The sequence below is a fragment of the Myxococcus qinghaiensis genome (genome assembly GCF_024198215.1).
GTDB lineage: Bacteria > Myxococcota > Myxococcia > Myxococcales > Myxococcaceae > Myxococcus > Myxococcus qinghaiensis.
Genome location: NZ_JAKCFA010000007.1, coordinates 288,358 through 402,142, shown reverse-complemented (window position 1 = coordinate 402,142; position 113,785 = coordinate 288,358). Strand labels below are relative to the sequence as shown.

Here is a 113,785-nt window from a genome sequence, read left to right as displayed (position 1 = left end):
CGTGGAGGTGGGCACGAGCACGGCGGTGACGTTGGCGTCGGCGAGGGCGCGCATGCCGGCGTCGGTGACCTGCTCCAGGTGGTCGGCGGTGGCGGCGCCCAGCTCGGCGGCGAGCTCGGAGGCGCCGCGGGCGGTGAGCTGGTCCGCGTGCAGGCGCGGCACGAGCCCCAGCGCGCGGCCGGTGGTGAGGATGCGGCGGGCCTCGTCGACGGTGAAGGCGCTGTCCTCGACGAAGACGTCGCAGAAGCGCGCCAGGCCCTCGCGGGCGACGGCGGGGAGAATCTCCTCGATGCAGAGGCGGACGTAGTCCTCGCGGCGCTCCTTGTACTCCTGGGGAAGGGCGTGCGCGCACAGCAGCGTGGGCACCAGCTCCACGGGCGTCAGAGCGCCCAGGCGGCGCACCGCGCGCAGCATCTTCAGCTCGTTCTCCAGGTCGAGCCCGTAGCCGCTCTTCACCTCGGCCACCGTCACGCCCTGCTCCAACAGGCGCTGGACGCGGGGCAGGGCCAGGCGCACCAGCTCATCCTCGCTGGCGGCGCGGGTAGCGCGCACGGTGCTGACGATTCCTCCGCCCGCCTTGGCGATCTCCAGATAGGTGGCGCCCTGGTTGCGCAGGTCGAACTCCGCGGAGCGCTCGCCCGCGAACACCAGGTGCGTGTGCGGGTCGACGAAGCCCGGGCCCACGAAGCCGCCCTTCGCATCCAGCACCTGTGTGTCGGGGCCCACGGCTCCCGAGGGCAGCTCCGACTCCAGGCCCACGAAGGCGATGCGTCCCTCGCGCACGCCCACGCACGCGCCAGGCTTCGGCGTGAGCGCGGCTTCCGCGGGCTCGCGGTGCGTGCCTTCCAGGGTGAGGACCTCGGACGTGTTGCGGACCAGCAGCTCCAGCGCTTGCATTGCTTCAACGACCTCCGCGTACGCCGACGATGGGAACGTTCCAGCTCGCGCTGCTTCCAACCTTCGCCCGGCCGAACCCGCCGGACAGCTCCATCGATTCCATCCAGCTCCAATTGAACCGGGCGGCCACGACGCCGCCGTAATACAGCGAGCCCTGGCTCGAGCCCTGGGACGAGAGCGTGTGCACCGCGATGAAGGGCACCAGCCCCACGGACACGCCCTGCTCGGGCGAGAAGCTGAAGGCGCACGTCGCCTCCGCGCCGGCCATGCTGCCCGGGCCGCCCCGGCTCGTGGTGATGCCGAAGTCGGTGGCCCCCCGCAGCGCGAGCGAGGGCGCCACGCCCAGTTGCTCCGAGCCGAGGTAGTACGACGCGCCCGCGTACACGCCGTAGCCGGGCAGGGGCAGCGGGAGGAACAGCTCGCCCTGGATGCCGGTGTGCAGGTGCAGCCGCTCGGTGAGGGGCCACGTCATGGCGGCATCGATAGCGAGTCCCCACTGCTGCGTGGAGAAGCTCGCGTCGTTGCCCCGGAAGCGGTCGTTGATGGCGTTGGCCCCCTCCGTCCCGGCGATGGGCGCGCTGAGCCGGGGGCCGGAGCGGATGCCACCCTGGAGGATGCGCTGCTCGGCGGACCCCGGGCCCAGGCGCATGACCATGGGCCCGACGGCCGTCGGGGCACACCCCGCGAGCGCCCCGAGAGCCAGGGCCAGGAACAGGACGACTCTCGAGCGCGCGCGGTAGGGCATGGCGACTCCGGAGGCTACACGGTGATGCCTGGAATCTTCACGCCCCGCTCCTTGGCCACTTCAATGGCCTCCGGGTAGCCCGCGTCCGCGTGGCGCAGCACGCCCATGCCGGGGTCGCTGGTGAGCACGCGCTCGATTCGGCGCGCGGCCTCCGCCGTGCCGTCCGCGACGATGACCTGGCCCGCGTGCAGCGAGTACCCCATGCCCACGCCGCCGCCGTGGTGGAAGGACACCCACGACGCGCCGTTCACCGCGTTCACCAGCGCGTTGAGGATGGGCCAGTCCGCCACCGCGTCCGTGCCGTCCTTCATGGCCTCCGTCTCGCGGTTGGGCGACGCCACCGAGCCGCAGTCCAGGTGGTCTCTTCCGATGACGATGGGCGCCTTCACCTCGCCCTTGCGCACCAGTTCGTTGAACGCGAGGCCCGCCTTCGCGCGCTCGCCGTAGCCCAGCCAGCAGATGCGCGCCGGCAGGCCCTGGAACGCCACGCGCTGCTCCGCCATGTTCAGCCAGCGCTGGAGCGACGCCTTCTGCGGGAACAGCTCGCGCACCACCTGGTCCGTGCGGCGGATGTCCTCCGGGTCTCCGGACAGCGCCACCCAGCGGAACGGGCCCATGCCCTCGCAGAACAGCGGGCGGATGTACGCGGGCACGAAGCCGGGGAACTCGAAAGCGTTCTCCATGCCACCGAGCTGCGCCTGGCCGCGCAGGTTGTTGCCATAGTCGAACACGTGGCTGCCGGCGCGCTGGAAGTCGTTCATCGCCTCCACGTGCTGAATCATCGACTCGCGCGCGCGGCGCACGTAGCCCTCCGGGTCCCTGGCGCGCAGCTCGGCGGCGGCCTCCAGCGACAGGTCCGTGGGGATGTAGCCGTTGAGCGGGTCATGCGCGCTCGTCTGGTCCGTGACGAAGTCTGGCTTGATTCCCCGGCGGTACAGCTCGCGGAACACCGTCGCCGCGTTGCCGATGATGCCGATGGAGCGGCCCACGCGCTTCTGCTGCGCGTCCTTGGCGAGGGCGAGCGCCTCGTCCAGGTCCTTGGCCACCACGTCCAGGTAGCGCGTCTCCACGCGGCGCTGGGCGCGCCACGGGTCGATCTCCACGCCCAGGAACACGGCGTTGTTCATGGTGGCGGCCAGCGGCTGCGCGCCGCCCATGCCTCCCAGGCCTCCGGAGAGGATGAGCCGGCCGGCGAGGTCCTCGGTGCCGTAGTGGAAGCGGCCCGCGGCGGCGAACGTCTCGTAGGTGCCCTGGAGGATTCCCTGGGTGCCGATGTAGATCCACGAGCCGGCCGTCATCTGGCCGTACATCATCAGGCCCTTCTTCTCCAACTCGTTGAAGTGCTCCCAGTTGGCCCAGCGGCCCACGAGGTTGGAGTTGGCGATGAGCACGCGCGGCGCATCCGGGTGCGTGCGGAAGATGCCCACGGGCTTGCCGGACTGGACGAGCAGCGTCTCCTCGTCGGAGAGGTTCTGCAGGCTGGAGACGATGCGGTCGAAGGACGGCCAGTCGCGAGCGGCCTTGCCGGTGCCGCCATAGACGACGAGGTCCTCGGGGCGCTCGGCGACATCCGGGTCGAGGTTGTTCATCAACATCCGGAGCGCGGCCTCCTGGACCCATCCCTTGCACGAGAGGGTGGAACCACGGGGGGCGCGGATGACGCGGGACATGAACAGGCTCCTGAGGTGTGGCTGACGGAAAGGCCCGGCACACTAGCCGAACCCGCGCGGCGCGGGGACAGCACCGTGAGGCCCCCTGCCGCACTGTCCGCTGGAGGCCCGAAAGGCCCGCCCCCCAGGGGGAGACGGGCCTGGAATCATGACGCGCGAGGCCGAGCACGCCTCAGGAGTGCAGCGCGCCGTCCTCGTCCGAGCCCTGCTCGGGGGGATTGAGCGGCGCCTGGGACGCGGGTGGGTGCCGCGCCCCCTCGCTCCGGTCCAGTCGCAGGTGGTTGAGGACCTCCTTCACGCCGAGCACGGCCTCGGAGACGTCCTCGATGGCGCGCTTCTCGTCGCGGCCTCGCACGCGGCCGAGCAACGTCACCACGCCGTCCTCCACCTGGACGTCCACGTCGGAGGAGTCCATCCACGCGCGCATCAAATGGTCGCAGATGTCCGCGCGGATGCGGTCGTCGCCGCGTTGGTAGCCCCGAGGGCCCTTGCCCGTGGAAGCCGATGCGGTGCGAGGGCGGTAGCCGCCGCCAAGGAAGCCTCCATGGCCCATGTCATGGTCGTCGGCGCGCGACATGCTCGTGGAGAAGCCCTGCTGAGGCGGGGCCATGTTCTCGATGCCCGGTCCATGGCCCGAAGGCTGGGTGCCTCCCAGTCGCACGTCCGCTTCCGCCGGTCGGTCGCGAGGCCGCAGCTCCCGCATCTCATCCATCCAGGCCTCGGGCTCATCCCACGAGTCCGAGCCGCGCAGGCCGTGGCGTGAGTGTCCCTGTTGTCCCACGGCCCCCTGGCGATGGGCGCCGGGGGGCGCTCCACGAGCCCCCAGGCGGCCCCATTCCTCGGAGCGACTCGTTCGTCGAGGCCGCTCGTCGGCCCGGCCAATGCGAGGGTCTTCCTGGGCGCCCTCATCCAGGGAGCGGAAGGTGCCGCTGGGGCTGAACCCCGGTCGCCGGGCGATGCGCTCCGGGTCGAGGAGTCGGGCGCGGCGGTCCAGCTCGCGCTCGCGGTCGTAATCCCGGCCGTACTCCCGGGCCTTGTCCAGCTCCCTCGCGGCGTCACCGAAGTCCCGGTCGGTTTCGTAGTCGAGCGTGCCCCGGTCCCCCCGCATCGAGCGGTAGTCGCGGTCGCGAGCGAAGTCCCGCGAGGGGTGCTCGTAGTCGCGGCGCCCGTCCCAGTCGGAACGGTGGGAGTCCCGGGCCGGCCTCGCATGGTGCTCGTGGTGCTCATGACGGGGTGGGCCTCGCGGCTCGTCCTGCCCTCTGGCCGCGGAGGGCCTCCCCTGATGCTCTTCGTGGGGTGCCGTCCCTCGACTGTGTCGCTCTCCGCCTCGCCTGCCGGAGTCCTCATGGCGCCTGCTCATGACTTGCGTCTCCTTGCATATCGGCTCGCCCTTGGGCCCTGTCTCCAGAGGGTTTTGACCGCGCGCCGTGCTGGCAACGCGGCCTTGCCCCGTTGGCTGTCCGGGCGCGGGCCGGGCGGGAATGACATTCCGGGAAGGGCCCGCGTCGAGCAGGCGTACCCGCGAAGCCCGGGAGCGGTAGACTCGGGCGCGCCATGGTCGGGCGGACGTCCGCATGGCATCCGGAGGGCGGGGCATGGCCGAAGTACAGCGGGACGAAGAGGAGACCCAGGGCGACTCGGCCTCGGCGCTGACGCCGCTGCTTCCTCCCGTCCAGCCACCCGAGGAGTCAAAGCCTCCCCTGGTCGGCCTCCTCTCCGAAGTCGCGGGCGGTATTCCCGCCGTCATCTCCACCCTGAAGCACGCCTGGGGCGAGATGGGGGCCGTGCGTGGCACGCGCCTGCTGCTCAAGGTCAACCAGAAGGATGGCTTCGACTGTCCGGGGTGCGCGTGGCCGGACCCGGGACATCGCTCGGTGGCGGAGTTCTGTGAGAACGGCGCCAAGGCGGTGGCGGAGGAGGGGACGACGGAGCGCGTGACGCCCGACTTCTTCGGCCAGTGGAGCGTGGCGGAGCTGTGCGCCCAGTCCGATTTCTGGCTGGGCAAGCAGGGCCGCCTCACGCACCCCATGGTGCTGCGCGAGGGCGCCACGCACTACACGCCCATCTCGTGGGAGGACGCGTTCGCGCTCGTCGCCGAGGAGCTCAACGCGCTGGAGACGCCGGACGCCGCGTGCTTCTACACGTCCGGGCGCACCAGCAACGAGGCCGCGTTCCTGTACCAGTTGTTCGTCAGGCAGTTCGGCACGAACAACCTGCCGGACTGCTCGAACATGTGCCACGAGTCCAGTGGCACCGCGCTCAGCGAGACGCTCGGCATTGGCAAGGGCACCGTCACGCTGGAGGACTTCGACCAGGCGCAGGCCATCTTCGTCATCGGGCAGAACCCGGGCACCAACCACCCGCGCATGCTGACGACGCTTCAGGCCGCCGCGCGCCGGGGCTGTGAAATCGTCAGCATCAACCCGCTGCCGGAGACGGGCCTCAATCGCTTCAAGCATCCGCAGGAGGTGTTCCAGCTCATCGGCCCGGGCACCGCGCTCAACACCCAGTTCCTCCAGGTGCGCATCAACGGCGACGTGGCGCTGCTCCAGGGGCTGGGCAAGGCACTGCTGGATTTGGAGGCCCAGAAGCCCGGCACGGTGGTGGCGCGCTCGTTCATCGAGGACAAGACGCTCGGGTTCGAGGCGTACGCGGCGCACCTGGCTGAAGTGAGCTGGGACGACGTGGTGGAGCGCAGCGGTGTGGCTCGCTCGCAGATTCTGGCGGCGGCGGAGCTGCTCGCGCGGTCCGAGCGCATCATCTTCTGCTGGGCCATGGGGCTCACCCAGCACCGCAACGCGGTCGCCAACATCCAGGAGATCGTCAACCTCACGCTGTTGCGAGGCAGCGTCGGCAAGCCCGGCGCGGGCGTCTGTCCGGTGCGCGGCCACAGCAACGTGCAAGGGGACCGCACCATGGGCATCTGGGAGCGGCCGAAGGCCGAGTTCCTGGACGCGCTCGCCCGGGAGCTCGACTTCGAGCCTCCGCGTCACCATGGCCTGGACGTGGTGGACACCATCCACGGCATGCACGAGGGCCGGGTCCAGGTGTTCTTCGCGATGGGTGGCAACTTCCTGTCGGCCACGCCGGACACGGAGCTCACCGCGAAGGCCCTGCGGCGCACGCGGCTCACCGTGCATGTGTCCACCAAGCTCAACCGCGCGCACCTGGTGCATGGGCGCCGGGCCCTCATCCTCCCGTGCCTGGGTCGCACCGAGCGGGATGTGCAGGCGGGTGGGGCGCAGTTCGTCACGGTGGAGAACTCGATGGGCGTGGTGCATGCCTCGCGCGGCGCGATGGCCCCGGCGTCCGAGCACCTGCTCAGCGAGCCGGACATCGTCGCGCGGCTGGCCACGGCGGTGCTGGGCTCACGCTCGAAGGTGCCGTGGCGGTCGCTGGTGGAGGACTATGACCGCGTCCGGGACTTGATTGCCCGAGTCATCCCAGGCTTCGGCGACTTCAATCGCCGCGTCCGCGAGCCCGCGGGCTTCTTCCTGCCGAACGGGCCCCGCGAGGGCCGCTTCACGACGGCGAGCGGCAAGGCGCACTTCACGGTGCACACGATGCCCCGCGAGGAGTTGGAGCCCGGGCAGTTGCTGATGATGACGCTGCGGACGCATGACCAGTTCAACACCACGGTGTATGGCTTGGATGACCGCTACCGGGGCATTCGCGGTGGGCGGCGCGTCGTGCTGATGCACCCGAAGGACATCCAGGAGCGCGGGCTCGCCGAGGGACAGGTGGTGGACCTGACGAGCCACTTCCAGGGCGAGAAGCGCGTGGCCCGGAGGTTCGTGGTGGTGCCGTACAACATTCCGCGCCGGTGCGCGGCGACGTACTTCCCCGAGACGAACGTGTTGGTGCCGGTGGACAGCTACGCCGAGAAGAGTCGCACCCCTGCTTCGAAGTCCGTGGTCATCACCGTGGCGCCGTCGGTGGACGCGGCGGCCCTGGCAGAGGGTTCGACTTCATGAGGACCGTGAGCGCGCATGCAGCCGTCCGGTGAGGCCGCGTGGCCGGAGTCGCTCCGGCCGCTCTATGAGGGAGTCTCGGGCACGCCCGACGCGGAGGCCGTGACTGCGTCCGTGCAATGGACGGAGTCCTTCGCGCAGTGGGTGCGAGGGGCTTCGCTGGAGGAGCGCAACCAGGCGCAGCTGGCGGCGTGGGAACGCGTGGCCTCGGGGGAGCGGGGGCTCGCGGAGCTGTTGTTCCTGGTGGGCTCGTGCAGCGAGCTGCTGTGGCCATACGCGGCGCCGCCGCCTGGGTTGCTGGAGCGCTTGCTGACGCGGCAGAAGCAGATGCTGGAGGTGCTTCGCTCGGCGGGGGACGCGGAGGTCGCCGCGCGGGTCCGACGGGAGACCGAGGCCTCCGTGTCGACGGTGCTGACGCGCTACCTCAAGCGGCATCCGGACTCGCTGGCGACGCTGGTGGGGGATGTGTCGTGTTCGTTCGATGGGCGCGCACTGCGCTTCCACGACACGGTGGAGGTGGACCTCAAGCGGGTGATGGCCACTGGCGCGAAGGCCATCGGGATGCTGGAGCAGCTTCGCGCGCTCCTGCCGGCGACAGCCGAGGCGGGCAGGGACAGGCTCGCGGACTTCATCCGGACGCGTGCCTCGCGGATTCCGTGGCAGGAGGCCTCGGAGGTCCTGGCCGAGCGGCTGTTCGCCCTGGCGACGTCACCGGAGGGCCGCGGTGCGATGCGCGGCTTCCTGGCGTGTTATCCGAATGGCCGCAAGGAGCCGGAGTGGTGTGCTCGAGCGGGCTTGCTGCTGGCGCGGACACTGGAGGTGGGCGGGCCGACGTCCGTGGTGGAGAACCTGTGCGAGCTGCTCGCGCGGTTCGATGCGCCGCCGGTGGATGGGCTGCGCGGGGCGATGGGCGCGCTGGTGGGGAGCGACTTCGAGGTGGCGGCGAGCCTGGAGCCCGTGCGCTTCGTGCTCGACCACTGTCAGGCCACGCTGCGCAAGGGTGAGCCCGGGCTCGTGCTGGCCCTGGTGTGGCTGGAGGAGCGGCTGTTTCGCGCGTCGGTGCGCAAGGGCCTGGCGGATGCGTTCGAGCGGCGCAAGCGGACTCGGGCGAAGCTGGAGCCCCTGGCTCCGGGTTTCGTGCAGCTGTGCTGGTTGGCGGAGGAGTGCGCGGACCTCTGGCCTCGGCTGGTGGCGGTGGATGCGCGACCGGGCATGGATGAGCTGGCGGCGTGGCGCGAGGACGTGGCGGAGCGGGTGGGGCGCAAGCCCATGCTTCGCAAGGCGGCCATCGAGTTCTTCCTGTGGTGCGCGCCGGATGCGGCGTCGTCCGAGGCGGAGCTGACGGTGCTGTCGCTCCTGCGCACGGAGACGGACCGACGGCAGGTGCGGAAGCTGAAGGACCACCCGTCGTCGCGAGTGCGGCTGCGGGTGCGCACGTTGCAGCGGTGGCTCCAGGGCACGGGGAAGGAAGGGCCGGCCGTGAAGCCCACGGGGGCCGTGGCTCCGGCTTCGCTGACGGAGGCGCTGAGGCATCTGCATGTGACTCGCGCGGTGCCGCTGGCCGGGCGGACGTGGCTGAGAGATCGCGACCTGGAGGAGTTGTTGGTGGGCGCGGTGACTCGAGTGGAGACGGACTTCGCCACGCGATACCCGGAGCGGTTCCGCGAGGACACGGGGGAGCTGGTTGCCTCTCTGCTGGACGGGCTGAGCGGGGAGCTGGGCCGCGTGAAGGCGGACCTGTTGACCTTGCTGGCTCAGGGACAGCCCCTGCCGCTGGACTTCGAGCTGACGGTGCGCCGCGTGGCGGACCTCGTGTCCGAGGAGCTGCTTCCTCCGACAGAGGGACAGGTGGATGCGCCTGTGGCCAGCGTCGATGGTTCGGGAGCCGTCACGGCTGGCGGGGTTGCTGCGGCGAGCGACGATGTGGCTCTTGCCGACGGTGAACCCGATGAAGTGCTCGCACCGGACCTCCCAGAAGCGGAGTCACTCGCTGATGTTGTTGCGGCGGATGCAGCGGCTCTCGGTGCGTCACCGCTGACCGTACTGTCTGAGGCGCCTCTCGCGGACGCGCTGGACGCCGAGGCTTCTTTCGAGGACGCGGTGCAGGGTTCTCGTGCGGCCGATGGCCAGGACGCAGCGCTTGAGACGGCGACACCCGCGGGTGTTGAGGCGCGCGAAGTCGAAGGTGCGGACGCCGTGCCAGCGGAGGCGTCTCTCGCCGAAACTGAAGAAGCACTGGCTTCAGCGGTGACGTCGGTCGACAGCACGGAAGCACTGCCTCCGTTGCTCGCTCCAGTGACAACCTCCGCCGCCGAAGCACGGTGGGTCGAGGAGGCAACGCCGACGGAGGCTCCAGCGCGTCCACGAGCGGCGAAGAAGAGGCGGGGCGCGAAGGGCGCGGCCACTCGTGCCACCACCGGGCCCGAGGTGGCCTTCATCCTCGATGCGAATGTCGACGGTTTCGTGCGCACGGAGCGCGCGGTGCTCGTGCAGGTGGTGAAGCTGGAGCAGCGCGGTGAAGGGCAGTGGCTGCCTCACTTCAAGCTCGGACGTGAGCAGCTCGACGGGATGCTCTCGCGGACCGACGCCGCCTTCTGCCTCTTCCTCGTGCCGCCCATTCCTCGCGCCGAGTGCTGGCTGCTCCCCGCCCGCCTCGTGCGTGAGTTGATGGAAGACCAGCGCTCGCTGTCCGAGGTGTCACGGGAGGCGGTGGCTCGCGCCGCGCGCTCCCTGGCCCACTGGTGGATGGGCGACTTCGTGAGCCTCTGGACCGGGGACGCTCGACCCGCGTTGCTGGAGCATGTGTCCGGTCACGCCAGGAACGGACCGGACTTCATCGTCCGCTGGTCGGTGCGGACAGGTGCCCGCACCGAGAAGTCCTAGCGGACAGCTCAGACCGCCAGCTCCAGCTCCACCTTCTCCAGATACCGGGGCACGTAGGCGTTCCAGCTCTTCGCCTGCACCCGCCGTCGGAGCGCCTCCAGTGCCTCCGGCTCACCGTGGACCAGCAGCGTCTGGCGCGGCGGAGAATCGAAGCCCTCCATCCAGCGCATCGTCTCCGTCCAGTCCGCATGCGCGGAGAAGCCGCTCACCGTGTGGATCTCCGCCGCCACCGGCACGCGCTGCCCGTGGATGAGGGTCTCCTTCTCGCCATCCAGCAGCCGCCGACCTCGCGAGCCCACGGACTGGTAGCCCACGAAGAGCACCGTGTTGCGCGGGTCCGGCAGCCGGTGCTTCAGGTGATGCAGCACCCGTCCACCCGTGGCCATTCCGGACGCGGAGATGATGACCGCGGGGCCCTGGTGTTGGTTCAGCTGCTTGCTCTCCTTCGCGGACGTGACGAAGCGCGTCCTCCGGGTCGCCAGCGGAGAGGCCCCTCGCTCCACGATGGCCTTCATCACCAGGTCGTGTTCTTCCGGGTGCATCAGGTACAGCGGCGTCGCGTCACACGCCATGGGCGAGTCGACGAACACATCCACCTCCGGGATGCGCTTCGCCTCTTCCAGGTTCCGCAGGTGGAAGAGGATCTCCTGCGTGCGCCCCACCGCGAACGCGGGAATCACCACCACGCCTCCTCGGTCGAAGGCGCCCGTCACCGCCTCGCACAACGCATCCACGGGCTTCGTGTCGCGGTGCTGCCTGTCGCCATAGGTGCTCTCGACGACCAGCGTCGTGGCCGAGTCCACGCTCTGTGGGTCTCTCAGGATGGGCGCGTTGTAGCGCCCCAGGTCCCCACTGAAGACCACGCGCTGACGCGTGCTCTTCAAGTCGAACACGCACACCGCCGAGCCCAGGATGTGGCCCGCCCGGTAGAAGGTGAGGGTGATGCCCGGGAGGATTTCCTTCGGCCGCTCGTAGCCGAAGGTCTCCATCAACTCCACCGCGCGCTCGGCGTCGGGCACCGTGTAGAGGGGCAGTGCGGGGCGGTGCTTGGAGTACCCTTCCTTGTTCGCGTAGCGGGCCTCCTCCTCGTGCAGGTGCGCGGAGTCCGGCAGCAACAACGCCGTCAAATCGCGCGTGCCCGGCGTCGTGTAGATGGGCCCTTTGTAGCCCTCGCGAATCACCCGGGGGAGACCGCCGGTGTGGTCGATGTGGGCGTGCGTGAGGACGATGGCGTCGATGTCCCGAGCAGGCAGGGGCAGCGGCTCCCAGTTCCGTTGTCGCAGCTCCTTCTGGCCCTGGAAGAGCCCACAGTCCACGAGGACCTGCTTGCCGTCATGCTCGAGGAGGAACTTCGAGCCCGTCACCGTTCCAGCGGCACCGAGAAAATGGAGGGAGGCCATGGGCGCCATCCTACCGTGCTAGCGTGGGGCGCCCATGAGCATCTCCGAGCGGCCCCCCGGGGCGGACCGCACCCCCTCCAAGGGCGAGGACGCCCAGCAGACTCGGCCCACCGGCTCCGGCCGCCCTGGCTTCACCGGCGCGGTCCGCCGCTTCCGCTTCACCGTCCTGGAGGGCCCGCAGCCCGGGCAGACCAAGGACTCCAACGCCGATACCTTCTCCATCGGCTCGCACGCCCTCAATGACTTCGTCATCGAGGACCCCACCGTCTCGCGCTTCCACTGCGAGGTGCGGGTCGACCGCGAGGGCGCGCGCGTGAGGGATTTGGACAGTCTCAACGGCACCGTGCTCGACGGTGTCCACATCCGCGAGGCATACCTGCGCGGTGGCAGCGTGCTGCGTCTGGGCCGCGTCAGCGTGCGCTTCGACTTCAGCCCCGAGAGCAATCGCCTCCAGATTTCCGAGCGCACCTTCTTCGGTGAGCTGGTCGGCACCTCCGTCGTCTGCCGCGCGAGCTTCGCGCTGATGGAGCGCGCGTCCGCCAGTGACGCGACGGTGTTGCTCGAAGGCGAGACGGGGACGGGGAAGAGTCGCGCGGCCCTGGCCATCCATCGCGCGGGCGCTCGCGCGTCCGGCCCCTTCCTCACCGTCGACTGCGGCGCCATTCCCGGCAACCTGCTGGAGAGCGAGCTGTTCGGCCACGAGAAGGGCGCGTTCACCGGCGCGCTCCAGCGGCGCGTCGGTGCCTTCGAGGAGGCCGATGGTGGCACCATCTTCCTCGACGAAATTGGAGAGCTGCCGCCCGAGCTCCAGCCGAAGCTCTTGCGCGTGCTGGAGCAGCGCGAGATTCGCCGCCTGGGCTCGAACACGTATCAGCCCGTCAACGTGCGGGTCATCGCGGCGACCCACAGGGACTTGCGCGCGGAGGTGAATGCGGGCCGCTTCCGGCCGGACCTGTTCTTCCGGCTCGCGGTGGTGCGCATCCTCATTCCCTCCCTGCGTGAGCGTCCCGAGGACATCCCCCTCATCGCCCAGCGCATCCTGGCCGGGTTCGGCGCCGAGCCCGACCATGTCGCGGCCCTGAGCACGCCCGAGTTCATCGACCAGCTCCAGCACGCCGCGTGGCCCGGCAACGTGCGTGAGCTGCGTAACCACCTGGAGCGCTGCCTCGTGTTCCAGGACGCCATGCCGCCCACGACGGAGCAGGTGGGTACGCAGAGCGTCCTAGGCAGCCTGGTGGACCCCAAGCAGCCCTACGCGGAGGCGCGTCGCAGGGCGTTGGAGATTTTCGAGCGCGAGTACCTGGACGCGCTGATGCAACTTCACGGCGGCAAGGTGTCGCAGGCCGCGACCGCCGCCGACATGGACCGCGTGTACCTGTACCGCCTGCTGCGACGACGCGGCCTGCGGACCTGAGCCACCTCAGTCGGTGGCTCGCTCCGTCACCACGCCGGGCGTGCCCCCCGTGGCCCAGCCTTCGAGCCGGGACAGGAGGCCGCCCACCAGGCGTCGCCCCCCCTGCGAGTCCGTGGAGAGCTCGCTGGGCGCCGCATGGAGATAGAGGCGCGCTTCGAGCGCGTCGCCCGCGAGCCCTATCGCTCCGCCGAGGAGCTGCTGGGCCAGCCTCCGACCCACCTCGCGCTCGCCATCCCGCGCCGAGGCCTCCGACGGAAGCTCCCGCCACGCGAGGAGTGCATTGCCGCCTTCCATCGCCAACGTCCAGCCCGAGGACTCCAGCAGCGCGCGGCTCCACTCCAGGGCCTCGTCCCTCGCGTCCATCGACTCGTCCGAGGGGTCCTCGTGTGATTCAGGGAAGCGCAGGTCCAGGTAGAGCCCCATGGCCCACGTCTCCTCGTCCACGGGCGTGAGCGCGGAGCGCAGTGCAGAGAGGAACGTCGCCACATCCGGCCAGCGCTCCTCGGGCCGCTTCGCCAGGCAGCGTCGGACGAGGGCCTCCAGTCCTTGAGGAACGCGCACGCGCTCACCCAACCGGGGTGGAGGTGCATGCAGGTGCTGCTCCTCGATTTCGACCGCGCTCTCGCCGGTGAAGGGGAGCTTGCCGGTGAGCAGCTGGTAGAGGAGGACTCCCAGCGCATACAGGTCCGCGCGCGCGTCCACGGCCTGTCCCAGAATCTGCTCCGGCGCCATGGCCACGGGAGTGCCCAGCACCGCGCCCGCGCTCGTCAGGCCCGCGCTGCCTTCCGCGGGCGCGACCTTGGCGATGCCGAAGTCCACCAGCTTCACCGTGAAGCCCTCCGCGCGCGGCAGGAGCATGACGTTCTGGGCCTTCAAGTCCCGGTGCAGGATGCCCTGGCCATGCGCCTGGGCCAGCGCGCTCCCCAGTTCCTCCATCACCGTGTGCGCCTCCGCGAGCGAGAAGGGCCCTCGGTGCGCGAGCCACCGGTCCAGGCTCTCGCCCTCCAGCCACTCCATGGCGAGCCAGGGGCGCCCGTCGCGCAGCTCTCCGTATTCGAGCACGCGCACGATGTGCGGATGGTGGAGCGCCTGGAGCGTGTCGGCCTCTTGCTTGAAGCGCTTGAGGACCTCGCTCACGTGGTTGAAGTGGGCGCGGACCACCTTCACGGCCGCGAGGGTGCGCGTGTCCACGTGCGTGGCACGGTAGAGCGATGCGGTGACGCCGGAGTGGACTCGGGCCTCCACCACCCAGGGACCGACGAGCGCCCCCGGCTCCAGCTCATCTCCGTAAAGCGAGACCTGGCCGTGGGGCCCCGCGCCATTGCGCTCGTTCATCTCCGCCATCCGCTCTCCACGGTTCCTGCTAGCACGGGCCGGGCTCCTCCCGCCTCCCCTCCCTGCTTGGCACGAGCGCCCCGCCAGGAGCCATCCGGCCAATGGCCCGAGCGGCCCCCGCACCGTCCGCCACTGGACCCTCTATCTCCCGAGCCCGTCTGTCACGAGCACCCGCACGCGCTCGGTCCACAGCGGGGCCTCGTGGGCGATGTCCTCGACCTCGGAGACTCGGGCGCGCAGGGCTTCGTCATCGTGCGCGGCCCGGGCGGCTCGGGCGGCCCAGACGAGGACCTCCATCCGCTCGTCCGGGGTCATCCGCGTCCTGGCGGAGTCCACCCGGTCCTCCCAGAAGGCTCGGGCATAGGGACGTTCGCCCAGCGCTTCATCCACCACGCGCCGCACCACGGAGGCCATGAGCTGGTCCGCTGGGGACATGCCCGCGAGCGACATCGACTCCTCCAGCCACGTGAGCTGTTGAGCTGTCTCCGCCAGGTCCCCCACCTCGCAGCACAGGCGCGCCACCAGCAGCGCGTCCTGGGCCATGGAGCGCGGAAAGTACCGCTGGCTGAGGACTCCCGCGCGCCGCGCCAGGGGCAGCGCCTCCGCCGCGTGTCCCTGGTAGCCCAGGAGCACCGCGAGGTTGAAGGCGGAGGTCCGCTCAATCTGCACGTTGCCCAGCTCGCGTCCCAGACTGACGGCGCGCTCCAGGTCCCCACGTGCGCCCGCCACGTCGCGCCGCTGGACGTGCAGCACCATCCGGTTGTTGAGCGTGACGCCCAGGTGCAGCGTGTCGCCCGTGGACTCGCACAGGGAGATGGCCTCGTTGAAGCGCCGCTCGGAGTCCTCGAGTCGTCCCGTCCAGCCCAGCATCGCGCCGAGCATGGCCAGGGCGATGGCCTCGGTCTCCTCGTCGCGGGTCGCGCGCGCCAGCGTCACCGCGTCCTCCAGTGGAGTGATGGCGCCCGCGATGTCCTCGCGTCGCACGAAGACCCGGGCCCGGGCCAGCGCGTGGCGCGCCGCCAGCTCGGAGGGCACGGGCTCACCCAGCAGCCGCAGGGCCTGCTCCTGCAGCGTGATGGCGTCCTCCGTGTCATCCCGCCAGTCGAGCGCGGTGGCTTCCTCCAGGAGCAGGTCCGCCTCCCTCACCACGGAGCCACGGGCGTGGGCGACACGCCGGGCCTCGCGCAGGTCCTCCAGCGCGTCGTCGATGCGCTGGAGCCGATAGCGCACGCGGCCCCGCCCCGACAACAGCTCCAGCTTGCGCATGTCGTGTTCCCTGGGGAGCAGGGACAGCGCGGCCGAGTAGTGGCGCTCCGCCTCCAACAACCGGTGCCCGCGTCGACTGGTCTCCGCCATCGCATGGTGAAGCTCCAGCGCGAGGAGCGTCTCTCCGGCGGCCTCGGCCCAGCGGGCCCTGCGCGGCGTGGGGACATCCGGGAGGGCGGTCAACGCGGCGCCGCAGATGCGGCGACGCAGGGGCGCGGGGAGCTGCGCGGCGAAGGCCTCGCGCAGGGTGGTGTGCTCGAAGCGCCAGCGTCGGGGGCCTCGCGCCTCCAACATCCCGAGGCGCGCCAGACGCTCCAGTCCCACGCCTGGGTCCAGCGAGAGGTCCAGGCCTTCCTCTTGTTCCAGGAGGGAGAGGGTGGTCGACAGCTCCTCCCAGCGCACGTCGTCGCCCAGCACCGCCGCCACCTGGAGCAGCGAGCGCAGTCCGGACGGAAGCGCCGCGAGCCCGCGCACCGCCATCCGCTCGTCCGGGCCCGGGCCGTCCAGGCTTCGCGCATCCAGCGCTTCGGCCGCGAGGTAGCCACCGCCTCCGAGGCGCGTCCGGATGGCCCCCGCCGCCCGCAGCGCGCGGACCAGCTCCACCAGCCGGAGCGGCGAGCCCCCACATCGCTCCACCAGCTCCCTCAGGGTCTCTTCCGCGGGCACGTCCACGCGATGGAGAAGCTCGCGCAGCACATCCCTCGCGGCTCCGTCCTCCAGCGGTGTCAGCTCGCGGCGCGCGGTGTCGGCGGCGCGCTCGCCGAGGTAGGGACGCAGTCCCAGCAGGCGATGGCGACCCGCGAGGACGATGCACAGCGGAGCCTGCGCGCCCGCGAGCGTGGCCAGCTCCAGCGCGTCCAGCGCCGTGGGGTCCAACGTCTCCGCGTCGTCGACGAGCAGCACCACGGGCCGGACTTCCGCGAGCTGGCGCAGGCGGGACGCGAGGGCTCGGGCGATGTGCTGCCGCCGTGCCGCCGGGTGCAGGGTGGCGAAGTCGAGCGTGAGGCCCGCGCCCTGGAGCAGGAGCTTCACGGCTTCGTCGGACGGTGTGTTGGGCGCGATTCCCAGCACGGTGGTGAGCAGGTTGCCCAGTCCGCTCTCGGTCGCGCTGGCCTCATCGCGGTGGGCCTCCACGAACACGCTGGAGACCGAGCCCGCGTCCAACAGCTCTCGATGGAACTCGGTGAGCAGTCGCGTCTTGCCGAGGCCCTCTTCGCCCAGCAACGTGAGGAGCAGCGGCGCGCGGCGCTCACGGATTCGCGTCACACCGTCGCGCAGCCAGTTCAGCTCACCCTCTCGTCCCCGCAGAGAGACGGCACGCGGAGACTCCAGCTCCTGGGCGGGAGTTGGCGTGCGTCCGGGCTCGGGCTCCCCAAGGCGGGCTTGCGCCTCCGGGGTCAGCAGCAGCGTTGTGGAGGACGACGGCCACCAGCGTTCCACGTGTTCGAGCGCGGCGCCTCCCAGCACCAGTCGACCACCGCGCTCCCGTACCCGCAGGAGCGCTCGATGCACCGCGCGCGCCGATCCCGGAGGCAACACGCTCGCGAGCACCTCCGCGGCCTTGTGCGCGACTCGCACGCCTGCTTCCACGTCCGTCGCATGTGGAAATGCGAAGAGCGCGAGCCCCGCGTCCACACGCGCCAGCTCCGCGCCGATGCCGGAGAGGTGCCCGTGCAGCGTGGGAACGTCGAGCGAGGTCCTCACGCCCAGCAGGGCGACCTCTCGCGACCCCGTCGGGCTGGCCTCGCTCCGACGCGCGGAGGCTCCGTCGCTCCCGAGACCTCCACCCGCTGAGCGCGGCTCCAGCCTGGAGTGCTGCCCATTCATCGGCAGTCGTTCGAGCGCATCAGCCACGTCCGAAGCCGAGGCCCAGCGCTCCTCGGGAGCCTTCGCCAGCAGGCGCGCCACGAGCGCCTCCACCTCATCCGGAACGGCTGACGGCGCCAGCTTCGCGAGCGAGGGAGGCCTGCGGGAGACATGCGCCTGGAGCACCGAGGCCGTCTCACCGATGAACGGCGGCCGGCCGCACAGCAGCTCGAAATACACGATGCCCAGGCTGTAGAGGTCCGCGCGCGCGTCGATGATGCGCGCGTCGTGACACTGCTCGGGCGCCATGTACTCGTGCGTGCCCAATCGCTGCCCGGTCCTCGTCACCGTGGGGGCAGGGGCCTCGTCTTGAGTCGCTCCCACGCGCGCGAGCCCGAAGTCGACGAGCACCAGTCGCTCACCGGCGAGCATCACGTTCTCGGGCTTCAAATCCCGGTGCACCACCGACGCGGCATGCACGCTCGCGAGGGCCCGGGCCAGGGCCACCATCACCGCTCGCGCTTCGTCCCAGGGAAGGGCGCCCGGCCCTGGCAGCTCCGCCAGCAGGCGCGCCAGCGTCTGGCCTTCGATGAGCTCCATCGCGATGACGGGCTCACCCTCGGACGTGCGCGCCTCCCCCAGCAGCTCCGGAGTGACAGGGGGACCGATGCGGCGGAGGGCTTCCAGCTCCCGTGCCAGGCGCTCCGACGCGAGCGGCTCCAGCACCTTGAGCGCCACCTGCCGGCCGTCCGCATCGCGGCGCGCGGCGTGGACCCGCCCGAAGCCTCCTCGGCCCAGGGCACGGCCCACGTGGTAGCCGGGAACGTCCGACGGGAGGGCCGGAGGCGCGCGCGGCGGAAGCGCGGCCGTGGGGTGGAGGGGACAGCTATCCACCACACGGCGATGGCAGGAGGGACAGCGCATCGATGGCGGCGAGGGGAGGGAAGTCCGACGTGCGTGCGGCCCGTCGCAGCATCGCCTCTCGGCGGCGCGGACGGAAGCCTCCCACGGGGAACGGCCACCGCTTCCAGGGACGTCGGTGGGGCCGGCAGGCCACCTCCCGGCGCGCACCCGGGGCAGGCTCAGTCGCTCATCTCGGGGAGGTCCGGCAGGGTGTCCGGATCCAACTTCAGGATGACGCACAACCGCGTCAGGGTGGAGATGGTCGGCACCATGACTCCGCGCTCCACCCTGGCGAGGACCTCCGGGGGCATTTCCAGGCGCTCGGCCACGACTTCCACGCCGAGCCCCGCCTGCTGGCGGGCGGCCTTCAGTGCTGCCCCGAGCACCTCGGCCCTTTCCGCGCGACTCGTCTTCATGGACGCGAGCATGACGCCATCCGGCCCGCTCGTCACCCAATTCACCACATGCCCCCGGTCCGAAGCATGGCCTCCAACATTGAACAGGGCCCTGAGGGATGGGGGCCCGGCCCATGTCCAACAGAGGAGCGCACCGGGGTGGGGCTGGGCGCCTGCCCGGGCCATGCCCACGCTGACGGAGGGGCCCGTGGGATTGGCGACGGGCGGGGGGCTGTGTTAGGCCGCCCCTCCCCGTTGGCCTGCCCAGGAGACAGGAGAAGCGAATGGCCCGTCGCCATGTCCGAGTCGTCGGTGCGATGCTCGAGAACGTGCAGGGACGCTACCTCATCACCCAGCGTCCCCCCACCGCGTCCCTTCCCCTGCTGTGGGAGTTCCCCGGCGGCCGCGTCGAGGAGGGCGAGAGCGACTCGGTGGCCCTCGCCCGGGAGATCGCCGAGGAGATGGGCGTGGCCGTCGAGGTGCTCGACCAAGTCATGCACACCCGCCACGAGTATCCCACCTACGACATCGACTTCCGGGTGTTCCGCTGCCAGCTGGCGGAGTCGGAGCACCACATCCGCCACCTGCGCGTGCATGACCACCGCTGGGTGACGTTGGAGGAGATGTCGCAGTACCGCTTCCCTGACGCGGACGCCAAGACGCTGGCGAAGCTGCTGGACCTGGACGCCTGACGTGACGCTCCGACGGACCTGGGCCCTGCTGCTGGGCATGGGGCTGTTCGCCTGCTCGAGCCCCAAGCCGGTTCCCTCCGAATCGGAAGTCCCGGACGCCGGCGCCCAGGTGCCCGCGGCGGGCGTCCCGGGCTGTGTCGCCTACGGCGTCCCCCAGCAGACGGGCGTGGTGCCGGAGGTGCTGCCGGAGCTGTCCGGGCTGTCCGCCAGCGTCCGCCATCCGGGCGTGTTCTGGGCGCACAACGACTCCGGCAACGACTTCGAGGTGTTCGCCATCGACGAGGCGGGCGGGGTGCGGGCCCGGCTGAAGCTCACCGGCGCCGAGCCCCGTGATGTCGAGGACGTGGCGGTGGGGCCGTGCGCGCCGGGGGAGGCCCGCACGTGTGTCTTCCTGGCGGACATCGGCGACAACTTCGAGGTGCGCGAGCAGGTGCGGCTGTTCCGGTTCCCGGAGCCGGAGACGCTCGCGGATGCCTCCGTGGCGGTGGAGCCGATGCCGTTCACCTACCCGGACGGCGCTCACGACGCGGAGTCGCTGGTGCTGGACGCGCGCTCGGGACGGCTGGGCGTGCTCACCAAGACGCGCCGCTCGCTGGGAGACCTGTACGCGCTGGACGGCCTGCGGCCCGGCACCGTCATCCAGGCGACGAAGCTGGGCACGCTGGAGGCGTCGCAGGGGTTGGACAGGCTCTCCACGGCCGCGTCGCTCCATCCCTCCGGCCAGCGCCTGCTGGTGCGCACGTACTCGCGAGTGTGGGAGTTGCGACAGTCGGGGGCGGAGGACCTGGAGTCGTTGTTGAAGGGCTCGCTCGTCGAGGTGCCGGCCGGAAGCCAGGCCCAGGCGGAGGCGGTGGCGTACTTCGCGGACGGCCAGGGGTATCTGCTCGGCACGGAGTTCACCGGTCAACCCTTGTGGCGGGTGGGTTGTCGCTGATCTCGCGACTCCTCAGTCGAGACGTGTCGGGAAGCCGCGCCAGCGGGTTGACGGTCGGGCGGAGGTGAACATCTTTGCCCGGCTAAGTGTGACGCCATCCGGGCAAGGGGCCCGAATGAGCGGGGAGGGGGAGGGCGAGCGTGCCGACGATGAAGCCACAGGAGCTCCCGCCGGGTATGGGCCCGCGGGGAAAGAAGTCCGAGAAGCCAGGGACGCCGGGCAAGGGATTCAAGTTCGGCTCGCCGCTGGGCTACATCCTGCTGCTCGTCCTGGGCTTCCTACTCTTCCGGAACGTCTTCCAGGACGCGGGCGTCCGCCGGGTGAGCTACAGCCAGTTCCGCGACGCGGTGGAGTCCGGCAACTTCAGCCGGGTCCAGATCTCCAACGAGTGGGTGAAGGGGTTCCTCAAGGACACCGCGCAGCCACCGCCGCCCGCGCAGGGGGAGCGTCCGTTGCGAGGCGAGCCCAGCGCGCTGCCGTGGATGGCGTACCGGGTCCAGGGTGACGAGTCGCTCGTCCCCCTGCTGGAGCAGAAGGGCGTCCAGTTCGAGGCGGTGCCGCAGTCGGGGCTGGGGGAGGCCTTGTGGATCTGGCTGTTGCCCCTGGGCCTGTTCTTCCTCTTCTGGAGCTTCATGATGCGGCGGGTGGCCGGAGGCATCGGCCAGGGTCCGCAGAGCGTCATGAGCTTCGGGAAGACGCGCGCCAAGGTGCAAGCCGAGGCCGACACCGGCGTGGGCTTCAAGGACGTGGCCGGCGTGGACGAGGCGGTGGAGGAGCTCAAGGAGATCGTCGAGTTCCTCAAGACGCCGGAGAAGTTCCGCCGCCTGGGCGGGCGCATCCCCAAGGGCGTGTTGCTGGTGGGGCCTCCGGGCACGGGCAAGACGCTGCTGGCGCGAGCGGTGGCGGGTGAAGCGGGCGTGCCCTTCTTCAGCCTCTCCGGCTCGGAGTTCGTGGAGATGTTCGTCGGCGTGGGCGCGGCCCGCGTTCGCGACTTGTTCGCCCAGGCCACGGCCAAGGCGCCCTGCATCATCTTCATCGACGAGCTGGACGCCATCGGCAAGAGCCGCAACTCGGGCGTCGCCGGTGGCCACGACGAGCGCGAGCAGACGCTCAACCAGCTGCTGGCGGAGATGGACGGGTTCGACAGCCGCGCGGGCCTCATCATCCTGGCGGCGACCAACCGTCCCGAAATCCTGGACAGCGCGCTGATGCGGCCGGGCCGGTTCGACCGTCAGGTGCTGGTGGACCGTCCGGACAAGCGCGGCCGGGAGATGGTGCTGGAGATTCACGCCCGCGGCGTGAAGCTGGGTCCGGACGTGGACCTGAGGACCATCGCCTCGCGCACGCCGGGCTTCGCCGGCGCGGACCTGGCCAACGTGGTGAACGAGGCGGCGCTGCTCGCGGCCCGACGCAACCGCGACGCGGTGATGCGGGCGGACTTCGAGGAGGCGATTGAGCGCGTCGTCGCCGGCCTGGAGAAGAAGAACCGCCGGATGAACGAGCGCGAGAAGGAGATTGTCGCGCACCACGAGGCGGGCCACGCGGTGGTGGGCTGGATGCTGCCTCACGCCGAGCGGGTGACGAAGGTCTCCATCATCCCCCGCGGACTCGCGGCGCTCGGCTACACCATGTCGATGCCCCTGGAGGACCGCTACCTCATGTCGCTCGACGAGCTGCGCGACAAGATGGCGGGGATGATGGGCGGGCGCGCTTCGGAGGAGATCTTCATCGGAGAGATCTCCACGGGTGCCTCCAATGACATCCGTCAGGCCACGGAGGTCGCCCGGCTGATGGTGCGGGACTACGGCATGAGCACGCTGGGCCCCGTGGCCCTGAGCGCCGACCATGGTCCCAACTTCCTGCGCTCCGCGGGCATCCCCGAGTCGCGCACGTACTCCGAGCAGACGGCGCGGATGATCGACGAGGAGGTCCGCAAGCTGGTGAGCGAGGCGTTGGACCGCGCCCGGGAGGTGCTCACCAACAACCGGGACAAGGTGGAGGCCCTCGCCGCGCGGCTGCTCGCCGTGGAGGTGGTGGAGGAGGACACGATGACGAGCATCCTCGGTCCCAAGGTGCTGGCCCAGCGAGGGCTCTTGCACCCCGAGGCCCGCCAGGTCATCTCCGCGCACCCGGTGGACACCAACACCGACGAGCAGCCGCCGCCGACGCAGCACACGCACAAGCCCCTGGATTCGTAACGGACGGCCGAACGCCTGCTCTCCGGCCTGGCCCTCGCCCCCCGCCACCGCGCATTCCTGCGGTGTTCGGGGGGCGAAATTATCTTGAGACCTAAAGGAGGCGACGCCGTGGAGAACAGGATCGGCAAGAGCTACATGGCCCGGAAGGCTCTCTTCGCGAAGGGGCTCAAGGAGGGGCGGCTCACGGTTCAGGAAATCGAGGAGGCACTGCCGGCGGGGACTTTGACGGCGGCGGAGCGCTGGCTCCTCTACTACTCGCTGCGGGCCGCCCAGGTGGAGATCATCGACGAGGTGACGGGGCAGATCGACCATGGGTTCATGGCCGAGACCCCAGCGCCACAGGAGCACTAGCTCCTCCTCGCGTTGACACGCACTCGCGCGCGGTTAGGTTGCGACCAGCAAAGCCTACCCGCGCACGAGCGCCTTCACACCTCGACTTCAGGTTCGACATGTCCGGCAACTCCCACACCGACGCAACCCAGGAAACCCAGCACGCCAACGGCGGAGGTCCGCCGGGCCCAGACGCCGGAGAGGCCGCCGGTGCCCGTTCCGAGGAAGCCGAGGCGCGGGCCCCCGCCGATGACGTGGTGTCGGAGGCCGCCGACGCGGAGAAGGAGCGCCTGCGCGCGGACCTGGAGGCCTCCCGCCGACGGGTGGACGAGCTGGCGCGCGCCTACCAGGCGGTGAACAAGGACCGCGAGGAGTTCAAGCAGCGGCTCACCCGCGAGCGCGAGCGGATGATGGACGTGGAGCGCGGCAACGTGGCCGTGTCCCTCCTGGAGGCCATCGACGAGCTGGACCGGGCGCTCTCCATGAGCGGCCAGGACTCCTCCGCGCTCGCCCAGGGGGTGCGGATGATCCGCGACTCGCTCCTGGCGAAGGCCCAGGGCATGGGCATCGAGCGCGTCACCGTCGTGGGCCAGACGTATGACCCCAACGTGGCGGAGGCCACGGACATGGAGATCACCACCTCTCCGGACGAGGACCAGAAGGTGGTGGCGGAGTTCCGGGCGGCCTACCGCCTGAAGGACCGGGTCATCCGCCCGGCCCGGGTGAAGGTGGCCAAGTACGTGGCCCCCGCCCAGGCGTGACGGCTGCTGGCTCGAAAAACGTGGAAGACGGTGGGGACCTGGGTTGTTCCCGCCGCTCGCCATGCGACGCCGTATAAGCTGCCGCTCCGTGTCTGCTCGATTGCTGTCCGTTCTCCTCGTCCTGGTGGTGTCTCCTCTCACGGCGGTCGCCGCGGAGGAGGGGCCGGTGGGGCCTTGGCTCCAGGCGCGTCTGCGTGAGCACGCCTCCTGGTTCACCTATCAGGGCAGTGGCGAGGGCCGCGCGGGCGCCATGGGGCTGTGGCGCGAGCGCCCGGCGGGTGACCCAGGTCTTCCCAACTTCGTGCCGCCCACGTCGCTGGCCCCGCTGATTCGCGCGGTGGAGGCGGGCGTCGTCAACATCACCACGGTGAGCCCCCGGGAGAGCGGGCTGACGGGGATGAAGCGCTCCACGGGCTCGGGCTTCGTGCTGACGGCGGACGGGCTCGTCGTCACCAACAGCCACGTGGTGTCCGGGGCGAGCAAGATTGCCGTTCGCCTGTCGGATGGTCGCGAGTTCTCCGCGGAAGTCGTCGGCCGGGACGCGTCCACGGACGTGGCGCTCCTGCGCTTGAGCGGCTCCGACATGGGGGACCTGCCGGCCCTGTACCTGGGGGACTCGGACCGGCTGGAAGTGGGCGACTGGGTGGTGGCCATCGGCAACCCCTTCGGTCTGGACCACTCGGTGGCGCACGGCATGATTTCCGCCAAGGAGCGCGTGCTGGGCGTGGGCCAGTTCGACGACTTCATCCAGACGGACGCGCTCATCAACCCGGGCAACTCCGGCGGCCCGCTCTTCAACATGAAAGGCGAAGTCGTCGGGGTGAACACGGCCATCATCAGCCAGGGGCAGGGCATCGGCTTCGCGGTGCCCATCAACCTGGTGAAGGACCTGCTGCCCAACCTCCGGGAGAACGGGAAGCTGGAGCGCGGCTGGCTGGGCGTGGTCGTCAACGATGACCGGGAGAACGGCGAGCGTCGCGCGCCCCTGGTGAAGGACGTCTACCGGGGCAGCCCCGCGCACACCGCGGGCATCCGCGCCGGAGACAGGTTGGTGGCGGTGAACGGGCGGACCATCGGCTCCTACCTCCAGCTGCTTCGCAAGGTGGCGCTGCTGGCGCCGGGCACGGAGGCGAAGCTGACGCTGCTGCGCCCGGGGGCCAAACAGGCGGAGGTGTCCGTGAGGCTGGTGGAGCGCCCCGCGCAGGAGGCGGCGGAGGGGCTGGTCCAACGCACCTCCAGCGACGAGGACCTGGGGATTGCGCTGCGGGATTTGACGCCGGACGTGGCCGCGCCGCTGGGGCAGGAGGCCTGGGCGGGGGCGCTCGTGTCGGCGGTGACGCCGCGCAGCCCCGCGGACGAGGCGGGCCTTCGCGTGGGTGACGTGGTGACGGAGGTCAACCGCAAGCGGGTGAAGGACGCGGCCGGCGTGCGCGCGGCGCTGTCCAAGGGCAGCTCCGGGGCGAGCATCCTGCTGCGGGTGAAGCGGGGCGACTCCCTCCAGTACGTGGCCATCGCCCGCTAGAGGGAGTCGGACTGTTACGCGCGAGCTAGCGGCTCGCGTTGGCGTCCTTGCCGTTGAGCCACAGGCCCAGCTGCGTGCCGGTGCGGCCCTCGGTGACGATGAGCCCGTCGATGCGAGCCGTCACGCCGAAGTTCTTCCCGCCGCCCTTCTTCGGCAGCGACCACACGCCCTGCGGCGTGAAGACGACCTGGGCGCGCACCCCGCGCATGGAGAACATGCGGGAGAAGATCTGGCCGTTCCACCCGTCCGGCAGCGTGCCGGTGACGGTGAGGTAGGGCAGCACGGGGTTGCCGTTGCCGTCCGACTTCTTCGGGGCGCCGTGAGTCATGGCGTAGCGGCCACCGGGGAAGAACGGGGTGATGTTGATGGTGTACTCGCCCGTCACCGGGGAGTACGGGCCCGGCGACAGCATGCTGGCGTCGTCCTCCACCACAATCATGTACAGCTGCTTGCCCTGGTACTTCTTGCGGAACGCCTCCGCCTGGGCCTTGCACTGCGGGTCCACCAGCGCCCCTTCACACGCGCCGATGTACTTCTCCAGGAAGGCCCCCAGGCCGCCCAGGGGCTCGGAGTCGTCGCGCAGCTTGGCGAAGCGCGCGTCCACGTCGGCCAGGGCCAGGGTGGGCAGGAGGAGGGCGGCGACGGCGACCAGAAAGCGGCTCAAGGCGAGGAACTCCAGGGCTTGGGGGAGGCCGGATGGTGCCATGTCCCGGAAACTCCTGGGGATGCCTTCTCGTAGGTGGGTGGGGGTGGATGTAGGTAAATAAATTGCCTACATATGGCTACCATGTAGGGTGTGCCTGTCACCACCTGTTGCCGGGAGGCACCCCCAGTGTTCGAGCGTCCCCAAGAGCGTCGTACCCACCTGCGCTTCGACAAGGTCTTCACCGTCTACCTCACCACCCAGGACGGGATGATGAGGGGCGTCGGTCGCAACATCAGCGCTCGCGGGATGTTCGTGGAAGTCCGGGATCAGGTCGGACTCGGAGAAAAGCTGAAGGTGACCTTCGCGGGTGAGGACGGCACGGAGATGACGTGCCTGTGCGAGGTCCGCTACCAGGTGGCGCTGGCGTTTGGCCGCAAGGACGGGCGCGAGGGCAGCAGCCGCGGGGTGGGCCTGCGAATCGTGGCGTACGAGACGCACGACGACGCGCCCCTGCTCCTGGTGGACCGCGAGCGGGTGATGCACTGAGGTTTCGAGTGGGGGCCCGGAAGGGCCCGGGTGGCCCGACGCTCCCGTGACAGGGGGCCGCGACGGCCGTCTTCCGAGGCACCCACCACGCACGAAGGGCACGGTCCTCGAAAAGAGAGGAGCCGTGCCCTTGGTGTTTCAGGGGCGTGCGTGCCCGCGACTTACTGGGAGAAGCCCTCGAGGAGGTAGTGGGCCTCGATGCGCTTGAGCGCGAGAATCATCGCGGCGCAGCGGGTGTCCACGGGCTCGCCAGCGCAGTAGCCGCGGCTGTCGTGCATGTCCGTCTTGCGCGGCGTGTTGCGGGAGATGTCGCGGATGATGCGGTAGTTGCGCTTCATCGCGCGCTCCAGGCGCTGGTCGACCTCGGCCTCGCTCCAGCGCTCCATGCGCTTGTTCTGGATCCACTCGTAGTAGCTCACCGTCACGCCGCCGGCGTTGGCGATGATGTCGGGGATCATCTCGATGCCGCGCTTCTGGAGGACGCGGTCGGCTTCCGGGGTGGTGGGGCCGTTGGCGCCCTCGGCGATGAGCTTGACCTTGAGGCGCTCGGCGATGTCGGCGGTGATTTCGCCACCCAGGGCGGCGGGCAGGAGGATGTCGGCCTGGACGTCCCAGAGGTCCTTCTTCTCGATCTTCTGGGCGCCGGGGAAGCCCAGCACGCTGCGCTTGAGGTTCTTCGGGTCCTGGACGTAGGCGGCCAGCGCCTGCACGTCGATGCCGTCACCGTTGTAGATGGTGCCGTCGGAGTCGTTGACGGCCAGCAGGCGCGCGCCCATGCCGCCCAGGATGATGGCGGCGTGGCTGCCCACGTTGCCGAAGCCCTGGAGGACGAACGTCTTGCCCTTCACGCTCTCGCCGCGGTCCGCGTAGTAGTCCTCGATGCAGAACGCGACGCCCTGACCAGTGGCCTTGCCGCGGCCCTCGGAGCCGCCGATGCGCACGTCCTTGCCGGTGACGATGCCGCGCAGGTTGTGGCGCTCGCGCTCACCGTCGGAGAACTGGCGGTACAGCAGGGCCATGATCTCCGGGTTGGTGCCCACGTCGGGGGCGGGGATGTCGATGTTCGGCCCGATGAGGCTCTTGAGCCGGTACATGAAGCGCAGGGTGATGGCCTCCAGCTCCTCGCGGCCGTACTCACGCGGGTCGATCTGGATGCCGCCCTTGCCGCCGCCGAACGGGACTTCCGCGATGGCCGTCTTCCAGGTCATCTCCGCGGCCAGGGCCTTGAAGAGGTCCAGGGACACCTCGCGGTGGTAGCGCAGGCCGCCCTTGTAGGGGCCACGGGCCTGGTTGTGCTGGACGCGGTAGGCCTTGAAGCGCTGCGACTCACCGGGGACCAGCTGGTACACCTTGCCGTCCGGCAGGCGCAGGTGGCCCTGGCGGATGGCGACGTCGGAGCCCAGCAGGGCGCGGCCGTTGAGGATGATGCTGCCGTTGGCGAGCAGCTCCAGGCCTTCCTTGTTGCGCACCTGCGTCTCGGGCAGGTCGGCGAACGTCTTGGCCCGCTCTGGGATGAGGGGGACGAGGCGGTCCTTCAGCTTCGCCGTGACGTAGAAGATGTGCTCGTAGTCGGGCTCTTCCAGCTCCAGGCGGACGCGCTTGTCCAGCTTGATGAGGTCCGCCGCCCGATGGAAGATCTCCATCGCCTCGGTGTAGACGGTGCGCTTCGGCGTGGGCGCCGGGGCGCGCATGAAGTTCTCTTCGCTGGCCATGGTGAAAGTGGCTCCTTGTGGTCCCAGCCGCAGGGGGCCGGGGACGCGGGGATAGCGGCGCCCTTATGTGCATATGCGAAACAGGGGGTCAACCGCCGAGGCGCCCTCTGGCCATCCCGAAAAGCGGAGCGATGACGGGGACTTATGGCAACGCGCTGTGTCACCGGGGGCGGATGCACCGTGTCATGGCTGTCACGGTGACGGGGCCGTTCGTTGGTGTTCGAACCAGGGTGTCCGAAATCAAAAAGAAGGGGCACATCATTTCTCCTTGCCCCACCTCGAACGCGATGGTACTCAGCGCGCCGCCTTGCGCCGACATAGCTCAGCGGTAGAGCAACTGATTCGTAATCAGTAGGTCCCCAGTTCAAGCCTGGGTGTCGGCTCCAAAAACAGTGAAAAGGGTCGGTTGCCATCTGGCGGCCGGCCCTTTTTGCTTTTCGGGTGCTGGCCGGCGGGAGCGGGGCCTGTGGGTCCTGCCCTGGTCTCCTGGCTGCTGTGCTGGCGGATGGACAACCTGGTGGGGTGGACGCTAGGAATCCAACCCTGAAGCCACGATGCCGCGCTTCCTGAGTCCTGGACGGCATTGGCGGGGGGATTTCATGAGGTTCATCGCGCTGGTTCTTGTGAGCCTTTGGGCGACCGGATGTGCGACCACCCGGGTTGTCCACCTGGACAAGGGGGGCGGTCAGCTCGTCGTCCACGCGTCCGTGGACGTCGACCCGGTTCAGGTGAGCGAAGCGGAGTTCAGAGCGGCCCTCGCTCGGCTCATTCTCGAGATGCGGATGGACGTTGCGTTCCGGGAAGCGGACGAGGCGGACGAGCGAGGCTGGGTTCGGTCCAGGCCGCTGTTCGCCTCCTCGAAGGGGCTCGTGGATTGGGGGGCCGGTGAGTCGCCAAGGTCGTTGTACCCACGCCTCTGCCCCGATGCTGACGACTGTTTGCCCCTGGTAGGCGGAACGGGGCTGGCATTCTCGCGCAAGGACCGGACGTTGATGGCGCTCTCGTTCGCGCTCGACACTGTCTGGGAGAGTGTCGAGGCAGAGGTCGGCAAGTCGCTGAACCCTGGGGTGCTCAAGGCGATGTTGACCTCGGCGGCGCTGGCGGTGTTGCTGACCCTCACCCTGCCAGAGCCCATCACCAAGGGCATCGCGGTCGCGCTGACGGCGGCGATGGTGGCTTATCTCGGTGTCATGCCGGTCTGGGAGATGGGGCGCGGCTTCCTCCAGCTATGGGATGATTCGGGGACGGCGATGAGCGTCATCGAGTTGCAGGACATCGGGCATCGGTTCGGGCGGGTGCTGGGGACGAACGGTACGCGTGTCCTGGTGCTGCTGGTCACTACGGCCTTGGGGGGCAGGGGCGCGATGGCGGCTCAGGGCCCCAGGCTCCCGGGTTTCACTCAGGCGGTTGTTCGGGCCGAGGCTGAAGCGGGATTTCAGCTCGGTGCGGCGATGAGTGGCGGTGTGACTTCCATCGCGCTTCCTGCTGCTGGCGTGCTCAATGTCACCCTGGCACCCGGAGCTGCTGCCGCCCTGGCGATGTATGGGGAAGGGCGGTTTCCTGGCGATGAGGCTGGGCCGGTTCACCATATCTGCACGAACAAGAACCCCATTGCCGACACGACTGGAGGTCCTTGGACGCCAAGGTGCGAGGAAGTCTTCAAGAAGGCTGGGATGACTCTTGAGGACGCTGCAAACAAGGTCCGGCTCAACGGGCACGAGGGGCCTCACCCCGAATTTTATCACAATGAGGTGCTTCAGCGCCTCAATCGGTCTGTTTCGCGCTGCCGAACGACGGAGAGCTGCCGGGCCAGTTTGATGAAGGAACTCGCGAAGATTGCAGATGACTTGCTCACACCGGGCTCAGAACTACGCAGCTTCATCGTGAAGTAGGAGGGTAGGGTGGAACGGAACTTCTATTGGGTGGGACTTGGCGATGTGCCCCAGTGGCTTTTGGAGACGCCGATACGGGATTCTGGTGAGGCGTTTGACGAGCCTTGGCTGTTCACAGAGGGGCGCGTCCTTCCAGATCCTGGCCCCATCAAATCTCAGATTTCACATCCGGGTACGAAGCGCGCTTTTGTGTTTGGAGGGGTTGAAGCCACGCCTCTCGTCAGCGAAGCCCTAGCGAACGTCTTCAGAACATTCGCTCCCGATGACGTCCAACTGTTTCCAGTGTCAATTGAGGGAGTGGCCGAACCGTACTTCGTCGTCAATGCAATCAAAGTGGTTGATGCCATAGACGAGGCGCGGTGCCGAGAGGTGCACCACTATGACGAGGATGATGCCCCCCCTGAATATGAAGGGGAGTACAACTGGATCTACGGACTGCGAATCGACCCCTCGAAAACCGAGGGCGCGCATGTCTTTCGGCTGAAGAAGTTCAAGACCGCGTTCATCGTGTCGGAGGAAATCAGGAGCGCACTGGAACAGGTCGGGAACCTGGGAGTGTCGTTCGAGCGCGTGACAGGGCCGAACGAACTGCCCATGGCTTGAGGCCTCGGAGTTCGGCTGTACGCGGGTGTGTCCTCGCCGGGGCATGGCTGATAGGAACGCTCCATGAACCACGGACCTCCTCGCCGGGTCGCCATCGTCGCGGCCCTCCGTACTCCCTTCGCCCGCAGTAACACCGCGTACGCGCGGCTCTCCAACAAGGACATGCTGACGGACGTCCTGCGCGGCATCGTCGAGCGCACGGGCCTGGGTGGCGTCCGGCTGGGTGAAGTGGTGGGCGGCGCGGTGATGAAGCACTCGCGCGACTGGAACCTGGTGCGTGAGTGCACGCTGTCCAGCGGCCTGGACGCCGCCACGCCCGCGTATGACGTACAGCAGGCGTGTGGCACCGGCCTGGAGGCCTGCATCCTCGTGGCGAACAAGATCGCCCTCGGGCAGATCGACGCCGGCATCGCCTGCGGCACCGACACCACGTCGGACGCTCCGGTGGCGGTGAGTCGCCGGATGCAGCGCGCCCTCATGGCCATCAATGGCGCGAAGACGCAGGGGGCGAAGATCGCGGCGGCCCTGAAGTTGCTCGACCCGCGCGCCTTCGTGCCGGAGATCCCCGTCAACGCCGAGCCTCGTACGGGCATGTCCATGGGGCAGCACGCCCAGCGCACGGCCGACCGTTACGGCATCTCCCGCGAAGCCCAGGACGCCCTCGCGCTGGCCAGCCACCAGCACCTCGCGCGTGCCTACGACGCGGGGTTCTTCTCCGACCTGGTGATGCCGTACCAAGGCCTCGCGCGCGACAACAACCTGCGGCCGGACACCACCCTGGAGAAGATGGCGAAGCTGCCGGGCGCCTTCGACCGCGAGAAAGGCACCATCACCGCGGCCAACTCCTCTCCGCTGACCGATGGCGCCTCCGCCGTGCTGCTTGCCAGCGAGGAGTGGGCGCGTGCTCGCGGCCTGCCCGTGCTCGCGTACCTGACGGCGGGCGAGGTCGCCGCCGTGGACTTCGTCGATGAACGCGAGGGCCTGCTGATGGGCGGCGCGTACGCCGTCCCGCGCATGCTCCAGAAGCGCGGGCTCGCGCTGGGGGACTTCGACTTCTACGAGATTCACGAGGCCTTCGCCTCCGTGGTGCTGTGCACGATGGTGGCTTGGGAGTCGGACGCCTTCTGCCGCGAGCGCCTCGGGCTCTCGGGGGCCTTGGGTGCCATCGACCGTGCACGGCTCAACGTGAAGGGCAGCTCCATCGCGGCCGGACACCCCTTCGCCGCCACGGGCGGTCGCATCGTGGGTACCCTGGCCAAGGCGCTGTCCGAGGCGGGCACCGGCAAGAAGGGCCTCATCTCCATCTGCGCGGCGGGCGGTCAGGCCGTCACCGCCATCCTCGAATCCTAGGGAGCGACGACCTCATGGCCGACAAGCTGATGACGCTGGCGAACAACCCGGTGACGGGAGGGCTCGTGCGGGCTCTAGGGCTGCCGACCCCTCCGCCCCTGGCACGGGCGAAGGACGGCTGGGTGGCTCAGCCCTTCGTGGACCGCGTGGTGCTCCTGGGTGCTGCGCCCGGCGGCTTCGCGACGGAGGCCGCTCGGGGTGTGCTCTCGGGTGCGGGCGCGCGGGTGCTGGACGCCTTGCCGGTAGAGGAGAACAGTCGAGTGGATGTGGCGCTCTTCGATGCCACGGGGCTCGCCACTCCCGCTGATGCTCGTGCCCTCTACGACTTCTTCCATGCGTTGGTCCCTCGACTCGCCCGCAACGCGCGGGTCCTGGTGCTCGTGGGACTTCCCGAGGAAGCCAAGGGGCCCGCGGCGGCTGCCGTGGCGCGCGGAGCAGAGGGCTTCGTGCGCAGTCTCGGCAAGGAAGTGGGGAAGCGCGGTGCCACGGCCAATCTCGTGTACGTCGCCCACGGCGCCGAGGACCGGCTCGCCGGGCCCGTGCGCTTCTTCTGCGGCGTCCAGGCCACCTATGTCTCCGGGCAGGCGGCACGTGTGACTTCCACTGTGCGTCCTCTGTCCTCGGCGCCCATGGTCGCCGCGCTCAAGGGCAAGGTGGCCCTGGTGACGGGGGCCGCGCGTGGCATCGGCGCGGCCACGGCGGAGCGCCTCGCTCAGGAAGGCGCGCGCGTGGTGCTCCTGGATGTGCCCGCGCTCCAGGACGCGCTGGACGCCACGGCGAAACGCGTCGGTGGCGAGGCCCTGGCGCTCGACATCACGGCCGCCGACGCGCCCGCGCGTCTCGTGGCGGAGCTGCAAGGGCGCCATGGTGGCGTGGACGTCGTGGTGCACAACGCGGGAATCACTCGCGACCGCACCCTCGCCAAGATGACGCCCGAGGCCTGGGACCAGGTGCTGTCCGTCAACCTCGCCGCCATCATCGCCGCTGACGAAGCGCTGCTCTCCTCCGGTGCGCTGCGGGACGAGGGACGCCTCGTGTATCTCTCCTCCATCAGCGGTGTGTCGGGCAATTTCGGTCAGGCGAACTACGCGACCACCAAGGCCGCGCTCATCGGCTACGTGGCGGCGCTCGCACCGACAGTGGCCTCGCGTGGAATCTGCGCCAACGCGGTGGCGCCGGGCTTCATCGAGACGGCCATGGTGGCCAAGATGCCCCTCATGACGCGCGAGGTGGGCCGGCGGCTCAACTCCCTGTCACAGGGCGGCCAGCCGCGTGACGTGGCCGAACTCGTCACCTTCTTCGCCAGCCCCGGAGCGTACGGTGTGACGGGCAACACCGTGCGTGTCTGCGGTCAGGGCCTGATTGGCGCCTGAGCGGTTCGGGCCTGCTCGCTGGACACCGCGCTGGCCCATTCATTCCCGAACGGGTGAGCCCAACCCCTGGGCCACCTGCTCCGGACGCTGACGTCTCAGGAGCCCACGGTCTTGAATCAGTTGGGGTGAATCCACGCGGCTAGGAATGGAGATGTGAATCCGTGTCCATCGGTGCCGGCGGCGTGAGGCCGCAGGCACGGTTGGCGGGAACGGCCACGTCGAGCTTCTTCGGCTTGGGCAGGTCGAGGTGCTCCATGATGTGGATGAACTCCTCCCGGCTCTTCCCGGCCACGCGAGGGTTGTGCCGCTTCTCCTCGGCGATGCTCGTCACGGTGCGGCCCTTGTAGTCGTGGGCGGGGTAGACGAGCGTCGAATCCGGGAGCCTGAAGAGGACTCGCGTGAGGCTGTCATAGAGCTGGCTTGGGTCCCCGTTCTGGAAGTCGGTGCGGCCGTTGCCGCGTATCAGCAGGGCATCTCCGGTGAAGACGCGGTCTCCCAGGAGGTAGCTGACGCTGTCGTCCGTATGGCCCGGAGTCGCGAGCACCTGGAAGTCGAGCCAACCGACGCGCACGTGGTCTCCGTGGCGGACCTGGACGTCGGCGCATGTGGCGCCCTGCTCGCCACCCACCACCTTGCACCGCGTTCGCTCTCGGAGATGACCGGAGGCGGTGACGTGGTCGGCATGCACGTGGGTGTCGAAGACGTGGGTCAGCGTGAGGCCCAGCTCTCGCACCAGTTGCAAATCGCGTTCGACCTGTTCGAGCACAGCGTCGATGAGGACCGCCTGCCCCGTCGACTCGTCTCCCAGGAGATAGGTGTAGGTCGAGGACTCGGAATCGAAGAGCTGGCGGAAGATCATGTCGAAGCCTCCTGTCCCTGCGAGCCGTGAGGGAGCTGAGGATTCACGCTCGCTCTGTTTCAGGATGCGACCTGCCCGAGTGTGACACGGCAGCCGAGGAGGCAGGGGGTACGCTCCCTGCCCGTGGGGAGAACCCAACGAGACACATGCTCGCCCGCTCTCTTTGGACTCAAGCAGGCTTGCCCGTCGGTCGATTCGTGGGAGAAGGACCTCCGCTGCAACCCCATTCCTCGGAGCCTTGCCCATGAAGTCCACGCTCGTCGTCGCGGCCGTCCTCGCGGGTGTTTTCCTGGGGGCTTGTGCGAGCCAGCAGCGGCCGGTTCGCGACGAAGCCCACCGTTGGGTCGACGCGGAGGCCACGCTGGTGGATGTCCGCACGCCCGAGGAGTTCGCCGCCGGTCACCTGCCGGGGGCGGTGAACATCCCCGTGGATGACCTGGCCCAGCGACTCGAGGAACTGGGCGCTCCGGCGAAGCCCGTGGTCATCTACTGTCGCAGTGGAGGTCGCAGTGCTCGCGCCGAGCAGTTGCTGAAGGAGCGTGGCTTCCAGCAGGTCCTCAACCTGGGTCCCATGTCGGCGTGGGAGTGAGGCGCGGAGGACGCGCCTCTGGAGACATCCGGGACGACCGCTCGCCCCGCCCATCGCGTGGCGTCGGCGGCCGTTGCTTCAAGCCGCCTGGCTTCGAGTCACTTCAGTCGTCATCATCCCCGTCGCCACTACCGTCGAAGATGCCTTCGGCCGCTGCTGGCGTCGGCGCGTCGAAGGTGCAGGTCAGCTCGTCGCCATTCTCATAGTGGTAGACGAAGCGCCCGGCGGCGTGCTCGTCGTCCACCACATCAATCGTCACGGAGCCCCTCGCCGGCACTCCTGTCTCCGCGTGAAAACCCTTCCCGGACTCCGACGCGGTGTCCCGGGTGCCCTCCCAGTTGAACACCAGCGGGTTGTCCTCCGGTTCAAGGCGGAGCTCCCTGTTGATGAGCGCCACCGTTCGTGATGCGCTGCTCTCTCCATCGACCAGGCCGATCTCCGCGCCAAAGGTCTTCAGGCCCGCATGACCGCGCGGGAGGTAGGTCAAGAACACCGTGGTGCCCGTGGTGAGGTCCACCACAACGGAGGCTTCGGCATCGATGGGCCAGTTCACGGACACGCCCAGGTGGTTGCCTCGACATTCTCCCGTGGCGTCCCTGCCTCCACACGCGGTGAGGAGCAGGGCGGCGGCCATCCATGACAGTGCTGCGCGAAGACTCAGACAGTTCATGCCTGCCACTCTAGAGGCATCCGACGGCTGATTTCCTCCTGGGGTCAAAAGGACAGCCCTCTGAATCTCCTGACGCGTTGCATTCCCATGCGACGGACTCCCGCGCATTCGGAGCCTGTGCGTACGTCGGCTGGGATCGGTGAGCATGTCGAGCCAGTCTAGCGGCTGCCGGCGAAGAGGTGCTTCGCCATGAAGTCGACGAAGACCCGCAGCTTGGGCGACAGATAGCGACTGGATGGCCACAGCATCCGGAAGGTGCCCTGGTGCTGGCTGTGCTGCTCCAGCACCGTCACGAGCGAACCGTCCGCGAGCTGCCGACGGATGGCGAAGTCCGGGAGGCAGGTGATGCCAAGCCCCTGTTCGGCCATGAAGATGAGCGGCTCGATGGTGTTCACGGCCGCAGTCGTTGGCAGCTCCAGCTCCTTGCGCCCTCGTCGCAGGGGCCAGCGCTCCAGCTTGCCGTTGGTCGCGAAGCGGTGGTGCAGGCACGCGTGGGACTTCAGGTCCTCGGGCTTTCGCGGCGTGCCCCTCCGCGCCAGATAGTCCGGCGAGCCGACGAGCGTGAGCCGGAAGGTGCCCAGCACGCGCGCCATCAGCCGGGAGTCGCTCACCTCGCCCGCTCGCACCACACCGTCGAAGCCCTCCTCAATCACGTCGACGAGCCGGTCCGAGAAGTCGAGGTCCAATTCGATATCGGGATACGCACGCATGAAGGCGCTCAGCGTGGGCATCATCAGCATGCCGACGATGGGCATGCTGACGCGCAGCCTGCCTCGCGGCGCGCCCTGGGTCTGCGCCAGCTCCAGCTCCGCGGCCTCGATTTCACAGAAGATGCGGCGGCAGCGCTCCAGGAAGAGCGAGCCCTCCGGCGTCAGGGTGATGGTGCGAGTGGAGCGGTGGAAGAGGCGCACGCCCAGCCGCTCCTCCAGTCGCGCGACGGCCTTTCCAATCGCCGAAGACGACACCCCCAACTGCCGCCCCGCGAGCGTGAAGCTGCGCGCGTCAGCGGCCTGTACGAAGGCATTGAGCGAGCCCAGGCTGTCCATGCGTCACACCTCGATTGCGGACAATTCTGTCCGATGTGCTCGGAACTGTAGCGCGATGGTCGTGCCTGGCACTCGAATCTATTGTCTCCGCCATCGACGTCGACGGGCGTCGCCTCGCCCCTGGGCGCAGGTCGCCCCGTCCTTTCACTTCGCTGACTGGCGGCCTCCATGACTTCCACGACCCCGACCCGCGCCCAGGCGGCGCCCGCACTCCCTTCCGCTGACGACACGCCCGAGAAGTCCGAGCGCCTGCCCATCGCCGGACTGCTCGCCCTGGCCATGGCGGCCTTCATCACCGTCCTCACGGAGGCGCTGCCCGCGGGCCTGTTGCCGAGGATGAGCGCGGACCTTCAAGTCTCGGAGGCGCTGGTCGGCCAGCTCGTCACGCTCTATGCGCTGGGCACATTGCTGACGGCGATACCGCTGACGGCCGCGACGCAAGGCTTGAGGCGGCGGCCGGTGTTGCTCCTCGCCATCCTGGGCTTCGCTGTCGTCAACACGGTGACGGCGGTGTCGACGAACTTCGTGCTGACGCTCGGCGCGCGGTTCTTCGCCGGCATGTTCGCGGGACTCTTGTGGGCGCTCGTCGCGGGCTACGCGGCGCGGATGGTGCCGGAGCACCAGCAGGGCAGGGCGATGGCGGTCGCCATGGTGGGCATTCCACTGGCGCTCTCGCTCGGAATCCCAGCGGGGACCTTCCTGGGCGCCGCCGTCGGCTGGCGCGTCACCTTCGGCATCATGAGCGTCCTGTCCCTCCTGCTCGCGGGCTGGGTCTTCGCCCAGCTCCCGGACTTCCCAGGCCAGCGCGGGGAGCGGCACATGTCGATTTCAAAGGTCTTCATGCTGCCGGGTATCCGGTCCGTGTTGTTCGCCACGCTCGCGTTCGTGCTCGCGCACAACGTCCTCTATACCTATATCGCCCCCTTCCTCGCTCCGGCGGGCCTGACCAAGGACATCGACGTCGTCCTGCTTGTCTTTGGTGTGTTCGCGCTCGTCGCCATCTGGGTCATCGGTGTGTTGATCGACCGATGGCTGCGCGAGCTGGTGCTTGTCAGCACGGCGCTGCTCCTGGGGGTGTCGTTCGCGCTCGGCTTGTGGGGGAGCACTCCCGCCGTGGTCTACGTCGGAGTGGCGGTCTGGGGGCTCGCATATGGTGGGGCGGCCACGCTCTTCCAGACCGCCTCCGCGAAGTCGGCGGGTGAGGCCGCGGACGTGGCCCAGTCGATGATCGTCACCGCCTGGAACATCGCCATCGCGGGCGGAGGCATCGCCGGAGGCGTGCTCCTGGAGACGCTGGGCGCCACCGCCTTCCCCTGGCTGCTGGTCATCCTGCTGGTGCCGACGCTGCTCGTCGTCTGGCTGGCGAAGCGCCACGGCTTTCCTCCGGCATTACTGCGCTGAATCCTGACAGCCCGAGCGGCTATGCTTCATTCCCTCGCGAGCCCGTTCCCGGGAGCGCGCTGAGCGCCGAGGGCGGACCATGCAGCAGCGGAGTGCCGTGTCGTGGCCAGGCCTGGTGGGTTTCGCCCTCCTGGTGCTTCCAGGTCGTGTGGTGGCGGACCACTCGCTCTACACGCTCGACTGGGAGAACAAATCCCAGGTGTTGGAGTACCGCTCCTGTGGTTGCGCGGATTCGTGCTGGGTCGCGGAGCTGCGCGCGAAGAAGGGACGCAAGCTGCTCGCCGGGCTGCGCTGTGACTGCACGAAACTCTGGGTCATCCCGGGCCCGGGCGCGAAGGAGGTCGAGTACCGCCCTACTTGCGAGGGCTTCGACACGGAGGGCAAGCTCGACCGCATCACGGAAGAGGTGCGGCGGGTGGTGAACGCTCGCAAGCCCGCGAAGTAGCCTCACGCCATCGGCAGGGACTCCAGGCTCATGGGCGCATGTCCCGCGAGCCGCTCCACGTCGGTCGTCACCTCCGACAGCTCGCCCGCCGCCATGGCCGTGTACGTGCTCACCCACGCGTCCACCTGCCACGGCTCGGCGGCGTAGCGGGCGCGTGAGCGATAGGCCTCCTCGATGCTCTCCGGGTGGTAGCGGATGGGGCGCCCCAGCTTGCGACTGAGCACGGCGGCGACCTCATCGAGCGTCAGCGCTTCGGGGCCGGTCAGCGAGTACGTGCGGCCCCGGTGCTCACGTGCATTCAGCAGCACGGCGGTGGCGACGTCGGCGATGTCGTCCTGCGCCACGGCGGCGACGCGGCCATTGCCAGCCGGACCTCGAATCACCCCGTCGTCCCCGGCCAGCATGGGAAGGAAGTCCAGATAGAGGTTGTCCCGGAGAATCACCGAGGAGAAGCGCTGCTCACGCAGGCGCTGCTCGGTGGCCCAGTGGTCCCTGGCGAACGTGAAGGTCGCGTTCGGGGCCGCCCCTTGGAACGACGTGTAGACGAGCGTCTCCATGCCCACCGACGCCGCCGTCTCGATGAACGCGAAGTGCTCCTCCAGCCGCGTCGGCGCCTCCTTCGCGGACACGAAGAGCACCGTCCGGACGCCCTCCAGCGCGCGGGCGAGCGCGTCCCGGTCTCGATACGCCGCGACGTGGACCTCGGCTCCCGGCAGGGAAGGGGCCCGCTCCGCGTCGCGGACGATGAGCCGCTGGGCGACTCCCCGGTCCGCGAGCCGACGGGCAATGCGTCCCCCGAGCCGGCCCGTGCAGCCGGTGACGGCAATCGGTGTATCCGCCATGACGTCTCCTCCGTGGGATGTGACGCGCGGAGCTCAGCCAGGTCGCGTCATCCGGATGATGGGCTTGAGCGTATCGCCCTTCTCCGAGTCCTTGGCCGCCTGGTTGATCTGCTCCAGCGGGTAGAACCTCGCCAGCTTGTCGAAGGGGAACTTTCCCTGCGAGTACAGGTCGATGAGCTGGGGGATGAAGACGTCCGGGACGCTGTCGCCCTCGACGATTCCGCGCACGCTCTTGCCGGGAATCATCAGGTCATTCACGTCGAAGCTCGCCTCGGTGCCGAAGGGCGGTGCGCCGACGACGCCGCACGTCCCCAGGAGGTCGAGCGAGTCGATGGCCTGCCGCAGCACCTTCGGATTTCCCGTGGACTCCAGCGTGAAGTCCACGCCCTTGTCTCCGGTGACACGCTTGATGAACGCCACTGCGTCCTCGTCCTGCCCGTTCACCACGTGCGTGGCGCCCAGCTCCAGCGCCAGTTGAAGGCGGTTGGGCCGGGTGTCCACCGCGATGATGGTGGTGGCCCCCGCCAGCCGCGCGGCCATGACAGCGCTCAATCCCACCGCGCCGGAACCGAAGGCCGCGAACGTGCGCCCCGCCGTCACCTTCAACGAATTGAGGACCGCGCCCGCGCCCGTGGAGATGCCGCACCCCAGGGGGCCGAGCAGCTCCAACGGGACGTCCTTGCGCACCTTGACGATGTTGCGCTCGGTCGCGATGGCGAAGGTGCTGAAGGAGGACTGGCCGAAGAAGTGGTCATGGAGGGGCTTGCCCTCCTTCTGGACCGCGGTGGACCCGTCCATCCGCCCACCGCCCAGGTTCCGCGCGAAGAACTCCCGGCAGTACGCCGGATGCCCCGACTGGCACAGGTCGCACCTCCCGCAGAAGGTGAAGGCCATGACGACGTGGTCGCCTGGGGCGACCTTGGTCACCCTGCTGCCCACGCGCTCGACGACTCCCGCCCCCTCATGCCCGAGGACGACGGGCAACGGCACCGGGTAGAACTGGTCGCGGACAATCATGTCAGTGTGACACATGCCAGTGGCGACCATCCGGACGAGCACTTCGTCCGCCTGAGGGGCTTCGATGGTGACGTCCTCGAGCTGGAAGGGCCCACCCTTCTTCCACACGACGGCCGCCCTGGCCTGGGCTTGCTCACTCATTGGCATGCTCTCCCCTCGGTACCGGTCCTGGCTAGGGTACGGATGCCTCGGTGGAGAGAGGAGTCTTGCCCGCTGCTTTCGGAGGGGAAGCAGGGAGGCTCGGCCCACGCCCGTTGCCTGGCGAGACCCAAGCCTCCCGCGTTCCGAGCGGTGACTACCCGCCGCGCACGCTGATGCGGTAGGCGGTGCTGCTCGTGCACTTGCCGACCTGCTGGACCACCGTGAGGATGTCCGTGGCCACCAGGTTCCGGCTCAGCAGGATGACGTTGCCGCTGCCGTCGCCAATCTCCTTGTTGCTGCTGTCATAGACGCGGATGCGCGCGCCGGGGATGGCCTGCAACACGATGACGAAGTTGGTGCCCGCGAGCGGCTGGAGGATGCGCGGCGCCTGCAGCTCCTTGCAGCTTCCCGCCGGAGGCGTCTGGTTCGGCGGACCCGCCTGACACAGCTTCTGCTGCGCGACCAGGACCTCGCCGGAGTTCAGGGCCCGGCCCAGGGGCGTGGCGAAGTCGTAGTTCGGGTACCAGGAGATGGGCGTGGAAAAGCCGCCCGCGGAGCCCACGCCCAGCACGTCGATGCTCGTCCGGGCGCCGTTCGTCAGCGAGCCCAGGCTCACCAGCTGCTGACCCGCGAAGGTCTGCGGCGGGTCGAAGGAGGGCGCGGGGATGCTCGCGGGCGCCTTCACGGCCTTCTGCGGCGCGGACTCCGGGCTCTTGTCGCCGCACAGGCCGATGACCGCCTTGTACTCGTCACCCACGACGAAGGGCGTCTTGCCCGGGCGGATGGCCGTCCAGTCCGTGCTGGTCGACGATGAGACGGCCGAGCCGCCGTTCACCGTGACGGTGAGCTTCGCGCCCGGGACGTGGCGCACGGAGATGACCTCCGCGCACTCGTAGATGAGCGTCGGGTCGATGACGGGCGCGGGCAGGCCCGCGGGGTAGTCGACCTTGTGGTCGCGGACCTGAATCTCCGGTGAAGGGCCGGAGACCGCCGCGCCGCTCTCCTGCCGGGCCGTGACTTTGTCGCCGACGACCAGCGCCGGCACATTGAACACCTCGTGGTCGGGGTTGCGGGCGATGAGCGAGCCCACGTCGGTGCCGTTGATGGTCAGCGTCACCTTCGCGTCGAGCACCGCGCCGCGCACCGCGACCTGCGTCGCACAGGCATACAGCGGGTCGATGACCACGGGCGGCGAGAGATAGCCCGTGTCATCCGGGATGTTGCCGGGCACCGTCGTGCCTGTCGGCTTCGGCGCCTTGCATGCCTTGCGCAGCGCATCCACGTGCGCGGTGTACTGCGAGCGGTCCGCGCCGTAGGGAGGCATCGTCCCGGGCAACGGCGGGCTCACGGCCGTCTCCAGGACGATGCTGCAGTAGCCGGGCAGCTCCTTGGAGAGCGCGGGGAAGCGGCGACCGGAGCCGCCCGCGCGGTGGCAGGTATCGCAGCGGCCCTCGGAGGAGACCGCCTCCAGCAGATACGAGGGGCCCGGGTTCTGCGGCCAACTCGGGTGGACGATGGGCTCGTACCAACCCGTCCCGAACAGGTCCAAGCCGATGAAGGGGGGCTTCTCGGGGTGGACGATGAAGGGATTCTCGCCCGCGTGGCAGTCCGAGCAGGTGCCCTGGCCGTTGGCTTCGAGGGCGTAGCCTCCAACGAAGTCCTTGATGTCCACCTGCACGCCCCGGATGAAGGTCTTGCTCGCGGGGTTGTCCCAGAAGCACGCCTTGTTGCTGAGCGTGCCGAGGCAGATGATGCCGAGCAGGTCGATGGACTTGTCGTCACGCAGGTAGCGGGGCAGCGCGAGACAGACGCCCGGCGGCTTGTCGCTGGTGTAGTGCATCAACTCCGCCTTCTCGGTGGTGCTGATGAACTCGTCGTCGATGACGCCCCGGTTGACCCAGCCCGCGGAGAACATGGGCGGAGGAATGGGGACGCCGGCGGCTGCACACTCGCGGATGTAGGCCTCGCCGCTGTTCTCCGTGATGGAGAAGGTCTTGATGCCCTGCGCCTCCAGCTTCCGTGCGACGTCGGAGCCCACGCCCTTCGTCTCGTGCTGCTCTTCTTTCTCCACCTTCGACGTGCTCAGCCGCTTGAGGTAGTGCGTGCGCAGGGCCCCGTTGAGGGCGCGGATGCGCGTGTAGTCCTCGGGGTGCAGGGTGTCGTTCAGCCAGTCGATGTACAGCGCGTTGGCGAGGACCTCGTCGTCCACCTGGCTGGTGATGACCTTGCGCGGTCCGTCGATGTCGAGGCCGCCTTTCTCCAGGGCCTGTCGCCGCAGCGTCTCCAGGAACTCCTGCTGGGTGCGCCGCACCAGTCCAAGGTCGGCTGTCAGGACCTTTCCGCCCTCGCCGAGGAAGGCTCCGTGGCCGTAGGTGACGACGCGCTCGCCCGCCGAGGACTCCGGACTCACGGGGGGCTCGGCGCTCTGGCAGCCGAAGAAGCTCACCGCCATGACGACGGAGAGGACAAGGGTCAACCGCGGGTTTCCAAGCATGGGTCGTCTAGGGGAAGGAGGTGCGACAACGACAGACGGCACTCCCGAGCGGCGGAGCGGGCTGCGAAATCCGAGGCCTGCCATCGCTGAACGGCATGACCCCGTTTTCTTCCCTCACCGCGTCTTCATGCCGGTGTCCTGGACGCCGTGCTGCCCACCATCCAGCCGTGCGGAAAGCCTGGAGCCCTGGCGGGGACTTGTGACCCCGCGCCCTGGCGCACAGCGTGTCCTCCAGAGGAGGTGTGCGCATGGCTCAACGTGGCTCGCGGCGGATTCGTTATGCGGTGGTGGGCGCGGGAAATCTCGCGCAGGTGGCCATCCTCCCGGCGTTCAAGAACGCGAAGGAGAATTCCGAGCTGGTGGCCATCTTCTCGTCGGACCGAACGAAGCGCGAGGCGCTGCGTGAGCAGTACGGTGTTGAACACTGCGCGGGTTACGAGGACTTCGAGCAGGTCTGCCGGGACGCGGAGGTCGACGCCGTCTACATCGTGCTGCCCAACACGATGCACCGCGAGTTCACCGAGCGCTCCGCTCGGGCGGGGTTGCATGTGTTGTGCGAGAAGCCGATGGCCACGACGGTGGAGGACTGCGAGGCGATGATTCGCGTCGCGGACGAGCACGACGTCCGGCTGATGGTCGCCTACCGGCTCCACTTCGAGGAGGCGAACCTGCGAGCCATCGAGCTGTTGCGCTCTGGCAAGCTGGGCGAGCCTCGGATGTTCTCCGCGCTGATGACGCAGCAGGCGCGCTCGGGAGACATCCGCACGCGCGCCGACGTGGGAGGCGGGGCCTTGCTCGACGAGGGGCCGTATCCCATCAACGCCGCGCGCTACCTCTTCGGGGCCGAGCCCACGGAGGTGGTGTGCTTCACGCAGGAGGACCCGGACGCGCGCTTCAAGGGCGTGGACGGCACGGCGTTCGCGTTGCTGCGCTTCTCCGAGGGGCGGATGGGCCAGTTCGCCATCAGCCATGCGGCGTCGGCGGTCTCCAGCTACCGGGTCGTCTGCGAGAAGGGCGACCTGCGCGCGGACCCGGGGTTCGGGTACGACTCCGAGCGCAAGCACTTCATCACCGTCGATGGGAAGACGGAGGAGCGGACGTTCGAGAAGCAGGACCAGTTCGCTCCGGAGTTGCTCTACTTCTCGAAGTGCATCCTGGAGAACCGAGAGCCGGAGCCGTCGGGTTGGGAGGGGCTGGCGGACCTGCGGGTGATTGTCGCGCTCCAGGAGTCCGCGCGCACGGGGCGGGCCGTGAAGCTCGAGCCCTTCGAGCGGCGCCAGCGGCCGTCCATCGACCAGCTCATCGTCCGCCCGGCCATCGAGCCGCCCGAGCCGGTGAACGCGCCGTCGCCCACGGTGGAGTGAGCCCAGGGCGTGTGGCTCACCCCGTCGCGAGCCGGCGGGGCGCGAGTCCCTCCAGGGCTGTCGCCAGGCGGTGCGCTGCTTCACTGGCTTCGCGCCGCCAGGCGATGCGCCAGGAGCGCTGGAGCGGCCCTGACGCGAGCCGCTTCGCGACCAGGTCTCCCTTGCCGAGATGCGGCCCGGCGATCCACTCCGAGATGACGGCGATGCCCAGGCCGGCCCGCGTCAGGTCGAACATCGCCTCGGTCAGCGGGAGCCGCTCGTAGCGCAGGCGGGGCCGCTCCCGGCCGAAGACCTGGGTGATGAACCAGTGGGCCTCCGCGGGCGGTGTCTGGGACGTGAGCAGGGTGTGCTCGCGCAGGTCGTCTCGCGTGAGCGTCTTGCGGCCCGCGAGTGGATGTGAGGCGGACACGACGAAGACAATCTCGTCAGAGAAGAGCTTGCGGGCCCGAAGCGTGGCGCGGGGGATGGTGGCCTGGGTGAGGAGGGCCACGTCGATGTCTCCCGCTTCGAGGGCGGGGACGGGATCGCGCGTATGCTCCACGGCGAGGACGATCTCCAGCCCCGGCATGCTCCTGCGCAGGTCCACGAGCAGGGAGGGGAGCCAGTGGTAGGCGGTGTAACACTCGCACACGAGTCGCAGGCGGACGGGTGGGGTGGCGGGCGTGAGGACGCAGCGCTCCAGGTCACCCAGCTCCAGGAGCAGTCGCGTGGCGCCGGTGACGAGCTGTCTGCCCGCGTCGGTGGGGACGAGACCTCGGTGTGTGCGGTCGAAGAGGCGGGTGCCGAGCTTGTCTTCCGCGAGCAGCAGGGCGCGGCTGACCGCTGGCTGGGTGAGGTGGAGCAGGGTGGCGGCCTGGGCCGTCGTTCCCGCCGAGGCCAGGGCGACGACGACTCGCAAGTCCTTGATGTCGAGGCGGGTAGCGGGCGGGGCGGCGATGTCGCTCATGCATCGAGCCTATGCGAACGATGCGTTGGACGCATAGGGCGGCGAGGACCAGAGTCATCGGCGTTCCCAAGGGGGAACGTGCTCGATGTCCTGGAGGAATGACCATGCAGCTCTACTTCTCACCGCTGTCCTGTTCGCTGGCGACCCGCATCTCCCTCTACGAAGCCGGTGCGGAGGTCGCCTTCGTGGAGGTGGATTCGAAGACGAAGCGCACGCAGGATGGCCAGGACTACCGGGAGATCAACCCGCTGGGCTACGTGCCGACCTTGCGGACGGATGATGGCGACATCCTCACGGAGAACGCCGCCATCCTCCAGCACGTGGCGGGCCGCTGGCCGGAGGCGAAACTCGCGCCGACGGAGCGCAGGGCGCGCGAGCGGCTCCAGCAATGGCTGTGTTTCGTCGGCACGGAGCTGCACAAGTCGGTCTTCACGCCGCTCCTGGACCCCAAGGCTCCGGAAGGGGCGAAGGCCTACGCGTTGGAAAAGGCGAGCTCACGGCTGGACTTGCTGGAGAAGCACCTGAGCGGTCGGGAGTTCCTGCTGGAGGAGTTCAGCGTCGCCGACGCCTACCTGTTCGCCGTGCTGGGATGGTGCGCGGCGACTCCCGTGGACCTGAAGAAGTGGCCTGCCCTGGTCGCCTACGTCTCGCGTCTCCGGGAGCGGCCGAGCATCGCGCAGGCATTCCGCGAGGAGCGGAAGCTCTACGCGGACCATCAGGCGCGATACCCGAAGACGGCGTGAGTGGCTCGGGACGACGTGCCGCACATGGAGGAGCGCGGAGCCTCCGACCCGAGGTCCCGCGCTCGCATCGAGGGCTACTCGTAGTCCTGCTGGAAGGTCGATTCGATCCACGCTTCGATCTCCTGGGGACTGGCGGACAACCCCGGGCTGAGTGGGCGGCCCAGGCGTTGGTCCCGGGTGTGGGCCATCGCCTTGGAGTGGTCCCGCGCGCTCGTCAGATGTCCCTCCTCGAACGTCAGCTCGTGGACCTCGCGGAACTTCCAGGCGGGCGCGAAGCCCATGTGGACCGCCAGCTCACGGATGAAGTCGGTGCCGATCAACAGGCTCCCCGTGAAGGGAACTCGCGCACGGTGCGGCTCGTACACGGCGCACTCGTCGTGCGTCGGGTCATACCGGGGCGCGTTGCCGAACAGCGGCGCGCCTTGCCCGTCCCGGACGGACGGCGTGTCATCCGGGTGCACTCCGACATGGAGCCTCTCGAGGAACAGTCCTTCCTCGGTGACGCGGTAACCGCAGAAGAAGCCGCGCCAGCACGCGGTCGACTGCGCCACGGGCTTGAGGCCATGTTGTCCTGGGATGAAGAGCCCGGTGCCCTTCACGCCGGTGAGGCTGAAGGTCTGCTCGCGATAGAGGACCGTGTCGGTGATTTGGGCGGTCAAGGGCTGTACTCCTGAGAAGGCGGCAGGGGAGTCTGGCGCGTTGGCTCCCGACTCCCCCAGCGTAGCTCACCTGACTCCCAGCGGTCGTCACCCGCTCATGCAGTCCAGCAGCACCTGCGTGCGGTAGGGCTTGTCCCGCTGAGGCGGCTCCGGCATCAGGACCGTACGCGCGCACGGCACCACGAAGCGGTGGTGCAGCAGGGCGGACGCTGTCTGCGTGGCTCGCTCGTAGTCGAGCCACTCCAGGGTCATGACACAGGTGTGCGTCCTGCAATCGACGCCCAGCACGGAGAACGGCCGGCGCGTGCGCAGCGCGTCCAGGTCGGCACGCAGCCCCGTCGCGGTGGGGACGGCCCACCCGGGTTGGATGGGCTCCAGTTCATGGCGCTGGAGCTCGCCCATGTATTCGGCGAGCACCCGCCGTTGCTCCACGGCGGGGTCCACCGGGGCCGGCGGAGAAGGTCGCAGGGTGGCTTCCTCACGGACCGCGGGCGGTGCCGCGTCGGAGAGACTCACCGCGGAAGTGGAGCGGAGGGTGAGCGTGGCTCCCGCCGCGCCGACGGCACATGCCGCCAGCGCGAGGAGCACGCGTCCGGAAGGGAAGGGGACGGTGCGATTCTTCATGGCCTGGCCCTCAACTCACGGCGTGTAGAGGGTGTAGCCCACCGACGAGGTGAACCCGACGTCGCCACGGCCCGGGAGCTGGATGAGGACGTAGGGATAGTCCCACGGCGCCGTCCGCCAGTAGTACAGCGCGTCCACGCCCGAGCCGCTCGTCAGGGTCACGTTGTAATAGCCCGTGGCCGCGCTGCGCAGGGCGCTGCCGCAGCGGCCTCCCGTGGACCATTTCCAGGAAGTGCAGGCCATCACATAGACGTCGTGGCCGCTGTGGCCGTCGAACCCCTGGACGTTGACCTGGTAGATGTTGTTCGGCGCGAACGTCGCGTCCGTCGCGACGGGGCAGCGCAGGTCGATCCACTGCCAGTTGATTCCTTCCGACCGGTTGCGCACCCCATGCGACGTCCCGTCGAAGTCCGCCTCGGGCCGGTCCTCGGTGCTCTGGAAGCAGGCGAAGGTGGAGGTCATTCGCTCGCCGGCGACGGCCGAGGCAAAGGGGGCCAGCAGGAGCGCGGGCAGCAGCGCGGAGAACAACGCGCGAAGCGAGGTCTTCTTCATGTTCAGCGGGTCCTTTTTCGCAAGAAGCACCGACTTGGTGCCCAGGACCGCATGTGCAACGCGAATGCCGCGCATTCCGCCCACGTCGCTCAAAGGCAAACACCTGGAAGGACTGAGACACACGGGCGCCGGTGCCTGGCACACGTGTGCCAGCCGTGCCAGGCGCTGTGCCCGCGAGGGCTGACGAACGGAGGGGGGGCCGCGTGCCCGGCCGCCCCACATCACATTCCGGCCGAGCGGACTCCTGCCACGTGGAGACCAGACCTCGGGAGGACCGACATGAGCGCCATTCAAATCATCCTCATTGGAATGCTGGGCAGCGCGCTGCAGGAGCTGCTGCACTGGTACGGACTGCGGGAGCACCTGGGCACGGGGCGCTACAAGGCGCTCATGCGGTCCGCTCCCTACTGGGTCATCACCGCGTTGATGATTGTCGGCTCCGGCGTGGCGGTGTGGGCGTGGTTCGCGGGCGACGGCGAGATTCCCATGCGGCAGTACCTGGTGCTGGGCGCCGCGCTGCCCCTCATCTTCAAGAAGGCCGTGGAGGTCGTCACCGGAGCCAAGCCCGCCGTGGCCATGAGCAATCCCAGCGCGTCGCCGAACAGCGGCAAGCTCGCCGACTACTTCAAGGGCGCTGGAGGCTCCCGTCAGCAAGGCCTGGCGTGAGTCGGGCCCCCACATGACCACGCAATGACAGCCTCGGCGGGGTGTGCATGGGAAACTTCTCGTGAGGCTGCCTGCGAATGGTCTCCCACAGAGGACTTCTTCGGGGAGGCCACGGACAGGCTTTGACACCGCGTGGGTGGACGATTAGGGAACGTCCCGACGCGCATCTGGGGGGCCGGGACGCGCGGGAGAATGCCCATGACTTCGCGTCTCGTGTCCCTGCGCGCCGCCCGCATCACATCCCTGGTCCTGACCTGTGTCCTGGGCGCGTGTACCTCCGACGAGAAACCGCCCGGGCCCTCGTCGCGCGCTCCCGGGGTGGCCCTGCTCCAGATAGAGAACGCGCAGGTGGCGCCCGGGGGGCCCGTGCGCTTGCGCTGCACGGCGGACGACCCGGATGGAGACCGGCTCGTCTATGTCTTCGATTGGGGACAGGGTGGAACGCTGCCCCAGTCTCCGGAGGTCGACAGCGGGACGACCTCCGGCGTGGACGTGCCCGTCTCCCGGGAGGGCTCCTATCAGGCGCGGTGCCGCGCGGTGGACTCGGCCGGCACCGCGGGCGCGTGGTCGCCCCAGCTCACCTTCATCGTCGGAGAGCCACCGCCCGATGGGAATCGGGGGCTCCAGGTGGAAGTCGTGGGGCAGGGGCGCGTGACGAGCACGCCCTCGGGCGTGGACTGTCCGGGCACCTGCTCCGTCCGGCACGCCTCCGGGACGCGGCTCACGCTGGAGGCCGTGCCCGCGCAGGGCTGGCAGCTGCTGGGGACCTCCGCGTGTGAGGGGACGGTCCGGAGCTGTGAGCTGCTGCTCGATGCCGACAAGGTCGTCACGGTGCGCTTCGCACCAGTCCTCGACACGGCGCTGTCCTGGCAGCGCACGGGGGCGCAGTTGCCGGCGTCGCCGGAGTGGAGCCCGGATGGCACGTTGCTCGCCGCCGTGGATGGGAGTGTGTCGACGCCGGGCGTGCTGCGCGTCTGGGATGCGACGCAGGGGCGTGTGAAGCGACTGACGGCGGCGGTGGCTCCCGCGCGCTTCTCCTCGGTGGCGTGGAAGCCCGGGAGCGGAGCCGTGTTGGCCGTGGGGCTGTCGACGGGCAGCGTGGCGGTGCTGGATGCGGTGACGGGCGTCACGCTTCGGGAGTGGCCCGTACAGGCCGGCAACGTGCGGGCGCTGGCGTGGAGTCCGGACGGCACGCGGCTGGCCACGGCGACGGATGCGAACAAGGAGGTCCACTTCTGGAACCCCACCACCGGAGAGCGCGCGGGCCAGACGCTGACGGCGGTGGACAAGGTGCATCGGCTGGCGTGGAGCCCTGACGGCGTCCGAATCGCGATGCAGGCGGGCACCCTCTCGCGGTGGGTGGAGTTCCACGCCGTGGGCACACAGGGGCCGGAGGAGCTGTTGCCAGATGCAGCCGGCTTCGCCTGGAGCCCGGATGGCGCTCGCTTCGCGGCGGGCTTCCAGGGCGAGGTGAAGGTGTATTCGACCACGGGGTATCGCGTGGAGGCCACCCATGCGGGAGCCTGGGGACTGGCGGCCCAGGTGGACTGGAGCGCGGATGGACGCTGGCTCGGCGTGGGAGGGCCCGCGCGCCAGTTGTTCGTGCTCGATGCGGGCACGGGCGCGGTGGTGGTGGACGCGAGCCAGGTGGCTACGGGTGCCAACGCGCGAGGCTATGACGCGCTTCGCTTCCATCCGACGAAGCCCCAGTTCGTCGTGGTGGATGACCTGCCGGCGACGTTGGATGTCTTCACGGTGGACTCGGGCGCGGCGACCTACAGCCGACGCGAGGTCCTGCCGCATCGCTACACGGTCCGGGCGGCTGCGTGGAGCCCCACGGGTGACGTGCTGGCCTCCAGCGGTGACGAGGGCAAGGTGCGGCTCTGGAATCGCGCGGGTGATTCGCTCAGGACCCTCGACGGCCATGGCGGGCAGCCGGTGCGCGCGCTGGCGTGGAACCTCGCCGGCACGCGGCTGACCACGGGCGGAGATGATGGGGTCATCAACGTCTGGAACGCGGAGGACGGGACGCTCGCGCAGCTTCCCATCCGGCGGGAACCGACTCCGGCACTGGAGGTCTACCAGGTCGCGCCGAGTCCCGATGGAGTCCGCGTGGCGAGCGTCATGGGTGTCACCACCGTCGCCTCCCAGCGCGGCGTCATCCGGGTCCATCACATGACGAACGGCGCGGAGTTGTTCCGCTTTCCGGACGGCTCGCGACAAGTGCTGTCGCTCGCGTGGACGCCGGAGGGCAAGCTCGTGGTCGCCTACTTCGGCATGAGCTGGGATGTGTGGGACCCGGTGACGCAGGCCATCACGACGCTCGCGCCCGTCGCGGACACCTCGTCGCTGGCGGCGGCCTTGAGCCCGGATGGAACGAAGCTCGCCTTCGGTGGTCGTCCTGGCCTGGCCCTGTGGGAGGTCTCCACGGGGAGGCAGCTCGCGCAGACGCCGTTCGCGTTCTCTCCGGAGGCGCTCGCCTGGAGCGCGGACGGGCGCCGCGTCGCGGGAGGCGGGCTGGGCGGGCAGGTCTTCGTGTGGGACACGAGCGTGCCCGCGCTGCCGGCCACCGTCATCGGCTTTCATGACAACAACGTCTCGGCCGTGTCCTGGGGGCCCGAGGGGAACCTCGTGGCCACGGGTGGACGGGATGGCTCGCTGCGGGTGTGGCGCTTCACGCCGTGAGGACCCGGACTCCGCTCCGGCTCAGGCGGGCGCGGAGGGCGACAGGGGCGTGAAGCGCGCGGCTCCTTCGTGCATGTCCACGCGGATGACCTCGCGGACGTCGAAGGACTCCGCCAGGGACTCCGACGGTGTGCAGAGCACCACCTGGGACAGGCGCGCGGCGGAGTGCATGGCCTGGACCTGTTCCCAGATGGAGTTCGGCGGTGGATCCCTGGAGGGCTCCACGCGGAAGTGCAGGGTCGGCGCGTCCAGGCGCGGGCCGTCGTCGAATTGGATGTCGCGCAGGAAGCACCGCATCCACCACAGCCAGTTCGCCAACAGGTAGCCCACGTACCAGCCTTCCTTGTCGTACTGGCTGAGCCCGTCGGGGGGCTCGGAGGGGGCCACACCTGGCGCGAGCTCGAGCAGTGAGGCCTCCGCCCGGGGCGCGTCGAGGGCAGGGTCGACAAGGAGGGCCGATACGCCGGCGTTGAGGTCCACCGACTCCCACGTCACCTGCCACGTGCCGTCCGTCCGCCGTTTCAGCTCCACGCCATAGTGGTTGTCGAAGAAGTTCAGCTCCACGCGCACGGGTTGCGTTGCCTGGAGGCCGTCGAGCACGCCGGATGTGAGCAGGTGCTGTTGAAGCCCTCCTTCCGAAATCGCCTGTATCAGCGCGAGCAGCGCGGTCAGGTCCCGGGTGGCCGACTCCTCGGTGTCCACCAGCACACACAAGTTGGGCGGGCGCAGGTCGACGTCTCGGAGCGAGCGGAAGCCGGAGACCCGGAGCTGGGTGAGTTTCATTGGCCCGCAGCCTATGCCAGTCCCCGGGCGTCCAGCAGAACGTCCGCGGGAGGGCCGGCTGCACGGGAGGCGTCAGCGGCAAGGACTCGGAGTCGAAGCGCACCGGCGCCGCGTGCCCGGCGGTGTCACCCAACATCGTCCACCAAATCATCCGGGCCTATCACTGACAGGTGGAGTCGGGCTCCCGTCCCTACACCGAGTCCCGGGTGCGCCTGCCGCGCCGGGGACCGAGGTCGTCAAGCTGTAGCCCTCGGTCCCCAAGAGGTCCGGGTTACTTGTACAGCACGTCGTTGACGCTGATGCCGCGTCCGCGCGGGAGGACCTTCTCGAGCGCGGCGAGGTCCTCGGCGGTGGGCGTCCACGTACCGGCCCTGGCGTTCGTCTTGACCTGTTCGGCGGAGGTGGCGCCCGCGATGACGGAACCCACGGTGGGGCGCGCGGCGAGCCCGCCGATGGCCACGTCGATGAGGGTGATGGAGCGCTCGCGAGCGAAGGCCTCCAGCCGCTCGACGGCGTCGAACGTGGCGTCGGTGAGCAGCCCGCCCATGTTCCACTGCTTCACGCGGGTGTTCTCCGGAGCCGCCGCGCCTCGCTTGTATTTGCCGGTGAGCAGCCCGCTGGCGAGCGGGAAGTAGGGGAGCAGGCCGATGCCGTGTTGTTGCAGCGCGGGCACCAGGTCCTGCTCGACGGCGCGGCCAATCAGGCTGTATTCGTTCTGGGCGCTGATGAAGCGCTCCAGGCCGCGCGTGCGGGCCGTCCACTCCGCGTCAGTCACCTGCCAGCCCAAGAGGTTGGAAGAGCCGACGTAGCGGACTTTGCCCTCGCGGACCAGCTCGGTGAGCGCGCTCAGCGTCTCTTCAATCGGCGTGTGGGGGTCGGGCCAGTGGAGCTGGTAGAGGTCAATCCAGTCCGTGCGCAGGCGCCGCAGGGAGCGCTCGATGGCGCGTCGGATGTAGCGCCGCGAGCCGCGCGCGCCCCAGTCCTTGCCGTTCTCGCCCTTCACGTCACTGCCGAACTTGGTGGCCAGGATGATGTCCCGGCGGCGGGTGCCCAGGGCCTCGCCGAGCAGCTCCTCCGAGGTGCCATACGAGTCGGAGGTGTCGAACAGGGTGATGCCCGCGTCGATGGCGGCATCGACGACGGCGCGGGTCTGCTGCGCGTCGATGCGCATGCCGAAGTTGTTGCAGCCCAAGCCCACGGCGGAGACGGTGAGGCCGGAGCGGCCGAGGCGACGGTAGGTCATCTGCGTCATGTGTTGGCTCCTGTCAGCGGAGGGGCGAAGGTAGCGGGGCGTGCACGGGGGCGCAGGGGAGAATGCAAGGCGCTTGGGCCTTCGCGCCGCCAGCGTCTACCGCGGGGCGATGTCGAGGGCTGAACGCTCCTCGCGGTGCGCCTGCATTCCCCTTCACCGGAGCCCGCGCGGGCGCGCTACCCCTGGCCTCCTGTTTCGCTGACGCTCCGGAGGCCCGCGTGTCCTGGTCGACGCTTCATCTCCGCCCGAAGTCCTGGTGGCTCGTTGGATTCCTGGGGACGCTCGCCTGCGCGCGCCATGCCCCCGAGGTGGCGCGCGGCGGCGAGGGCGCGTCGAGCCCGGCCGTGGTCGCCTTGAGGGGCGCCAGGCTCATCGATGGGGAAGGCGGTCCGCCCATCGAAGACGCCACGCTCGTCATCGAGGGTGAGACGCTCCGCGCGGTGGGGCCCTCCGGCGACGTGGAGGTGCCGGAGTCGGCGCGAGTCATCGACGTGCGCGGGAAGAGCGTGCTGCCGGGGCTCATCGCCAACCACTCGCACCTGGGCGTGGTGGACGGGACGCAGTCCGGCGCGGGCCATTACACGCGCGACAACGTGGCGCGACAGGCGCGGCAGTTCGAGGTGTATGGCGTCACCACCGTCGTGTCGCTGGGCTTCAACACCACGCTCTTCCCGTCGCTCCAGGAGGAGTTCAACGCGGGAGCGCCGCGGGGCGCGGACCTCCTGGGCGCGGACCGGGGGCTCGGGGTGCCGTCGGCGGCGCCGCCGGTGAACGTGGGCGAGGACCAGCTCTACCGGCCCCGCACCGTCGAGGAGGCCAGAGCCGCCGTGCGGGAGTCAGCCTCGCGCAATCCCGCGCTGCTGAAGATCTGGGTGGACGACTTCCACGGCAGCCTGTCCACGAAGATGTCGCCCGACATCTACGCCGCCATCATCGACGAGGCTCACCAGCGAAAGCTCCGCGTGGCGGCGCACGTCTACTACCTGGAGGACGCGAAGCGACTGGTGCGCGACGGCGTGGACGTCCTCGCGCACGGCATCCGCGACAGGCCCGTGGATGAAGAGCTGGTGCGAGAGATGAAGGCGCGCGGGACGTGGTACGTGCCGACGCTCGGCCTGGATGAGACCTTCTACATCTTCGCCGAGCAGCCCGAGTGGATGCGGACGCCCTTCTTCGCGCACGCAGTGCAGCCCGCGCTCGCCACCCAGTTCGCGGACCCCGCGTGGCGTGCGAAGGCGCTCGGGGACGCGAAGGCCCTGGCGCGGAACAAGGCCTCCGTGGCGATGAACCTGCGCAACCTGAAGGCGCTCCATGACGCTGGCGTGTCCATCGGCTTCGGCACGGACTCCGGCGCGAACCCGCTGCGCATCCCCGGGTTCGCGGAGCACCGGGAGCTGGAGCTGATGGTGCAGGCGGGGCTCACACCGCTCGCGGCGCTGACCCATGCGACGCGGGATGCGGCCGCGCTGCTGAAGCTCCAGGACCGGGGCACGCTCACCCCCGGAAAGCGCGCGGACTTCATCCTCGTGGAGGGAAACCCCGCCGAGGACATCCAGGCCGTCCACCGCATCATCGGCGTGTGGCACCGGGGACAGCGCGTGTCGGGAGGCGTGGAGGAGTTCACGCCTTGAGCAGGCCGCCCCGGCAGCTGTGTGCCCGGGGCGACCGTCACGGTGCTTCCGTCAGACCGCGCCGCCCTCGACATACAGGCGCTTGTGGTCGCGAATCTCCGCGAGGCGGAACGCGCCGGGCGCCGGGGCCTTGGCCTCGGGAGCCTCCGAGGGCAGCTTCATCAGCCGCTCGTACTCCTCGATGGAGACGCGCTCGCGCCGGGCCAGTACGCCGTCCAGGTCCGCGCGCGCCATCCGCTCCGCCGCCTTCTCCCCGACGACACCGGAGAAGAACTCCGCCATGCAGCCGCTGCCGTAGGACAGCAGGCCGATGCGCTGGGACGCGAGCTGCGCGCCCTCGCGATGCAGCAGCCCCGCCAGCGCCAGGTACAGCGACGCCGTGTACACGTTGCCGATGCGCGCGTTGAGCCCCAGCGACGACGCCACCTGCGCGTCGTAGCTGGCCGCCGACTTCGCCACCTCCTCGCGAGCCTCCGGCGTGCCCGGCCCGGGCCCCACCGCGTCCTCCAAGTCACAGAGGCGAAGCTGGGTGTGCGCCTTGCGAGCCATCTTGCAGAAGGGCACGTGGTAGGCGATTCGCGCGAGCTGCTCGCCGGGCAGGGCGCCCGACCAGCGCACCAGCCCGTGCTCCAGCGCCTTCTCGCGCCAGCCCCGGTACGCACCCGACAGGGCCTCCAGGTAGCAGTTGATGGAGTAGTGCCCGTCCACCAGCGCCTCCCGTCGGCCGATGGGCCGCCAGAAGTCGTAGACGTCCATGGTGCACGTGCCGTTGAGGCCCACGTCCAGCGCGAGCAGGTCCGGCTGCTCGGAGACGAGCAGCGCCACCGCGCCGCCGCCCTGGGTCGGCTCGCCCGCCGTGTTCAGGCCGTAGCGGGCGATGTCCGAGCACACGACGATGGCCACCTTGCCCGCGCCCGCACCGGAGGCAATCCACTCCGTCGCGGCCATCAATCCCGCGGTGCCGCCGTAGCAGGCGTGCTGCGTGTCATACGTGCGCATGGTGCGGGGCAGCTTCAGCAGGCCCTGGACGTGCGAGGCCACCGGCTTCGAGTGGTCGATGCCCGTCTCCGTGCCCACCACCAGCATGCCGATGCGGGACGTGTCCACGCCCTGCTGCTGGATGAGCCGCGCCGCCGCCGTGGCGGCCAGGGACACCGTGTCTTCGCCCGGGTCCGTGACGGCCATCTCCCTGGCGCCCAGGCCGGCGGTGAACTTCGCCGGGTCCACCCCTCGCGCGCGCGCCAGGTCCTCGATGTCCACGTATCGGGACGGCACGGCCACTGCCAGCGCTTCGATTCCAACCCGTTTCTTCATGGGGCTCCTCGCTTCCAATTCGTGCCTCAAACCTCGGTTGTTGTCTCGACGGCGGCTCAGGCTTCGGGCGGCACCAGCACCAGCCGGCCCGCCACTTCTCGGTTTTCCAGCCGGAAATGGGCCCGGGCCGCTTCCGCGAGCGGCACCGCGTCCGTGACGAATTGTCTCACGCCACCGGTGGCCGTCAGCCGGAGCGCCTCATCCAGCTCCGCTTGGTTCGTGGCGTACGCGCCGATGATCTCCAGCTCTTTGACAATGATAAGCCCGGGATTGATTTGCACGAGGCCCGACTCGAGGTTTCCCACCACGACGAGCCGGCCGCCGGGGGCGATGCATTTCAATGACTGGTCAAACGTGGCGCTGCCCACAATCTCAACCACCAGGTCCACGCCCGCACCGCTGGTTCGCTTGCGCACCTCCGCCGCGAAATCCAATCCTTTCGAGAGGATGACCTCATCCGCGCCCGCATCCCGCAGCGGCTTCACCTTGGCTTCGCCGGACGTCACGGCGATGACGCGCGCGCCGTCCAGCCTGGCGAGCTGCACGGCGGACATGCCCACGCCTCCGCTCGCGCCGGTGATGAGCACGGTTTCACCCGCCCGCAGCTTGCCCCGCGTGCGCAGCGTGTGGACCGCGGTGCCCGTGGTGCAGCAGACCGTGGCGGCCTCGGCCCAGGGCAGCGAGGCGGGCACCCGGCCCAGGCCCGCGACGGGCGCCACCATGAACTGCGAGTAACCGCCGGGCAGCTCCTCGCCGAAGAAGCGGTTGTCCGTCTTGCACAAGCTGTTTCGCCCGCTGCGACACAGCCCGCACTCGCCACATGACAGCCTTTGCAGCGTCGCCGCCCGGTCGCCTGTCTTCCACCCTGGCGTGTCCGGCCCCACCGCCACGACTTCGCCAGCGGCCTCATGGCCGAGAATCGCGGGGACGCTGGTGCGAGGCAGGTTGCCTCGGCGGTTGATGACGTCGTGATAACAGACGCCACAAGCGTGCACCTTGAGCAGCACCTCGCCGCGCCCCGGAGCGGGCACCGGGACGTTCTCCATCTTCAAATTCCCGGCTTCACCGAAACTGCGCAGAACAACAGCCTTCATCTCCATACCTCCGAGAGCAATTCCAGACACGAGTGATGTCGAGGGTCAGCGGCCGACGAGTTGTTCGCGGTAGCCGCGAGGATCCAACGCGCGGATGGCTGTAAGGGTGCGGGCATCCGGCAGCGACGTGACGGGCAGGGCCTCGTTCACGGTGAACTCGAAGCCCGTGCGCTCGGCGATATCCTCCGCCGTGGCCCACGGGTGGCGCGCCATCAACCGCGCACCGGAGGCGCCCAGCTCGAAGACACCCAGGTCCGAGATGAGGCGCACCGTGCGGCGCGGGTCCTGCGTCGTCGCCACCTGGACTTCCGGCACCAGGTTGCGGCGCGACTGGCGAGGCACCAGCAGCACGGGGCGATGCACCCACTGCCGTAGCGTCGCCGCGCCCGCGACGCCCGGGAACTTCGTGCGAGGGCGCTCCAGGCTCCCGCTGGCCGTCATGTTGGTGCGGCCAAGGGCATCCACCTCGGCCGCGCCGAAGAAGACGGTGTCCACCCGACCGCGCCGCGCATGGTCGAACAAGTCGGGGATGGTGATCTCCGCCGAGCGACCCTCCAGGTAGCCCAGGTCCTCGGAGGAGGGCAGCAGCGTGGAGATGTCCGGGTCCAGCGAGCCCACGCAGGCCAGGTACGTCAGGTCCGGCGCATGCGTGGCCCTGGCCACCGCGATGGCGAGGATGGCCAGCGGCGAGGCGACGCCCGTGGCCACCACGGCGCCGTCTTCAATCTGGAGCGCGAGCAGGGAGACCACGGTCTCCGCGGGAGTGGCGTCGAGTGTGGCGCTCATGCCGCCCTCCGCGTCTTCACCGAGGCGAGGAACTCCGCCTCACGGCCCGTCTCCGCCAGCGCCAGGTAGCGCGACAGCATGTCGTCGTCGTGGGGATACAGGCCGGTGCAGCCGGTGGGCAGCGCGCCGCCCGGTGCGAGGACGATGCGGTCCACCTGGAAGCCGGGAATCGTCGCGCGAGGCAGCCGCTTCACGCGCTCCTCCACCGTGGCAATCACCCGCCGCGCGGCGCCCGCGACGAGCAGGTCCGTGGTGGGGTCCTCGATGAAGAGGTTGCCGCGCTCATCCGCCGCTCGTGCGTGGATCAGCGCGACATCGGGGAAGTACGCGGGCTCCACCGGGACGCTCTCCCCGGTGAAGGGGTCCACCACGGTGCGCGGCGGCTCCGCGCTCGCGAGGCCCGACACATCCGCGTCCGGCGCGGGGATGAAGGGCAGGCCCATGGAGGCCGCGCGCAGCCGCTGGACGACGCGATAGCCGTCATGCTCGCGCCAGGAGAGGGTGTTCTGCTCAATCGCCCGCTTGATGCAGGGCATGGGGCGCACGCGGCCCTCCAGGCTCAGCGCGCCGAAGGCGATGTCCAGGTGCGCCAGACAGCCTCCCGCGACGAGGAGCTCCGCGGGCAGCGGGTTGGGCAGGGAGATGAGGCGCAGCCCCCGACGCTCCTGGGCAATCAGCTCCATCACCAGCGCCATGGGCGCCCGGCCGAGCATGAAGCCGCCCGTGGCCAGCGAGGCGCCGTCGGGAATCGACGCGACGGCCTCCTCCAGGGAGCACCAACGCGCGGTCTTCACGGCTCCTCCGTTCCGGAGCCGGAGCTGGTGCCGGAACCGGAGGCGGCCCGGGGCACCACTCGCAGCGAGGAGACGCCGGGCTGGCCGTCAACGGCGGCGGCGACGATGGGCGGGAAGAGGAGGTCCACCATGCCGTCGGCGATCTGCTCGTCCGTCAGCCGCCCGTCGGGCTTGAACCACTTGTAGACCCACAGCACCATGCCCAGGAACGAGAACGCGCCGATGGTCGGGTCCACCGGACGGATGCGCCCCTGCTGCGCGGCCTGCGAGAAGGCCTCTTCCAGGAAGTCGACGTAGCGCTTCTTGCGGTTGTCGATGAACGCGCGCGCCTCACCGGTGAGCGTGGCGTGCTCGTGGAGGATGATGATGACCTCCTTGCTCCACCCGCGCGTCACCAGCAGGATGTTGTGGCGCATGCACGCGCGCAGCCGGTCCACCGGGTCCGCGATGTCCTGAACTCGCGAGAGCACCTGCTCCTCGAACAGGTCCATCCCGTAGTTCATGATGGCGAAGAGCAGCTGCTCCTTGTTCTGGATGTGGTGGTAGAGCCCCGCCTTCGTCATCCGGCACGCGGCGGCGATCTCCTGCATCGAGGTGCCTTCGTAGCCGCGCTCGCAGATGAGCCGCGCCGCCGTCTCCAGGATGGCCTTGTAGCGCTCGCCCTCATCCGGCTTCCGTCCGCTCGTCGTCACATGTCCCTCGTCTTGATGGACTGTAAGTTTTTCAAAAACCCCGACCTACCGACCGGTAGGTAGCACGCGAAAACGCAGTGTGTCAACGCGCGTGGCGGAGCATGGGGCGCGGGCCGGGTGGAGAAGTGTCAGGAGTTTCAGGGGGTTGAGATTGAGCTGGAGCTTCCGGGAGGGAGCGACCCGCTCGTTGCGACGGTTGTCGAGCGGGCGCCCTAACGTCGTGGGCCTTCTCGTCACACCCCCCGGAGGTCCCGATGCGTCTCTCCCTGCTGTGGGCTGGAGCCGTCCCTTTGATGTTCGCCACGTCGGCCGAAGCTCAGCGAATCACCCCGATTGAGGGCAGTCGTTCGGTGTCCGCGAGCATCTCCGCGGTGGATGCGGTGACGCACGTGGTGGACTCGGATTCGCGCAACACGACGGCCTTCGCGCCCTTCAACGAGCACATCGCGCTGGATGCGAACACCCAGTACGAAGGCTCTCCGAGCCGCGTGGATGCGAAGGGCAGTGGCACCCAGTCCTCGCGCATCACCGACCGGCAGATTGAAGCGTCGGTCTCCGCCAGCGCCGAGGGCCTGTCGAACGACTCCTCCGCTCGTGGGCAGGGCACGGGCAACGCGGACATGTACCTGACGTTCGAGCTGAACCGCCGCGCGCGCTATGTGGTGACCGCCCGTGCGACGGCGACGTCGACGGCGTCCACCTCGGGGCAGCCCTTCGGCGGTGTCTCGAGCCTGCTCTACATCGCGAACATGGAGAGCGGGACGTCGGTGCTGTCGATTGATATCAGCGGAGGGGAAACGGAGTCGCTGTCGCAGACGGGCTGGATGCCGGCGGGGCCGTACACCTTCCAGGGTGACGTCTCCGCCCTGGTGGATGCCCGACAGGGGCATGGCACGGTGTCTGGCTCGTGGGCGGTGAACCTGCGGCTGTTCTGCGCCTCCGACTTCAATGCGAATGGCGTGGTGGACTCCACGGACCGCGCGGCGTTCCTGAACGCCTGGAACGCGGGCAATGCGACGGCGGACATCGACGGCAATGGCGTGGTGAACCGCGCGGACCACGACGTGTTCATGCTGGCCCACGGTCGCGGCTGCTGAGCACGGTGGTCAGGTGTTGATTGCGAGGCGGGCTCCGGGGTTCTGGGGCCCGCCTTTCTTGTTCCAAGTCAATGATTAGCTTGTCTGGAGAGGCCGAAATGCCGTGATGCTTTGTTTGTGCTGGAGAGGGCTGCGGTAATACGGGCAGGCATTGGATGTCTATACGTGGATTCCGCATGGGTCGTCTTGGACTAAGGTGTTCCTGTTGACCTGGTTGGGCTTAGGTTTGACCCTGGACTGTGTGGTGATTGCTGGGAGGAGGGCGGAAAAAAATCAAGGGTGTCTTGTATGTCAAATCTGTGATGGGGTAGGGTGTTTTCCCGATGGCCGCCCAATCCCTTGATTCCATGCCTGTGGTGGAGGACTCGCCCGGTCGCTCGGGTTCCATGTGTTCGAATCATGATGCAGGGCGCCATGAGAAAAGGAAGGGCTGGCATCCCATCCTGAGTGGTGCGCATCAAGCTGAAGCGTTAGAGGTGGTCGAGGCGACCGCCAGAGATGTCGCTGCAATGAAAAGAGGCGGCGAGCCTGGCCGGCTCGCGGATGGGCATGCAGGCTATGCTCTTTTCTTTTCCACCGCCGCGAACTTCGCTGCACAGGATGTTGCGCAAGAGATTGCGCGCAGCCTCCAGCTCGCTACGGCCCGCTTCGCATATGACAAACGGGCGCCGCTAGGTTTGCACTGGGGTTTTGCCGGACTGGGGTGGGTCGCCGCATACCTTGCGGCGCGCAATCCGGGTCTTGATGTCGAGGAGCTCTGCTCCACCATTGATGCTCGACTAATGTCCGCGCTCCAAGTGCGCCCGTGGCCTCATCCCTGTGATATCCGGGATGGGCTGGCCGGTATCGGGCTTTACGCCCTCCAGCGATTCCATGTTCCCGCGGGGAGGCGCCTCCTGGCCCGCGTCGTCGAGGTGCTGGATGAGACAGCGCAGGTCTCCCCGGAGGGGGGTACCTGGCCGATGCCTCGGGGCTATTGGTCCATCTATGAAGAAGGGGCCGAATTTCCTCAGGGACTCTACTCGTTGGGTGTGGCTCATGGCGTTCCCGGGGCCCTGGCCATTCTTGCCGCGGCGCATGCCAACGACGTCGAGCGTGAAAGGGCAGACAGGCTCCTTCGGGGCGGGTTTCGCTGGTTCACCCTACAGGCGCGGGAGCAGCAAGGGCATCCCTATTTCCCACACTTCCTGAAGGGGGCGACTCCGGTGGAGGATGATCGCTTCAGTTGGTGTGTGGGGAACCCGGGAATCGTCTCGGTTTTGTGGTGGGCAGCCCGGTTGTGGGGGGACGTGGAATGGCAAGAGCGGACCTCGGGTTGGGCGCTGCGCGTGGCACGTGAAGGGTTGGACCGGCGTCCGGGAATCAATGCGAACTTGTGTTGTGGAACATCGGGTACGGCGTTGATCTTCATGAGGCTGTACCACGCGACAGGGCAGCCCCTGTTCCAGGAGGTTGCGATTCGCTGGCTTCAGCACACCCTTGCCTTGCGGACGCCGGGTGTGGGCCCGGGTGGCTTTTGCTTCGAGATGAACCCGGACCGGCCCTCCGCCAACCTGCATTTTGGCGCCACCGGCATCGCACTGACTCTCTTGGCCGCGGCCTCGGACGTCGCGCCCGACTGGGATCAAAGCTTTCTTTTTTCACTCAAGTCGAGCCCCAACGCTTTCTAGTATTCCGGCAGTTTGCATGCCCTTTCCTCAAGTGTGCTTCTTGGCGCTCTCGCGCACGTATCTGGCGAGGAGTCTTGCTTGAGGGCCGGGCGCATCCGCTGTCGTGCCCGGGCAGATCCCTGCCCACAATCAGAGGAGGTAGATCATGGAGAAGACGCTGACCCTGAAGCTGTCGCTGGACAAGGAGACGCTGCGTGAGATCAAGGAGACCGAGCTCCTTGACGAAGTCCTGGGTGGTATCACCGACTGTAACTGCACGTGCAACTCGCAGACGGGCATCACCCGGGCCAACAGCAAGGGTGAGGCTGATCAGGCCCCCTAGTTGACTGAGGAGGCAGTTGTTGCCTCCAGGTTGTTCCGCGTCACGTCGTGCAGCTACCGGGCGACCCTTCATGCCGCCTGGTAGCTGTCGTGTCATGTCTTCTCGCCTGGGAGACTTCATGTCATCGCCCCTGGCTCGGGTCAAGATGCCCCTGCCGTACGTATCTTCCGGCTTCTTTGCCTTCAGGACCCCGCTGCTGTCTTTCGATGCATTTTTGGAGTGGGGTCGTAGCCTCGCTGCTCCAGGGCAACGGGAGGGACATCGAGAGGATGCACTCGCGGAGGATCGGCGGGCGTTGCGAGGTCGCTTGCGTGAGTGGTGCGCCGATCCTCTCGTGCGAGAGGCGCTCTTCATCGCATCCCCTTCACTCTGTGAAAGCCTGCCGTCGTGGGAGGCCGCTCCGGAGGCCGAGGCATCCAAGAAGGTCGAGAAGACCTTGGTGCGCTATTTCGGGCGGATGGCGGGTCGCGCGACGCCTTTTGGCTTGTTTGCTGGACATTCGGTGGGCCTCATCAATGCGTCCGCGCGGCTTCAGGTAAGTGGTCGAGATCGGATTCACAGGCACACGCGATTGGACATGGACTATGTCTGTGCGCTGATCGAGCGTGTGCGGCAGGAGCCTTCTGTCGTCCGCGAGCTTCGCTACGTCCCCAACTCCACTTTGTACCGAATCGGGGGGCATTGGCGATATCTGGAACTGCGGTCCCGGGGGCGCGACCGCTCCTACGGACTGGTCGCCGTTGTTGGCACCTCTTATCTTGAAGCAACGTTGCAGCAGTCCCGAGGCGGCTGCTCCCTGGATGAGCTCGTACAGGCATTGGTGGAAACCCACGAGGGGGTGACCCGCGAGGATGCAGGTGCATACGTCGAAGCCCTCATCCAGTCACACCTTCTGGTGCCAACATGGGCACCGCAGCTCACGGGACGTGAGCCCATACCAGCCCTGCTCGACACTTCGCATGGTATTCCCGCTCTCTCTCATTTCCGGGATCAACTGACCCTGGTGCAGTCGAAGCTCGCCGCTCTTGATCGAGAGTGCGGAGGGCACACCGAGGCACCTTATCTCGAGATCGCTCGGCTGCTGGAGCCGCTTCCCATCCCGGTCACGCTTCCGCGCCTCTTCCAGGTGGACATGTTCCGTCCCCCGGACGAGGCGATGCTTTCACCCTCCGTCGTTCAATCGTTCCTCCACGGAGTCAGGGTGTTGCAGCGTATCTCTCCACGCGCGGTCGACACTCCGCTGGAGCGATTCAAGCAGAAGTTCCTGGAGCGATATGAAGGCCGGCCGACGCCCTTGTTGGAAGTCCTGGACGAGGAGGATGGCATTGGTTTCGTCACGGATGGGCGCACGAGCACCGCTGCGGCACCGCTCCTGGAGGGCTTCGTCTTTCCATTACGTGGCGTGAAGGAGCGCAGCGAGTGGAGTCTCCAACGGGAGCATCTGTTTCGCCTCTTGGAGCGTGCTGCTCGGACCGGCTCACAGGAAATCCAGCTCACCGAAGCCGATATCGAGGCGCTGGCGGCGCGTCAGCCAGGCGTGCTGCCAGAGGCCTTCGCGGCGATGGGGGCTGTGGCCGCGACTTCGCAAGAGGCGCTGGCGCGCGGTGACTTTCGTGTCCTGCTGCTTCACGTCAATGGTCCATCAGGAGCCCGCTTCCTGGGTCGCTTCTGTCACGGTGATGCCGCGCTTGAGGCTCGGGTTCGCCAGCACCTCCGCGATGAGGAGGCCCTTCATCCCGAGGCGGTCTTCGCGGAAATCGTCCACATGCACCAGGGGCGAGTGGGCAATGTCACCTGCCGGCCGGCGTTGCGGCGGCATGACTTGGTGTTCATGGGGCAGTCGGGGGTGCCGGAGCAAGATCGCATCGAGCTGTCAGACCTCTGGCTGGGGATTGAGGGTGATCGGCTCATCTTGCGCTCGAAGCGGCTGGGCAAGCAGGTCATCCCGCGTCTGTCGAACGCGCATGCCTACTTCTCTTATGGATTGGGCATCTATCGGTTTCTCGGCGCACTGCAGGACCAGCCGTGGCAGGGCTTTCAGTTTCAATGGGGGGCGCTGGATGCGGCCCGCTTCCTTCCCCGGGTGAGTCAGGGGCGGGTTGTGCTGTCTCTGGCGCGCTGGAACCTCACGGCGCGTGAGCTGAAGGCGCTCGGGGAAGCTCCCGAGGGTGGGCGCTTCGATGCAGTGAATCGCCTGCGCGAGGAGACCCGGATGCCACGTTGGGTGTGTCTCGTTGAGGGGGACAATCGGCTCGTCGTTGACCTTGACAACGTCCTGTGCGTGGAGATGCTCGTCCAATCCATCAAGGGGCGAACGCGGGTCTCATTGGAGGAGATGTTTCCGGGACCCGACGAACTTTGCGCCGAAGGGGCAGAGGGCCGGTACGTCCATGAGCTGCTGATTCCCTTCGTGCGGGAGTCTGCGTTCGAAGATTTCGCCTCTGGAGCCCCCGCGGTTGCGCAGGCAGATGCACCCGCGCTTACACGGCGCTTCCCGCCCGGCTCGGAATGGCTCTTCTTCAAGCTGTACTTGGGTGTGGGCACCGCGGATCGGCTGCTGCGGACCCTCCTGCGCGAGGAGTTGCGGCGACTGAAGACCACGGGTGCCATCCGCCACTGGTTCTTCATGCGGTACAAGGACCCGGACTTCCACCTGCGGCTCCGGCTTCAGGGAGAGCCCTCCCGGCTGCTGACGGAGGTCTGGCCCTCGCTTCATGCGGCCCTCGAGCCCTTTCTGGCCAACGGGGGCATCCGCCGTATTCAGCTCGACACCTATGAGAGGGAGGTGGAGCGCTATGGAGGGGCCCCTGGTATGGCCCTCTCCGAGATAGTTTTCGCCGCCGACAGCGAGGCGGTGGTCGACATCTTGAATGCCTATCCGGGAGACTCGGGGACAGACCTTCGCTGGCGCCTGGGCCTCAAGGGAGTGGACTGCCTGTTAACGGACCTGGGGCAGACGCTAGACGCCCGCATCGCTATCCTCGAGCGACTACGTGCGGGCTTTGGGGCCGAGTTCCAGGTGAAGAAGGACTTCGAGGAGCAACTCAGCAAGCGCTTTCGCAAGGAGCGCCCAGTCCTGGAGGCGCTGCGCCTTGCTGACGCGTCGCAACAAGGGCCCTGGCGACCTGCGCTGAGTGCATTCCAGCGACGCAGCGAGCAGCTTCGCCCCGTGGCGGAGGCCTTGGGGCGGGGGATGCAGGAGGACGCGTTCGGGCTATCGGTGGGCGAAATGATAGACAGCTACCTCCACATGCACGTCAACCGGATGCTCCCGGACGAGCATCGGCCTCAGGAGCTCATTCTGTATGACTTTCTGCTCAGGCTGTACCGTTCTGCCCAGGCACGGGAAGGCGGGGTATGAGTGACACGCCTCGCCAGCTCTTTCGTCAGGAGGCCCTGGACCACTACAATCGCAGTGAGATTCAGGGGAGTGTGCTGCGACTCACTCCGGGGTGGGTGAGAGCGACATTCTGGGCCATCATGGCACAAGCACTGGTGTTCTCCATTGTGCTCGGTGTCGTGGCCGTGCATGACCATGCACGGGGACCGCTGCTTCTCCGCATCAAAGGGCAGGAGGACGTCACCACCACGATACCGGGGCGGGTGAGTCGAATCCTGGTCAGCCGAGGTGAATGGGTGACGCCTGGGCAAAACCTGGTGGAGTTCTATTCGGGAGACGAGGAGGCCCAGCGTGAGCAGACGCTCCAGGAGTTCCGGGCGCGACTCGCCTCACAGTTGCTCAATCCGCAGAGCCCCTCAGCTCAGGAGTCCGTCGCGGGCTTGCGTGCTCAGCTGGACTTCAATGAGGCCCGTCTATCGGAGCGCTCCATCAAGTCGCCTGTCCGCGGGCGGGTCCAGGATGTCCGAATTCGTGAAGGCCAGTACCTTGGTGCTGGAGAAGTGGTGGTCTCCGTGGTGAGCGATGGACCCGTGGAGGTCAGGGCCTTGTCGCTCGTTCCAGGACGTTACAGACCTCAGCTTCGGACGGGACAGCCGTTTCGCATCGAATTGGAAGGCTTCGCTTACCAGTACACCGATTTGACGGTCGACGCTGTCAGTGATGAGTTGGTGGGGCCCGCAGAGGTTCGCCGCTATTTGGGACCCGCGCTCGCGGACGTGGTCACCCTGGAGGGCCCTGTGGTAGTGGTCGAGTCGCGCTTGCCGACCGACAGCTTCGAGGTGGATGGACACACATACCATTATTATACGGGCATGCCGGGTACTGCGTGGATCCGACTGAGGGCGCGGAGTGCTTGGTTGACCTTATTCCCCATCTTGGAATTGCTCTGGAGGGATCTTGGCTGAGTGGCTCTCAGAATCGGAGGCGCGGTTTCCCGCGCTGAAGAGGTTGGGGGAGCGGCTGCGTGGTCGGCGCATCCCATTCGTTGCCCAGTTCACCGCTGTTGACTGCGGCGCCGCTTGTCTGGCCATGGTGTTGGGGTATTGGGGGCGTCCCACGCGGATGGACGACATCCAGAGCGTCGCGGGACTGAGTCCCCATGGCATCAGTGCGCGCGCACTACTGGAGGTCGGCAGACGCTTTGGCTTGAGGGGGCGTGCGGTCCAGGTCGACATTCATCAGATGCACCTCGTGGAGGCGGGGGCCATCCTTCATTGGGAGTTCCGGCACTTCGTCGTCTTCGAGCGAATGACCCGGACTGGTGTGGAACTGCTCGATCCGGGGCTTGGGCGTCGCTATCTATCCCTGGAGCAATTCCGCAAGGCCTTCACGGGAGTGGCGCTGCTCTTCGAGCCATCGGAGACCTTCGAAACGGGCAAGGCAGCGAGGGGGCCGCATCGCTACTTCCAGACGCTCAGGGTGGCCAGGCCGCTACTGATGCGAGTGGGCGCACTGTCCCTGCTCCTCCAGTTGCTGGCTCTGGCTCTGCCATCGTTGACGGGGGTGGTGGTGGATCGGCTCGTCCCCGGCGGGGATATGTCCTTGCTGGCGGTGTTGGCGGTGGGCATGTCGGGCATCGTCGTATTCCAGTTGGTGTCGTCCCTGATCCGCTCCCACCTGCTTTTGCACCTGCGGACCAACCTGGACGCCCGCTTGACGGTGGGCTTCTTGGACCATCTGGTTCATCTGCCGTTTCCATTCTTCCAGTTGCGGTCCGTGGGCGACCTGATGGGTCGCATCAACAGCAATACCACTGTTCGCGAGGTGCTGACGTCTGGTGCCTTGTCCGCATTGATCGATGGCGGGCTGGTCTTTCTGTATCTGGGGCTTCTGCTCCTTGGAAGCTGGAAGCTGGGGCTGCTGGCGTTGGGCATGGCCTTCTTGAATCTCGTCATCTTCCTTCTGGTGCGCGCACGCCGGCGAGAGCTCATGACCCAGAGTCTGGAGGTGGGAGCGACGGCCCAGAACTATGAGGTCGAGATGCTGGCGGGCATGCAGACCATCAAGGCAATGGGACTGGAGCTTCGTGCCGTCCAGAACTGGTCGAGCCTCTATGTGGATATGCTCAACGTCACGTTGGACCGTGGGCGTCTGGAAGCACTCTTCGATTCGGTGACGGCGGCGTTGCGAATGGCGTCGCCGCTCATCCTAATGATGGCGGGGGCATATCAGGTAATGACCCGGCAGCTCAGTTTGGGGGAAATGCTCGCGCTCAATGCCCTGGCCGCGGGCTTCCTGGGGCCTGTGTCCGGACTTCTTGGCACTGCTTCTCAGTTCCAATTGGTCGGCAGCTACCTGGACCGCGTGGACGACGTGCTGGAGGCTCCGTTGGAGCAGCCGGCAGGCAGCCAGCGTAACAGCATCCAACTGCGTGGAGGCATCCAGGTAAAAAATGCCTTCTTCCGCTATGGCCCCATGACGCCCTGGGTGGTCCAGGACGTCTCCTTGGAGATAGAACCGGGGCAGTTTGTGGCAATCGTGGGGCGCTCAGGGGCTGGAAAGTCCAGCCTCGCTCAACTCTTGCTGGGACTCTATGTTCCGAATGAGGGCAGCATCCGCTACGACGGCGTGGCGCTGAGCGAGTTGGATTTGCACGAACTGCGGCGTCAAGTGGGAGTCGTGCTGCAGAATCCCATGCTCTTCCGGGGGGACATCCGGAGGAATATTGCCTACGCGGATCCCGAGCTGCCACTGGACAAGGTGATGGAGGCGGCGAGTCGAGCGCAGGTGCATGACGACATCCAGCGCATGCCCATGGGGTACAGCACCTTGCTGAGTGATATGGGTGCTTCAGTGTCGGGAGGGCAGCGCCAGCGACTGGCATTGGCGCGCGCTCTCGCTCGAGATCCGGCCATCCTGCTACTGGACGAAGCCACGAATGCGCTGGACGTCCGGACAGAGAAGGCGGTGCAGAGCGCGCTGTCCTCGCTGCGGTGCACACGAATCGTGATTGCCCACCGCCTCAGTACCATCCGTGAAGCGGACGTCATCCTCGTGATGCATGAGGGGCGCTTGGTAGAGCGCGGAACACACCAGGAGTTGCTCGCTCTTCGCGGCCACTACCATGGGCTTGTGTCGACCCAGGACCTCTCCGTGGAGAACGCCGCCTAGGGTGGTGGGGCCAGCAGTTGTCCCGCGTGGCCATGGGTGGGGCCGGGCTCTACCTGGACGATCTGGCCGACCCGGACGCGCTTGCGCAACGCCTCTGGAATCAGCAGACGTGCTTCCAGTTTTTGCTGGCGTGAACTCGCGTCGATCTCGGGCGAGAGGCGATCCACTACTCCGACGAGTGGCGTGTCGGTCCCTTCAATCCAGACCCGGACCTCCACTCCCACTTGAAGGACGTCCGCGATTCCCGATGGCGCGAAGAAACGCAGGCGAAGCTCGTCGCTGACGAGTCGCAATATGGGCGTTGCCCGGGACACCAGCATTCCTGGCTGAAGGTACTGGTCCGAGACACTCCCCGAAAAGGGGGCGCGGATTGACGCATCCTCGAGACCCTGCTGGGCCAGTGCGAGCTGCGCGCGCGCTTCCGCGACGCGAGACCTTGCCAGCTCCAGGTCTGCCAGTGCCAACTCGACCTGGGTCTCCGCTGTCTCCATCGCCTCGGCGGCGCTGAAGGCACGGATTTGTGATTCGCGCTCAAGCTTCTGGCGCGCCTGCGTCAGCAGGACCGCGTAGCGGGACTGCTCCGCGGTCGCCGCGTTGAGAGTGGCCTGTCGCATCGCGACTTCGAGCTGGCGTGTCTTCGTGTCCAGCACGGCCACGACCTGGCCGGCTTCCACGCGTTCCCCTAGTTGGTGCTTGAGTTGTAGCAACCTTCCGTCCTTATCCACGACCACATCTAAAGCCTGCCGAGCGAAGATGACCCCGACCAGAGAGTCGGACCTGCGGGTCGACATTGGGGGATTGGCTGACGCGGAAACGGACGCAAGTAGCACGAGCAGCGAGGGCAGACAGTAGGAGCGACGTGCTGGGGTCATTGTGCAGGAACCTCGAGGAACACACATCTGCCTGTACCTGGGGAGCGGAGCGGCGCATGTCAGCCACTTGGTGTCCGCTTCGTTCAATCGTGCCTGCCAGGTATTAGGATTCACTGGGGAACAGGTCCCTGTCAATTCATGGCGAGGTCAGGACCGGGGCCGATTTCATGCCTACCTTGAGGTGGCTTCCGCTCCTATGTTCCTGGGATGAGTCAGGTCATCGGACAGTGGGTTGGGGAGGGGGACGACAGTCATGGCTCCACGTCGACAGGCCGACATTCTCGTGGTCGGTGGAATCAACACGGACTTTCTCGTCCAGGGGCCTCGGCTCCCGCGCGCCGGAGAGCATGTGGAGGGGCATCTCTTCCTCGAGAGTCTGGGCGGGAAGGGTGCCAACGCCGCCGTGGCCGCGTCCCGACTGGGCGCACGCTCCACGCTGTTGGGCCGGGTGGGCATGGATGCCCGGGGGCTCGCGCTCTTGGAGCAGCTGGAAGGGGAGGGGGTGGAGACTCGCGCCGTGTCCAGGGACCCGGGCTTCTCCACGGGCGTCGTGCTGGAGATGGTGGATGAGAGCGGACGGCGGCAGAGCCTCTCCGCCGAGGGCGCCAACCGGCGGCTCAGCGTCGCGGACGTCATTGCCGCCGAGGACCGCATCTCTGGCGCGGATGTGCTGCTGGCTCAGCTGGCCGCGGTCATCGCGGCGGTGCACATCGCTCGCGCCGCCGGCACGCATGTCGTCCTGGACCCCGCGCCTCCGAGCACCCTCCCGGAGGAATTGCTCGAGGCCGTTCATGTCATCCGCCTCAACGACGCGGAGGCGGAGGTGCTGACGGGGCTCGAGGTGGTGGACCGCGACTCCGCGCGAAGGGCCGCGGAGAACCTGTTGCGCCGAGGCGTGGGCACGGCCGTGGTGGCCGCGCCTCAAGGGACGCTGCTGCTGGGGACCGAGAGCGAGCTCTGGCTGCCGAACCTGCCCGTGGACTGGGTGGACACCACGGGCGCGGGGGATGCGTTCTCCGCCGCCCTCTGTGTCGCCCTGGGCGAACGTCGCTCGCTCACCGACGCAGCGCGCTTCGCTCACGCGACGGCGGCCCTGGCCACCATGCGACTGGGGGCACTGTCGGGGCTCCCCAATCGAGACCAGGTGGTGTCGTTCATGGCGCGCATCGACTCGCTCGCGCTGTCTCCGGAGCCCGTCTCCTGGTGAGGGGTCGAGTCGCTCTTCCTCGACCCCTCCAGTCTCCAGCGCGCCCCTCGTTGCCTATGCCCTGCTACTGGCCCGCGATTTCATAGGGTCTGAGAGACACCACCGCGTTGCCGCGTGCTCCACCATGGTTGGTGTAGGAGTGGTTCTTCTCCAAGGTGTAGTACGAGTCAACGTAGTCATCGTCGTTGCTGAACCATTCACCAGGCATGCGAGCCACCAGTTCGCTGCCCAGGGCCACCAGGGCGGAGATCTCCGGATGGCCCATGGCCGTCAGGATTTGACTCGCGATGGTGAACAGATAGCTCACCAGTTCTTGATAGTTGGTGTTGTCGTCGTGCTCCATGAGGACCACGTTCGCCGCCGCCCAGCGGTAGCGGTCCCAGAAGATCAGGACCTGGTTCGGCGAGTACGTCCTACCGTCTGTCTCCAGGTAGGGCATGTCGACGATATCCAACTGCGGCTCGTCGCGGCTGGGGTCGACACCGTTGACGATGGCATAGACCTCCGCGTCGCCGGAGATCCACGGCTCCTCGTCGTCGTTCAGATAGACGCGGTCGAGAATCGTCACCGGCGTGCTGGTCGCCGCCGCGCTGACAGTCGGGAGCGGCATGGGACGCTGGCCGAGCGCCACGAGGCGCTCGCGCATGAGCTTGACGCCCGCGGCCAGGTCCTTGCGCGAGTCGATGTCCACCACCAACACCGGTTGCTCGGGCATCCGTTGCACGTCCAGGCGGTGCACGCCGCCATGTCGGTCGAAGGCCTCGATGAATCGCCACTGGGAGTCATTCCCATCCGGCTCGTATGCATAAAGGGGCTCAACGCCTCGCTTCAGCGCCGGCAGCATGGAGGCACTGGCGAGACGAAGCTGGAGCAGGCTGTCCAGCTCGCGCTCCAGGCCCTTGCGCTGGCGAATGCTCAGGTCCGCGCGCCCCACCACAGCCGAGACAGAGGAGGGGGCCGACACCGTGCCCAGCCACTGCTTCAAGTCCACCGCCAGGTGCTCGCCACTCAGGCGCGAGGCGAGGTCCCTTCGCAGCACCGCGTCCTGCTTCGCCAGCGTCAGCGCCAGCTCGCGTTTGTCGGCGGCCAGCGACACGCTGATGCGTTCGCGCAGCGCCGCTGAATTCAAGGCAGCGGCTTGAGCTTGGCGAGCTTCGCTCAGGCACACGAGCAGCGCGACTACCATCCCTATCCGTTTCATTGGATTCTTCCGGTGGTGAGTGGGGTGACGGGCCAGCCGCCGTATGCGCACGGCAAGTCTGTCCCAGACACAATTGAGCACGGCCCGCACTCTGAAGTCGAACGTCCGCCTCACCTGCGCGTTTCGGAAGAGACAGCCCCCTGTATCGTGCCTTTGGCTGCTTCAGCCCTGACACGGGTCTCAACTGACAGCATTTTGAGTCGGTCAATCGCTTCGGTTGCGGCACGCGTGTATCTCTTCAGCGTGCCCATCCGTCTGATACTCACCGCGAGCGCGTACGGTCGGGCTCGGCGGCGTCGCGCAGGCGCTCGGCTTCGAGCGAGTCGTAGACCTCGCGGACCCACCGCTCCGCCATGGCGCGGGAGGTGTCGGAGACAGTGCGAGCCTTGTCCTGGGTGTCATCCTCGAACGTCAGCACAGGGTTCTTCGCATCGCGCGCGGCGGCGGCGGCCAGCAGCTCATGCTCGGAAGCCGTCGGCTCCAGCTTGAAGAGGTCCACGAGCTGCGACACTGCGCTGTCCTGGAGTTGGCGGTAGTTCAACAGCCGTGCGGGCCCCTGACGTTCGCGGTACGCCCGCAGCCCCGCCTCACAGAGTCGCGCGAGCACCCGGGCGCCATACTCCTCCAGCGACAGCTCGGAGAGCCGCCCCGAATCAAGTCCGACGCGTGCGGGCTCCAGCACTCCAGGCAGCATGTGCGCGCCCCGGTGCTTCTGATGCGAGGCCATGACCTCCACCGGGTCTCGATAGAGGAACAGCCATGGCACTCCGGGAAACGCCCGCTGGAGCAGCGGCAGCTCCAGCACGTGCCACGCATCCAGCTTGAGGAAGACGCCCTCTTCCTCGGGGTTCCGCCGCTGACCGAGCGCCGCGACGACCGCGCGCAGCCACTCGATTCGCTGTTCGTCGGTGACGTGTCGGAGCCGAAGGTGCAGGCGCAGGACGACATCCACGGGGCTCGCTTCGGACAGCACGATGTGGCGGGGCAGCGCGGCCAGGAGCTGCGCGAGCAACGTCGACCCACAGCGGGACATGTGGAACACGAGGCCCTTGACGGGCAACCCCGGACGCACGGCGCGGCGCGCCACCAGCGTCTCCATCGACGTCTGGTGCCGGAAGAGCAGGGCGAACGGGTTGCGAAGCCTGCGCTCCAGCGTCTCGTCGAAGAACGGGTCCGTGAAGCGCTTGTCGCCCAGGTGGCACCAGTCGACGCGAGGCACCTCCCCATCGACGTGGATGCGCGCGGGAATCCAGCCCTCCAGTCGCGCGTCATCCGGCGCGAGGCTCATACCCAGTCTCCGAGCCAGCTCCGGCGTGCATCCCGGATGAGGTCCTTCAGCTCCTCCGCGCTGAAGTGACAGCCCTGCTCCGCGCCCAGGCGGGTCGCCAGCGCGAGGAAGGCCGACACCTCCATCGGGGCTCGCAGCGCCTCCTGCAGCGACAGGTCCTCCAGGACGCGCTGGCGGAAGCGCTCGAAGTCCTCACGCGACACGGACGCCGCCAGGGGCCATGGCCCGCGCGAAGACGTCACGGAGCCAATCATCCACCACGCAGTCGAGCACCAGGTGCACGCGGTCCGTGTCCCCGAAGTTGTCCACGCGGTGGGGGAGGTTGAAGTTCAGGTACCAGCACTCGCCGGGCTGGAGGTCCACGCGCTGGCCCGCGAGGACGAAGGCCACGTCGGGGTGCGTGACGAGGGGGATGTGGAGGCGCACCTCGCCATCCTCGAAGCCCAGGTTGTAGTCCGTGTGCTCGCGGATGTGCGCCCGCGCCGCGAGCTTCAACAGTCGCGCGGAGCCGATGGGACATTGGAACGCCGCGAGCGCCTCGCGAAACGCGGGGCAGCGCCCGAGCAGCGGTGTGTCCTCGTAGCTCTGCCGTGCCGTGGGGTCGGGGTAGAGCCGCCCCTCCATGCCACCCACGGAGCGCAGCGGCACGCCGCTCCAGTCGCCCTCGTAATAGCGGGTGTTGAAGTGCGGCACCCACGTCTCCGCGGGCAGGCGCGCCAGCTCGTCCCGCAGTCGCGCCGCGTCGAAGGAGAGAGGCAGTCGGAGCCGGTCGGGCACGGGTGAAGGGGCCATGCGGTGGAGTTCTACACCGTTCCCCTGTCCCACGACTCAGCCCGGGGTGCCCGCCCTGGCGCGGTGCTCGGCCTTCGCTCGCGCCAGGGCCGCGTGGGCTCGGGCCAGCGTCTCCCGTGGGTCTTCTTCACCCGTGACGGCCACCACGGCGCTGTGGAACTCGAAGGACCCCAGCTCTTCGTGGAGCCGGGTGCGCACGGCCTCCGTGGCCTCCGCATCCTGGCCCGGCAGCGCCACCAGCAGCGAGCCTCCCTCCCAGCGCACCGCGAAGCCGGTCGGCGCGCCCACGTCCTCCAGGCGCCGCGCCACGTCGCGCAGCGCGCTGTCTCCCACGTCGAAGCCCTGCCGCAGGTTGAGCCGGCCCAGTCCCACCAGGTCCACCAGGAGCACACCGCACGGCGCGCCGTCTCGGCGGCAGCGACCAATCTCCCGCAGCAGGCGCTCCTCGCCGACACGCCGCGTGGCCAGCCCCGTGAGCGCATCCACGCGCAGCATCCGCTCACGGTCATCCCGGGGCGAGGTGCCCCCCAGCTCGGAGAGCGTGAGGAGCTGCGCGGTTCCTCCTGGAATCGGGAAGGGCCGGGCCACCCAGCGGAGGCGGCGCGGACGCGGATGCTCCAGCGCGAGCGTCAGGTGCAGTCCCCGTGAGGACTCCGACGCGAGGTCGAGCAGCAGCGAGCGGCCGGAGGGGTCCGCCGTCAGTCCCGCAACGTGCTGACGGAAGGCGTCGAACGTCAGCTTCGGAATGCTCTCCAGCGGCAGGCCCAGCATCTCCGACAGCGCGGCGTTGCCCGCGAAGGGCTGCCGTCCAGGCGCCACCAGCAGCGTCGCCACGTCGAGCGCTTGGATGGCGTCGCGGATGTGCGCCAGCGCCGCGACCTCCGAGCGCGAGGGCTCCTGTCGCGAGCGCCCCACGTCGCGGGCCTCCATCCGCGCACGGGACTTGAGCTCCAGGTCTCCCGCCACGCGTCGGGCCAGCTCACGCAGCGCGGCCAGGTCCTCCGTGCCGAGCACGAGGGGCCGCGTGTCGATGACACACAACGTGCCCAGGACTTCTCCACTCGGCGTCACCAGCGGCGCGCCCGCGTAGCTGCCCACGATTCCGTCGCGCACCAGTGGGTTGTCTCGAAACACCGGATGGCGCGTGGCGTCCGGGACAACCAGCGACTCGCGGCCCATCACCACGTGGTGACAGAAGGCCCAGTCGCGAGGCGTGCCTCTGTCTCGCGCGAGCGCATGGGGCAGCCCCACGTGCGCCTTGAACCACTGCCGATCTCCCAGCACCAGCGTCAGCAGCGCCACGGGCACGGCGAAGGCCTGCGCCACCTCGGTGACCAGCTCCTGGAGCTCCGTCTCGGGCGGGCCCTCGTCCACCAGTCGCATCGCTTCGATGCGCTCCAGTCGCTGACGCTCGTCGTCCGTCGAGCTCTCGGCGGCGGTAGAGGGCAGGGGCCGCTGGCCCGCGAGGACGCGACGCACGGTGTCCCGCACCGTCTCCACGGACGCTCGGCGGCTCAAGAGCGAGTGGATGCCGAGCGCGTCCTTGAGCTGCCACGCCCGCACGCGCAGCTCGTCGAACGCCGTCACCACCACCACCTGCGTGGCCTCCGCGTCCTCTCGCTCGCGCAGCCACGTCAGCAGCGAGAAGCCATCCACGCGCGGCAGCGCCAGGTCCGTGAGGAGCAGGGCGGGGGCGCTGCGCTGTCGCACCACCTCCTGTGCCTCCGCGCCATCCCGGGCCAGCACGCCCTCCAATCCCTCTCCGGTGACGAGGGCAAGCAATCCAGCGGCTCGGTGAGGATCAGGCTCGGCGATGAGGGCGTAGCGGGCCATGTTTCACGGATGCTGCCACGGATGGCGGCTCGCTGGTTACAGGGCCCGCACCCGCCAGGTTGCTCGGGTGTCAGTGGAGGCGCGGACCTACCGGGACTCCCCCGGGGGCACCGGGGCGGCCTGGGGGTAGCGGACGAAGAGGCGACGCAGCGCGCCCCGCTGACGGCCCAGCTCCTCCGTGCGCGCCGCCGAGTCCACCAGCAGCATCAACCCCAGCCCCACGCACGCCGGCAGCAACGGCAGCACCCAGCCGAAGTCCGCCGCGAGCCACCCCACCAGCCCGACATGCACCACGCCGAACCCCAGCGCGGTCAGCGCCACGGCGCGCAGCGTGCGCGAGCGTCGGCACCGCCAGCCGAAGAGCAGCAACACCACGGCCGTCTCCAACAGGCCCGCCAGCGCCACGAGTCCCGACGAGCGCATCAGCCGGTCCGCGCGCAGGTTGTCCAGGGCGAAGGCGTGAATCTCCACTCCCGGCACCGCCACCTGTCCTGGAAGCGTGCTCTGCCCATGGAGCCCCGTCGCGGTGACACCCACGAAGACCGTCTTGCCTCGCAGCGCCAGGTCCAGCCCCACCGAGCGCGGGTCCGCCTGGAGCACATCCGCCAGGCTCACCCGGGGCAGCCAGTCCGGCGCGGGCAGGCGCATCAGCGGCGCGCCGTCGTCGAGGGTCGCCCGACGCAGCAGGGACTCGAACTGTTCGGGCATCAGGCGCAGCGCGGTGGCCAGGGCCAGGGACGGCCAGACATGCCCATCCACGCCGACGACGTAGGGATAGCGGCGGATGACGCCATCCGCGTCCACCAACATGTTCAGCGTGCCGCTGCCCTGCGCCGCCATCCGCAAGGGCGCGATGCTGCCGGCGACCTCGCGGGCCTGGAGCCGCAGCGAGTCCACGGGCAACGGCAACGGCGAGCCGAGCACCCCGTCCGCGAGCGGCGGCATCAGCGACACGTCTTCGGTGAGCGCGGCTGCGCCGAGGATGACGGTGCCGTTCTCCGCGAGTGACTCCGCCAGTCGGGCATCCCCGTCCTGGGCATGCAGCCGCGCTTCCAGGTCCGCCACCAGCGCGGCGCCCGCGGGCTGGTCCGCGAGGCCCGAGTCACGCAGCGCCCCCAGCACGTCCTCCCCCAGCTCCAGCGCATCCCGCGAGCCGGGCTGGTCGAACACCACGTCCACCGCCACCGCCGCGGGACGCTGGGCCGCCATCGCGCGAAAGGCCCGGGCCCACGTCGCGCGCGACAGCGGCCACCGCTCGCCCAGCGCGGACAACGCCCGGTCATCCACCTCCACCAGCACCAGGTCCGCGCTGCGAGGGACTCCCGGCAGGAGCCGGCTCGCGGCCTGGTCATACAGCCCGCGCTCGAACAATCCCGGCGCGCCCCCTGTCACCGCCGTCACTCCCGCGAGCGCGAGCCCCACCACTCCCGCCAGTCCTCGCCACATCGCGGGGGAAGGGCGAGGGAGGCGCATGCCACGCGCGGGTGACTCGGGGCTCGGGGGCATCGGTGGACTCAGGGGCTCAGGGGCGGAGGTCGAACGCGAAGATCTTCGATGGGAAGCCGATGAAACCATCAGCGTCCACCGGAAGCACGCGCCAGAACCACTTGCCCGTGAGGTCCGTCGGCACGGTGAACGCCTGGCCTTGCGCCTCGTACGTGCGAGCGCTCGCGGCGAAGTCCGCCGTCCGGCCCAGCTCCACGCGGTACGTCTTCGCGCCCACCACGGTGAACCACTCCAGCTTCGGCGGCGTGGTGAAGCTGCCTCCCCGTGGCCCGTTCAGCAACGGCGCGGTGAGCAACGGCCGGGGCGGCTCCGGCGCGGCACCAGGCAGCACGCGGGAGCCATGGCCTCCGGCCACCTCGACCTCGCCCTGGTCCGCGCCCAGCGCCACCTTGCCCTCGAGCGTCTCCAGGCGGCTGCCGCCGTCCTCTTGAGCCGACACGCGGAACTGAGTCCCTCGCACGCCTGCCACCGCGCCTCGCGTGCGCACCTCGAACACGGAGCCCTCGCCACCCGGCGCGGCCACCGTCTCCACCGAGCCGCGCATCAGCTCCAGCCGCACCACGCGCTTCGAGTTCGCTCCCAGCTCGATGGCACCCAGGCGCAGCAGGCTGTCCGCCATCACCCGCACCCGGCTGGTGTCCGCCAGCTCCAGCTCCGCGCTCGCGTCCTTGTTCGTCTGGAACAGCTCGCCTGTGTAGAGCGAGTCCCCCACGCCGCGGGGCTTCAGTGCCTCGGCGCTGGGGCCCGCGGAGACGTCTCCGTTGGCCGCGCGCACCTGGGCCACGCGGGGCTGCGCGGGACGCTCGACGTAGGCGAACTGGAGCTGACCCGGCTCCCCCGGTACCGCCGGAGGTGCCACCGCGGACACGCGCGTGCGCGCCACGCCCGCGGACACCAGCACGTCCGCCGCGGCCTTCGCCACCGCGAGGCCCTGTCCATCCAGCCGCTCCGCGTCCGGCAGCCGCGCGGCCACCGTCACCGAGCGGATGGCGGGCCGCGCCATGAGCGCCTCCGCCACGTGCCTCAAGCACGCCTCCGTCGCGGGCCCCTTCGGCTCCAGCTTGCGTCCCAGCTCCACGCGGCCGTTGACGAAGCGCAGGCCGCCGCACGCGTCACTTCGCGTCGTGTCCTGGGCCCAGGCCTGGGAACCCGACAGGGCGAACACCATCAACCAGGGAAGGGTCCGAGTCATGGCGTGGCCTCTTGCGCCGAGGGCTCGGCGGTCTTCACGATGTTGAACTCGACGCGGCGGTTGTTCTCCCGGCCCCGCGCCGTCGCATTGCTCTCCACGGGCTTCGTCTCGCCGTGGCCCACCGCTTCCAGCCGCTCCGGCGAGATTCCGGCCTTCAGCAGGAACTCCCGCACGTTGTTCGCGCGGCGCTGCGACAGGTCCAGGTTGCTCGTGTCCGAGCCCTGGTCATCCGTGTGTCCCTCCACGCGCACCCGCTCCAGTTGCGGGTTCGCCTTGAGGACCGCGGACACCTGCGCGAGCAGTCCGTAGGACTTGGGCAGGATGACGTCCTTGCCGGTGGCGAAGTAGACCTTCTCGAGGATGACGATGCGCGAGCCTTCCAGCCGCACGCTGGACTTGCCCTTGTCGGGGCACCCGTCCTCGTCCTTCACGCCGTTGATGGTCTCCGCTTCCAGCGGGCAGGCATCCACCGCGTCCGGCACGCCGTCGCGGTCATTGTCCGGCTCCGGGCAGCCGTCCGTGTCCTCGAAGCCGTCCAGGTCCTCGGGCTCCGTGGGGCAGCGGTCCTCGGAATCGATGAGCCCGTCGCCGTCGGTGTCCACCGCCGGAGGCGCCAGCGTCAGCGGGGTGCTCGGCGCTGGAGTGGAGCCGGCATCCGTCGTGTGCTCGGTGGGCGAGTCCGGGCAGCCATCCTCGTCCTGGTAGCCGTTGAACGTCTCCGGCTCGCCAGGGCACACGTCGGGGCCATCCAGGATGCCGTCGTTGTCGTCGTCCGGGTCCAGGCAGTTGTCGTCGTCCTGGAAGCCATCGAAGTCCTCGGGCCCCAGCGCGCAGTGGGACGAGGACGGGGCCGCGGGCGACGAGGCCGTCCAGGCGAGTCCTCCGAGCAGGCGGAAGCCCGGCGTGCCGTAGCCTCGCGTGAGGCCCGGTCCCGCGCCCACGTGCGCCGACAGCTCCTTCGTGACGCGGTACTTCACCGCGCCGAGCGCCTCCAATGGACGCTCCTCGGAGTTGGACTCCTTGAGCCCCAGCGCGCCCGCCAGCGTCGCCGCGACGGACAGCTTCTGCGTGAGCGGCACCTCCGCGCCCACGCCGTAGGTGAACTCATGGCCCACGCGCAGGTTGCGCAGCCGCTGCTCGCCGCGAAGATTCACGCCGACATTCGCCAGCAGCCGCAGCGAGTCTCCCACCCACTCGGCCGCGAGCCTCGGCTGGAAGGTGAGCCCCTTGGCCCCCAGGTAGTCCGCCGCGCCCGCCGTGGGCAGCGTCACCGGCGCGACGAGGGCCAGGTGCAGGCCGCCCTCCGTCGACAGCAGCCGCAGCTTCGGCACCAGCCGCAAGTCACCCACGCCTGTGCCAGCGGCGCCGTTCGCCAGCGTGGGGGAGATGGCCGTCGCGGGCTGCGACGTCGTCGTGGTGAGGGGCAGCGACACGCCCAGCTCCACCCGGTCGAACAGGGCCACCGCGCCCATCAGGTCCACGGAGAGCTGACTGTCGACGATGCGGTACACGAACTCGTCGCGACGCGGATCCAACAGGTTGAGCGGATCCTCCGCGTAGTTGACCGACAGCCCCAGGTTCCACTCCAGGTGCTTGCCCACGCGCGCGCCATGCAGCCCCAGCACGTCGTAGGCGCCAGGCCCGGGCTTGTACTGCTGCACGTCGATGGCCTGGGACGCCTGGACCTGCGCTCGGGCCGTGCCCGTCGTCAGGAGGAGGACACCCAGCAGCGCCAGCATCAGGGAGCTTCCGACGTCAGCCGCGTGCCGCGCCCGGGTCCTCGTGCTCCGTCCGCGAGAGGCGGGGGGGAGGGGGTGAAAATGCACTCGCATGGCCCGACGGTGCCAGAAGGGCCCGGGCCACATCAACGTGCCGCCAACAATTGGGAGACGTGGAGCGCCAGCGAGGGCAGGGGCTGCGGCTTGGGGAGGACCAGGTCCACCCCCAGCTCCCGGGCCCGCGCCGTCAGCTCCGGCGAGGCGAACGCCGTGAGCAACACCACCCGCGTGTCCGGCGTGAAGCGGCGCACGAAATCCGCCAGCACCAGCCCTTCCTCGGATTGGGTGCCGCTCAACCGCAAGTCGCTGATGACCAGGTCGTAGCGGCCCGTCGTCATCAGCCCCAGCGCTTCATCCAGCGCCTGCGCCGAGTCCACGCGATACCCCGCGCTCGCGAAGAACTGACCCAGCACCCAGCACAGCGCGGATTCGTCGTCGACGATGAGGAGGTTCTGGGACACGCGCGGGCCGTGAGCAAGTCAGGGGCCAGGGGTCCATTTCACCCGGCCTCACCGAGTTTTCCAGCACTTGCGAGCCCACCCCCTTCCAGCAGAGGCGGGTTTTTCCAGATCATGGATCCGATTTCTGGAATCCGGATCTGTTGATTCCCAAACGTTTCAGCCGCTCATAGAGGGAGGAGCGGGGGATTCCAAGGCGGAGGGCGGCGCGCTCGACGTGGCCATTCTCGCGGCGCAGCACGCGCTCGATGTGGCGGCGCTCCAGTTCCTCCAGCGTCAGGTCGTCCTCGACGCGGGCCTCGTCGGTGGAGGCCTCGAAGCGCAGGTCTCCTCGAGACAGGGGGCCGCCGCCGGACAGCAGCACGGCGCGCTCCAGCACGTTGCGCAACTCGCGGATGTTGCCGGGCCAGGGGTAGCGCGTGAGCGCGGCCTCCGCGTCGGGCTGCAGTCCCACGCCGCCCCGTCCGCGCGCGCCGGCCATCTCCGCGAGGAAGTGGCGGGCCAGCACGAGGATGTCCTCGGGGCGCTCGCGCAGCGCGGGCACGTGGAGGATGAGCGTGCTGACGCGGAAGTAGAGGTCGCTGCGGAAGCGCTTCTCGCGCGTGGCGACGTTCAGGTCCTGGTGGGTGGCGGCGATGAGGCGCACGTCGACGCGCCTGTCTCGCACGTCACCGAGCCTCCGGAAGCGCTTCTCCTCCAGCACCTTGAGGAGCTTGGGCTGGACGGCCAGGTCCATGTCGCCAATCTCGTCGAGGAACAGCGTGCCCCGGTCCGCCACTTCCAACAGGCCCTGCTTCGCGGCCACCGCGCCGGTGAAGGCGCCCTTCTCGTGGCCGAACAGCTCCGAGTCCAGCAGGTCCTTGGACAGCGCCGCGCAGTTGAGGTCCACGAAGGGCGCGTCCGCGCGCGGGCCGCCCTCGTGCAACCAGCGCGCGAGCACGCTCTTGCCGCTGCCCGTCTCACCGGTGACGAGCACGGGGCTGTCGCTGTGCTGCATGCGCTCGGCCTCGGCGCGCAGGCCCTGGATGGCGGCGCTGGTGCCCAGGAACGGGTCCACCGTGGCGCGCGCATTGCGGGACAGGTCGGCGCGCAGGCGCTGGCGCTCGCGGCGCTGCGCCACCAGTCGCTCCAGGACGACCTTGAGGACGGCCAGCTCCACGGGCTTGGTGAGGAACTGCTCGGCGCCCTCCTTGACGGCCTGCACGGCCAGCTCGATGGAGCCGTGGCCGGTGAGGACGACGAGCGGCACGGCCGCGTCGATCTCCTTGAGGCGGGGCAGCAGCTCCAGCGCGGTGCCGTCCGTGAGTCGGTAGTCCACCACCGCGACGTCGGGGCGGTGCGTGCGGAAGACTTCCTGGGCCTCGGCGAGGCTCTGGGCTTCGTCCACGTCGAAGCCGTGGGCGGTGAGGTAGCCCCTCATGCCCAGCCGGACGCCGGGCTCGTCGTCCACGAGGAGGATGCGGGTTCGAGTCATGAGGCGAGTGAGTCCAGGTGCATGCTGACGGAAGGCGAGGACACGGCTGGTAGCAGCAGTGTGACTTCAGCGCCACCCTCCGGATGGTTGCGCAGGCGAATGACGCCCTGATGTTCCTCGAGGATTCGCTGGACGATGGACAAGCCCAGTCCCGTGCCGCCCCGTCGCTTGCTGAAGAAGGGCTCGAAGACGTGGGGCAGGTCCTCCTCGCGAAAGCCCGGCCCGCCGTCCCTCACGGTGCACCGCACCCAGGCGCGGCCCTCTTCTTCCAACTGCGCGGTGGCCACCTTCACGCTCGTGCCCGCGGGCGAGTGCTGCACGGCGTTCTCCACCACGTTGCGGAAGACATGGAACAGCCGCCGCGAGTCCATGCGCACCGGCGGCAGGGCCTCCTCGAGCGTCCGAGTCACCGTCACGCGGGACTGCTCTCCGGTGAGCGCGCACGCATCCAGCGCCTCCTCGACGACGGGCCGCACGGGGCCCTCCACCCACTCGCCCCGGGTGGGGCGGCCATACTCGAACAGCTCCTGGGTGAGGTGGTTGAGGCGACGCACCTCTCCGCGCAGCACGTCCAGGTAGGGGGCCAGCTCCGCGCGGGCTCCGACGGTGGCCTCCACCGCGTCCACCACGGCGGAGATGGAGAAGAGGGGGTTTCTGACTTCGTGGGCCACGCCCGCGACGATGGCGCCCATCGCGGCCATCGTCTCGCTGCGGCGCAGGCTGGCCTGCAGCTCCAGCAGGCGCGTCACCTCGGTGGCGACGACGATGATGCGCGAGTCCTCGCCGCCCACTTCGTCCACCCACGCGGCGGACAGCTCCCACGTGCGCCGCGACCGCGGGTCCTTCACCTCGCGGGTGAGGCTGCCATGCGTGCGGCGCAACTCCTCCACCAGCGGCAGCGTGCTGGACCACGGCGGCTCGGTGGCGACGGTGGACAGGGGCTGCCCGGACGGGTCCAACCCGCCGAAGAGGATGCACGCGGCGGCGTTGAGGCGCTGGATGGTGCCGTCCGCGCCGAGCACGACGAGCGGCGAGGTGACGGCGTCGAACGTGCGGCGCCACTCCTGGGCGGAGCGACGGAAGCTCTCGTGGAGCCGCTGGCGCAGCTCGTCCGCGAGGTAGCGGTCGGTGATGTCGGTGACGACGCAGCCCACGTGCAGCTCGCCCTGGCTGTCCTTCGCGGAGGCCGCCGCGCGGCTGCGCACCCAGCGCACGCGGCCGTCGGCGCAGATGAGGCGGTGCTCCAGCTCCACCTCGGAGCCGGGCGCGAGCGATTCGATTCGGGCGCGGTAGCGAGCGCGGTCCTCGGGGTGGATCATCTCCGCCCACAGAGGTGGCGGGCCTCCGCCGGGGCCGGGCTCGACGAAGGCCGAGGCGGGGTAGCCCGTGGTGCGCTCGATGACGGGCGTGCAGTAGAAGTCGCGCAGCGCGCCGTCGCGCAGCTTGCCGCCCCACAGGTAGTCGGGCAGCGAGCGCGTGAGCACATCGAGGAGGCCCTCGTGCTCCTGGAGGCTCTGCTCCGCGCGCATGCGCTCGGTCAGCTCCGAGAGCGCGGCGATGACGCCGAGCACCTCGCCGCCGGTGCCGCGCACGCGCGAGTAGCTGCCGAACCAGAAGCGGGGTTCGCCCGGCGCGGCGGGAGTCTCTACCTCCAGGCAGGTGTCCTGGACGGGCGCATCCGTCTCCAGCGCGCGTTGGAGCCGCGGCGCGAGCATCCGCCCCAGCGCCGGCATCACCTCAGACACATGGCGGCCCAGGTGTCCGCCCGCGGGCAGGCCGTTCATGGCGGCGAGGGCCGCGTTGACGTGGATGTAGCGCAGGTTGCGGTCGAAGAAGGCGAAGCCCACGGGCGTGACGTCCATGATGGCGTCGCGCAGGGCGCTGGAGTCACCGGCGCTGCGCAGGGCGGCGTCGCGCTCGCGGCGGGTGCGTTCCCGGGCGTGCGCGAGCAGCAGCGCGGGCGTGCCGGCGCACGTCAGCACCAGGGCCGCGGTGGAGAGGACACGGGGCAGGGGACTCGCCGCATCCGCGCTGGCCCACGCCCATTCGATGAGGGCGGCGAGCGCGGTGGCCATGAGGACGGCCAGCAGCATCTGACGACGGGTGGGGAACTCGTGCATGGGGGTGTGAGGAGCGCGAGCCTAACCGGAATCGCGCTCGGCACCGCGCCGCCAGGCCTGGGGACAGGTGCCTCCGTCGTTCGGTGAGCAAGGGGGCGGGTCCTCCGCGCCCGCCAGGCTCACGGCAGACCCGGCTGCTCCAGGTGCATCCCCGACTCGCGCGCCGCGCGCTCCAGCAGGGCGCGCACCTCCTCATCGGAGGTCTGCTCGAACTGTCGATACCAGAGGCCCACCGCGAAGAACGGCTCCGGGGTCCGCGCGCACACCGTCTCGTCCGCCAGCGCTTCAATGGACTCGCACGTCTCCAGCGGCGCCACGGGCACGGCGACGATGATGCGAGCCGGACCCAGCTCACGGAGCGCCGTCACCGCCGCGCGCATGGAGGAGCCGGTGGCGAGTCCGTCGTCCACGAGGATGACGTTGCGTCCGCGCACGTCCAGCGCGGGCCTGCCCTGGCGGTAGTGGGCCTCGCGGCGCCGCAGCTCCTGGCCCTCTCGCTCGGCCACCTCGTCGAGATCCTCCGGGAGGATGCCCGCCTCGGCAATCACCTCGGGGTTGAGCACGCGCACGCCGCCGGTGGCGATGGCGCCCATCGCGAGCTCCTCGTGACCGGGAGTCCCCAGCTTGCGGACGATGAACACATCCAGGGGCGCGCCCAGCATGCGTGCTACCTCGTAGCCCACGGGGACGCCGCCGCGCGGCAGGGCCAGCACCCGGGTGTTCGGGCGATGGCCATGATGCGCGAGATGCTCCGCGAGGACTCGACCCGCCGTGAAGCGGTCCTGGAACGCAGGGCCTTGCATGTGAAGCTCCTTGTCGGCTGCCTCCTGGCGTACCTCTCCCGCTGAAACTGGCCATGCAGCACGCGGGAAGAATCGGCCTGCCCCGCTCACCGCTCGTCGGACGAGCGAGGGCAAGGCCCTCCGAGGTCCGCCCGTCGGGAGCGCCTTCGCGAGGGACTCCCGGCAGGACGGTTGCCTGGCGCTCAGGAAGGCTGCTCGCCGGCGTCGCCCGCGATGATGGTGGGCATGCCCCCCGGCTGTCCTGGCGCTGGCGGGTCGTGGATGCCCGGCGGGGTGATGTCCGGCGGGAGCGGCGGCTCGATTTCGGGAGGATTGCGCTGAGGAGGCTCCTCCTCGGGCGGCTGCCTGACTGGCGGCTCACGCTGGGGCGTTTGCGGGTCGGGCTCCTTCACCGGGTTGTTGGGCGTCGGCTCGCGCGTGGGCGGCAGCGGCGTGGGCGTTCCGGGAATCGGCGGTTGCTGCGTCGGCATGCGTGGCGTGCTCCTGAAGAGGTCGTCTATCCGCCCGCTCAACCTGTGCACGCCCGGGCAGGCGGGCACCGCCCCGAACAGGTCCCAGGCGGGGCCTTGTGCCCTCAGGGGCTCATGGGTGGCGAGCATCCCCTCGGGGCCTGGAGCCGCCGGCCCGTGGCTGCTGCACCGCGGCACGAGCGCCTTCACCTTCCCCCGATGGGGCTCATCGAAAACCGGACAGGAGGCACGAAATGAAGGCAGCCATTTGGGGGCTCGGGGGGCTGGGGGTGGGCGTGGGGTTGATGTACTGGACGGATCCTCGCAGTGGTCGGTGGCGCAGGTCCCACCTGCAAGGCAAGGCGGTGCACGCCGCCCACGAAGCCGGAAGCGCGGCGGGCGTCGTGAAGCGGGACCTGGCCCAGCGCTCGCGGGGCCTGTTCCTGGAGTCCATCGGCCGGTTCCGCTCCGAGACGGTGGATGACGTGACGCTCGCCGAGCGCGTCCGCTCCGCGCTGGGTCGCGTGTGCTCGCATCCCGGCTCCGTGAAGGTGGCCGCGCGCGATGGCGTGGTGACGCTGGAGGGCTCCATCCTGCTCGACGAATTCAAGCGCGTGGTGCCGTTCATCCGGCGCGTGCGCGGCGTGCGCGGCGTGGAGAATCGGCTGCTGCCCTTCGCGGACTCAGCGCGTCGGTCCGAGCTTCAAGGCGGGCTCGCGCGCGGGGGACCGTCGCGGACCTTCGGCCCGGCGCACTGGTCTCCCTCCGCGCGGTTCTTCGGCGCGCTCGGGGCCTTGTCGCTCGCGTCGGGGGCCATCCAGCGGCGCGGAATCCTCGGGGGACTGCTCGGCGCGGGAAGCCTGGTGCTGGGGCTGCGCGCGCTCAGCAACCTGGACCTGAGGCGGCTCACCGGCATCGGTGTGGGACCTCGCGCGATGACGCTGCACAAGGACATCACGGTGAACGCGCCGGTGGAGGAGGTCTTCGCCTTCTGGGACGCGATGCAGAACTTCCCGCGCTTCATGACGCACGTGGATGAGATTCGCGTCGACACCGAGGGCCGCTCGCACTGGAAGGTGAAGGGCCCCGCGGGCCTCCACTTCGAATGGCAGGCCATCGTCACGCAGCGCGTGCCCGGCAAGCTGCTCGCCTGGAAGAGCGTGCAGGGCACGTCCGTGGAGAACGCGGGCGTCATCCACTTCGAGCCCACGCCGAAGGGTGGCACGCGGGTGGACATCCGCCTCTCATACAACCCGCCCGCGGGCGCCATCGGCCATGCCTTCGCGCGCATGCTGGGCGTGGACCCGAAGCGGCAGATGGACGATGACCTGCTGCGCCTGAAGTCCCTGCTGGAGCGCGGCAAGGCCACGGGGCGCGAGACGGTGACGCGCGAGTCCCTGTCGACAGGGCGCGGCCGACAGTCGCTGACGCACTGACGCCACGCTCGGAGGGAGGGCGGCCGGCCGGGTCGCCATGCCCACTCCCGCAGGATTTGCGCACTCCCGTCCCCGGGGCGGCGGGTGCGCATTTCTTGCGCGCACCGGGGCCGGTTTACCTCCATGGGGCTGGCCTGGTGCTTGCTGCGGAGTTCCTCCTGCGAAGCGGGGCGAGCGGTTAATCTCGGGCCCTGAAACCATGGCGGAAACCTTGTTCGAGGAGCTGAAGCGGTACGTGGGCTTTGGAGCGCGGGACGAGCAGTCACTCGTCGGCCTCCACGCCATCGCGCACCCGCATTTCCCCCGCATCGCTCGCGTCTTCTACGACCGCATCCTGGAGCACGAGGGCGCGCGGCGGGCCCTGGAGGGCGGCGAGAGTCAGGTGGGGCACCTGCGCGGCACATTGCAGGTGTGGATGGACCAGCTCCTGCGAGGCCCGTGGGACGAGGCGTACTTCGCCCTGCGCTGCCGCATCGGCCGGATGCACGTGCGAATCTCTTTGCCGCAGCACTACATGTTCGGCGCGATGAACGTGCTGCGCCAGGAGCTCAACGCCATCATCGACTCGGCGTACCTGGACCAGCCGGAGACGCTCCACAGCGCCCGCGCGGGGCTGGGGCGCATCCTGGACCTGGAGCTGGCCATCATGCTCCACACCTACCGCGAGGACCTGCTCGCGCAGCAGGCGAAGCACGAGCGCCTCGCGACCTTCGGCCAGTTGGTGGGCTCCATCGGCCACGAGCTGCGCAACCCGCTGGGCGTCATCGAGACCTCGCTCTACATCCTGCGCAGCCGCGCGGGCCCGTCGATTGACGAGCGCACGACGAAGCACCTGGACCGCATCGGCGAGCAGGTGGGCATCGCCAACCACATCGTGTCCGACCTGCTGGACATGATTCGGGACCGGCCGCTGCAACACCAGGAGGTCTGGCTGGACGAGGTCTGGCAGGAGGCCCTCAAGGCCGTGGCCTGTCCGGAGGTGGTCCGCGTCAGCGCGGAGGGGCTGGTGGCGCTGCCGCCGGTGCATGGAGACGCCGGACAGCTGCGCCAGGTGTTCGTCAATCTCCTGGAGAACGCGGTGCAGGCGCTGGAGGAGTCGGGTGGCGAGGTGACGCTCATCGGCGCCACGCGCGAGTCCGGTGGGGTGGAGCTGGTGCTGGAGGACTCGGGGCCGGGCGTCAGCGACGTCATCCGGGGGCGCCTCTTCGAGCCGCTGATGACGACGAAGGCCCGCGGCATCGGCCTGGGCCTGCCGCTCGTCCGGCGCATCCTGGAGCGTCATGGCGGCACCATCACCTACGCGCCGCGCGCCGGGGCCGGGGCCCGCTTCGTGATTCAGCTTCCCAGCACGCCCGAGGAGGGCCCGCATGCGCCGCTACCTCCTGCTGGATGACAACCGGGCGCTGGCGGAGAACCTGGCGGAGATCCTCCGGGACGAGGGCCACCAGGCCACCATCGTCGTCTCCGGTGACGAGGCGCTGCGCGAAGTGGCCACCACGCGCTTCGACGCGCTGGTGACGGACATGCGCATGCCTGGCATGAGCGGCGCGGACGCGGTGCGGCGCATCCGGCGGGTGGACCCGGGCCTGGCCGCCGTGGTGATGACGGCCTATCCCCGCGAGGACGACTTGGAGACGGCGCGGCGGGAGGGCCTGCTCGCGGTGTTGCCCAAGCCGGTGCCCATCTCCATGTTGATGGGCCTGCTGGCCAGCGCGCGGAGAGACGGGCTGGTGGTGGTGGCGGAGGATGACCCGGCGCTGAGCGACAACCTCTCCGAGGTGCTGCGCGCGCGGGGCTTCTCGTGTGTGACGGTGGCATCGGTGCTGGACGCGGACCTGCTCTCGTGCGCGGCGCCCTTCGCGGCGCTGGTGGACCTGCGCATGCCCGGCGGGCCGGATGGCGAGACGCTCCGGAGGCTGCGCGCGCGCTACCCCGGCCTGCCCACCTTCGTCATGACGGCGTGGCCGGACCTGACTCCGCTGGGCGCGGGCGTGGAGGTCTTCTCCAAGCCCTTCGACACGGCGGCGCTCATCGGCGCGTTGGAGTTGAAGTACGCCGAGCGCCCCGAGGCCCGGCCATGAGCGAGCCCACGGCCCAGCCTCCCTCGCGCGTCCTCGTCGTGGATGACAACGCGGCGTTCCTCGACAACCTGGGGGAGCTGCTGGGGGACGCGGGCTACGCGGTCCGCGCGGCGTCGACATGTCGGAGTGCGCGGGAGAAGGCGCGCGAGGGCTTCGACGTGGCGCTGGTGGACCTGCGCCTGCCGGATGGTGACGGGACGGCGCTGGCGGCGGAGCTGAAGGCGGGCGCGCCGGACTCGGAAGTCGTGCTGCTCACGGGCTTCGCCACGCTGGAGACGGCGGTGGCGGCGGTGCGCGCGGGGGCGTGTGCGTACTTGATGAAGCCGTGCGCGCCGCGCGAGCTGCTCCTCACGCTGGAGCAGGCGATGCGCCAGGTGCGGCTGCACGCGGAGAAGCGCGAGCTGGCGCGGCGCGCGCAGGTGACGGAGAAGCTGGCCGCCGTGGGGACGATGACGGCGGGGCTGTCGCACGAGATTCGCAACCCGCTCAACGCCGCCGCGCTTCAGTTGTCCGTGCTGGAGCGGCGCGTGCGCAGGCTGCAAGACGGCCAGCAGGGCGCGCTGTTGGAGCCGCTGCTGCTGGTGCGCGACGAGATTCGCCGGCTGGACCACATCCTGGAGGACTTCCTCCAGTTCGCCCGTCCCCGGGAGTTCCGCCCCGGCTCCGTGGACGTGAAGGCGCTGGTGCGCCGCGTGGTCGACCTCTTGAGCAGTCAGGCCGAGACGCGGAAGGTGGCGCTGACGCACGTCATTCCGGAGGCGCCGTTGCCCGCGCTGTCCGGCGAGGAGGAGCGGCTCAGGCAGGTGCTCATCAACCTGTGCCTCAACGCGCTGGAGTCCACGCCCGCGCAAGGCCGCGTGACATTGACTGTCGGCGCGGAGGAGGGGCGGGTGTGGCTCACGGTGGATGACACCGGCCCGGGCGTCCCGGAGGCGGTGAGGGACCGCATCTTCGAGCCCTTCTTCACCACCAAGGTTCAGGGCTCCGGGCTGGGGCTCCCCATCGTCCACGCCATCGTCACGCAGCACGGCGGGACGCTGGAGGTGGGGACGGTGCCCGGAGGGGGCGCTCGCTTCCTGCTGCGGCTGCCGGTGGCGCGGTAGGGCGAGCCCGCGCGCACCGGTGTCACTCGCGGGTGAGGCTCAGAAGCCCAGCGGCGGCGTGGCCAGGCTGGACGCGGAGACGCTCGCGCAGAGGATGCAGGCGCTCTGGTTGGCGCCGTCCGCGCGCTTGCCCGGCTTGTCCGCGCTGGCGACCTGACGCCGCTCGTCCATGCCGCCACCGGGCTCGTTGGTGAACCAGATGTCGAACTCGTAGTGCACGGGCACGGGCTTGCCATCGAGCGTCGCGGGCTCGTAGCGCCACGTGGTGAGCGCGCGGATGACGCCCTCCTCCAGGCCGGAGAGCCCCTGGAGCGACTTGCAGTCGGTGACGGAGCCCTCGGCGGTGATGGTGCAGCGGGTGACGACCGCGCCCTTGGGGACGGCGGACATGCGCGAGCGCATGTGCTGGGTCAGGTCCGCGAAGTGCATCCGGCTCCCTGACAGGAAGCGGGGCGGGGTGATGCCGGGGCCGAGCGTGAAGACGCCGTCTTGCGCGGGTCTGGGCGTGGTGGCGACGGGAACCGGCGTCGGGAGGGGCTGCTCCACCTGGGGCGGGGCCTCGGCCACCTGGACGGGGGCGGCAGGCGCGCTCTCCAGGGCGATGGCGGGAGTCGCCGGCTCAGCGTCGAGCGAGTAGGGCGTCCGGGGCAGCTCCGTGCGGACGATGCTCTGCGTGTCCGGGATGAGCAGCGGGCGCGGGCCGGGCTCACGCACCTTCTTCGGCGGAGCCTTGACGGTGGCACGGGCCGGCCGGCCCACGGTGGAGGAGATGTTGACGGGCAGGACGCGCGGCAGGGGCGCGACGAGCGGCCGGTGGATGGGCGGCTCGTCCGCCGCGAAGGCCTGCTCATGGCTCGGGGGAGGCGTGGCCTCGGCGGACACGGTGTCGGGGGCGCCGGGCGTAACGGCCATGGCCGGCAGGGGGACCTGGGAGGTGCCCAGCGCGAGGGCGAGCGCGGCGCCGCCCAGTCCACTGACCAGGCGCCAGGACCTGCGCGGGGCATGCGCCTCCGGCACGGCCAGCAGGCGGCGGATGCGTCCGAGCAGCGAGCCTCCATCCGCGCCGAGCGCGAGCAGGGCGGACGGCGGCGCGCGAAGCTGCTCGATGTGAGCGAGCGCGCGCGCATAGAGGAAGGCGTCTCCGCACGACTGCACGGCGAGGTCATCCGCGCAGTGCTCGCGCTCCTCGCGGATGCGGTGCGACAGCCACCAGACGGCGGGGTGGTAGAAGAGGAAGGTCTCCACCAGCGCCTGGAGCAGGTTGACCAGGTAGTCGTGCCGTTGGATGTGCGCGAGTTCGTGCGCGAGCACCGCCTCCAACTGCGCGGGCGTCAGTCCGGCGATGGCACCCGCGGGGACGAGGATGAGCGGACGCCACAGGCCGATGACCTGGGGCACGTCGACGCGAGCGGAGGCCAGCAGTCGGACGGGGCGCGTCAGGCGCAGCCGCGAGAGCGCTTGGGCCAGGGCCTCACGCCAGGCGGGCGCGGGCTCCTGGGTGTGCAGTCGGGACAGCCGCTGGGCCGCGTACCAGGAGATGAGCATCCGGGCGGACAGCAGCAGCACGCCGCAGCACCAGGCCGGCAGGAGCCACGGCCGCAACAGCTCCAGCCAGGACGTCCCGGCCGCCACCGTCGCGGGCTCGGCCACGCTCTCCAGCGTGGTGCCCGGAGGCAGCGTCGCGGACAGGAGCGTCTGGGCGGACATTCCACCCGCCACGGGAGCCGCGGTGCCCGTCGTCCCCAGCAGCGCGCCGAGGCACGTGGCGAGCGGTAGCAGGGCCATGGTCAGCAGGCCCAGACAGGCGACGGCGTAGCGGCCCCGCGCCGAGCGACGCGACATCAAGGCCAGCAGCCCCGCGACCACCAGCGCCACCGCCGCGCCTTGCCAGGCGAAGGCGAGCAGGGCTTGTTCCAGTGAGTCCAGCACGTCCATCACTTCCCCCGCCTCTCGTGCTCGTCGAGCAGCTTCCGGATCTCCGCCAGCTCTTCCGCGGAGGCCCGCTTCATCGAAAGCGCCTGGGCCACGACGCTGGACGCCGAGCCGCCGAAGGCCCGGTCCATCAAGTCCCGCAGCAAGTCCCGCTGCGTGCGCTTCTGGCTCAGGGCCGCTTCGTAGACATGGGTGCGCTCGCTCTCGTCGCGCTGGACGAGCCCCTTCTCCGTCATGTTCTGGAGGAGCTTGAGGACCGTGGTGTAGCCGGTGTCCTTGTCCTGCGTGTCCCGGAGCGACTCATGCACCCGACGGACGGTGCTGGGCCCCAACTGCCAGAGGACTCGGAGGATGGCCAGCTCGGCGCGCGTCGGCTGCGGTGGAACGGGCGTCATTCGCGAAAGTATTACGACGTGCGTCGTAACTGTCAACGACGGACGTCGTAGATGCCTGAGATGGAACACCGCGTCGCGCGCGGGGTGGTATCCGCCTGCGCGTCAGGACTCCGCGGCCAGGTCTCCGGGCAGCTCGTCCGCGTCGGGCTTCACCGGGGCCCCGTCGCCCTGCGCGCCGTACTCCTTGAGGCGGTATTGAATCTTCCGCACGCTGATGCCGAGGACCTCCGCCGCGCGCGACGTGGAGCCCTGCACCATCTCCAGGGTGCGGAGGATGGCCTCCCGTTCGATGGCCGCGAGCGTGGCGCCGGGGATGAGCGCGCCCGTGCTCGTCCCGCTGGGACGGGGGCCGCGCAGCACGGGCGGCAGGTCATCGGCCGTCAGCTCCTGTGCCTGGGTGAGGACGACGGAGCGCTCAATCGCGTTCTCCAGTTCACGGATGTTGCCCGGCCAGTCATGCGCGAGCAGCGCCTGGAGCGTGCCCGGCGCCAGGCCGCGCACCTGCTTGCCGTAGGCCTCGCCGTACTTCTCCAGGAAGTGGTTCACCAGCGCGGGGATGTCGCTCTTGCGCTCCCTGAGCGGCGGCAGCGTGACGCTCACCACGTTGAGCCGGTAGTAGAGGTCCTCGCGGAAGCGGCCCGCCTTCACCTCCGCGGCGAGGTCCCGGTGCGTCGCGGCGACGATGCGCACGTCCACCTTGAGCGTCTGCGTCCCGCCCACGCGCTCCAGTTCCTTTTGCTGGAGAACGCGCAGGAGCTTCACCTGCACGGTGGGGGAGATCTCCCCGATTTCGTCCAGGAAGAGGGTGCCGCCGTCGGCCAGCTCGAAGCGGCCTTCCTTGCGTGCAATCGCGCCGGTGAAGGAGCCCTTCTCGTGGCCGAACAGCTCGCTCTCCAGCAGGTTCTCCGACAGCGCGGCGCAGTGCACGCGGATGAAGGGCTTGTCGCGGCGCGGCGACTCCTGGTGCAGCGCCTGGGCGATGAGCTCCTTGCCCGTGCCGGACTCGCCGAGGATGAGCACCGTGGCGCGCGTGGCCGCCGCGCGGCGCACGACGTCGTAGATGCCCTGGAGCTGCGGGGACTCGCCGATGATGTCGTGGAAGCGCCGCACGCGGGTGCGGACCTGGTCCCTGAGGGACTCCGCCTCCTGGAGCAGGCTGCGCTTCTCCAGGGCCTTGGACAGGGTGACGAGCACCTGGTCCGCGTCGAGCGGCTTGAGCAGGAAGTTGTCCGCGCCGGACTTCATCGCCTCGACGGCCATCTCCACGCTGGCGAAGGCCGTCATCATGACGAACGTCGCGTCGCTGCCCTGCTCGCGCGCGGCGCGCAAGAGGCTGAGGCCGTCCATCCGCGGCATGCGCACGTCGGTGAGCACCACCGCGGGAGAGAAGTCGGACACGCGCGCGAGGGCCTCGGCGCCATCCGCGGCCTCGGCCACGTCGTAGCCCTCCTCGCTCAGGATGGTGGCGATGGCGCGGCGGGCATTGTCCTCATCGTCGACGACCAGGATTCGCTGTGCGGACATGGATGGGGGCTCGGAGGTGGGGTCAGGGAAGGGCGATGCTGGGGAGGGGCTTCGCGAGAGGCGCGTCTGGCGCGGGGTGGGGGCTCGCGGCGCGGGCATGCCACGTCTCGACGACGGCTTCGATGCGCGGCGTTATCTGGATGACGGAGCTGGGGAAGCAGTGGGCGGGCAGCTCGGAGAAGATGAGCCGCACCACCTCCGCGTCCAGGTCCGTGGCGACTGCGACGTGGGGGCGGACGATGAGGTCGGTGAGGTGCGGCGGCTGGCCCGGCCCGCCCACGACGCGCGCCACCGCGCAGCTCTGGTAGAAGAGGACGTTGACGTCCGCCTCGCGTGCCCGCTCCAGGAACGCCAGCAGCGTGCGTCCCTCCACAGCGCCCACCAGCAGCGTCTCTGGGGCCCAGAGTCCGTCCTCCATCGCGCCGGGCTCGACGAGCGGCAGTCCGATGGGCACGGGAGGCGCCCGGTCGCTCGTCAGCACGGCACCCCGATCGCCTTGCCAATACAGGCGCGTTTCGTACTCAGTGATGATCACGGACGTCATGGGCACTCCTTGCGCCGGGCCCTGTTCCGGCATTGCCCTTTCAACCCGTGTGCCGCGAAGGTGCTTCATGGTGGGCCGGGGATTCGCCCTGCGGCCCCGGACGGGCGAGCGAGGGTAGCTCATGGCAGCCCAAAGAGCCGTAGCACCATGGGGCCCGTCAAGCTGACCAGCAGACAGCCGGCCAACATGAGGGGAAGCCCCAACTTGAGCAGCTCGGCGGTGTCGAGTCCCTCGCCCGCGGCCATCGCGTTGGGCGGGGTGCTGATGGCGAAGGGGATGCCGAACGAGCACCCCATGGCGACGAGGATGGGCGTGGACGCGGAGGGCTCCATGCTCAGGGCCAGGGGCATGAGCAGCGCGGCGGTGCCGGTGTTGCTCATCAGCGCGGACAGCCCCGCGGCGACGACGACGAGCGCCCCCAAGCGGGCCTCGCGAGGCCACGCCTCCAGCCGGGCGCCATCGAGGGCGTGAGCCACCAGACCGGAGTGTTCCAGCAGCTTCCCCAGCGCGAGGCCTCCGGCGATGAGCAGCAGCGTGGACCAGTCGAGGCGTCCCAGGTCCTCGCGCTTGAGCAGTCCGGTGCCGAACAGCAGCGCGGTGGCGCCCAGGGCCACCACCGGTGCGGGCACGCCATGGAGCGGCTCCGTCAGCCAGGCAATCACACAGGTGGCACTCACCGCGAGCACCCGTCGACCGGAGACGTCGAGCGTGCGGGCCGGCTGTGCGGGCAAGGTCAGCAGGCCACGCATGCGAAAGCGCAGCAGCACGAGGCCGAAGCCCAGGAGCAGCATGAGGAGGGTGAGGGGCAGGGCGAAGGCCATCCAGCCCGCGAAGGTGACTTGCGCGTGAGCGCTCGCGGCGGAGACGGCGAGGGCGTTGGGGCCGCTGCCCACGGGCGTCGCCATTCCGCCCAGGTTCGCGCCCAGCGCCACGCCCGCGAGCAGGGCGGGTCGCAGCGGAGCGCCCGGAGGCGAGGCGAGCAGCAAGGGCTTGAGCGCGGCGAGCATCATCGCGGCCGCGGCCACGTTGGACATCCACATGGAGAGGAAGGCCACGCCGCCCATGACCAGCAGGAGCAGCAGCCGGGGCCGGCCTCGCGACAGGCGAACGACGTGCCGGGCCACGGCCGAGTCGAGGCCGTGGCGCATGGCCGCCACTTCCAGCGTGAAGCCTCCGAGGAACAGGATGAGCACCGGGTCCGCGCACCAGGCGAGCACGGACGACAGCCGGTACTCCGAACCCAGCGGACCGAGGACCACGGGAGTGGCGCCCAGCAGGAGCAGGGTGGGCACGAAAGGGGGAACCAGCTCCGTGAGCCACAGCACCAGGCACACGCCGGCGACGAGCACCGTGCGTGACGCGACGTCACCTTGCACGCCGAAGCCCGCGAGTCCCGCCACGGCGCCGAGCCCCACCAGCGCCAGCACGGGCCGCGTCCAACGACGTGGCGACGAGGGCGGCGGAGTCGCCTGGGGTGGCGAGGGGAGCAGGGCCTCTGCGTCTTCGCTGGTCGAGGCGAGAGGGGAAGTCATGCGGGGCGGACCGTCACGGAGGGCAGGGAGAAGGCGACAGGGGAAGAGAGCTCGCCTCCGTCACACGCAGGCGGACCTCAGGCGTTGAATTCCTTCGCAAGCTCGCGGCGGTCCTTGTCCTCGATGAGGTGCTGCGCGTAGCGCACGAGGTCCGCCTCGGTGAGGATTCCGAGCAGCGTGCCGTCCTGCCCGACGACGGGAAGGCAGCCGAACTTGTTGCGCAGCATCATCTCCACCGCCTCGCGCAGGGACGCCTCGGGCGTCACCGTCGTCACGTCGCGGGTCATGATGTCGGCGGCCCACAGCGGCTGCGCGGCCGGGTCCGACGCGTGCGTGGCCGCGGCCCGGAGCAGGTCGCGGTGGGTGATGAGGCCCACGAGCTTTCCCTGCCGGAGGACGGGCAGGTGCCGGATGCGGTGCAGCCGCAGCAGCTCCTCCGCCTTGCCCAGGTTCTGCGTCTCCTTGAGCGTGACCACCTCACGGGTCATCAGTTCGCCGACGATCTTCATGTGTGGTGCTCTCCCGGTCCTGGATTGAACTCGCTGGGAGGCCATTGCACGGCGGAGGCCAGCCCGGCTTCCCTCGGGCCACGGCGATTCCCGCGTCCCGGACGCGCAAGCTTTGCGCCGTCATGGGGTGTCCCGCATTCCTTGCGCGCGGGATGTTCACTGGCGCGCTTCGAGCCCTGGCTTCCGGGTGGGTTGAAGCCCGTCCCGGTGTGCGCTAGATGCTCACCCAGTCGCTAGGGGTGCCCCTCGTAAGGGGCTGAGACGGCCGCGTGGCGCGGCCAACCCTTGGAACCTGAACCGGGTCATACCGGCGGAGGGAAGCGGCCCGGAACCCCTCTGGGGCTTCCGTCTGCCTTCCCGCCCGTCCTCGAGGAGAGAGAGATGAGCGGAGCGTCCAGAAGCCTCAAGGTCGATGGCAAGGTGCTCGAAGGCATCAGCCAGGGCCCATTGCCAGCGTCTCGCAAGGTGTTCGTGAGTGGGGAGCTGCACCCCGACTTGCGCGTCCCCGTGCGCGAAATCAGTCAGACCCCCACCCGACACGGACCGGGCCCGGAGGCCCGGGTGACGGAGAATCCCCCCGTGCTCGTCTATGACTCCAGCGGTCCGTACACGGACCCGGAGCGGGACATCGACCTGCGCCGCGGCCTGCCCGCCACGCGCGAGCCCTGGGTGCTGCGCCGCGAGGACACGCAGGAGCTGTCGGGCATCACCTCCCAGTACGGCAAGGAGCGCGAGGCGGACCCCCGGCTGGCGGGGCTGCGCTTCGGCCACCGTCGCAAGCCGCGCGTGGCGCGTCAGGGCAAGAACGTCACCCAGTTGCACTACGCCCGGCGCGGCATCATCACCCCGGAGATGGAGTACGTGGCGCTGCGAGAGAACCTGCGCATGGACGCGTCCCTGTCCGCGCAGCACCCGGGCCACTCCTGGGGCGCGTCCATCCCCCGCGTCATCACCCCGGAGTTCGTGCGCGAGGAGATTGCCCGGGGCCGCGCCATCATCCCCGCGAACATCAACCACCCGGAGCTGGAGCCGATGATCATCGGCCGCAACTTCCTGGTGAAGATCAACGCGAACATCGGCAACTCCGCCGTGTCCTCCTCCATCGAGGAGGAGGTGGAGAAGATGGTCTGGTCCATCCGCTGGGGCGCGGACACGGTGATGGACCTGTCCACCGGCCGGAACATCCACGAGACGCGCGAGTGGATCCTCCGCAACGCGCCGGTGCCCATCGGCACGGTGCCGATCTACCAGGCGCTGGAGAAGGTGGGCGGCAAGGCGGAGGAGCTGACGTGGGACATCTTCCGCGACACGCTCATCGAGCAGGCCGAGCAGGGCGTGGACTACTTCACCATCCACGCCGGCGTGCTGCTGCGCTACGTGCCGCTCACCGCCAAGCGCCTGACGGGCATCGTCAGCCGGGGCGGCTCCATCCTCGCGAAGTGGTGCCTGGCCCACCACCAGGAGAACTTCCTCTACACGCACTTCGAGGACATCTGCGAGATCATGAAGGCGTACGACGTCAGCTTCAGCCTGGGTGACGGGCTGCGGCCGGGCTCCATCGCCGACGCGAACGACGCGGCGCAGTTCGGCGAGCTGGAGACGCTGGGCGAGCTCACGAAGATCGCCTGGAAGCACGACGTGCAGACGATGATTGAGGGCCCGGGCCACGTCCCCATGCACCTCATCCAGGAGAACATGACGAAGCAGCTCGCCGTGTGCGGCGAGGCGCCTTTCTACACGCTGGGGCCTCTCACCACGGACATCGCTCCGGGGTATGACCACTTCACCAGCGGCATCGGCGCGGCGATGATCGGCTGGTTCGGCTGCGCGATGCTCTGCTACGTGACGCCCAAGGAGCACCTGGGCCTGCCGGACCGCGACGACGTGAAGGAAGGCGTCATCACGTACAAGATCGCCGCCCACGCCGCCGACCTGGCCAAGGGGCATCCAGGCGCTCAGTCCCGCGACAACGCGCTGTCCAAGGCCCGCTTCGAGTTCCGCTGGGAGGACCAGTTCAACCTCTCCCTGGACCCCGAGCGCGCCCGAGCCTTCCACGACGAGACGCTGCCCGCCGACGGCGCCAAGGTCGCCCACTTCTGCTCCATGTGCGGCCCCCAGTTCTGCTCCATGAAAATCACCCAGGACGTCCGCGACTACGCGGCCAGGACGGGAGTCACGGACACCGCCGCGCTCGACTCGGGGATGGAGCAGAAGAGTGAGGAATTCCGGAAGGCGGGCAGCGAGTTGTATCGCTGAGCCAGGCAACCCGAAATCGAGGGCGTCAAACGACCCGCTACATCACCTGTCCGAGACGTGACAATGAGAGTGGGTGCATGTCATGTTAGGCAGGCATGGGCGCGGCGTTCGCGCCCCCGATTATCGGGAGGGGATACTTCATGGAGACTCCGCCGCGGGAGCAGATGGGTTCGTACATCACCGGCACGCCGATGCCGACCCAGGATGAGAAGACGATGGGGCTGATCGCCCACATGGGAACCATCCTGGCCAACTTCGTGGGCCTGGGCTTCGCGGTTCCGCTGGTGCTGATGCTGACCAAGGGCAAGGAGTCGTCCTTTGTTCGCGAGCACTCGGTGGAGTCGCTGAACTTCCAGATCACCCTCTTCATCGCCGGCCTCGTGGGTGTTGCCACGTCGTGTATCGGCATCGGCCTGGTGCTGCTGCCCATCGTCGGCATCGTGGCGCTGGTGTTCGGCATCATCGGTGGGCTGAAGGCGAACGAGGGTCAGCTGTACAAGTACCCGTTCGCCATCCGGTTGGTGAAGTAGTCGGCACGGCGCAGGCTTCCCTGGCTCTCATCGAAGAGCCAGGAGCCACTCGGGCGGGCCTTGCGCGAGCGCGCGGGCCCGCCCGTCGTCTTTCCAGCGCAGGCGCGGCTCTCAGCCGCCGATGCCCATCATCGACAGCAGCGTGGCGCTGTTGCCGGGCTCGGTGAAGCGGTGGCCCTCCGGCTTGTCGCCCAGGGCGGCGCGGATGGCTCGGGCCAGCTCCACGTCGGTGGCTCCGCCGCGGATGAGCTGGTGCAGCGGCGCCTGCGCTCGGCCTCCCAGGCAGCTGCGCAGGTCGCCATTCGACGCCACGCGCACGCGGTTGCACCCGCCGCAGAAGTTCTGGGTCAGCGGGGAGATGAAGCCCACGCGGCCCCCAGGCGCCTTCCAGTAGCGCGCGGGCCCGGACGTCACGGAGTCGGCGGCGGCGCCTGTCTCCTCGGGCTCGGCGGAGAGGTCCAGGCCCTCGGCGCGCAGTCGCTCCACCAGCTCTGCGGTGGGCACCGGGACGCCCTGGCCAAAGGGCATCAGCTCGATGAAGCGCGGGGTGATGCCGCGCGCGTGCGCGTAATCCACCAGCGCGCGGGCCTCGCCGTCATTCACGCCCCGCATCACCACGACGTTGAGCTTGAGCGAGGCGTAGTTCGAAGCCGCCGCCGCGTCGATGCCTCGGAGGATGGCGTCGAAGTCGCCCTGCTTGGAGATGCGGCGGAAGGTCTCCGGCGACAGCGTGTCCAGGCTGAGGTTGAGCTGGTCGACGCCTGCCTCGCGCAGCGGGCTGGCCAGGGCCTCCAGGTGGCTGGCGTTGGTGGTGATGGCCAGGTGCCGCACGCCAGGGAGGGTGGCGATGCGGCGGGCGATGTCCAGGATGTCCGGACGCAGGAGCGGCTCGCCCCCGGTGAGGCGCACGCGGCGGATGCCCAGCGCGGCGAAGATGCTGGCGATGCGCCCCAGCTCCTCTGCGTTCAGCAGGTCCTTCTTGCCGCCCCAGGAGGCGGGCGAGCAGTAGGCGCAGCGGAAGTTGCAGCGGTCCGTGATGCTCAGCCGCAGGTACGTCATGCGGCGCCCCTGCGCATCCAGCAGGGGCGGGGCGAGCGGATCCGTCTGGAGGGCGGGCGTCGTCACGGGGAGCCTGACCTCATAACAGCCGCCGGGGGGACGTTCATCTCAATCCCCCGGCGTGAGGGCCTCAGCCCTCGCTGCCCGTCGCCGAGCGGATGACGGGGGCCTTCACCTCGGCGGGCTCGCTCGGGGTGGGGCGCGGGGCGGCGACGGAGGAGGAGGGAGGCTCCGGGTCGTCGTCCAGGTCGGTCAGACGCGCCAGCTCCGCCTCGGCCTCGTTCGCCTCGGCCTCCGCCACGGGGAGGTTGAGCTTGCGCAGCGCCATCTCCTCCTTGATGCGGATGAGGCCGTCCTCGCCGATGTCCAGGAACGCCCGGACGACTTCCGGGTCGAACTGGGTGTTGGCGCAGCGGCGGATCTCCTGGATGGCGTTCGCGAACGAGGTGCCCTTGCGGTACGGCCGGTCGCTCGTCATCGCGTCCAGCGTGTCCGCCACGGCGAAGATGCGCGCGCCGATGTGGATCTCCTGCCGCTGGAGGTTGCGCGGATAGCCCGCGCCATCCCACCGCTCCTGGTGGGACAGGACGATGGAGGACGGTGTGGAGAGGAAGGGGATGGCCTGGATCATCTGGAAGCCGATCTCAGGGTGCTTGCGCATCTCCAGCCACTCGTCGGGCGTGAGCTTGCCCGGCTTGAGCAGCACCGCGTCCGGCACGCCAATCTTGCCGATGTCGTGCAGGAGCGCGCCGCGGCCAATCTCCTCCAGCTCCTTGCCACCGATGCCCATGCGCCCGGCGATGGCGGACGTGTAGCTGACCACGCGCTGCGAGTGGTCGCTCGTCTCGTGCTCGCGCGCGTCCAGCGCGGCCACCAGCGCCAGGAGCGTGTTCTGGTAGGTGTTGGCGATGTTGTGGAGCGCGCTGCGCAGCTCCGCGGTGCGGTCGCGAACCTTGCGCTCCAGCTTCTTCTGGTAGCGCTTGCGAGCCATCTCGATGCGGCGCTTGGCGAGCGCGCGCTCAATGGCACGGATGAGGTCGGTGAGCTTGGGTGGCTTGAGCAGGTAGTCCACCGCGCCCCGGCGCAGGCAGTCCACCGCGGACTCCGTGTCGCCATAGCCGGTGAGCATGATGACGGACGTGTCCGGCAGTCGCTCGCGCAGGTTCTCCAGCAACCAGAGGCCGTCCTTGCCCGGCATCTTCATGTCGCTGATGACGAGCGGGGTGTCCTCCTCGCCAGCCACGTCCAGCGCCATCTCGGCGCCGCTCGCGACGACGCAGTTGTAGCCCTCTTCACGCAGGAGGACCGAGATGACGTCTCGGACGGAGTCGTCATCGTCGACGATGAGGATTCGGGGTGGGGCAGGGGGGATGGCTTCCACGGCGGGAGATTCTAAAGGTTTCCGGGTTTCAATGGCGAATGCGTCAGGGAAATTACCACCTTCCTCCACTTGCAGGTTGACAGTCCAGTGCGCAGGTCCGGAAGACGACCCTGGGAGGGTGGGCGACCGGGCAGGCGTGGACAGCCTCTGAGGAGGAAGTCGAGCCTTCAGGCCTGGGCCCTCGCACCCGCTCGGTCGTACCGGAAGGGCGCCAGGTCCAGGGTGGCCCGCTCTCCGAGGACGGCCTCGGCCACGAGCTTCGCGGTGATGGGGGCCAGGAGGATGCCGTTGCGGAAGTGTCCGGTGGCGAGGAAGAGGCCCGGGGTGGGGCCCTCTCCGAGGTAGGGCCGCTTGTCCTCCGTCCAGGGGCGGAAGCCCGCCCAGGTCTCCGTGACGGGAGCGGAGCCCAGCTCCGGGCACAGCTCCAGCGTCATGTCGAGGATGCGGGCCAGCCCCGAGGCCGTCACCTGCTTGTCGAAGCCCACCATCTCCATGGTGCTGCCGGCGATGATGCGGCCATCCGCGCGGGGGACGACATAGCCCTTCTCCGACGTGAGGATGTGCTGGAGCAGCGGCAGGCGCGTCTGGAGCTGGATCATCTGGCCGCGCGCGGGACGCACGGCCTTCGCCTCCACGCCCGCGCCCTGGACGAGGGACGACCACGACCCCGCTGCGAGCACGACGGCATCCGCGCGCAGCACCTCGCCATCCAGGTCCACGCCCACCGCGCGGCCCGCTTCGTGGACGATGCCGCGCACGTAGCCGCTTCGGAACTCGGCGCCCACGCGTGCGGCGGCCATGGTCAAGGCACGGACGAGGAGCCGATTGTCCACTTGATGATCATCCGGGAAGTGGGCGGCGGCCACGGCCTTCGCTGACAGGCGCGGCTCCAGCGCACGGGCCTGGACACCGTCGAGCACCTCCGCGCGCAGGCCCAGCCCGCGCTGCCACAGCACGGTGGCCTCGACGTGCTGCACCGCCGCGTCACTGAAGGCGACCTTGAGGACGCCGCTGGGGCGGTAGGCGATGTCGACGCCGGACAGCTCGCGCAGCTCCTCGGCGAAGGCGGGGTAGAGGGCGCGGCTTCGCAGACACAGCTCCAGGAAGGGACCGGGCCCGTCGGACTCCATCTGCGGGGCGAGCATGCCGGCGGCTGCGCTGCTGGCCTCGGCGCCGGGGATGGAGCGCTCCAGCACGGTGACGCGCGCGCCCGCCTGCCGCAGCCGCAGGGCGATGCCGCAGCCCATGATGCCCCCGCCCACGATGATGACGTCCGAGACTCGCATGGGCTTCCTTCCTGCTCGCCCCATCGAGGGTTTGCAAGCAACTTGGACCTCGGTTCGAGAGGTCGAGTTGACGGCGAGGGGCCTTTGCCATTACTCATGGGGCCGTGCGTCTCTCTTCCGTGCATCCCCATCATGCGCATCATCGGCTCGGCCCCGACGGGACCGTTCGCCACGCGCATGCCTGGGTGAGCCACTAGACGCACCACCCTCCCGGCACCTGCCGCAGCGAATGAAGGCCCGTCCCCCCCCGGACGGGCCTTTTTTCGTTTCCGCGCGGCCCTTCGATTCCCCCGCAGCCCCCCGTAGGTCTACCCATGTTGCTGAAGATCGCTCTTCCCAACAAAGGCCGCCTTTCCGAAGAGGTTCGTGAGCTTTTCAACGATGCGGGTCTGGAGGTGCGCGGCAGAGGAGAGCGCGCCCTCACCGCGTCGCTCGGTGGCGAGTTCGAGGCCATCTTCGTGCGCGCCCAGGACATCCCGGAGTTCGTCGCGGACGGCGCGGCGCACGCGGGCGTCACGGGATGGGATTTGGTGAACGAGGCGGGGCGTGAGCTCGAACACCTGATGGACCTGGAGTTCGGCAAGTGTCGGCTCGTCGTGGCGGCGCGCGAGGAGAGCGGAATCACCCACGCCAACGATGTCCGCGACGGCATGCGCGTGGCGTCGTGCTTCCCCCGGCTGACGCAGGACTACTTCGCGAAGCGGGGGCAGCGCATCACCGTGGTCCCCGTCTCTGGCGCGGCGGAGATTGCACCGCACCTGGGCATCGCGGACCTCGTGGTGGACCTGACGTCCACGGGCTCCACGCTGAAGATGAACGGCCTGCGAGAAGTGGCCACGGTCCTGGAGTCCAGCGCGCGGCTGGTCTCCAGCAACTCGAACGTCCCGGAGGCGCGCAAGAGGTTGGACGAGCTGAAGCTGGCGTTGGGCTCGGTGCTCGCGGCGCGCGGCAAGCGCTACCTGATGGCCAACGTGCCTCGGGACGCGCTCACCCAGGTCCGGGAAGTCCTGCCCGGCCTCAATGGACCGACGGTGGTGGACGTCATGGGGGGAGGGGCGTTCGTCGCGGTGCACGCGGTGGTGCCGGCGAAGACCATCTACCGCACGGTCAACGCGCTGAAGGCGCTGGGCGCCGAGGGCATCCTCGTCACCCGCATCGAAAGGCTGGTGGCGTGATGACTCCGCTTCCTTCGTTCCTCCGCTATCGCGGACCGCTGGCCAGCCTGTCCCTGGAGGACCGGCGCAGGCTGTTGGACCGAGGTGGTGATGTGGACATGCGCATCTCCGCGCGGGTGCGGGAGCTCATCGCCAAGGTCCGGCTGGATGGGGACTGGGCGCTCTTCGAGATGGCGCGCCAGTTCGACCGCGCGGAGTTGGTCTCGCTGGAGGTGCCTCGGGCGCGCTGTGAGCAGGCGCTCGAGTCGTTGGACCCGTCGCTGGCGAGGGCCCTGGCGCGGGCGGCGCGCAACATCGCGAAGGCGCACGAGGCGCAGCGGCCTCGCGCGGTGGAGGTGGAGACGGAGCCCGGCGTGCTCGTGGGCCGCAGGCCGGACCCCCTGGGGCGTGTGGGCGTGTACGCGCCGGGGGGCAGGGCGGTGTATCCGAGCAGCGTGTTGATGGGCGTGGTGCCGGCGAAGGTCGCGGGCGTGGGCGAAGTCATCGTCTGCTCGCCTCCGGGGCCGGACGGGCTGCCTCACGCGAGCGTGCTGGCGGCGGCGGTGCTGGCGGGCGCGGACCGCGTCTTCGCGCTGGGTGGGGCGGGCGCGGTGGCGGCCATGGCGTACGGGACGGAGAGCGTTCCCCGCGTGGACCGCATCGTCGGGCCGGGCAATGCGTACGTGGCGGAGGCCAAGCTCCAGGTGGTGGGCGCGGTGGCCATCGAGGCACCAGCGGGGCCGAGCGAAATCCTGGTCGTCGCGGACGAGACGGCGAGCCCTGACGCGGTGGCGAGGGAGATGCTGGCGCAGGCGGAGCACGACCCGGACGCGGCCTGTGTGACGGTGGCGCGAGGCGAGGGCGTGGCGGAGGCCATCTCCGAGCAGGTGCGGCGCCTGTCGCTGGAGGCGAAGCGGCAGGAGATCGTCACCGCGGCGCTGCGCTCACGCGGGGCGGTGCTGAGCGTGACGTCGCTGGAGGAGGCGTGGCCCTTCGTGGCGGACTTCGCGCCGGAGCACCTGCTGCTCGCCACCGCCGCGCCCTCGGCGGACCTCGCGCGGGTGCGCAACGCGGGCACCGTCTTCCTGGGGGAGCGGTCCTCGGTGGCCTACGGCGACTACATGACGGGCTCCAACCACGTACTGCCCACGGCGGGGCTGGCGAGGGCCTACTCGGGGCTGAACCTCCTCGACTTCTACCGGTGGACCACCTACCAGCGCGTGGAGCGCGCCGCGTCCCAGGCCCTGGCGGACGACGTGGGCCTGCTGGCGGACAGCGAGGGACTCTTCGCGCACGCGGACGCCGCGCGGGCCTGGAGGGTCGCGTGATTCCCTCGCGTGCGTCCTTCCGGGACATCCCGCTGTATTCACCGGCGAAGCGGCCCTGCCGGGTGGACCTGAGCGACAACACCAACCTCTTCGGCGTGCCGCCCGCAGCGGCGCGAGTGCTGCGCGAGTCCGCCGTGGAGTCGCTGTCGCGCTATCCCCGAAGCTATGCACCCGACCTGCGCGGAGCCCTGGCTGAGCAGCTCGGCGTGGGGCCCGAGTGGGTGACGACGGGATGTGGCTCCGACGACGTCCTCGACAGCGCCCTGCGCGCCTTCCTGGAGCCGGGTGAGCTGCTCGCGTTCCAGGACCCGACGTTCGTGATGATGCCGCTGTTCGCGCAGGTGAACGGACTGCGGACGGTGGCGGTGCCCCTGCGCGCGGACTTCGACGTGGAGCCCGAGTGGTTGGTCTCCACGGAGGCGAAGGTCATCTACCTGTGCTCGCCGAACAATCCCACGGGCACGGTGCTGTCGCGCGCGGCGGTGGAGCGCGTGGTGGAGCGCGCGCCGGGCCTGGTCATCATCGACGAGGCATATGCCGACTTCGCGCGCGGGCCCGGCTTCATGGACCTGGCGCGCACGCGCACCAACGTGCTGGTGACGCGCACGTTCTCGAAGGCCTTCGGGCTCGCGGGGATGCGCGTGGGCTGGGGCGTGGGACACCCGAAGCTCGTGGCCGAAGTCGAAAAGGCACGGGGGCCCTACAAGCTCACCACCCTCGCGGAGTCGATGGCCGTCGCCACGCTGCGCGAGGAGGCAGGCTGGGTGCGCGCGCGGGTGGAGGAGGCGGTGGCCAACCGGGAGCGCCTGCGGGGCGAGCTGGTGGCGATGGGACTGAAGCCGCTGCCTTCGGAGGGCAACTTCCTGATGGTCCCGTTGCCCGGAGCGCCGGGGGTGGCGGAGCGGATGCGGGAGCGCGACGTGAATGTGCGGGCCTTCCAGGGGCTGACCGGAGTCGGGGATGCGCTCCGAATCGGCAGCGCTCCCTGGTCCCTGCTGGAGACGGCGCTGGTGGCGCTGCGGGAGTCCTTGCGATGAGAGTCACCTTGTTCGACTACGGCGCTGGAAACATCCACTCGCTGGCCAAGGCGCTGGCCACGGCGGAGGGAGTCGACGTCCGTGTGGAGGTGGATCCGGCGCGGGCCGTGGACACGGAGGTGCTCGTGCTGCCTGGTGTGGGGGCCTTTGGTTCCGCGTCGGCGCGACTGGCTCCCGGGCGCGAGGTGATGCGCGCGGCCCTGGAGCGGGGCCTGCCTTGCCTGGGCATCTGCCTGGGCATGCAGCTCCTCTTCGATTCGAGTGACGAGGGAGAAGGCCAGGGCCTGGGTTACTTCGCTGGACGGGTGACGCGGCTGACTGCGCGGCGAGTGCCGCAGATTGGCTGGAACCAGGTGGACGACGACCGCACGTTGTCCAGCGCGAAGGTGGACACCGTGTACTACGCGCACAGCTTCGTCTGCCGCGCGGAGGATGCGTCCGTCGTGACGGGGTGGACGACGCATGAGGAGGACCGCTTCCCCGCCGTCGTTCGACGCGGCCGGGTGGTGGGCGTGCAGTTCCACCCCGAGAAGTCCTCGTCTTCGGGCGTGGCCTTCGTGCGGGCCTTCTTGCGTGAGGTGGCGTCATGAGGGCGATTCCGGCCATCGACCTGCGTGAAGGCGCCTGTGTGCAGCTCGTCGGAGGCTCGTATGACGACGAGCGCGTGCGGGTGAAGGACCCGCTGGACGCGCTGCTGCGGTGGCGTGCCTTCGGCTTCCGCGCGTTCCATGTCGTCGACCTGGATGCGGCGCTGGGACGGGGCTCCAACGCGGAAGCCGTGGCGAGGCTCACCGCGCATGGACCCGGGCTCACCTTCACGGTGGGTGGTGGCGTGCGGGAGCTGGAGAAGGTGGAGGCCCTGCTGGAAGGAGGCGCCTCCGCGGTGGTGGTGGGGACTCGGGCCATCGAGGACCCGGCGTGGTTGGCGGAGGTCGCGGGGCGATATCCCTGGCGCGTGGTGGTGGCCGCCGATGTGCGAGGCCGCGAGGTGGTGACGCGCGGTTGGACGGCGGGCAGTGGCAGGACGGTGGGGGACGTGCTCGCGACGTTGGATCCGCTGCCGCTTGGAGGGCTGCTGGTGACGGCGGTCCACAAGGAGGGGCAGCTCGAAGGCGTGGACCTGTCGTTGATGCGGGAGGTGGTGGTGCGAAGCCGGCACCGGCTCTACGCGTCGGGCGGGGTGACGACGTTGGAGGACTTGCGGGCGCTGGCCTCGGTGGGGGCGTACGGGGCGGTCATCGGCATGGCGCTGTACACGGGACGACTGGATGCGCGCGACGTCGCGCGGGAGTTCGCGGAATGATCACCGTCACTCGGGAGACGAAGGAGACACAGATCCGCGTGGAGCTCGCGCTGGGGAAGGGAACCACGCACGTAGACACGGGACTCAAGTTTTTCGACCACATGCTGGCGACCTTCGCGCGCTACGCGGGGCTCGACTTGAAGCTGCACGCGCGGGGCGACCTCACGCACCACTTGATGGAGGACGTGGCGATTACGCTGGGCACGGCGGTGCAGCGGGTGATTCCGGCGACGGCGGCGCGCTTCGCGGAGCGCACGCTCCCCATGGATGACGCGCTGGTGCAGGCGTGCCTGGATGCGGGCGGGCGGTTCTTCTACCAGGGGCCGCTGAAGAACCGGCTCTACGAGCACTGGATGCGCTCGTTCTGCGAGCACGCGAAGGTGACGCTGCACCTGCGGGTGTTGAGAGGGAAGGACAGCCACCACGTCACCGAGGCGGCGTTCAAGGCGCTGGGGCTCGCGTTGCGCGATGCGATGGTGGACTCCGGCATCGTGTTCAGCATGAAGGGCTCCGTCGCCCTGGAGGTGCTCTGATGCTGACGCGGCGACTCATCGTGTGTCTGGATGTGAAGGGCGGCCGTGTGGTGAAGGGCGTTCGCTTCGAGGGACTCCGCGACGTGGGAGACCCGGTGGAGCTGGCCTTGCGCTACGAGCAGGAAGGCGCGGACGAGGTGACGTTCCTCGACATCTCCGCGAGCAACGAGGAGCGGGACACGCTCCTGGACCTGGTGCGGCGCACGGCGGAGCGGCTGTTCATTCCGTTGACGGTGGGAGGCGGGGTGCGCACGGCGGACGACGTGGGCCGAGCGCTTCGGGCGGGCGCGGACAAGGTGAGCATCAACTCGGCGGCGGTGGCGCGGCCGGAGGTGCTCACGGAGTGCGCGGAGCGCTTCGGAGCGCAGTGCGTGGTGGCGAGCATCGACGCGCGAAAGGATGGCTCGGGTTGGCGCGTCCACACGCACGGGGGACGCAAGCCCACGGAGCTGGAGGCGGTGGCCTGGGCTCGCGAGTGCGTGGCGCGAGGCGCGGGCGAAGTGCTGCTCACCAGCATCGACCAGGATGGAGCGCGCTCTGGCTATGACCTGGAGCTGACGCGCGCGGTGGCGGACGCGGTGGACGTTCCCGTCATCGCCTCTGGAGGTGCGGGCAACGCGGAGCACGTACGGGATGGACTCACTCGCGGCGGCGCGGACGCCGCGCTGGTGGCGGGCATCCTCCACGATGGGCTCACCACGGTGGGCGCCATCAAGTCGCTGCTCCGTTCGAGCGGCCTTCCGATTCGGAGCACGACATGACGAGCGCACAGGGCTTGATGCAGGCAGCAGCGGAAGTCGCACGCAAATCGGGCGACGTAGCGCTGGGCTACTTCCGAGGTGGCATCGCCGTCGACACCAAGAGCGACGGAACACCCGTCACCATCGCGGACCGCACGGCCGAGAAGACCGCGCGAGAATGGCTCGAGGCTCGCTTCCCAGAGGACGGCATCCTCGGTGAAGAGTTCGGAGAGACGCGGCCGGGGGCTCAGCGTCGCTGGATCCTCGACCCCATCGACGGAACCAAGACCTTCATCCGAGGCGTACCGCTGTGGGGCACGCTGGTGGCGCTGGCGGAAGGGGAGCGCATCCTCGTCGGGGCCGCGTACTTCCCGGCCGTGAACGAGCTGCTGGTGGCGGCACCCGGGCAGGGGTGCTTCTGGAACGACCAACGCGCCAAGGTGTCCGAACAGGCCGACCTCTCCCGCGCCGTGGTGCTCACCACCGACGAGCGCTTCCGCCAGCACCCCGAGCGCGGTGAAGCCTGGCGCCGCTTCACCCTCGACGCCGCCATCTCGCGGACCTGGGGCGACTGCTATGGCTACCTGCTGGTGGCCACCGGCCGTGCCGAGGTCATGGTGGACGAACTGCTCTCACCCTGGGACGCCGCCGCGCTCCAGCCCATCATCGACGAGGCCGGAGGCGTCTTCACCGACTGGACAGGACGGCGAACCTCGTTCGGCGGCAACGGCATCGCCACCAACGCGGCACTGGCCCGGCTCACCCGCGAGCGCCTGGGCGCGACGGAGCTCGAATGAACCTGGACCTGGACCGACTCGACTTCACCAAGGGCGGTGGCCTGGTGACGGTGGTGACGCAGGACGCGCGCACCGGTGACGTGTTGATGGTGGCGCACGCGGACCGCGAGGCCCTGGAGCGCACGCTCGCCACGGGACAGATGCACTACCGCTCGCGCACGCGCGGGCTCTGGCACAAGGGCGCCACCAGCGGAAACACCCAGCAAGTGGTGTCCCTTCGCGCCGACTGCGACGGAGACGCGGTGCTGGCCCGTGTCGAGAAAGCAGGCCCCGCTTGCCACACCGGCGACGTGACGTGCTTCGGTCCCGGAAGCGAGGACTCGCTGGCCGCGCTCGATGCCACGCTCGCCGAACGCGCCGCCCGCCCCGATGTCCCCGGGGAGAAACCCAGCTACACGCGCCGCCTGCTCGCGGACCGCAACCTGCGCCTCAAGAAGCTGGGCGAAGAGGCCGCGGAACTGGTGACAGCCTGCGCGGATGCGGACGCCGGACGCGCCGCCGAGGAAGCCGCTGATCTCCTCTACCACCTGCTCGTCGCGGTGAGGCCGCTCGGTCTTTCCTTGGAAGACGTGAAGGCTGTCCTCGCTCGTCGTGCCGCGAAGACGCCGCTTCCCAGCATTGCTGGATGAGGGAGTCTCACCTCGCGTGAAGAGGACACGGGCTGTCAGGGCATTCCACGTATCAAGCCCCGTTTTCAGGCCGTGTCAGCCTCGACCCGGATGGATTTGTCCGTCACGGCTGCATCCGGACAGTCGGGCTGCGACGGTGGAGTGATTGCGTGCAGCAGTGACTCTCTTCAATGAAAGGAGTGTTCCTGCTACACATCCAGACGCGCGGCGCTGTGGAGAACGCCGGCCGGGCGCTTCTTGGAATCGAAACCGTCCGCCTCACCGGAGGCATCGTGAACGGCCCCACCACGTACAAGGCAGAGCTCATCGACCGAGTCATCTTCTCCCGCTGGCAGAATCCTCCGACCAAGGAGGACGTGGCGGCGATGCTGGCTCAGATGGAGGAGGCCTCGGCGCGGCTCAACTCGCGTCTCATCTACATCGGTTCCGTGAGCCCGAAGTCCAAGGTTCCCGACGCGAACGAGCGCACCATCCTCAACAACTTCCTCGTCGACGCGAGGAAGACGTGTGTCGAGCAGGCGTGGCTCATCTACGAGGGCACGGACCTGCAGCACAACCTCCAGCGCGTCATCATCTCCGGCGTGCTCATCCTCACCCGGACGTTCGACAACTTCCTCTCGGTCGCGAAGTCGGGCGAGTCCATCGTCAAGGACGTCAGCGCCGTCCTGAAGAAGGATGCGGCGCCCATCTTCCAGCTCGCCAAGGACCGCGGCCTGGTCGCCTGACCCCTCCGGCGCTCAGCGCGCGCCGAGGATCTCCAGCTCCAGGAGCTTGCCGTCCGCGCTCTCGGGGAACACGCTGACCGCGTCCACATCCACCAGGGGCGCGGCGGGGTGGCAGCTCTCCCACTCGCCCGTGCCTCGGAACCGGCACACGGTGGGATTGACGAACGAGAAGCCCCCTTCCGGATCATTCAGGCCCACGCCCTTCGGCGTGCGGACGATGGCTCTCAAGGTGCCCGGCCCCCGGGCTCGGACGCGGAACCCCATCAGGTGCTTGAGCGTGGGCGCATAGCCCGCGCGCAGCGCTCCATCCGCGGACCACCGGTCGCCCTTCGTCGCGTTGCTCACGTCCACGCCCGTGACGACATCGCCATCGAACGCCTGGAACGCGGGCTGGGCCCCCAGGAGCTGATCCGGCTTCACGGGCGCGGACTCCACGGGCTTCGCGCTGGCCGCCGTGAGCAGCGCCGGGGCCTGGGTGCCCTGCTGGGCGGCGGCGGCTCGCAGCACGGACAGGGGCAGCAGCTCCGGGCCCTGGCAGTGGGACACCAGCCCGTCCACGAGGGTGCGCACGGTGGGAGGCAGGTTGACCTCCGCCTGGGCCGCGGGCGCCAGTCCCAGTCGGGCGAGGGTGTCGCAGGCGGCCGGAAGGGCCGGCCCGGCGTGATCCATGCTCCACTGGAGCTCGGGGATGTTCGCGGGCTGACCGATGGCCGTCTCCAGGAGCGCCCGGGACACGGTCTGCGCGCAGGCGTTGACGTTCGGGGGGCAGTGCTCGCAGAGCGAGGCGAGCAGTCCCCGCAGGGGAGTGTCCGCCCCCTGGGAGAAGGGCGCGCGGGCGGCCAGGGCGGTCCCCAGCTCACAGGCGCGTGGAGGCGGCGTGACGCAGGCGTCCAGGCGCTTGCGGGCCTCGGCCAGGGCGGTGGGCTCCTGGGGGGCGCGCAGGGCGGCGTCCAGGGCGCGCTCCACCTGGCGGCACTCGGGAGAGGGGGGCGGCGTGGAGGGAGCGGCCGGGGCGGCGGTGGTGGCCTGGGCGGGAGGGCGCGCGGGCGGGGCCTCGGCGGCTTCATCCTGGTGCGTCACGCACCACAGGCGGGTGAAGGCGAGCAACGCCACGAGCATCAGCAGGAGGGTCCTGAGCGGGAAACGGCGCACGAGCAATCTCCTTGATTCCAACCGGGAGCGGGGGTTATCAGCCCCACCGGGTTCCATCCGCAAATAATGACGGAGGCGTGCGTGGCTGAGACGTTCGACGTGGTGATCATCGGTTCGGGCCCTGGCGGCTACGTGGGTGCCATCCGCGCGGGGCAACTCGGGCTGAAGACGGCCATCATCGAGAAGGACAAGCGTCTGGGCGGTACCTGCCTCCACCGCGGGTGCATCCCCACCAAGTCCCTCCTGTGGACGGCGGAGTTGTTCCACCACGTCAAGGAGGCGGCGGACTTCGGCATCGACCTGTCGAGCCCGACGGTCAACTGGCCGAACGCGATGAAGCACAAGGACAAGGTCGTCACCAAGGGTGCCAACGGCATCGACTTCTTGATGAAGAAGAACAAGGTGACGGTCATCAAGGGCCACGGCCGCATCGCCGGCAAGGGCAAGGTGGAAGTCACCGCCGAGGACGGCTCCAAGCAGGTCCTGGACGCGAAGAACATCATCATCGCGACGGGCTCGGTGCCCAAGTCCCTGCCGAACGTGCCGGTGGACCACAAGCGCGTGCTCAACAGCGACTCCATCCTGCAGATCGACCGCATCCCCAAGAGCATCATCGTCCTGGGCGCGGGCGCGGTCGGCTGTGAGTTCGCCTCCGTCTTCAACCACGTGGGCAGCAAGACCTCCATCGTGGAGTACCTGCCCGCGCTGCTCCCCATCGAGGACGCGGACATCTCCAAGGAGCTGGAGAAGATCTTCCGCCGTCGCGGCATCGACGTGCACACGGGCTCCGCGGTGGAGAAGGTGGAGCACACGGCGGACGGCGTGCGCGTCACCATGAAGGTGGGCAACGAGACCAAGACGCTGGAGGCGGAGATCCTCCTGTCCGCCGTCGGCCGCTCGCCGGTCACCGAGG

General features: G+C 69.2%; 98 protein-coding genes, 1 tRNA gene and 1 riboswitch (2 of these 100 running past the window's edge). Of the genes, 48 read left to right on the top strand and 51 right to left on the bottom strand.

Translation table 11 applies throughout. The features are described from left to right. The 4 genes from hutI to LZ199_RS15615 all read right to left on the bottom strand — a co-directional run. Positions 1–897, bottom strand: the 5' portion of a protein-coding gene (hutI, locus tag LZ199_RS15630) for an imidazolonepropionase (protein ID WP_253994480.1). 369 nt of this gene lie to the left of the window's left edge; 897 of the gene's 1,266 nt are visible here — the first part of the coding sequence; it begins with the start codon at positions 895–897; its stop codon lies beyond the left edge, outside the window. Between the two features lie 4 nt (positions 898–901). Continuing rightward, the gene (locus LZ199_RS15625) at positions 902–1,642 is read right to left on the bottom strand and encodes a hypothetical protein (protein WP_253994479.1); all 741 of its coding nucleotides are present in this window, start codon (positions 1,640–1,642) and stop codon (positions 902–904) included. Between the two features lie 14 nt (positions 1,643–1,656). Beyond that, on the bottom strand, positions 1,657–3,312 hold the full coding sequence (gene hutU / locus LZ199_RS15620; RefSeq protein ID WP_253994478.1) for a urocanate hydratase: 1,656 nt from the start codon (positions 3,310–3,312) through the stop codon (positions 1,657–1,659). 172 nt (positions 3,313–3,484) lie between these two features. Continuing rightward, positions 3,485–4,672, bottom strand: coding sequence for a BON domain-containing protein (locus LZ199_RS15615; protein ID WP_253994477.1), 1,188 nt, complete (start codon positions 4,670–4,672; stop codon positions 3,485–3,487). Between the two features lie 235 nt (positions 4,673–4,907). Here LZ199_RS15615 and LZ199_RS15610 point away from each other — a divergent pair, with 235 nt between their 5' ends. Further along, a complete protein-coding gene (locus LZ199_RS15610; protein WP_253994476.1) occupies positions 4,908–7,286 on the top strand; it encodes an FdhF/YdeP family oxidoreductase in 2,379 nt (792 codons plus the stop codon). A 15-nt stretch (positions 7,287–7,301) separates the two neighbouring features. Next, positions 7,302–10,166, top strand: coding sequence for a hypothetical protein (locus tag LZ199_RS15605; RefSeq protein ID WP_253994475.1), 2,865 nt, complete (start codon positions 7,302–7,304; stop codon positions 10,164–10,166). 8 nt (positions 10,167–10,174) lie between these two features. Here the strand turns inward: LZ199_RS15605 and LZ199_RS15600 are convergent, their stop codons facing one another. Next, positions 10,175–11,566: an MBL fold metallo-hydrolase RNA specificity domain-containing protein gene (locus LZ199_RS15600; RefSeq protein WP_253994474.1), complete on the bottom strand. Its 1,392-nt coding sequence runs from the start codon at positions 11,564–11,566 to the stop codon at positions 10,175–10,177. A gap of 34 nt (positions 11,567–11,600) precedes the next feature. Here LZ199_RS15600 and LZ199_RS15595 point away from each other — a divergent pair, with 34 nt between their 5' ends. After that, positions 11,601–12,980, top strand: coding sequence for a sigma 54-interacting transcriptional regulator (locus LZ199_RS15595; RefSeq protein ID WP_253994473.1), 1,380 nt, complete (start codon positions 11,601–11,603; stop codon positions 12,978–12,980). Positions 12,981–12,986: 6 nt separating this feature from the next. Here the strand turns inward: LZ199_RS15595 and LZ199_RS15590 are convergent, their stop codons facing one another. From LZ199_RS15590 to LZ199_RS15580, 3 genes are all read right to left on the bottom strand, one after another. Next, the gene (locus LZ199_RS15590) at positions 12,987–14,324 is read right to left on the bottom strand and encodes a serine/threonine-protein kinase (RefSeq protein ID WP_253994472.1); all 1,338 of its coding nucleotides are present in this window, start codon (positions 14,322–14,324) and stop codon (positions 12,987–12,989) included. 132 nt (positions 14,325–14,456) lie between these two features. After that, complete coding sequence (locus tag LZ199_RS15585) at positions 14,457–18,281, bottom strand: serine/threonine-protein kinase (protein ID WP_253994471.1); 3,825 nt, start codon at positions 18,279–18,281, stop codon at positions 14,457–14,459. Between the two features lie 188 nt (positions 18,282–18,469). Then, positions 18,470–18,718, bottom strand: a complete 249-nt coding sequence (locus LZ199_RS15580; protein ID WP_253994470.1) for a helix-turn-helix domain-containing protein — start codon at positions 18,716–18,718, stop codon at positions 18,470–18,472. Between the two features lie 251 nt (positions 18,719–18,969). On the opposite strand from LZ199_RS15580, the gene LZ199_RS15575 reads away from it, so the two are divergent. From LZ199_RS15575 to LZ199_RS15550, 6 genes are all read left to right on the top strand, one after another. Further along, positions 18,970–19,377, top strand: a complete 408-nt coding sequence (locus tag LZ199_RS15575) for a (deoxy)nucleoside triphosphate pyrophosphohydrolase (RefSeq protein WP_253994469.1) — start codon at positions 18,970–18,972, stop codon at positions 19,375–19,377. A gap of 37 nt (positions 19,378–19,414) precedes the next feature. Beyond that, positions 19,415–20,311, top strand: a complete 897-nt coding sequence (locus LZ199_RS15570; RefSeq protein WP_256569154.1) for a hypothetical protein — start codon at positions 19,415–19,417, stop codon at positions 20,309–20,311. A 176-nt stretch (positions 20,312–20,487) separates the two neighbouring features. Continuing rightward, positions 20,488–22,509: an ATP-dependent zinc metalloprotease FtsH gene (ftsH, locus tag LZ199_RS15565; protein WP_253994467.1), complete on the top strand. Its 2,022-nt coding sequence runs from the start codon at positions 20,488–20,490 to the stop codon at positions 22,507–22,509. A gap of 108 nt (positions 22,510–22,617) precedes the next feature. Beyond that, positions 22,618–22,860 (top strand): RNA polymerase sigma factor region1.1 domain-containing protein, encoded by a 243-nt coding sequence (locus LZ199_RS15560; RefSeq protein ID WP_253994466.1) that lies wholly within the window; start codon positions 22,618–22,620, stop codon positions 22,858–22,860. Between the two features lie 98 nt (positions 22,861–22,958). Further along, complete coding sequence (locus LZ199_RS15555) at positions 22,959–23,600, top strand: nucleotide exchange factor GrpE (RefSeq protein WP_253994465.1); 642 nt, start codon at positions 22,959–22,961, stop codon at positions 23,598–23,600. A 61-nt stretch (positions 23,601–23,661) separates the two neighbouring features. Continuing rightward, positions 23,662–25,122, top strand: coding sequence for a trypsin-like peptidase domain-containing protein (locus tag LZ199_RS15550; RefSeq protein WP_256569113.1), 1,461 nt, complete (start codon positions 23,662–23,664; stop codon positions 25,120–25,122). Between the two features lie 25 nt (positions 25,123–25,147). Here LZ199_RS15550 and LZ199_RS15545 read toward each other — a convergent pair whose 3' ends face one another. Further along, positions 25,148–25,786, bottom strand: a complete 639-nt coding sequence (locus LZ199_RS15545) for a DUF6066 family protein (RefSeq protein WP_253994570.1) — start codon at positions 25,784–25,786, stop codon at positions 25,148–25,150. 168 nt (positions 25,787–25,954) lie between these two features. Between LZ199_RS15545 and LZ199_RS15540 the strand changes: the two genes are divergently transcribed. Further along, the gene (locus LZ199_RS15540; RefSeq protein WP_141643206.1) at positions 25,955–26,314 is read left to right on the top strand and encodes a PilZ domain-containing protein; all 360 of its coding nucleotides are present in this window, start codon (positions 25,955–25,957) and stop codon (positions 26,312–26,314) included. Between the two features lie 161 nt (positions 26,315–26,475). Here the strand turns inward: LZ199_RS15540 and LZ199_RS15535 are convergent, their stop codons facing one another. Then, positions 26,476–28,026 (bottom strand): Glu/Leu/Phe/Val family dehydrogenase, encoded by a 1,551-nt coding sequence (locus LZ199_RS15535; protein WP_163864453.1) that lies wholly within the window; start codon positions 28,024–28,026, stop codon positions 26,476–26,478. 311 nt (positions 28,027–28,337) lie between these two features. Between LZ199_RS15535 and LZ199_RS15530 the strand changes: the two genes are divergently transcribed. From LZ199_RS15530 to LZ199_RS15510, 5 genes are all read left to right on the top strand, one after another. Continuing rightward, positions 28,338–28,412: transfer RNA gene (locus LZ199_RS15530), tRNA-Thr, on the top strand. Positions 28,413–28,625: 213 nt separating this feature from the next. Beyond that, positions 28,626–29,918 (top strand): AHH domain-containing protein, encoded by a 1,293-nt coding sequence (locus LZ199_RS15525; RefSeq protein ID WP_253994463.1) that lies wholly within the window; start codon positions 28,626–28,628, stop codon positions 29,916–29,918. Between the two features lie 9 nt (positions 29,919–29,927). Beyond that, positions 29,928–30,521 carry an imm11 family protein gene (locus LZ199_RS15520; protein WP_253994462.1) on the top strand — a complete coding sequence of 198 codons (594 nt, stop codon included), beginning with the start codon at positions 29,928–29,930 and terminating at the stop codon, positions 30,519–30,521. Positions 30,522–30,584: 63 nt separating this feature from the next. After that, positions 30,585–31,871, top strand: coding sequence for an acetyl-CoA C-acetyltransferase (locus LZ199_RS15515; protein ID WP_253994461.1), 1,287 nt, complete (start codon positions 30,585–30,587; stop codon positions 31,869–31,871). A gap of 14 nt (positions 31,872–31,885) precedes the next feature. Further along, positions 31,886–33,244 carry a 3-oxoacyl-ACP reductase gene (locus LZ199_RS15510; protein ID WP_253994460.1) on the top strand — a complete coding sequence of 453 codons (1,359 nt, stop codon included), beginning with the start codon at positions 31,886–31,888 and terminating at the stop codon, positions 33,242–33,244. 139 nt (positions 33,245–33,383) lie between these two features. Here the strand turns inward: LZ199_RS15510 and LZ199_RS15505 are convergent, their stop codons facing one another. Continuing rightward, on the bottom strand, positions 33,384–34,103 hold the full coding sequence (locus tag LZ199_RS15505) for an MBL fold metallo-hydrolase (protein ID WP_253994459.1): 720 nt from the start codon (positions 34,101–34,103) through the stop codon (positions 33,384–33,386). A 244-nt stretch (positions 34,104–34,347) separates the two neighbouring features. Here LZ199_RS15505 and LZ199_RS15500 point away from each other — a divergent pair, with 244 nt between their 5' ends. Next, complete coding sequence (locus LZ199_RS15500) at positions 34,348–34,692, top strand: rhodanese-like domain-containing protein (RefSeq protein ID WP_253994458.1); 345 nt, start codon at positions 34,348–34,350, stop codon at positions 34,690–34,692. Between the two features lie 103 nt (positions 34,693–34,795). On the opposite strand, the gene LZ199_RS15495 is transcribed toward LZ199_RS15500, so the two are convergent. Then, positions 34,796–35,362: a hypothetical protein gene (locus tag LZ199_RS15495; protein WP_253994457.1), complete on the bottom strand. Its 567-nt coding sequence runs from the start codon at positions 35,360–35,362 to the stop codon at positions 34,796–34,798. A gap of 158 nt (positions 35,363–35,520) precedes the next feature. Next, the gene (locus LZ199_RS15490; protein ID WP_253994456.1) at positions 35,521–36,408 is read right to left on the bottom strand and encodes a LysR family transcriptional regulator; all 888 of its coding nucleotides are present in this window, start codon (positions 36,406–36,408) and stop codon (positions 35,521–35,523) included. A 168-nt stretch (positions 36,409–36,576) separates the two neighbouring features. Between LZ199_RS15490 and LZ199_RS15485 the strand changes: the two genes are divergently transcribed. Both LZ199_RS15485 and LZ199_RS15480 read left to right on the top strand, forming a co-directional pair. Further along, positions 36,577–37,809 (top strand): MFS transporter, encoded by a 1,233-nt coding sequence (locus tag LZ199_RS15485; protein ID WP_253994455.1) that lies wholly within the window; start codon positions 36,577–36,579, stop codon positions 37,807–37,809. A gap of 79 nt (positions 37,810–37,888) precedes the next feature. Next, positions 37,889–38,254: a hypothetical protein gene (locus LZ199_RS15480; protein WP_253994454.1), complete on the top strand. Its 366-nt coding sequence runs from the start codon at positions 37,889–37,891 to the stop codon at positions 38,252–38,254. 2 nt (positions 38,255–38,256) lie between these two features. Here the strand turns inward: LZ199_RS15480 and LZ199_RS15475 are convergent, their stop codons facing one another. The 3 genes from LZ199_RS15475 to LZ199_RS15465 form a co-directional block, all read right to left on the bottom strand. After that, positions 38,257–39,096 (bottom strand): SDR family oxidoreductase, encoded by an 840-nt coding sequence (locus LZ199_RS15475; RefSeq protein ID WP_253994453.1) that lies wholly within the window; start codon positions 39,094–39,096, stop codon positions 38,257–38,259. 33 nt (positions 39,097–39,129) lie between these two features. Then, positions 39,130–40,254: an NAD(P)-dependent alcohol dehydrogenase gene (locus tag LZ199_RS15470; RefSeq protein WP_253994452.1), complete on the bottom strand. Its 1,125-nt coding sequence runs from the start codon at positions 40,252–40,254 to the stop codon at positions 39,130–39,132. Between the two features lie 154 nt (positions 40,255–40,408). Then, positions 40,409–42,730, bottom strand: a complete 2,322-nt coding sequence (locus LZ199_RS15465) for a hypothetical protein (protein ID WP_253994451.1) — start codon at positions 42,728–42,730, stop codon at positions 40,409–40,411. A 266-nt stretch (positions 42,731–42,996) separates the two neighbouring features. On the opposite strand from LZ199_RS15465, the gene LZ199_RS15460 reads away from it, so the two are divergent. After that, a complete protein-coding gene (locus LZ199_RS15460; RefSeq protein ID WP_253994450.1) occupies positions 42,997–44,112 on the top strand; it encodes a Gfo/Idh/MocA family protein in 1,116 nt (371 codons plus the stop codon). Positions 44,113–44,128: 16 nt separating this feature from the next. On the opposite strand, the gene LZ199_RS15455 is transcribed toward LZ199_RS15460, so the two are convergent. After that, a complete protein-coding gene (locus LZ199_RS15455; protein ID WP_253994449.1) occupies positions 44,129–45,058 on the bottom strand; it encodes a LysR family transcriptional regulator in 930 nt (309 codons plus the stop codon). A gap of 104 nt (positions 45,059–45,162) precedes the next feature. Here LZ199_RS15455 and LZ199_RS15450 point away from each other — a divergent pair, with 104 nt between their 5' ends. Further along, a complete protein-coding gene (locus LZ199_RS15450) occupies positions 45,163–45,801 on the top strand; it encodes a glutathione binding-like protein (RefSeq protein WP_253994448.1) in 639 nt (212 codons plus the stop codon). Between the two features lie 74 nt (positions 45,802–45,875). Here LZ199_RS15450 and LZ199_RS15445 read toward each other — a convergent pair whose 3' ends face one another. From LZ199_RS15445 to LZ199_RS15435, 3 genes are all read right to left on the bottom strand, one after another. Beyond that, positions 45,876–46,460: a hypothetical protein gene (locus tag LZ199_RS15445; RefSeq protein ID WP_253994447.1), complete on the bottom strand. Its 585-nt coding sequence runs from the start codon at positions 46,458–46,460 to the stop codon at positions 45,876–45,878. A gap of 87 nt (positions 46,461–46,547) precedes the next feature. Then, a complete protein-coding gene (locus tag LZ199_RS15440; RefSeq protein WP_253994446.1) occupies positions 46,548–47,084 on the bottom strand; it encodes a hypothetical protein in 537 nt (178 codons plus the stop codon). A gap of 15 nt (positions 47,085–47,099) precedes the next feature. After that, positions 47,100–47,636, bottom strand: coding sequence for a hypothetical protein (locus LZ199_RS15435; RefSeq protein ID WP_253994445.1), 537 nt, complete (start codon positions 47,634–47,636; stop codon positions 47,100–47,102). A 279-nt stretch (positions 47,637–47,915) separates the two neighbouring features. Between LZ199_RS15435 and LZ199_RS15430 the strand changes: the two genes are divergently transcribed. Beyond that, positions 47,916–48,302: a hypothetical protein gene (locus LZ199_RS15430; RefSeq protein ID WP_253994444.1), complete on the top strand. Its 387-nt coding sequence runs from the start codon at positions 47,916–47,918 to the stop codon at positions 48,300–48,302. A 198-nt stretch (positions 48,303–48,500) separates the two neighbouring features. Further along, positions 48,501–50,987, top strand: coding sequence for a WD40 repeat domain-containing protein (locus LZ199_RS15425; RefSeq protein WP_253994443.1), 2,487 nt, complete (start codon positions 48,501–48,503; stop codon positions 50,985–50,987). Between the two features lie 21 nt (positions 50,988–51,008). On the opposite strand, the gene LZ199_RS15420 is transcribed toward LZ199_RS15425, so the two are convergent. After that, positions 51,009–51,770: an AAA family ATPase gene (locus tag LZ199_RS15420; RefSeq protein ID WP_253994442.1), complete on the bottom strand. Its 762-nt coding sequence runs from the start codon at positions 51,768–51,770 to the stop codon at positions 51,009–51,011. Between LZ199_RS15420 and LZ199_RS15415 the strand changes: the two genes are divergently transcribed. Continuing rightward, complete coding sequence (locus LZ199_RS15415; protein ID WP_253994441.1) at positions 51,770–51,937, top strand: hypothetical protein; 168 nt, start codon at positions 51,770–51,772, stop codon at positions 51,935–51,937. The two genes, LZ199_RS15420 and LZ199_RS15415, sit on opposite strands and share 1 nt — an antisense overlap. A gap of 104 nt (positions 51,938–52,041) precedes the next feature. On the opposite strand, the gene LZ199_RS15410 is transcribed toward LZ199_RS15415, so the two are convergent. After that, complete coding sequence (locus tag LZ199_RS15410) at positions 52,042–53,022, bottom strand: aldo/keto reductase (RefSeq protein WP_253994440.1); 981 nt, start codon at positions 53,020–53,022, stop codon at positions 52,042–52,044. Positions 53,023–53,240: 218 nt separating this feature from the next. On the opposite strand from LZ199_RS15410, the gene LZ199_RS15405 reads away from it, so the two are divergent. Beyond that, positions 53,241–54,653, top strand: a complete 1,413-nt coding sequence (locus tag LZ199_RS15405) for an amidohydrolase family protein (protein ID WP_253994439.1) — start codon at positions 53,241–53,243, stop codon at positions 54,651–54,653. Between the two features lie 51 nt (positions 54,654–54,704). Here the strand turns inward: LZ199_RS15405 and LZ199_RS15400 are convergent, their stop codons facing one another. The 5 genes from LZ199_RS15400 to LZ199_RS15380 are packed head-to-tail and all read right to left on the bottom strand — an operon-like array spanning position 54,705 to position 59,333. After that, on the bottom strand, positions 54,705–55,967 hold the full coding sequence (locus LZ199_RS15400; protein WP_253994438.1) for a hydroxymethylglutaryl-CoA synthase family protein: 1,263 nt from the start codon (positions 55,965–55,967) through the stop codon (positions 54,705–54,707). Positions 55,968–56,023: 56 nt separating this feature from the next. Beyond that, complete coding sequence (locus LZ199_RS15395; RefSeq protein WP_253994437.1) at positions 56,024–57,061, bottom strand: alcohol dehydrogenase catalytic domain-containing protein; 1,038 nt, start codon at positions 57,059–57,061, stop codon at positions 56,024–56,026. Positions 57,062–57,106: 45 nt separating this feature from the next. After that, positions 57,107–57,847: a CoA-transferase subunit beta gene (locus LZ199_RS15390; protein WP_253994436.1), complete on the bottom strand. Its 741-nt coding sequence runs from the start codon at positions 57,845–57,847 to the stop codon at positions 57,107–57,109. After that, on the bottom strand, positions 57,844–58,641 hold the full coding sequence (locus LZ199_RS15385) for a CoA transferase subunit A (RefSeq protein WP_253994435.1): 798 nt from the start codon (positions 58,639–58,641) through the stop codon (positions 57,844–57,846). Before LZ199_RS15385 ends, LZ199_RS15390 begins: the two co-directional genes overlap by 4 nt. Next, positions 58,638–59,333: a TetR/AcrR family transcriptional regulator gene (locus LZ199_RS15380; RefSeq protein ID WP_253994434.1), complete on the bottom strand. Its 696-nt coding sequence runs from the start codon at positions 59,331–59,333 to the stop codon at positions 58,638–58,640. Before LZ199_RS15380 ends, LZ199_RS15385 begins: the two co-directional genes overlap by 4 nt. A 293-nt stretch (positions 59,334–59,626) precedes the next feature. Between LZ199_RS15380 and LZ199_RS15375 the strand changes: the two genes are divergently transcribed. The 6 genes from LZ199_RS15375 to LZ199_RS15350 all read left to right on the top strand — a co-directional run bounded on the left by LZ199_RS15375 (position 59,627) and on the right by LZ199_RS15350 (position 68,933). After that, positions 59,627–60,430 carry a GC-type dockerin domain-anchored protein gene (locus LZ199_RS15375; RefSeq protein WP_253994433.1) on the top strand — a complete coding sequence of 268 codons (804 nt, stop codon included), beginning with the start codon at positions 59,627–59,629 and terminating at the stop codon, positions 60,428–60,430. Positions 60,431–60,753: 323 nt separating this feature from the next. Further along, positions 60,754–62,100, top strand: coding sequence for a lanthionine synthetase C family protein (locus LZ199_RS15370; protein ID WP_253994432.1), 1,347 nt, complete (start codon positions 60,754–60,756; stop codon positions 62,098–62,100). A 145-nt stretch (positions 62,101–62,245) separates the two neighbouring features. Beyond that, a complete protein-coding gene (locus LZ199_RS15365; RefSeq protein ID WP_253994431.1) occupies positions 62,246–62,422 on the top strand; it encodes a hypothetical protein in 177 nt (58 codons plus the stop codon). A 118-nt stretch (positions 62,423–62,540) separates the two neighbouring features. After that, the gene (locus tag LZ199_RS15360; protein ID WP_253994430.1) at positions 62,541–65,783 is read left to right on the top strand and encodes a lantibiotic dehydratase; all 3,243 of its coding nucleotides are present in this window, start codon (positions 62,541–62,543) and stop codon (positions 65,781–65,783) included. Further along, a complete protein-coding gene (locus LZ199_RS15355) occupies positions 65,780–66,727 on the top strand; it encodes an efflux RND transporter periplasmic adaptor subunit (protein WP_253994429.1) in 948 nt (315 codons plus the stop codon). Before LZ199_RS15360 ends, LZ199_RS15355 begins: the two co-directional genes overlap by 4 nt. Further along, on the top strand, positions 66,720–68,933 hold the full coding sequence (locus LZ199_RS15350; protein WP_253994428.1) for a peptidase domain-containing ABC transporter: 2,214 nt from the start codon (positions 66,720–66,722) through the stop codon (positions 68,931–68,933). The genes LZ199_RS15355 and LZ199_RS15350 overlap by 8 nt, the downstream gene beginning before the upstream one ends. Here LZ199_RS15350 and LZ199_RS15345 read toward each other — a convergent pair. Further along, positions 68,930–69,724 (bottom strand): efflux RND transporter periplasmic adaptor subunit, encoded by a 795-nt coding sequence (locus LZ199_RS15345; RefSeq protein WP_253994427.1) that lies wholly within the window; start codon positions 69,722–69,724, stop codon positions 68,930–68,932. The two genes, LZ199_RS15350 and LZ199_RS15345, sit on opposite strands and share 4 nt — an antisense overlap. A gap of 334 nt (positions 69,725–70,058) precedes the next feature. Between LZ199_RS15345 and LZ199_RS15340 the strand changes: the two genes are divergently transcribed. After that, entirely contained in the window at positions 70,059–71,012 is a 954-nt protein-coding gene (locus tag LZ199_RS15340; protein WP_253994426.1) for a ribokinase, read from the top strand. Between the two features lie 64 nt (positions 71,013–71,076). On the opposite strand, the gene LZ199_RS15335 is transcribed toward LZ199_RS15340, so the two are convergent. The 13 genes from LZ199_RS15335 to LZ199_RS15275 all read right to left on the bottom strand — a co-directional run bounded on the left by LZ199_RS15335 (position 71,077) and on the right by LZ199_RS15275 (position 85,927). After that, complete coding sequence (locus LZ199_RS15335; RefSeq protein WP_253994425.1) at positions 71,077–72,141, bottom strand: DUF3103 domain-containing protein; 1,065 nt, start codon at positions 72,139–72,141, stop codon at positions 71,077–71,079. 334 nt (positions 72,142–72,475) lie between these two features. Continuing rightward, on the bottom strand, positions 72,476–73,501 hold the full coding sequence (locus LZ199_RS15330; protein WP_253994424.1) for a sulfotransferase family protein: 1,026 nt from the start codon (positions 73,499–73,501) through the stop codon (positions 72,476–72,478). Beyond that, positions 73,498–73,704: a Nif11-like leader peptide family natural product precursor gene (locus LZ199_RS15325; RefSeq protein ID WP_253994423.1), complete on the bottom strand. Its 207-nt coding sequence runs from the start codon at positions 73,702–73,704 to the stop codon at positions 73,498–73,500. The genes LZ199_RS15330 and LZ199_RS15325 overlap by 4 nt, the downstream gene beginning before the upstream one ends. Then, a complete protein-coding gene (locus LZ199_RS15320) occupies positions 73,694–74,293 on the bottom strand; it encodes an aspartyl/asparaginyl beta-hydroxylase domain-containing protein (protein ID WP_253994422.1) in 600 nt (199 codons plus the stop codon). Before LZ199_RS15320 ends, LZ199_RS15325 begins: the two co-directional genes overlap by 11 nt. A 36-nt stretch (positions 74,294–74,329) precedes the next feature. Next, entirely contained in the window at positions 74,330–76,126 is a 1,797-nt protein-coding gene (locus LZ199_RS15315; RefSeq protein WP_253994421.1) for a GGDEF domain-containing response regulator, read from the bottom strand. An 87-nt stretch (positions 76,127–76,213) separates the two neighbouring features. After that, positions 76,214–77,599, bottom strand: coding sequence for a CHASE2 domain-containing protein (locus LZ199_RS15310; protein ID WP_253994420.1), 1,386 nt, complete (start codon positions 77,597–77,599; stop codon positions 76,214–76,216). A 49-nt stretch (positions 77,600–77,648) separates the two neighbouring features. Then, entirely contained in the window at positions 77,649–78,824 is a 1,176-nt protein-coding gene (locus tag LZ199_RS15305; RefSeq protein WP_253994419.1) for a FecR family protein, read from the bottom strand. Next, positions 78,821–80,563 carry an OmpA family protein gene (locus LZ199_RS15300; protein ID WP_407667202.1) on the bottom strand — a complete coding sequence of 581 codons (1,743 nt, stop codon included), beginning with the start codon at positions 80,561–80,563 and terminating at the stop codon, positions 78,821–78,823. The genes LZ199_RS15305 and LZ199_RS15300 overlap by 4 nt, the downstream gene beginning before the upstream one ends. 125 nt (positions 80,564–80,688) lie before the next feature. Continuing rightward, entirely contained in the window at positions 80,689–81,063 is a 375-nt protein-coding gene (locus LZ199_RS15295) for a response regulator (RefSeq protein WP_253994417.1), read from the bottom strand. A 109-nt stretch (positions 81,064–81,172) separates the two neighbouring features. Then, positions 81,173–82,534 carry a sigma-54-dependent transcriptional regulator gene (locus tag LZ199_RS15290; RefSeq protein ID WP_253994416.1) on the bottom strand — a complete coding sequence of 454 codons (1,362 nt, stop codon included), beginning with the start codon at positions 82,532–82,534 and terminating at the stop codon, positions 81,173–81,175. Then, on the bottom strand, positions 82,531–84,654 hold the full coding sequence (locus LZ199_RS15285) for a PAS domain-containing sensor histidine kinase (protein ID WP_253994415.1): 2,124 nt from the start codon (positions 84,652–84,654) through the stop codon (positions 82,531–82,533). The genes LZ199_RS15290 and LZ199_RS15285 overlap by 4 nt, the downstream gene beginning before the upstream one ends. Before the next feature lie 119 nt (positions 84,655–84,773). Further along, positions 84,774–85,457 carry a phosphoribosyltransferase gene (locus tag LZ199_RS15280; protein WP_253994414.1) on the bottom strand — a complete coding sequence of 228 codons (684 nt, stop codon included), beginning with the start codon at positions 85,455–85,457 and terminating at the stop codon, positions 84,774–84,776. A 182-nt stretch (positions 85,458–85,639) separates the two neighbouring features. Beyond that, positions 85,640–85,927 carry a hypothetical protein gene (locus LZ199_RS15275; RefSeq protein ID WP_253994413.1) on the bottom strand — a complete coding sequence of 96 codons (288 nt, stop codon included), beginning with the start codon at positions 85,925–85,927 and terminating at the stop codon, positions 85,640–85,642. Positions 85,928–86,160: 233 nt separating this feature from the next. On the opposite strand from LZ199_RS15275, the gene LZ199_RS15270 reads away from it, so the two are divergent. The 4 genes from LZ199_RS15270 to LZ199_RS15255 all read left to right on the top strand — a co-directional run bounded on the left by LZ199_RS15270 (position 86,161) and on the right by LZ199_RS15255 (position 90,526). Then, the gene (locus LZ199_RS15270; RefSeq protein ID WP_253994412.1) at positions 86,161–87,342 is read left to right on the top strand and encodes an SRPBCC family protein; all 1,182 of its coding nucleotides are present in this window, start codon (positions 86,161–86,163) and stop codon (positions 87,340–87,342) included. Positions 87,343–87,541: 199 nt separating this feature from the next. Next, a complete protein-coding gene (locus LZ199_RS15265) occupies positions 87,542–88,735 on the top strand; it encodes a sensor histidine kinase (RefSeq protein ID WP_253994411.1) in 1,194 nt (397 codons plus the stop codon). Then, the gene (locus LZ199_RS15260) at positions 88,710–89,423 is read left to right on the top strand and encodes a response regulator (protein ID WP_253994410.1); all 714 of its coding nucleotides are present in this window, start codon (positions 88,710–88,712) and stop codon (positions 89,421–89,423) included. Before LZ199_RS15265 ends, LZ199_RS15260 begins: the two co-directional genes overlap by 26 nt. Further along, entirely contained in the window at positions 89,420–90,526 is a 1,107-nt protein-coding gene (locus tag LZ199_RS15255; protein ID WP_253994409.1) for an ATP-binding protein, read from the top strand. Before LZ199_RS15260 ends, LZ199_RS15255 begins: the two co-directional genes overlap by 4 nt. A gap of 39 nt (positions 90,527–90,565) precedes the next feature. Here LZ199_RS15255 and LZ199_RS15250 read toward each other — a convergent pair whose 3' ends face one another. The 6 genes from LZ199_RS15250 to LZ199_RS15225 form a co-directional block, all read right to left on the bottom strand. Next, positions 90,566–92,461: a M56 family metallopeptidase gene (locus tag LZ199_RS15250; RefSeq protein ID WP_253994569.1), complete on the bottom strand. Its 1,896-nt coding sequence runs from the start codon at positions 92,459–92,461 to the stop codon at positions 90,566–90,568. Next, a complete protein-coding gene (locus LZ199_RS15245) occupies positions 92,461–92,853 on the bottom strand; it encodes a BlaI/MecI/CopY family transcriptional regulator (protein ID WP_253994408.1) in 393 nt (130 codons plus the stop codon). Before LZ199_RS15245 ends, LZ199_RS15250 begins: the two co-directional genes overlap by 1 nt. A gap of 102 nt (positions 92,854–92,955) precedes the next feature. Next, positions 92,956–94,377, bottom strand: coding sequence for a sigma-54-dependent transcriptional regulator (locus LZ199_RS15240; RefSeq protein ID WP_253994407.1), 1,422 nt, complete (start codon positions 94,375–94,377; stop codon positions 92,956–92,958). 22 nt (positions 94,378–94,399) lie between these two features. Further along, positions 94,400–94,921 (bottom strand): OsmC family protein, encoded by a 522-nt coding sequence (locus LZ199_RS15235; protein WP_253994406.1) that lies wholly within the window; start codon positions 94,919–94,921, stop codon positions 94,400–94,402. 119 nt (positions 94,922–95,040) lie between these two features. Then, complete coding sequence (locus tag LZ199_RS15230) at positions 95,041–96,453, bottom strand: SLC13 family permease (RefSeq protein WP_253994405.1); 1,413 nt, start codon at positions 96,451–96,453, stop codon at positions 95,041–95,043. A gap of 77 nt (positions 96,454–96,530) precedes the next feature. Beyond that, a complete protein-coding gene (locus LZ199_RS15225; RefSeq protein ID WP_253994404.1) occupies positions 96,531–96,962 on the bottom strand; it encodes a CBS domain-containing protein in 432 nt (143 codons plus the stop codon). A 225-nt stretch (positions 96,963–97,187) separates the two neighbouring features. Continuing rightward, a riboswitch (TPP riboswitch) is annotated at positions 97,188–97,298 on the top strand. A 45-nt stretch (positions 97,299–97,343) separates the two neighbouring features. Here LZ199_RS15225 and thiC point away from each other — a divergent pair. Then, positions 97,344–99,218, top strand: a complete 1,875-nt coding sequence (thiC, locus tag LZ199_RS15220; RefSeq protein WP_253994403.1) for a phosphomethylpyrimidine synthase ThiC — start codon at positions 97,344–97,346, stop codon at positions 99,216–99,218. Between the two features lie 140 nt (positions 99,219–99,358). Continuing rightward, positions 99,359–99,748 (top strand): DUF4870 domain-containing protein, encoded by a 390-nt coding sequence (locus tag LZ199_RS15215; RefSeq protein ID WP_253994402.1) that lies wholly within the window; start codon positions 99,359–99,361, stop codon positions 99,746–99,748. Positions 99,749–99,859: 111 nt separating this feature from the next. Here the strand turns inward: LZ199_RS15215 and moaA are convergent, their stop codons facing one another. From moaA to thiO, 3 genes are all read right to left on the bottom strand, one after another. Beyond that, a complete protein-coding gene (moaA, locus tag LZ199_RS15210; protein ID WP_253994401.1) occupies positions 99,860–100,873 on the bottom strand; it encodes a GTP 3',8-cyclase MoaA in 1,014 nt (337 codons plus the stop codon). A gap of 64 nt (positions 100,874–100,937) precedes the next feature. Next, the gene (locus tag LZ199_RS15205) at positions 100,938–102,188 is read right to left on the bottom strand and encodes an HD-GYP domain-containing protein (RefSeq protein ID WP_253994400.1); all 1,251 of its coding nucleotides are present in this window, start codon (positions 102,186–102,188) and stop codon (positions 100,938–100,940) included. Positions 102,189–102,355: 167 nt separating this feature from the next. Then, a complete protein-coding gene (gene thiO / locus LZ199_RS15200) occupies positions 102,356–103,474 on the bottom strand; it encodes a glycine oxidase ThiO (RefSeq protein ID WP_253994399.1) in 1,119 nt (372 codons plus the stop codon). Positions 103,475–103,788: 314 nt separating this feature from the next. Here thiO and hisG point away from each other — a divergent pair, with 314 nt between their 5' ends. The 10 genes from hisG to LZ199_RS15150 all read left to right on the top strand — a co-directional run bounded on the left by hisG (position 103,789) and on the right by LZ199_RS15150 (position 111,720). After that, the gene (gene hisG, locus LZ199_RS15195) at positions 103,789–104,649 is read left to right on the top strand and encodes an ATP phosphoribosyltransferase (protein WP_253994398.1); all 861 of its coding nucleotides are present in this window, start codon (positions 103,789–103,791) and stop codon (positions 104,647–104,649) included. Beyond that, positions 104,649–105,956, top strand: coding sequence for a histidinol dehydrogenase (gene hisD / locus LZ199_RS15190; protein ID WP_253994397.1), 1,308 nt, complete (start codon positions 104,649–104,651; stop codon positions 105,954–105,956). The genes hisG and hisD overlap by 1 nt, the downstream gene beginning before the upstream one ends. Further along, positions 105,953–106,993: a pyridoxal phosphate-dependent aminotransferase gene (locus LZ199_RS15185; RefSeq protein ID WP_253994396.1), complete on the top strand. Its 1,041-nt coding sequence runs from the start codon at positions 105,953–105,955 to the stop codon at positions 106,991–106,993. The genes hisD and LZ199_RS15185 overlap by 4 nt, the downstream gene beginning before the upstream one ends. Beyond that, positions 106,990–107,583, top strand: coding sequence for an imidazole glycerol phosphate synthase subunit HisH (hisH, locus tag LZ199_RS15180; RefSeq protein ID WP_253994395.1), 594 nt, complete (start codon positions 106,990–106,992; stop codon positions 107,581–107,583). Before LZ199_RS15185 ends, hisH begins: the two co-directional genes overlap by 4 nt. Next, entirely contained in the window at positions 107,580–108,296 is a 717-nt protein-coding gene (locus tag LZ199_RS15175) for a 1-(5-phosphoribosyl)-5-[(5-phosphoribosylamino)methylideneamino]imidazole-4-carboxamide isomerase (protein ID WP_253994394.1), read from the top strand. The genes hisH and LZ199_RS15175 overlap by 4 nt, the downstream gene beginning before the upstream one ends. Next, positions 108,293–108,829, top strand: coding sequence for an imidazoleglycerol-phosphate dehydratase (locus LZ199_RS15170; protein ID WP_253994393.1), 537 nt, complete (start codon positions 108,293–108,295; stop codon positions 108,827–108,829). The genes LZ199_RS15175 and LZ199_RS15170 overlap by 4 nt, the downstream gene beginning before the upstream one ends. Further along, complete coding sequence (hisF, locus tag LZ199_RS15165) at positions 108,829–109,590, top strand: imidazole glycerol phosphate synthase subunit HisF (RefSeq protein WP_253994392.1); 762 nt, start codon at positions 108,829–108,831, stop codon at positions 109,588–109,590. The genes LZ199_RS15170 and hisF overlap by 1 nt, the downstream gene beginning before the upstream one ends. After that, complete coding sequence (hisN, locus tag LZ199_RS15160) at positions 109,587–110,366, top strand: histidinol-phosphatase (RefSeq protein ID WP_253994391.1); 780 nt, start codon at positions 109,587–109,589, stop codon at positions 110,364–110,366. Before hisF ends, hisN begins: the two co-directional genes overlap by 4 nt. After that, positions 110,363–110,995: a bifunctional phosphoribosyl-AMP cyclohydrolase/phosphoribosyl-ATP diphosphatase HisIE gene (hisIE, locus tag LZ199_RS15155; RefSeq protein ID WP_253994390.1), complete on the top strand. Its 633-nt coding sequence runs from the start codon at positions 110,363–110,365 to the stop codon at positions 110,993–110,995. Before hisN ends, hisIE begins: the two co-directional genes overlap by 4 nt. Positions 110,996–111,165: 170 nt before the next feature. Then, complete coding sequence (locus LZ199_RS15150; RefSeq protein ID WP_253994389.1) at positions 111,166–111,720, top strand: DofB protein; 555 nt, start codon at positions 111,166–111,168, stop codon at positions 111,718–111,720. Positions 111,721–111,732: 12 nt separating this feature from the next. On the opposite strand, the gene LZ199_RS15145 is transcribed toward LZ199_RS15150, so the two are convergent. Then, the gene (locus LZ199_RS15145) at positions 111,733–112,872 is read right to left on the bottom strand and encodes a hypothetical protein (protein ID WP_253994388.1); all 1,140 of its coding nucleotides are present in this window, start codon (positions 112,870–112,872) and stop codon (positions 111,733–111,735) included. Between the two features lie 81 nt (positions 112,873–112,953). Here LZ199_RS15145 and lpdA point away from each other — a divergent pair, with 81 nt between their 5' ends. Next, positions 112,954–113,785 carry the 5' portion of a dihydrolipoyl dehydrogenase gene (gene lpdA / locus LZ199_RS15140; protein ID WP_253994387.1) on the top strand. 566 nt of this gene lie beyond the right edge of the window, so the window shows 832 of its 1,398 coding nt (coding positions 1–832); its start codon is at positions 112,954–112,956; its stop codon lies off the right edge, out of view.

Coding starts and splice junctions, on each gene's coding strand:
- LZ199_RS15600 (WP_253994474.1), bottom strand. CDS start 11,566: ATGGCCTCCCTCCATTTTCTCGGTGCCGCTGGAACGGTGACGGGCTCG.
- LZ199_RS15575 (WP_253994469.1), top strand. CDS start 18,970: ATGGCCCGTCGCCATGTCCGAGTCGTCGGTGCGATGCTCGAGAACGTG.
- LZ199_RS15420 (WP_253994442.1), bottom strand. CDS start 51,770: ATGAAACTCACCCAGCTCCGGGTCTCCGGCTTCCGCTCGCTCCGAGAC.
- LZ199_RS15355 (WP_253994429.1), top strand. CDS start 65,780: ATGAGTGACACGCCTCGCCAGCTCTTTCGTCAGGAGGCCCTGGACCAC.
- LZ199_RS15425 (WP_253994443.1), top strand. CDS start 48,501: ATGACTTCGCGTCTCGTGTCCCTGCGCGCCGCCCGCATCACATCCCTG.
- LZ199_RS15475 (WP_253994453.1), bottom strand. CDS start 39,096: ATGGCGGATACACCGATTGCCGTCACCGGCTGCACGGGCCGGCTCGGG.
- LZ199_RS15610 (WP_253994476.1), top strand. CDS start 4,908: ATGGCCGAAGTACAGCGGGACGAAGAGGAGACCCAGGGCGACTCGGCC.
- LZ199_RS15235 (WP_253994406.1), bottom strand. CDS start 94,921: ATGACGTCCGTGATCATCACTGAGTACGAAACGCGCCTGTATTGGCAA.
- LZ199_RS15370 (WP_253994432.1), top strand. CDS start 60,754: ATGGCCGCCCAATCCCTTGATTCCATGCCTGTGGTGGAGGACTCGCCC.
- LZ199_RS15430 (WP_253994444.1), top strand. CDS start 47,916: ATGAGCGCCATTCAAATCATCCTCATTGGAATGCTGGGCAGCGCGCTG.
- hisF (WP_253994392.1), top strand. CDS start 108,829: ATGCTGACGCGGCGACTCATCGTGTGTCTGGATGTGAAGGGCGGCCGT.
- LZ199_RS15400 (WP_253994438.1), bottom strand. CDS start 55,967: ATGAAGAAACGGGTTGGAATCGAAGCGCTGGCAGTGGCCGTGCCGTCC.
- LZ199_RS15605 (WP_253994475.1), top strand. CDS start 7,302: ATGCAGCCGTCCGGTGAGGCCGCGTGGCCGGAGTCGCTCCGGCCGCTC.
- LZ199_RS15480 (WP_253994454.1), top strand. CDS start 37,889: ATGCAGCAGCGGAGTGCCGTGTCGTGGCCAGGCCTGGTGGGTTTCGCC.
- thiO (WP_253994399.1), bottom strand. CDS start 103,474: ATGCGAGTCTCGGACGTCATCATCGTGGGCGGGGGCATCATGGGCTGC.
- thiC (WP_253994403.1), top strand. CDS start 97,344: ATGAGCGGAGCGTCCAGAAGCCTCAAGGTCGATGGCAAGGTGCTCGAA.
- LZ199_RS15625 (WP_253994479.1), bottom strand. CDS start 1,642: ATGCCCTACCGCGCGCGCTCGAGAGTCGTCCTGTTCCTGGCCCTGGCT.
- LZ199_RS15280 (WP_253994414.1), bottom strand. CDS start 85,457: ATGCAAGGCCCTGCGTTCCAGGACCGCTTCACGGCGGGTCGAGTCCTC.
- LZ199_RS15455 (WP_253994449.1), bottom strand. CDS start 45,058: ATGAGCGACATCGCCGCCCCGCCCGCTACCCGCCTCGACATCAAGGAC.
- LZ199_RS15360 (WP_253994430.1), top strand. CDS start 62,541: ATGTCATCGCCCCTGGCTCGGGTCAAGATGCCCCTGCCGTACGTATCT.
- LZ199_RS15490 (WP_253994456.1), bottom strand. CDS start 36,408: ATGGACAGCCTGGGCTCGCTCAATGCCTTCGTACAGGCCGCTGACGCG.
- LZ199_RS15255 (WP_253994409.1), top strand. CDS start 89,420: ATGAGCGAGCCCACGGCCCAGCCTCCCTCGCGCGTCCTCGTCGTGGAT.
- LZ199_RS15290 (WP_253994416.1), bottom strand. CDS start 82,534: ATGACTCGAACCCGCATCCTCCTCGTGGACGACGAGCCCGGCGTCCGG.
- LZ199_RS15375 (WP_253994433.1), top strand. CDS start 59,627: ATGTTCGCCACGTCGGCCGAAGCTCAGCGAATCACCCCGATTGAGGGC.
- LZ199_RS15460 (WP_253994450.1), top strand. CDS start 42,997: ATGGCTCAACGTGGCTCGCGGCGGATTCGTTATGCGGTGGTGGGCGCG.
- LZ199_RS15300 (WP_407667202.1), bottom strand. CDS start 80,563: ATGCTGGCGCTGCTGGGTGTCCTCCTCCTGACGACGGGCACGGCCCGA.
- LZ199_RS15340 (WP_253994426.1), top strand. CDS start 70,059: ATGGCTCCACGTCGACAGGCCGACATTCTCGTGGTCGGTGGAATCAAC.
- LZ199_RS15590 (WP_253994472.1), bottom strand. CDS start 14,324: ATGGCGGAGATGAACGAGCGCAATGGCGCGGGGCCCCACGGCCAGGTC.
- LZ199_RS15305 (WP_253994419.1), bottom strand. CDS start 78,824: ATGACTCGGACCCTTCCCTGGTTGATGGTGTTCGCCCTGTCGGGTTCC.
- LZ199_RS15515 (WP_253994461.1), top strand. CDS start 30,585: ATGAACCACGGACCTCCTCGCCGGGTCGCCATCGTCGCGGCCCTCCGT.
- LZ199_RS15410 (WP_253994440.1), bottom strand. CDS start 53,022: ATGACGCAGATGACCTACCGTCGCCTCGGCCGCTCCGGCCTCACCGTC.
- LZ199_RS15525 (WP_253994463.1), top strand. CDS start 28,626: ATGAGGTTCATCGCGCTGGTTCTTGTGAGCCTTTGGGCGACCGGATGT.
- LZ199_RS15320 (WP_253994422.1), bottom strand. CDS start 74,293: ATGGCCCCTTCACCCGTGCCCGACCGGCTCCGACTGCCTCTCTCCTTC.
- LZ199_RS15275 (WP_253994413.1), bottom strand. CDS start 85,927: ATGCCGACGCAGCAACCGCCGATTCCCGGAACGCCCACGCCGCTGCCG.
- LZ199_RS15270 (WP_253994412.1), top strand. CDS start 86,161: ATGAAGGCAGCCATTTGGGGGCTCGGGGGGCTGGGGGTGGGCGTGGGG.
- hisG (WP_253994398.1), top strand. CDS start 103,789: ATGTTGCTGAAGATCGCTCTTCCCAACAAAGGCCGCCTTTCCGAAGAG.
- hutU (WP_253994478.1), bottom strand. CDS start 3,312: ATGTCCCGCGTCATCCGCGCCCCCCGTGGTTCCACCCTCTCGTGCAAG.
- LZ199_RS15505 (WP_253994459.1), bottom strand. CDS start 34,103: ATGATCTTCCGCCAGCTCTTCGATTCCGAGTCCTCGACCTACACCTAT.
- LZ199_RS15510 (WP_253994460.1), top strand. CDS start 31,886: ATGGCCGACAAGCTGATGACGCTGGCGAACAACCCGGTGACGGGAGGG.
- LZ199_RS15435 (WP_253994445.1), bottom strand. CDS start 47,636: ATGAAGAAGACCTCGCTTCGCGCGTTGTTCTCCGCGCTGCTGCCCGCG.
- LZ199_RS15285 (WP_253994415.1), bottom strand. CDS start 84,654: ATGCACGAGTTCCCCACCCGTCGTCAGATGCTGCTGGCCGTCCTCATG.
- LZ199_RS15470 (WP_253994452.1), bottom strand. CDS start 40,254: ATGAGTGAGCAAGCCCAGGCCAGGGCGGCCGTCGTGTGGAAGAAGGGT.
- LZ199_RS15390 (WP_253994436.1), bottom strand. CDS start 57,847: ATGAGCGCCACACTCGACGCCACTCCCGCGGAGACCGTGGTCTCCCTG.
- LZ199_RS15310 (WP_253994420.1), bottom strand. CDS start 77,599: ATGCGCCTCCCTCGCCCTTCCCCCGCGATGTGGCGAGGACTGGCGGGA.
- LZ199_RS15315 (WP_253994421.1), bottom strand. CDS start 76,126: ATGGCCCGCTACGCCCTCATCGCCGAGCCTGATCCTCACCGAGCCGCT.
- LZ199_RS15260 (WP_253994410.1), top strand. CDS start 88,710: ATGCGCCGCTACCTCCTGCTGGATGACAACCGGGCGCTGGCGGAGAAC.
- LZ199_RS15365 (WP_253994431.1), top strand. CDS start 62,246: ATGGAGAAGACGCTGACCCTGAAGCTGTCGCTGGACAAGGAGACGCTG.
- hisD (WP_253994397.1), top strand. CDS start 104,649: ATGACTCCGCTTCCTTCGTTCCTCCGCTATCGCGGACCGCTGGCCAGC.
- LZ199_RS15215 (WP_253994402.1), top strand. CDS start 99,359: ATGGAGACTCCGCCGCGGGAGCAGATGGGTTCGTACATCACCGGCACG.
- LZ199_RS15345 (WP_253994427.1), bottom strand. CDS start 69,724: ATGTCGACCCGCAGGTCCGACTCTCTGGTCGGGGTCATCTTCGCTCGG.
- hisH (WP_253994395.1), top strand. CDS start 106,990: ATGAGAGTCACCTTGTTCGACTACGGCGCTGGAAACATCCACTCGCTG.
- LZ199_RS15265 (WP_253994411.1), top strand. CDS start 87,542: ATGGCGGAAACCTTGTTCGAGGAGCTGAAGCGGTACGTGGGCTTTGGA.
- LZ199_RS15245 (WP_253994408.1), bottom strand. CDS start 92,853: ATGACGCCCGTTCCACCGCAGCCGACGCGCGCCGAGCTGGCCATCCTC.
- LZ199_RS15535 (WP_163864453.1), bottom strand. CDS start 28,026: ATGGCCAGCGAAGAGAACTTCATGCGCGCCCCGGCGCCCACGCCGAAG.
- LZ199_RS15225 (WP_253994404.1), bottom strand. CDS start 96,962: ATGAAGATCGTCGGCGAACTGATGACCCGTGAGGTGGTCACGCTCAAG.
- LZ199_RS15150 (WP_253994389.1), top strand. CDS start 111,166: ATGAAAGGAGTGTTCCTGCTACACATCCAGACGCGCGGCGCTGTGGAG.
- hisIE (WP_253994390.1), top strand. CDS start 110,363: ATGAACCTGGACCTGGACCGACTCGACTTCACCAAGGGCGGTGGCCTG.
- hisN (WP_253994391.1), top strand. CDS start 109,587: ATGACGAGCGCACAGGGCTTGATGCAGGCAGCAGCGGAAGTCGCACGC.
- LZ199_RS15555 (WP_253994465.1), top strand. CDS start 22,959: ATGTCCGGCAACTCCCACACCGACGCAACCCAGGAAACCCAGCACGCC.
- LZ199_RS15230 (WP_253994405.1), bottom strand. CDS start 96,453: ATGACTTCCCCTCTCGCCTCGACCAGCGAAGACGCAGAGGCCCTGCTC.
- ftsH (WP_253994467.1), top strand. CDS start 20,488: ATGGGCCCGCGGGGAAAGAAGTCCGAGAAGCCAGGGACGCCGGGCAAG.
- LZ199_RS15485 (WP_253994455.1), top strand. CDS start 36,577: ATGACTTCCACGACCCCGACCCGCGCCCAGGCGGCGCCCGCACTCCCT.
- LZ199_RS15615 (WP_253994477.1), bottom strand. CDS start 4,672: ATGAGCAGGCGCCATGAGGACTCCGGCAGGCGAGGCGGAGAGCGACAC.
- LZ199_RS15250 (WP_253994569.1), bottom strand. CDS start 92,461: ATGGACGTGCTGGACTCACTGGAACAAGCCCTGCTCGCCTTCGCCTGG.
- LZ199_RS15580 (WP_253994470.1), bottom strand. CDS start 18,718: ATGCTCGCGTCCATGAAGACGAGTCGCGCGGAAAGGGCCGAGGTGCTC.
- LZ199_RS15170 (WP_253994393.1), top strand. CDS start 108,293: ATGATCACCGTCACTCGGGAGACGAAGGAGACACAGATCCGCGTGGAG.
- LZ199_RS15500 (WP_253994458.1), top strand. CDS start 34,348: ATGAAGTCCACGCTCGTCGTCGCGGCCGTCCTCGCGGGTGTTTTCCTG.
- LZ199_RS15595 (WP_253994473.1), top strand. CDS start 11,601: ATGAGCATCTCCGAGCGGCCCCCCGGGGCGGACCGCACCCCCTCCAAG.
- LZ199_RS15395 (WP_253994437.1), bottom strand. CDS start 57,061: ATGAAGGCTGTTGTTCTGCGCAGTTTCGGTGAAGCCGGGAATTTGAAG.
- LZ199_RS15550 (WP_256569113.1), top strand. CDS start 23,662: ATGCGACGCCGTATAAGCTGCCGCTCCGTGTCTGCTCGATTGCTGTCC.
- LZ199_RS15175 (WP_253994394.1), top strand. CDS start 107,580: ATGAGGGCGATTCCGGCCATCGACCTGCGTGAAGGCGCCTGTGTGCAG.
- LZ199_RS15440 (WP_253994446.1), bottom strand. CDS start 47,084: ATGAAGAATCGCACCGTCCCCTTCCCTTCCGGACGCGTGCTCCTCGCG.
- LZ199_RS15330 (WP_253994424.1), bottom strand. CDS start 73,501: ATGAGCCTCGCGCCGGATGACGCGCGACTGGAGGGCTGGATTCCCGCG.
- LZ199_RS15570 (WP_256569154.1), top strand. CDS start 19,415: ATGGGGCTGTTCGCCTGCTCGAGCCCCAAGCCGGTTCCCTCCGAATCG.
- LZ199_RS15450 (WP_253994448.1), top strand. CDS start 45,163: ATGCAGCTCTACTTCTCACCGCTGTCCTGTTCGCTGGCGACCCGCATC.
- LZ199_RS15495 (WP_253994457.1), bottom strand. CDS start 35,362: ATGAACTGTCTGAGTCTTCGCGCAGCACTGTCATGGATGGCCGCCGCC.
- LZ199_RS15240 (WP_253994407.1), bottom strand. CDS start 94,377: ATGTCCGCACAGCGAATCCTGGTCGTCGACGATGAGGACAATGCCCGC.